This is a genomic window from Mucilaginibacter sp. P5_A6 (assembly GCF_056400585.1).
In genome coordinates, this window is record NZ_JBFUKZ010000019.1 from 1 (window position 1) to 115,343 (window position 115,343).

The following is a 115,343-nucleotide window of genomic DNA, read 5'->3' on the forward strand; positions in this document are numbered from 1 at the left end:
AGGTACGAAGCAATCCCTAACTATACAGAGCAGACTATTAAGGTTCGCTCTGCTCATCGGGGATTGCTTCGTACCTCGCAATGACGGGGGATATTCAGACAATTTTTCATCTATACATCAATTCTCTACAATTCGTCTCAATTAATCGTCGTTTTGAATGCATTTTGTAAAAAAAGTTTATTAATTGAAAAGAAAAACAAATATTTACCGCCGACAATTATCTATCTACATTATAACATAAAAAACATATGAGAAGGTTTCCATTAACCGCGTGTATTGCTCTTATTGCCTTTTTAGCAAAGGCGCAGGATACCAAAGCGCCGGCTTATCCGCTTATTACACATAACCCTTACTTTAGTATCTGGTCGTTTTCGGATAAGTTAAACGAATCAACCACCCGCCATTGGACAGGTAAGGACCAATCCTTATTGGGCCTGGTAAAAGTAGACGGCGAAGTATACCGTTTTATAGGTAAGGACCCGGTAAACTATAAAACTGTGGTACCCGCTGCCGACGAGAAACCATACACCTGCAAATACACCGAAACCCAACCTTCAGCAAACTGGGCTGATGCAAAATTTGATGACAACACCTGGAAAACCGGTACAGCACCATTTAGCGATGATAAAACACAAGGAAAAACCGTTTGGACAAGCAGGGATATATGGGTACGCCGGGTGTTTACCTTTCATAAAACAGGTATCAACAAGCTTTACCTTAAACTGCATCATGATGATGAGGCAGAGGTTTATCTTAATGGCGAAAAGATCAATGAAAGTAGTGGCGCCAATGGCGATCTGCAGATGATCCCCTTGAAGGATGATGTTTTGAGTAAATTAAAAGAGGGCGAGAATGTACTTGCTTTGCATTGCACCAATACAGGTGGAGGTGCGTGGATTGACGCCGGCTTTGCCGACGAATTAAAACCAACTGAACACGCCGAGCTGCAGGTTGCAAAACAAACCGGCGTTACCATAAATGCCACACAAACCATTTATTACTTTAAATGCGGCAATGTTGATCTGAAGCTTACTTTTACGTCGCCCTTATTGATGAACAACCTGGCTTTATTGGCCCGGCCCGTATCGTACATTACTTATAATGTAAAATCAAACAATGGTAAAGCGCATAATGTGCAGGTTTATTTCGGCGCATCTGCAGATGTGGCCCGCAATAAACCAAACCAGGCAGTAACCGCTCAAAAATACACAACCAGCACTTTATCTGTTTTAAAGGCAGGTACCGTTGAGCAGCCTATCCTGCAGAAAAAAGGGGATGATTTGCGGATTGACTGGGGTTACATGTACGTGGCTGCACCCAAAACATCTGGCGCCCTGCAATATGTAAGTACCGAAAGTGAAGCCGTTAATTCATTTTTTAAAGGTGATGGTAAATCAATCACCAAAGCGGGCACCAGCCTGGTGTTAAATACGGTACTATCTTTTGGTATGGTTGGTAAAAATGCTGTAAGCAAATTTATCGAATTGGGTTATGATGATATTACCCCGGTTCAGTATTTTCATACAAATTTAAAGCCATGGTGGAAAACCACGCAAATTAAAACCATTGAACAGGCATTGGCTAAGGCAGCTGTTGATTACCCGGCCGTATTAAAAAGTTGCACCGCCTTTAATAGTTCGATGTATAATGAGGCCGAAAAGGCGGGCGGCGACAAATACGCGAAGCTTTGTGTGCTGGCTTATCGCCAGGCTATAGCGGCGCATATATTGGTAAAAAGTCCGCAGGGCGAGATCTTATTTTTATCCAAAGAGAACTTTAGCAATGGCTCTATCAATACTGTGGATGTTACCTATCCATCGGCACCCTTATTCCTGATCTACAATCCAAGTTTGATGGAAGGGATGCTGAACGGGATCTTTTACTTTAGTGAAAGCGGTAAGTTTGCGCATGATTTTGCCGCGCATGATTTGGGTACTTACCCTATTGCCAATGGGCAAACTTATGGCGAGGGCATGCCGGTTGAAGAATCGGGCAATATGCTGGCACTTACGGCGGCCATAGTTAAGGCCAATGGTAATAACCCTGCATATGCCAAAAAGCATTGGAAAGTTTTAACCGATTGGGCAAATTACCTAAGCAGGGAAGGGCTTGATCCGGCTAACCAGCTTTGTACCGATGACTTTGCGGGTCACCTGGCGCGTAATGCCAACTTATCGGCTAAGGCCATAGTAGGAATTGGATGCTACGCTCATCTTGCCGATCTGTTGGGCCAAAAAGCTGTTGCCGCTAAATACAGGGCTATTGCTAAAGAAATGGTAACTAAGTGGATGAAAATGGCTGATGCCGGCGATCATTACTCCCTGGTATTTGATAAGCCGGAAACCTGGAGCCAGAAATACAATATTGTTTGGGATAAGATTCTGGGATTAGATCTTTTTCCGCAATCGGTTTATGACCGCGAAGTTAAATTCTATCTTACCAAACAAAACGAATTTGGTTTGCCTTTAGATAGCCGTAAAACCTATACCAAAAGCGACTGGATCATCTGGACTGCTACTTTGGCCAAAAACCAGGACGATTTTAAAGCCCTTGCCGCCCCGGTTTACAAGTACGCCATCGAAACCCCAACTCGTGTACCCCTAAGCGACTGGCACGAAACCACCGACGGCAAACAAGTAGGTTTCCAGGCCCGCAGCGTAGTAGGTGGATATTTTATAAAGCAGCTGCAGGAAAAGTGGAAACCAACGGTTGGGAAATAGAGTTAAGAATCAAGAGTCAAGACCGAAACCATTTCTGCATGTCATTGTGGGCGTTAAACCCGCAATGACATATTTGCTTGGATTGGCTGCAATAAATTCTGTCTTGTCTTGACTCTTGATTCTTTTTTCCTACTTTTAAAGTATCAATGGAAACCAAAAACAACAAGAAAACCATCCGGGCCTGGGCTTTTTTCGATTGGGCCAATTCTGCCTATAACCTGGTCATCACTTCAACAATTTTCCCGGCTTACTATGTAGCTATCACCTCAAATGCTAAAAATGGCGATAAGGTAATGTTTTTCGGTAAAAGCTTTATTAATACAGCATTATCAAACTACGCGCTTGCTGTGGCTTACATGGTAATGGTTTTGCTTTTGCCCATACTATCGTCAATTGCCGATTACAGGGGCAACAAAAAGATTTTTATGCAATTTTTTACCTGGCTGGGTTCCCTGTCATGTTGCGGGTTGTTTTTCTTCGGACCGGATAACCTGGAGTTTGGAATAATTTGTTTTGCGCTTGCAGCTATTGGTTATAGCGGAGGGTTTGTTTTTTACAATTCCTATCTGCCCGAAATTGCAACCATCGATATGCAGGATAAAGTAAGCGCCAAAGGTTTTACCTATGGCTATATCGGGAGCGTTATTTTACAGGTAATATGTTTGGTTTTTGTGCTTTCGCCCAAAACATTTGGATTAAACGGCGGCAGCGCAGCGCAGCTATCTTTTCTTTTGGTTGGTATCTGGTGGATAGTTTTTGCGTATATACCTTTCACTATATTGCCAAAAGGCAGCCCTAATGCGGTAACCCATCAGCATAACATTATTAAGGGCGGATTTATTGAATTGGGTAAGGTTTGGGCGAAGGTTAAAACCATGCCTTTGTTAAAAAGATTTTTGCCGGCTTTTTTCTTTTATTCTATGGGGGTACAAACCATTATGCTGGTTGCCGCCGGCTTTGGGGCCAAGGTGCTGAAGATGGAAACAAGCGGGCTGATTGAAATTATCCTTATTATACAAATAGTGGCTATAGGCGGCGCTACATTAATGTCGCGTTTATCGGCTATTTATGGTAACGTAAAAGTTTTAATACTGGTGGTAATTATCTGGGTAGCTGCATGTGTGGCGGCATATTTTATAACCACAATTCCGCAGTTTTACGTGCTGGCTATTATTGTTGGCTTAATTATGGGTGGTATCCAGTCTATGTCGCGTTCAACTTATTCCAAATATTTGCCCCAGAATATACCCGATACCGCATCGTTCTTCAGTTTTTATGACGTTACCGAAAAGCTGGCCATAGTAGGCGGGATGTTCAGTTTTGCTGTTATAGAAGAGTTAACCGGCAGTATGCGCAATTCGGCATTGGCATTATGTGGTTTTTTTATTGTTGGACTGATATTATTGCTTTCTTTGCTAAAAGCCGAGAAAACCATAAAAAAATATGTGGAATTTAGCGCCGAATAATTTGTGCCGATGAAGATAGAGCTGTTTGTACCATGTTTTGTAGATCAACTATTTCCTGAAACTGCCTTTAATACTATAAAAGTATTGGAAAAGGCGGGCTGTAAGGTGAATTTTAACCCAAATCAAACCTGTTGCGGGCAGCCGGCGTTTAACGCGGGTTTTTGGGATGACGCCAAAGCCGTGGGCAGCAAGTTTCTGAACGATTTTTCGGAAGACAGCGTGATTGTAACCCCATCTGCATCATGCACCGGCATGGTTAAAAACTATTATAACGATTTGTTTACCAATACAGCTGTACATAATAAATGCAGGGCCATACAGGGTAATATCTATGAGCTGTCGGATTTCCTGGTGAATATCCTGCAGTTTGATTACTTCGGCGCCGAGCTGGATGGTAAGGCCGTTTACCACGATAGCTGCTCTGCCCTTCGCGAATGCAAGATCAGGAACGAACCCCGCCAGCTACTCTCCAAAGTATTGGGTTTAGAACTTTTAGAACTGAAGGATAATGAAACCTGCTGTGGTTTTGGCGGTACCTTCGCGGTTAAGTTTGAAGCTATTTCAACAGCCATGGCCCAGCAAAAGGTAGATAATGCCCTGGCCGCAGGTGCCGAGTACATCATCTCGACAGATGCCTCCTGCCTGCTGCACCTGCAAAGCTATATCGACAAAAATAGTTTGCCGATAAGGACCATTCACCTGGCTGATGTTTTAGCGCTGGGGTGGGGGAATGTTTGATATTGATTGAGGAATTGGGATTTTCGATTTCGGATTTTGTTGTTCCTTTTATACTGATAGTTATTTGTTATGCGATTAATACAACCGCCTAAGGAAGGCGAATATCCGCCATATGCCATTATGTACATGAAGCTGGTACCCACAGACGGCTTTGTGCTAAATCACCTGCAGGATAATTTTCAATTGGTTAAGCAACTGATCTGCTCATTGCCGCACGATGTGTTATATCATCGGTACGCGCCGGGTAAATGGAGTATTAAAGAAGTGCTGGTACATATTATTGATGACGAGCGCATTTTTGCATACCGCGCCCTGCGTTTTGCACGCAACGAAAAAAATAACCTCATAGGTTTTGACCAGGATGCTTATGCCAATTATTCGGATGCCGATAACAGGGACCTGGATAATATATTTGAAGAATATGAAGCGGTAAGACGATCAACCATCGCTTTGTTTAATGGCCTGCCCGAAGAAGCTTTTGACCGGATGGGGCATGGCACCGGTACCGCGAATGATGCTACTGTAAGGGCCTTAGCCTACCATATAACAGGGCACGAATTACATCATTTAAATATCATCAATGAAAAATACCTGGCTGACTTGTAGATTATTATGTTGATGGCGTTTATATTTAATTTCTCATCAATTTCCTGCTTTAATCAACTTTATTTGTAGGGTATCCTGGTAGTACATCATATTCCATTGCATCATTTTACCGGTGTAACCGCTTATTTTCGCTTTGATAGTATCGGTTTGTGCGCCGTTATAAAAAAAAATATTTAAAATGTTCTTTGAGGCATTGTAGGTGTACTCGCCGGCCCAGGCTTGTTGCTCGTCAAAAACATAAGGGTTTAGCGAAAATTCCACCCGGCCGTTTTGCTCCATATAGATAGTATGCCATGCGAGTGGATTGCTTTGCCAGTCTTGCCTGTCAACGGGTTTTCCGTTTCGTGTTAATTCATAAACCTTCCATTTACCCTCAAAGGCAGTTGGTTTGCTTATGGCAACAAAACGGTAGATGCTAAAAAAGGCGAGTGTAATAGCTATTACTTTCAATATCGGCTTTAAAAGGCTTAATTGAACAGGCGGCAGGTCGCTTAATTGTTGAAACAGGAGCGTTTTAAGGTCGGGCCATCTGAGTAATATGAGATAGATTAGCCCGGCAGTTAATATCAATGAATTTATAAAGGCGCCCTGGTCTATCTGGTAAAAAACATTGATGAACACCACGTTAACCATCACCGGCAGCAACACCAATGCCCCCAATAAAGTGGTGCGGCGGAAGAGTAGCAAAATGCCCCCAACAATCTGCATCAATCCCAGAATAACGGCAAAGGTATAGGAGTGCCCAAAGTAATTCCAGGTAAGCTCAAAGCCACTCAGGTTGCCCACCGGCACATCATCCCGGCTATAAATATGACCAAACTGGGTTTTTAATATTTTAGCAAAGCCGTAAATGGAAATTTCAAAAGCAATAAAGTACCTCATGATACCTTGCAGCCAGGCATGCCGTATGCCGGAGTTGAAATTTTCAGCCTTCTGTTTTCGGTGCCAGTAAATGGTATACGTAAGGGCCAGTAAAGCAAACACTCCGCCGACGTAAAAAAATAGTCTGATATATTGACGCTCATCTATCTGGCCTGAATTGGTAAAAAAAAAGCTCGTCAATATCATTTCAAAAGTTACTACAACGGCAATGTAAAAATACAGGCACTCAAAAAATTTGCTGAACCAGGAGGAGGTACGGATAAGAGTATTTGGCATCAGGTTGTTATTTCAGTTTTTGGGTAGATAGCCTCTGCATTTAAGTTATTTTTCAATGTCATCAGGATCAAAAAAAATAAGCTTCAGAAAACTACACTAAAGTCGATTAAAATAGCCAAAAAATAGATACGCATACAATTATTGTCGATTTTTCTTGATAAATGAGGGATAAAAAAAGCGTGTATGGTAACCGGGTTGTCCATTGGATTGTTGATATTATCCAAAATTAAAGCGTTCGGATTTTTCAAACCAGGTGTTCGGGGAGCGTTCGGGGTAAAATTATTGAAAATAGCAATGTGTTGATTATCAGCATGTGCAGTGTTTTATAATAAATTGGTTAAATTATTAAGTATTTGATTATTAATTAGTTGATTTGTTTTTACGATTATAGTTCCTGTATACTCCTGAAAAAGCGAACACCCGGTGAATGATACAAAACCAATAAAAAGGTAGTAAACCATAATTAAAATCCTATTTTTGCACCTCAAATAAACGATCACTCCCGTAGGTGATCACAAAACGTAATTTTATAAACTTTAAATCATAGTTGTAGATGATTAGTATTACACTTCCCGATGGTTCCGTTCGTCAGTACGACAAGGGGATCACTTCCATGCAGATCGCATCTTCGATCTCCGAAGGATTAGCACGTAATGTATTAGCAGCCGAAGTTGATGGCCAGGTTTGGGATGCAGGCCGCTCCATTGAGCAGGATTCAAATGTTAAACTTTTAACATGGAATGATGCTTCGGGTAAATCAACCTTCTGGCATTCATCAGCCCACTTATTAGCCGAAGCTTTGGAGGCCCTTTACCCAGGTACCAAGTTTGGTATCGGTCCGGCTATTGAAACAGGTTTTTACTATGATGTTGACTTTGGCGACCGTGAATTTTCATCAGATGAGTTCAAGAAGATTGAAGATAAGGTTATTGAGCTTGCCAAAACCAAAGCCGAATACATCCGCAAGCCGGTTAGCAAAGCTGATGCTATTGAGTACTTTACCGAAAAAGATGATGAATACAAGCTTGACCTAATTAAGGACCTGCCCGATGGCGCCATTACTTTTTACACACAAGGAAACTTTACCGATCTGTGCCGCGGGCCTCATATCCCCAACACAGGTTTTATAAAAGCTGTTAAGCTGATGAGCGTTGCCGGCGCCTACTGGCGCGGCGATGAAACGCGCAAGCAGCTTACACGTATCTATGGGGTTACATTCCCCAAAGCCAGTGAGCTTACCGAGTACCTGCATATGATTGAAGAAGCTAAAAAGCGCGATCACCGCAAATTGGGTAAGGAGCTGGAGCTATTTGCTTTCTCGGAAAAAGTAGGCATGGGGTTGCCTTTATGGTTACCTAAAGGAACTGCTTTGCGCGAGCGTTTAACTAACTTTTTGCAAAAAGCGCAGGTTAAGGCCGGTTACGAGCAGGTGATCACTCCACATATCGGGCATAAAAACCTGTATGTAACATCAGGTCACTATGAAAAATATGGTGCCGATTCATTTCAGCCTATAAAAACCCCGCAGGAGGGAGAGGAGTTCTTTTTAAAACCAATGAATTGCCCACACCACTGCGAGATCTATAAAACAAAACCCCGTTCATACAAGGATCTTCCTGTTCGCCTGGCCGAGTTTGGTACTGTATACCGTTACGAACAAAGCGGCGAGCTGCATGGCTTAACCCGTGTACGTGGCTTTACCCAGGATGACGCGCACTTATTTTGCCGCCCCGACCAGGTAAAAGATGAGTTTAAAAAGGTTATCGACCTGGTACTGTACGTATTTAAGGCTTTAGGCTTTGAAAATTACACCGCACAGGTTTCTTTACGCGATCCGGAAAATAAAGCCAAATACATCGGTACCGACGAAAATTGGGCATTGGCCGAGTCGGCTATCATTGAGGCTGCTGCCGAGAAAGGCTTAAATACAGTAGTTGAGCTTGGTGAGGCTGCTTTTTATGGCCCTAAGCTCGATTTTATGGTGAGGGATGCCCTTGGTCGTAAATGGCAATTGGGTACCATTCAGGTTGATTATAACCTGCCCGAGCGTTTTGAACTGGAATATACAGGTAGCGACAATTTAAAACATCGCCCGGTAATGATTCACAGGGCGCCATTTGGCTCCATGGAGCGCTTTATTGCGGTATTAATTGAGCACTGCGCAGGTAATTTTCCGTTATGGTTATCTCCTGAGCAATTTATTATCCTGCCGATATCAGAAAAATACGAGGAATATGCAAAAAAACTTTCTGATGTGTTAAAAGATTCCGATATTTGCGGGCTGATTGATTTCAGGGACGAGAAGATAGGGCGTAAAATACGCGATGCTGAAGTCAAAAAGATCCCTTATATGTTAGTAGTGGGTGAAAAAGAAGCTGCCGAGGGCATGGTTTCTGTTAGGAAACACGGCCAGGGCGACTTGGGAAGTATGAGCATAGAAGATTTTAAAGAACAAATAATTAAAGAAATAAAAGTATAACTTGGCATTAAACAAACCTTTCAATAGAGGACCAAGGCTTCCTTTTAAGAAAAAAGAAGCTGAACACAATATCAACCAATTCATTAGGGCTCAGGAAGTTCGCCTTGTAGGTGATAACGTAGAGCAAGGAATTTTTTCACTAAGAGATGCTCTTGCTATAGCGCAGGAGCAGGAACTTGACCTGGTTGAAATATCTCCGAACGCTGTACCACCTGTTTGTAAAGTAACAGACTATAACAAGTTTATTTACGAGCAAAAGAAAAAGCTTAAAGAGATAAAGAGCAATGCCAAGCAAACTGTTATTAAAGAGATTCGCTTCGGACCTAACACTGATGATCATGACTTTGAATTTAAGTTAAAGCATGCCATTAAATTTTTGGAATCAGGCGAAAAGGTAAGAGCTTACGTACACTTTAAAGGCCGTGCTATTGTTTACAAAGAGCAGGGTGAGATATTACTGCTGCGTTTTGCCCAGGCATTGGAAGATGTAGGTAAAGTGGAGCAATTACCAAAGCTTGAAGGTAAAAGGATGTTTTTAACCCTGGCGCCTAAAGCAGCTAAAAAGTAGATATAAGATGTTAGATATGAGATTTGAGACAATTTTATATCTGACATCATTTAAAATAAACGTGAAATATGAGGTCGGGATGCGAAGAGATAGTTAGTCTCACATCTCAAATCTCATATCTAACATCTAAATAAATAAATAGTTATGCCAAAAATGAAAACCAATTCCAGTGCTAAAAAGCGTTTTAAGCTTACTGGAACCGGTAAAATCACACGGAAGAATGCATTCAAAAGCCACATCTTAACCAAGATGTCGACTAAACGTAAGCGTAACCTTGGTCACACCAGCTTAGTGTCTGATGCTGATATGGGAAATGTTAAACGTATGCTTTGCATCGGAAAGTAATTCACAATTTTTTTAACCAGGTATTAGAGTTTTAAGTTCGGCTGTAAAAGCAGGCACTCACTACCAAAATCAAACAACATGCCACGTTCAGTTAACGCAGTAGCGTCGAGAAGACGCCGGAAAAGGATCATGAACCTCGCCAAAGGTTATTGGGGTTCACGCAGCAAGGTTTATACCGTTGCAAAAAACACAGTTGAAAAAGGTTTACAGTACGCTTATCGTGACCGTAAAACCAAGAAAAGAGAATTCAGAGCTTTATGGATCCAGCGTATTAACGCAGGTGCCCGTCAGCACGGAATTTCTTACTCTCAATTAATAGGTAAATTAGCAGCAAAAGAAATCGGTTTAAACCGTAAAGTATTAGCTGATTTAGCAATGAATCATCCTGATGCTTTCAAAGCCGTGATTGATGCAGTAAAATAATAACAAAAAATTCAATAACGAAAATGGTCCTTTGATAGTTCAGAGGACCATTTTTGTTATATTTATATTTTAACCATCAAAGCTTGCGTGTAATAAAGCCTAAATCAACTATCCAATGCGGTACCGGCCAAGATCATTTGTTTCAGCCCTGTTTATGTTTTGTTTGGTAATAATATTTATTGGTGCTAAATCCGAAAGAAAAAATAGCCCCCCAATACGAGTGACAAGCAGCACTGGGACGATTAAACTTTCAAAACGGTGGATGCAACCTGCAATAGTAAAAGATACAGCTATAACAGTGTCCTACGGAGTAGTCTCATGTACCTGTGCACAGTGGATTATATTTACAAAACAAGCCAGGGAGTATATTTACCTGGAACCGGCTGATAAACGTTTGATCAATGCTGACGGTATATGGGATGGAGGACATGTGCCACTGCGATTAAAAGTCATAGGTAGTTTTTATAAACATAAGGGAATACCTCCAAATTATCGGGAACTTAAAGGTAGTCCCGATTCGGCGAGAATTTTTAAATACAGGAAGATTGAAATATTAAGTGCTTATTTTAGAAATAAGAAGCACTGGGGTATTAATACCAATTAATTTAAATAAAAGCCACCGTTAAAAGTTTAACAGGTGGCTTTTATATTGGACATCTAAGATATGATAATAACCTCTGGCGTATCAAGTGAGGTTTCCAGCCCGTTATCAAGATCCATGTACTGTTTAAAATTTTGCACGTCTTTATCAACCATCTTTTTAAATAAGGGGTTTAATACCTTGGCAAGGCCGGCGCCCAATCCGCCTGCCGGTGGCTGGTAGGTAATTACAATATCTACAATGGTTCCGGTACCATCTATGGTATCCTGGAAACGCACTTTGCCTGCATTATTAATTGTAGACTCGGGGAGCGAGCTCCAGCCTATCATTTCGTTAGGTTCGTCTTTTACAATTTCTGCATGCCAGCTAACGGTTGCTACATCCGCAGGGAGCTTTAATACCCAATAAGAATACTTTGAGTCGATGACTTCAACACTTTCCAGGTGTTTCATAAACAGGGGGAGGTTATCAAACTTGCGCCAAAAATTGTAAACCTTGTGCCGGGGCTGATTAACGGTGAATGAAGACCGGATATTGATGTTAATTGGATTGGTTGATAATTTGCCAATTCGCTTATACAATTCGCAATGGCCGGTAATACCGCGGTTTAAAAGATATCCGCTGGCGCCTAATTTTAATATGCTCGTAAACGGGTTCGAAAAGATATGCTTAAAACCCGACCATCCCAGTTTTACGCCTCCAACGATAGACGTATAACGCTCGGGCCAGTTCAGGTTTATCCTGTCGTCGCCGTAAAGTACCGGGTAGTTATCGGTATATTTAACTATTGTAGTTGCCATAGTGTTATTTAATTGGGTGTAAAAACTAAACAGTATATAGCGGGCTAAGTTTTTGTTAATTGAATTTTATTTAACCTTGCCGTAATTAAATTTAAATTTGGTTAAATCGGGCAAGCGGTTTTTGATTCTTTGTAGTTCGTATTTATAAATCACCTGCCCAAGGTTTTTCAGGAAAGGAAGGCAAACGGTTGCATACCCGTACTTATTATCATTAAGGATCCCATCCTCGTTTGATTGTACTACCGCTGTAAGTATAAACTCAACTTTGTTTTTAAAATCTACAATGTAGGCGTTATCAATATCGTACCCATAACTGTCGCCATATTTGTTAAATATCCTGATATCGGGATTGGGTGCCGCTGTGCTATCGGCGCCGTAAAACAAAAGCTTACTTACAGTTGGGTAGTATTCGTGCCGGTTGTAAGTTGGCTTTACACTTTCGGTAGGAAACATGCTCATGTAACGATAAATGAACTGATAATCCGCAGCGGTTAAGTTAAAACGCTGTGTTTTAGGGAAAACTTCTGGAAAAAGAAGTCGTTTTAATATCATCTGCTGGTCGGTGATGGTGTAAACGTTCTTTTCGGCAAAGCTGAACGGCTGCATTACCAGTTTATCATCCTTATCCAGGTAGCCCTTACCTTGTATCAAGTTTTCTAACTTCATAGGATATTCGTTGCTATCATAAAGCGCCGGTTTGTGATAAACCAATTGAGCATCATTATAAAAATCAACCGGATTGGTATGTTTAGTGCCTTCCCCGGTATCGCCAATGGCAAGCCTGCCAATGATACGGGTATGGTTTAAATTATACTTTTTAAGTTTTTTATTGATCTCCTCGCGGCCAACAAATTCATACAGCCTGTTGTAGGCATCATTATCACTTACCAGCAGGATTTTTTTGATGTAGTTTTCAATTGATGGAAGTCCGTTTGCAGATGAAGTATCCGATTTAACTTTAGTTTGCCCGGCAAAGGCACTATCGGTTATCATTACAGATTGTTTTGTTAAGCCTTTAATTTTCAACTCATTCAATTTCTCGAGCRTGAAAATAGCTGTTGGCAGTTTTACGGTACTTGCCGGGTAAAAATACCGGTTAGGGTTAAGCCGGTAGCTGTATGATTTAAAATGAGGGATGTTGTTTTTGTCCCGATCAATTTTTGTGTAAAGAATCTGGACTTCGTTTTGGGTTGGATGATTGAGTATGCCATTAAACAGTTCGGGCTGAGCTTGTAAAAGTTTTTTTAGGAAAAGTGTATCGGGTTGCTGGGCAAAGCTTATTAAACCAATTATCATCAAAAATAACAAAGTGCAATACGTTTTCATCAGCATAAATATACAGATGTTTAGTTGTGGTTATTAATAGTTGTTGTACTTTTGCACCGCTTTAGGTTTCTTTGATAGGATATTATCAAAGAATTAAAAGGGAATACGGTGTAAATCCGGAACTGTCCCGCAGCTGTAAGCTCCATAACCATAGTTCATTCTTAAAGTCACTTCTGATAAAAACGGAGGGAAGACAGAACAAAAGGGGAGTAAGTCAGAAGACCTGCCAGAGCATTATAAATTATTCATAGCTTTCGTGGATTGAAGCCTGGATGTGAATGCTCTTCTTTTAGTAGTGTATTTTCATTTTGTCCTGTCTGTGTTGTGCTATTTAAACTGCATTATTATTTAACGCTATAGCAAATACATGAAAAAAAAGTACTTTAAAATTGTTTTAGGATTAGGTTTATTGCAGGTGGGTTTATGCAACACCGCCGCGTTTGCGCAGGATACCACCCGGTTATTAAATGACGTGGTAGTTACTGCCACCCGCTCACCTAAAAAATTAACCGATATAGGTAGGGTAGTTACCGTAATATCGGCAGAGCAGATCAACCGTTCGCAAGGCAAAACTTTACCCCAGTTATTGAATACCGTTGCCGGAATAACTTTCTCTGGCGCTCAAAACGCGCCCGGCATCAGCACATCGGTTTTTTTACGCGGCGCATCATCGGGTAATACTTTAATATTAGTAGATGGTTTCCCGGTTAACAACGCAAGCTCAATTGATGGTAGTTATGATCTTAATGCTTTCCCGTTAAACCAGGTTGAAAGAATTGAAATATTAAAAGGAAGCGGGTCGACACTTTACGGATCTGATGCTGTGGCCGGTGTGATCAATATTATCACCAAACATCCGCAAGGACAGGGCTTAAAAGGCAATTTGCAATTAACGGGCGGCAGTTATAACACCTTCCAGGAATCGGCMGGGTTGACCGGGGTAATAAACCATACCGGGATTACCGTTAACCTATCTAATACGGATTCAAAGGGTTTTGCGGCCGCTACCGATACTACAAACAAAGCCGGATTTAAAAAAGATGGTTTCCACCAGCGTTCGGCCAGCGTTAACATCAACCAATATATTTCTGAGAAATTTAGCCTGAACGGTAATTTTCAGGGCAGCTATAACACAGGTAATCTGCCTTATGGCGCTTTTGTAAATGATAACAACTACACCTACAACAATACATTTATATTTGGTGGTTTAGGGGCTAAAGTGAAATTACCAAAGGGGACATTGGTGTTTAATGCCAGCCAAAATACAGTTCGTAACAACTTTAAAAACCTGCCACCCGATAATAACGAAACCAACCAGTTAACAAAAAACACCGGCCGCATAAGCAATTTAGAAGCTGTGTTGAATTATAATTTGGGCAAATATTTTGACATTACGGGCGGCGCGAACTATAAATACAGCAATACCGACCAGTATAGCTCGTTTGAACAAGCAGGGTATCATCCTGGTCCAAGTATTATAAACTCGGATACGGCACATAGCAGCATTACCAGCGTTTACACCTCGTTATTTTTTAAATCAAACATTTTCCATATGGAACTGGGCGGCAGGTATAATCACCATAGTAAATACGGAGATAATTTTACCTATACTATTAACCCTTCGCTGTATTTAGCAGATCAGTTTAAAGTGTTCGGAACTATTGCCTCGGCCTATAAATCCCCATCTTTATATCAATTGTACTCGCAATATGGCAATGGTAAATTAAAGCCAGAAACAACTACCTCATACGAGGCAGGATTTGATTGGGAGATCGTAAAAAATGCATTATCGTTTAACACCGTATTCTATAAACGCAATACAAAAGATGTAATTTATTTCTTCTCTCAATCACAGCCTCCTTATAGATCATTCTATAAAAATGGATCTTTTCAAAAAGATAAAGGCTTTGAAACTGAACTGAAATACAATTCAAACAAGCTAACTGCATCAGCATACTTTGCTTATGTTACAGGTAAGCAAACTGATGAAGCCGGCAAACAAACGGCTAATTTATACCGCAGGCCAAAAAATACCTTCGGTGCTAATGTTTCATACCAGGCCTGTGCTGATTTCCTGATTGGTGTAAATTATAAATATACCGGCAACAGGGGCGACCTGAATTTCGCCACCTATCCATCTACAATCACTACTTTGAAAAACTATAACCTGGTTGATCTTCACCTGCAATTAAAAGCCACCAAAAATTTGAATTTATTTGGCGATCTGAACAACGTACTCGATCAGAAATATACCGATTGGCTGGGGTATAACACACGTGGCATAAACTTTATGCTTGGTGCAAAATACCAGTTTAATTAGTAGTTTTTATTTAACATGATTATGAGTAATTTTACGTCATAAATATCACCATGAATAAAAAAGACACCATCAACAGGAACATTATCCTTATTTTAATGATAATTGTTGCTGCAGCTTTCAGGCTGATAACCTTTAAGTATAAGGAACTGAGTAACTTTACACCGGTGGGCGCTATAGCTGTGTTCGGAGGTGTTTACTTTACCGAAAAATGGAAAGGCTATGTAACGGTATTACTTACGCTTTTTACTACCGATATCATCATCAACTATCTGTACACATCAAAAATTACCTTGTGGTATAGTGGTGCTGTTTGGGTTTATCTTTGCTTTGCCCTGATGGTTTTAGTTGGGAGTTTTATAAAAAAGGTAAATGTGCTTAACGTATTTTTGGCGTCTGTTGCATCGGTATTGATTCACTGGTTCATTATCGATCTGCCATTTTTATATGGCACTATGTACCCGCATACTTTAGCAGGTTATGGTCAATCGTTAATTAATGCTATTCCGTTTGAAAAGAACATGGTTTTAGGCGACCTATTATTTGGTTTTCTGTTGTTTGGCGGTTTTGAGCTGGCAAAGAGTAAGTTTGCTTTTTTGCAAACCCAAAAGCAGCTGGCTCTTTAAACTAAAATAATTAAATTGAAAGCGATCTGCCATAATGCAGGTCGCTTTTTTTATGGGCTGATTTGTAAAGCTAAAAGCTGAAAGCACAAGGCTGAAAGCTAATTATTGAGATGCAAATACTTTCCTGGTTTGTTAGCGGATATTAAAACAGATTGGATATAGATATGAAAAACTTAGTGGTATTAACAGGAGCGGGGATCAGCGCTGAGAGTGGTTTAAAGACCTTTAGAGACAGCGACGGCCTTTGGGAGGGTTACAACATACAGGATGTGGCTACACCCGAAGCATGGGAGTATAACCCGGTAATGGTGCAGCAGTTTTATAACGAGCGGCGCAAGTCGGTATTGGAAGCAAAACCCAATGCTGCCCATTACGCTTTAGCCAGGCTGGAAGAGCAATTTAATGTAACCATTATTACCCAAAATATAGATGATTTGCATGAAAGGGCCGGCTCCACTAAAGTAGTTCATTTGCATGGTATTATTACCCGTTCGCAATCAAGCATCAATCCAGCACTTACTTATCCTATTGATGGATGGGAGATCAGGATGGATGAGGTTTGCGAGCTTGGTTCACCCTTGCGGGCCCACGTGGTTTGGTTTGGCGAAGATGTGCCTATGATAGAACCGGCAGCCCGGATTTGCGCCGGTGCCGATCTGTTTATGCTTATAGGCTCCTCGCTGGCGGTTTACCCGGCTGCCGGCCTGATTGCTTATGTAAACAGGGAAGTGCCTAAGTATATCATAGATCCCAGGATACCGGACACAAGAGTTAGCGGGCCTGTAATTAAGATACAGGAAAAAGCAACAGTTGGGGTAACGACCCTGGTGGACGAGTTGCTGAAAGACAATTCGGCAACATAAAGCCCCTGTCATTAATAATTAATTGCCGGCTTTTTGCTTTGTGCATTCTGCCTTTAGCTTCTATATAATCACGATTTAAAATGAAATGTATATTCAATTGGAGCGGAGGGAAGGACAGCGCGCTTGCGTTATACCATTGCCTTCAAGATCCAAACCTGGAAATAAAGTATTTGGTAACAACCATTAATGATGCTGCCGACAGGATCTCAATGCACGGCGTTCGTACCGAATTGTTGATCAAACAGGCAGAAAGTATTGGTATTCCATTGTACCAGATTCGCCTGCCCGAAATGCCGGGGATGAAAGAGTATGATGAAGTAATGCATCATCATTTATCTCACCTTAAAAATGAAGGTATAACCCATTCTATCTTTGGCGATATCTTCCTGCAGGACCTGAAAGATTACCGCGATGCCCGTTTGAGTGAGCTTGGCCTCACCGGCATTTACCCATTATGGAAACGGGATACCGTGGAGCTGATCAACGAGTTTTTAACCCTCGGATTTGGAACGGTAATAGCTTGTACCCAGGCACGGCTTGAGCGGATAGTTGGAAAGGAGCTAAGCCCCGAATTGATTGACGCCTTACCCGATGATGTGGATGTTTGCGGGGAGAACGGGGAGTTTCATACTTTCACTTTTAAAGGCCCCATTTTTAAAAAAGAGATAAGTTATAAAACCGGGGTTAAGGTATTTAAGGAATACCAGGCACCCAAAAATGCCGATGATTCATGTGCTTCAACTGCCGGTCAAAAGCCATCAGGTTTTTGGTATTGCGATCTTCTTTTGGCTTAACTTCGCATTTATTTGGTAAAATAACCAGCCAAATTTAATTTTTTATAAATTTATATATGGTCTGTTTATCAATGCTTTAAGTAGACTAATATGAACTAATTATTTATTTAAGACAAGATTTGGTTGAATTTAAGGTCATAAATAGCGTATTTTGCCAAATTTAATTCTGTTAAGGAGGTATAATGTAATTAAAACACTGTAAGTCAATTATTTAACAACTAAGTCCTGTTAAAAATTATACCTGTAATAGGCGTCTTTGAAGTCGGAACGCATTTCAATAAAACGGGCGGCCACCTTCTTTAAAAACTCTTCATCCAACAATTCAAAAACACTGTTAACGCCATCGGTCAGGTCCATTTCAGCTATTTTAAAACTTTGCTCCAGGGTGCCCTGTTCAATCTTTACAATAAACTTTTGGTTCATGTTCAGGATGGAGATTTTAAAATCGGGGTGCGGTAATTCGGCAACAATTCTCATATCTTAATTTTTTAACAGGTTATTTAAAGGGTCATTGCCATTCAGCGAGCCAAAGCTGGCAATGGGCTTAAACCGGGCAAATAGCTCTTCGCTGTACCAATTTTCGCTTCGGGTAAGTTTTATTACTTCGGCATGCTCGCGGCTTTTGTAGGCAAAGTTTTTTACATCATCAATGCTCTGCCAAACAGAAAATGTGGCCTGGCGATATACCGGTGCTTCGCCTACGCCAAAGGAGGTAATATACCCCGCTGCACTGGTCATCAAACCCGCTACTTCATCTACATGGCTCCAAAAATTCCTTAGCCTGCTTATCCTGATCGTGGCCCGTGTAAGTACAGCCACCGGACCTGTATAGTTTTGTATATCCGGCTTGCCAAAAGGTTCTTTACCATTCCATTTACCATGGCTTTGCAATGGCTGGCATAATATGGTATAACCTTCATGGCCTAATACCTTCCACCAGCTGGAAATAAAGGAGTGATTATAGAACCTGTCGAAATCTTCCCGGTTTTCCCAGCAGGCTAACAGGCCCCATTGTTGCCAGTCTGGCTGCAGGTCGAAGGTTCCATTCCGGCCCGAGCCAAGCAGCTTGTAAAATGTGCAGCCCTTTTGCATCAGCATGGGCAGGCGGTGTATTGCCATAGCCAGCAAGGCGAAGGGAATAAAAAGCTTTCGGTACCGGATTATAGTTAAACTAACAAACATACACCTGCTAAATAAAAGATTAAATATGATATTATTGGTATCAATTGGTATCAAGTACTTAGTATCAAGTATCAAGATTGATTTTCTGGTCAATATATTCGATAGGGGGACTTTTGACGCTTGCAGAAAAATAAAAAGAAAAAAGTCTTGATACTTGACATTGACTACCTGCTACTAATTGTTATTTGACAGTAAAAAGAAAAAAGTCTTGCTACTTGATACTAACTACTTGCTACCGAAAATGGTCATCTTTGCATTATGGCAGAGGATTTAAACATAACCACATCAACAGACAAAGTCGAACAATATACCGCTTTGATCCCCCAGATTGAAGCGTTACTATATGGCGAACCTGATCTTGTAGCCAATCTGGCTAACATCAGCGCAGCTTTAAAAGAGCAGTTTAAATGGTTTTGGGTTGGTTTTTATATGGTAAAGAACGGTGAATTGGTTTTGGGCCCTTTCCAGGGGCCTGTGGCCTGTACGAGGATAGCTTTGGGTAAAGGTGTTTGCGGTACGGCATGGGAGCAGGCCAAAACGCTTATAGTGCCCGATGTAGAGGCCTTTCCTGGCCATATTGCATGTAGCTCTCTTTCGCAGTCGGAAATAGTAGTGCCGGTATTTAATAATGGTGAGGTTGTTGGCGTTTTGGATGTTGACAGCGAGCTGTTAGACCAGTTTGATGAAACTGATGCGCGCTTCCTGGAGCAGATTGTAAAGCTGGTAAAATTTTAATGAGCAGGATTTACCTGGTAGCCGGCCTCGGCGCCGATACGCGCATTTTCAATAATATCGACCTGGGCAATCATGAAGTGATTCCGGTGGACTGGATAGAGCCAGGCTCACGGGATACTTTGGCGGGCTATGCACAAAAGCTAATTTATCAATATAACATCAAGCCGGATTCTATACTGATAGGTAATTCGATGGGAGGAATGATCGCTGTTGAAATGGCTAAGCTTATTCCTATGAAAAAAGTTATCATTATTTCCAGTATTAAAACAAGTGATGAGGCGCCCCGGTATTTTAGTTTCTTTAGGAATTTGCCGGTTCAAAAATTAATTCCCGGCAAACTAATGACCTCGATGGGGTTTATGATCAAACCGATGTTTGGCAAGATGAGCGAAGAGGATGCATGGGTGTTTAATGATATGCTGAAAAGGACGTCGCCGGTATTTGTAAAGTGGGCCATGGGTGCAATTTTAAACTGGAAAAACGATGTAGTCCCCGCAAATATTTACCATATAACCGGTGATAAAGATCTCATCTTTGATTATACACGTATAAAAAATGCTACCATTGTACATGGTGGAACGCACATTATGATTTTCGATAAAGCCAAAGAAATTAATAAACTGTTAAAACAAATCCTCTAAAAAAAATGAAGCTGACCGAGGATTATTATTTAGGCAATGATGTGGTTGCTATCAGCAAAAACCTGTTGGGCAAGTATTTATTTACCTGCATTGATGGTATAACTACTGGTGGTTATATTGTTGAAACAGAAGCCTATAACGGAATTATAGATAAGGCCTCTCACTCCTTTGGAAGTAGGGTAACCCCACGTACCAAAACCATGTTTATGCAGGGAGGTATAGCCTATGTTTACCTATGCTATGGCATCCATGAAATGTTTAACGTAGTAACTTCAGTTGAAGGTGAGCCGCATGCGATACTGATCAGGGCTATTAATCCAACTGATGGCATTGAGGCCATGCAGGTAAGGCGAAATATGCTGGTACTTAAATCAACAATCACTGCCGGGCCAGGCTCTGTTGCAAAGGCGTTAGGCATCACCCGGAACATTAATGCTATTAGCTTGCAAAGTGATACGCTTTGGATTGAAGACCGGGGACTGAATTTTACGGATGAACAAATAACTATTGGCCCGCGTATTGGCGTGAGCTATGCGGGCGAGGATGCTTTTTTACCTTATCGTTTTTATGTTAAAGGCAACAAATTCGTAAGTAAACCCAATAAATAAATGCTTTAAGTTTGCCTTTTTTGTAATATTGAGCGATGGATTATCAAAATAGTTTAGCATTTGCCAAAGCACAGGACGGGAAGGACGCTTTAAAAGATTTCAGAAGCAGGTTTTTAATTCCAAAGCATAAAGGAAATGATGCCATTTATCTTTGTGGTAATTCTCTTGGTTTACAACCCAAATCCGCAGCACAATATATTACCGACCAGATGAACACCTGGAAAGACCTTGCAGTAGAGGGTTGGTTCCAGGGTGAGGATCCCTGGTTAGAATATCATAAATCGCTTTCATTGTCAATATCAAAGATAGTTGGTGCGCAGGAAAATGAAGTTACAGTAATGAATTCACTTACAGTAAACCTTCATTTACTGATGGTAAGTTTCTATAAACCAAATAGTAAACGATTTAAAATAATCATGGAAAGCGGCGCTTTTCCATCGGATCAATACGCTGTGGAAAGCCAGGTTAAGTTTCATGGCTTTGATCCCAAAGATGCAGTGATTGAGGTTTTTCCGCGCAGCGGAGGAGTTACTTTACGGACAGAAGACATACTTCAAGCTATCAATGAGCATGCCGATGAGCTGGCTTTAGTGCTTTTTAGCGGGATAAATTATTACACCGGGCAGTTTTTTGATCTGGAGGCTATTACCGATGCTGCTCACAGGGCAGGCGCTTATGCAGGTTTCGATCTTGCGCATGCCGCGGGTAACGTCCCATTGAAATTGCATGAATGGGGTGCCGACTTTGCCTGTTGGTGTTCATATAAATACATGAACTCAGGTCCGGGAGGGATCAGTGGCATTTTTGTGCACCAAAAGCATTTTACCAACAAAGAAATTAACCGCTTCGCTGGCTGGTGGGGATACCGTGCCGATAAGCGCTTTTTAATGGCTCCAGGCTTCGATCCGGCAATGGGAGCCGACGGCTGGCAGGTAAGTACAAGCCCGGTGTTGCTTCTCGCTTTATTTAAAGCCTCTATGGTTATTTTTGATGATGCGGGCGATATGGATATCATCCGAGAAAAAAGCCTTGCTCTGACGGGTTATTTGGAGTTTTTAATCAACGAGATTAATAAAGGGAGGGCTGAAGACATTTTCAGGATCATTACGCCTGCTGATCCGGCTGTACGTGGTAGCCAGCTATCAGTGGTTTGTAAGCATAATGCAAAAGCAATTTTTAAACACCTGACCGATAACGGTGTTATAGGCGACTGGCGCGAACCTGATGTCATCCGCCTGAGTCCGGTGCCTCTTTATAATACCTTTGAAGATGTTTATTACACCGCTAAATACCTGGCTGATTCATTAGAAGCTTTTAAATAACTTTTTATATGGTTTATTACAATCCCAAAGAGTGGTTTTCTTTCGTTTTCAGGCTTAACAAAGCGGACACATTACGCGAACTTTTTCCACTGATAATAGCAGTTGCTGCTTACGCAGGCGTAGTCACTTACCTGTTAATAGATTTCTGGAAACTACCTGATACCAGCTTGCTTAAAAAGGTGAGCTATATCCATCAAACTATCGGGTTTGTTTTTTCATTATTGCTGGCTTTTCGTATTAACTCAGCTTATGATCGCTGGTGGGAAGGTCGTAAGGTTTGGGGTAGTCTTACCAATAGCAGCCGTAACCTGGCCATCAAGTTAAAGCACCTGGTTAATGAAAACGATTTACCTTTTTTTAACTACGCCATCCCGCTTTACGCCCGTTCTTTAAGGGATCATCTTCGGGATGTTTATGAATCAGAGCGGCAACAGTTTGTAACTATCAATCCCGAAAAACACGTACCTAACCAGGTAGCATCAGCCATTATAGCGAACATCTATCGACTGAATAAAAACGGGCAAATAAACGCGGAGCAGTTGTTTAGTATAACTGCGGAAATAACTTCATTTACAGATATTTGCGGGGCTTGTGAGCGCATCAGGAAAACACCAATACCTTACTCGTACAGCGTTTTTATCAAGAAGTTCATTTTTACTTATATCATGACCTTGCCATTTACCTGGGCCTTTGACCTCAAGTATTTTACGGTGCCAATCATTGGTTTTGTGTTGTTTGTTTTTGCAAGTATCGAATTGCTGGCCGAGGAGATTGAAGATCCATTTGGGTACGATGCTAATGATTTACCGCTGGATAACATTTGTGATAATATCCAAAAACACATTGGTGAGATATTAGGTTAACAGCATGCTCAAGATAGCTTTCGACCCGATATATGCCCACCCATTGCCGGAAGGCCACCGGTTTCCGATGCTTAAATATGAGCTGATCCCGGCGCAGTTAATACGTGAAGGGGTGATATCAAAAGAAAATTTATTTTCTCCCGGGTTACCTTCAGAAGAGATAATTCTAAAAACTCATGACGAGGATTACTGGCATCAACTTCAAAATTTAACATTGTCGCCAAAAGAGCAAAGGCGTATTGGATTCCCTTTATCCACCCGACTGATTGAACGTGAAATGAGGATAGCCAAAGGAACAATTGATGGCTGTACCTTCGCTTTTAAAAATCGTATCGCGTTTAATGTTGCCGGCGGTACACACCATGCAGGCACAAACTGGGGTGAAGGTTTTTGTATCCTCAATGACCAGGCTATCGCAGCTAACTATTTATTAAATAGTAATTTAGTATCATCTATCTTAATAATTGATTTAGATGTTCACCAGGGAAATGGTACCGCACAGATCTTTGAAAATGAGCCGGGGGTATTCACATTTTCAATGCATGGAGCTAATAATTTCCCCATCCGTAAGGAAAAATCAGATCTGGATATTCCTTTATCAGATGGCACCGGAGATGAAGAGTTTTTAAGCACCTTATATCAAACTTTACCTAAACTGATTCAACAGGTAAAGCCCGATTTTGTATTTTACCTGGCCGGAGTTGATGTATTGAGTACTGACAAACTTGGGAAACTTGCTTTAAGTAAAGAAGGTTGTAAGGCCCGCGACCAGTTTGTTTTTGAACAGTGTATCAGCAATAATATTCCCGTTCAGGTAAGTTTGGGCGGAGGCTACTCGCCCCAGATTAAAGATATAGTTGATGCCCACTGCAATACCTTCAAAGTGGCAGTCGATCTTTATTTCTAATCTTTCGGTAATACGGGTATTGCCTTATCCCGGTGATGTTTACTGATCATATTAAACCGGAAGAACAATAGGATAGAAGCTGTGGCCAGGCCAAGTACCAATCCGTACCATACACCATAAACACCCATATGTAATTTGATGCCGAGCACATAGCCTATTGGTAAACCAATTATCCAATAAGCTAAAAAGGTTATGATAGTGGGCATGTTAACATCGCCCATGCCACGTAATATACCAAGGCCAACAACCTGAGTTCCGTCGAATAACTGGAAGAATGCTGCTATGATAAGTAATTGAGCTGCAATGTTTATAACATTTTCATCAGAAGTAAATATCCATGGTAATAAATGCCGGCCTAAGGCAAATATTACTGCTGTTATACTCATAAATATCAGTACAATGTGATAATTAGAGATAGCTCCGAGGCGTAAATTTTTATGGTCGCCAACTCCAAAGTAATTGCCCGATTTTATAGCTGCAGCTGCACCAATTCCACTTGCCATCATGTAGGTCATGGATGCYATTGTAATTGTGATCTGGTGTGCCGCCTGGTCAACAATCCCTATAGTACCAACTAATAATGCGGCACCACCAAAGGCGCTGATCTCGAAAGTATACTGCATAGCTACTGGTGCACCTATCTTTAAAATATTAATAGTACGTAACCGATCAATATTTTTAATGGCAAAACTTTTCAAATACGACTTGAAATTTGCCGATCTGAAAACATAAAAAGCCATTACGATGGCCATTAAACACCGATCTATCAGCGTACTATATCCAACCCCTTTAATGCCCATAGGGTGCACACCAAACAGGCCCTTTACAAATATAATCCCTAAAACAATGTTGATTACATTACCAGCTATGGATATGATCATTGCCTGCATGGTAAAACCCAGCCCTTCGGCAAATTGTTTAAAGGTGTTAAATATCAGGAGCGGGATAAGTGATAAACTTAGTAACAACAAATAAGGTTTGGCCTCTTTTACAACCATTGGCGATTGATCAAGATGGTTGATTAAAAGCATTGTGCCAAAATAGATACCGCAAAATAAAACAATGCCACTCAATACATTTAACAGCAGGCTGTTTGATAACAAACGGCCACATTCTTTATAATCCTTACGTCCGTTATTTTGGGCAATTAACGGAGTAAGCCCATATGAAATACCCATGCCAATAACCAGGGGCATCATGAAAAGACTATTTACAGTAGAAGCAGCCGCCAATGATATTGTGCCGGCAAAATGACCTACAATAATCGTATCGGATATCTGAACAGCGGTATGACCTGCATTTGATATTACTACCGGGATTGCAAGCTTTAAACTTTCGGTATAGTAAGGTTTGTATTTTTGGTAAACGGCTTTCATCACTTTTGTGCAGGGCCGTAAAAGTAATAATTAGGGTGGAGAAAACAGCAATTAACAGGCCGTATAATACTCTTCCTTTTCGGTTGTATTGATCCGGATTAAGCCTGAAAGGATTAGATCAACCAAGATGCGTTGAGTGCGCCTGCGTCCCATTTTTAATAGTTCACTGCACTCTTTTATTGTAATTCGATTAGTTTTTGCAAGGTAGCTCAACAAGGTTTTTTCATTATCAGAATACTCAATCAATACACCCTGATCGTTGGATGAACGCTTAAGTACTTCTAAAACAATTTTACTGGCTAACACACTTTTATCCTTCACCCTTACATAAGCCCACCATTTGCCGTCATCGGCGAGAGCGTAATGCGGTTTCAAATCACTTGGCAAGGTATCAACAACAAGTACCAATTTGTCATCAACGTAAATCTCTTCAAATATTGGCTCAAGAGCCGGCCGTATAAACATATGAGCCGCCCGGGTGATCATATAACGTTCCTCGTCCTCAGATTTTACACCTTTAATAGTGCCGTCATCTAAAACACCAATCAATAGTTTACCGCCTTTGTTGTTGGCAAAGGATACCATTGTACGGGCTATTTTTTCGCAGCTGGTAATTGTTTTTTTAAAGTCGAGCGTAACGCCTTCTCCCTCAAAAATCAGTTTTTTGATGTTCATTTTTAACTCTCCGGTCCTTAAACTAATTGTTGAGGTTTAATATAGGGTGTAAATATTTCCATCCAATTTTCGGGTTTCGAAATCTGGTTAAACCCAAATTGACTATATAACCCATGGGCATCTGCAGTAGCTAACGACCATCGCCTTAATCCCTGCAGTTCCGGGTGATTAACAATGGTTTGCATCAACCATTTTGATAGCCCTTTTTTTCTAAACACGGGTAAAATAAAAACATCGCAAATGTATGCAAAAGTAGCATTATCGGTAACAACGCGTGCAAAACCCGCCAGCTTGTTATCATTGTAAAGACCAAAACACATTGAGTTTGCTATGGCTTTTTCGAGCTTTTCGCGCGATATACCTTGTGCCCAATAAGAGTCGTCATTTAAATAGTTGTATATCACATCAACATCCAAAAGTGTTTTGTCGGTTGATATCAGGAAGCCTTTTTTAATAAAAACTTCGTCATTCATAAAAACAGTCATCAATAAAATTACAAATTAGGGTCGATAAAATTGAGGTTGCGTAAATAAACCTCGTTAATTACTGATACACATATTTCGCCCGCCTTATTGTAAATATCAACAGGATGGTGGGAGGTATATTTGCCCAGCGTATTCAGTGCGTTTTCGGCTTCTGCGATGTCATCATCGCTTAAACTGATCTTAAAATGCACATCAGTTAAGCCTGGTTTCAAATATTCTATAGTTGATGATTTTGACCACACCTTTAATTTATAACCCCTTTTAATTAACAAATGATGAAATAATAAAGGGTAAAATGGGTCTGCAGCTGCAAAAAGTGTTCCCCCAAAAATAGAATTATTGTAATTTTTATTTAAAAAACTCTTTTTGATCTTTACTTCAACACCCCTATATCCTTCATCGAAACCAACTACCCAGATACGCTGAAAAAATAGGGGAGGGTAGAAGCGTAATGCCCACTTTAATATTCTTTCGGATACAACCATAGCTTCTAAATATCTGAAATTTATGGTTAAATAGTTCAATAATGATGTAAAATATGATAGTTTGACTTCAAAATTCTTTAAATCAGGCTAATATCCGCTAATGCCAAACTTGTTTAAACAATATAAGGCTTATGAGGTTAATAGTATGTTCACTAAAGAATACACTTTTAAACTAATAACTATGAAAAAGCAAATTTTAAGTCTTGCACTTGTCGCGACAATGGTAACAGCAATTGCAACAGGATGTGGCTCGACCAAAGATGCCAGCGGTGGATCTGACACTACAAAAATGGATTCAGCTTCTACAACAACCCCGGCGCCTGCAACAACTGATACCGCTAAAACCGACACCGCCAAAAAGGATACTGCAAAAAAAATGTAATTACCAGTTAAGTTTTACCATAAGAATTCCCGGGTTTTCATGGAAAACCGGGAACCTTTATGGTATTTTTAATCACTTTAATTCACTTTTATTACACTTTTATTGAGTTTAGGCTAATTTAAAATGTGGTTTATACAACACCGCCGTCAGCCCTTAAAGTTGTGCCGTTTGTGGCGGCCGCAAAATGATGCGACCCAAGTTTTTTTGCGATCATTTTATCAAAACAGGCGCATGACAAGCTCACGCCGCTCAACACATTTACTTCGAAAAATTTAAACCAGCCTTCATCTGTAATTGCTGGAAATTCTTTCGGTTTAAGGTTTAAACCAAAAGAGTAAATCATCTTCACAAAAGAATATGTTTATGACTTAAATGTGGGATGTTTCAAACAAAGCCACGTACCATCGTCATTCACCATTGTCAAAATCATTCCGCGAGGAGCTATTAAGACGTTTAAATACTGCTTTGGGCGGGCCCATAGGAGTAGAGTTGTTTGATTTCATTAAGGTATTTAATCTGCCGGCTTTTAAATCAAAACCAAAGCATGTACAGCTCGGAATAGGAGAGTTGGCCCTAACAGAAAGTACGATTATTCGCCCAATTTACTAACTTTGCGACAATGACAAATGCCATATACAATAGTCCGGGTACACCACCCTGAGTTACCTCCCGGTAGACTAATAAAATGGTCAAGGCCTTTAAGTTTACGCTGCGATAACGTCATAGTATTTTTTTCAAACAATTTCTTTTTTACATTTTGCACGAGTTGTGCATTCATCTTTTTTTGATGTTGCTATTCCTGCGAACTTGACAAATTCATCCTTAAGCACACATTTTTTACATGCCGGACTTTAAATTGAACCTCTTCGACTTTTCCCAAAATATCAATTACAAAAATGAAATATTTGCAGGCCTTACAGTTGCTATGACTATGATGCCGGAGTCACTGTCATTTGCCATACTCGCGGGTTTTCCTCCACTGGTTGGCTTGTATGCAGCTTTCATTATGGGATTGGTAACGTCAATATTCGGTGGAAGGCCAGGTTTGATTTCCGGTGGCGCAGGTGCCACCGTTGTTGTATTAATTGCCCTAATGAAATCTAACGGCCTTGATTATGTTTTTGCAGCCGTAGCTTTAGCTGGAGCAATTCAAATATTAGTTGGCTTATTCAAGTTAGGTAAATTTATACGCCTTGTGCCGCAACCTGTAATGTACGGATTTGTCAACGGATTAGCTGTGATCATTTTCATGGCACAGCTGCAACAGTTTAAGACAGTAGTGGGCGGCCATGAAGCCTGGTTATCTGGTACTCCGCTTTATATTATGGCCGGATTGGTGGCCCTCACCATTGGAATTGTTGTTTTATTACCTCGAATAACTAAGGCAGTACCACCGTCTTTAGTTGCAATCATTGTTGTCTTTATCATTGTTCTTTGTTTCGGAATACACACCAAAACAGTTAGAGATATTGCAGCAGTAAGTGGCGGTTTTCCACCATTTCATATTCCATCAGTGCCGTTTAATTTAGATACCTTAAAAATCATTTTTCCTTACGCCGCTATTATGGCAGGCGTTGGCTTAACAGAAGGACTGCTAACACTAAATCTGGTTGATGAAATGACCGCTACCCGTGGCAACGGCAACCGTGAAGCTATCGCACAGGGAAGTGCCAATATCCTAAACGGGTTTTTCTTTGGAATGGGCGGTTGCCCGATGATCGCACAAACATTAGTAAATCTTTCTGCCGGGTCCAGGGCAAGATTGTCGGGGATCATCGCTTCATTGACCATACTTATGATTATCTTATTTGGTGCTCCTGTTATCGAACGTGTACCAATGGCTGCCTTAACCGGTGTAATGATCATGGTGGCCATTGGCACATTTGAATGGATTAGTTTCCGTATCATCAATAAAATGCCCAAACAAGATGTGTTTGTGGGCATATTAGTAGCGCTGATTACTATCTGGCTTCATAACCTTGCTTTAGCCGTACTAATTGGCGTGATTATTTCAGCATTGGTGTTTGCCTGGGAAAGTGCAAAAAGGATCAGGGCCAGAAAATATGTGGACGATGCAGGTGTTAAACATTACGAGATATTTGGACCATTATTCTTTGGCTCTGTAACTGCCTTCAATGATAAGTTTGATGTATTAACTGATCCTGATGAAGTAATAATCGACTTTAAGGAAAGCAGGGTATCCGATATGTCGGGCATCGACGCATTAAATAAATTGACAGAACGTTACCGTCAGGCAGGCAAAAAGCTTCACCTAAAACATTTGAGTCAGGATTGCCGCAAACTACTTAAAAACGCAGCTGAGGTTATTGATGTGAACATCATCGAAGATCCGACGTATCATATTGCTATCGAATAGCTGTCTGTTGCCTTTTTTGATTGATGTATTTTTTGTTTTACCTGCATTTTCAGGTGCAAGCGGGCAGGGGAGAGGCATCAGCCAGGTCTTCATAAATAGTTGGCATGTACCAACCTGAAAGCGCTTTCGTACATGCCTTGATACTTAAACTGCACCATATCCGGCAACCGATTGGCGTCAAAGATTTTTAATCGTTGGGAGAGTTTTTGGCATGACTTTTTAGCCCATATCTTATTTACTACAAAGCAATATGCTGCTATTTTTGTGGTGTATTTAATTATTTATGTAATTTTTTAATTATAAAATTAAATTTCACAAAACTTTATTTTTCTGCCGATGTTGTTAAAAGACATTTTATAAACCAAATATCTATGACAACTTCAACAAAAAGTAACGGAACCAGAACCGCTACGACAAAAACCGGAAAAATGGAAAATTCAGAATTTCATGAATTTTTTGTAGATGAATTGAAAGACATTTACTGGGCCGAAAAACACCTGGTAAAGGCATTGCCGAAAATGAAAAAAGCGGCCACGAGCCCCGAGCTTGCTGCGGCTTTTGACAAGCACGCACAGGAAACCCAAACCCACGCAGATACGTTGGAACAGGTATTTGAGCTGCTGGGCGAAAAAGCGACAGCAAAAAAATGCGATGCCATGGCAGGCCTGTTGGAAGAGGCTGATGGTATTATTGAAGATACCGATGCCGGAACTTTAATTCGTGATGCGGGTTTAATCCTCGCTGCTCAAAAAGTAGAACATTATGAGATAGCAACCTATGGAACGCTTAGGGCTTTCGCCGAAAGTATGGGACATACGGATGTGGCGGACTTATTAGGCAGGACGTTGGAAAATGAAAAAGCAACCGACCAGGCGTTAACTGCCCTTGCAGAAAGTTCCATTAACGAACAGGCTGCTGCGGAATAAGAACAACCATTTATGCTTGTTTGGTATGTAACAGCTTAAATGGGGATATGTAAACATTTATTAAAATATCTATGGAAACTACAGAAAAAACAATCGACGTATTAAACGACCTGATCGAGATCAATAATGACCGCGCCGCCGGCTTTGAAAAAGCAGCGGCCGATTTGAAAGATGAAAACATCGACCTGAAAGCTACCTTTGACCAACTGAGTCAGCAGAGCCGTGTAAATGTAACCGAACTGGCTGCTGTGGTGGGTCGTAATAACGGCGATCCGGAAACCGGCACCAGCGTGTCGGGTTCATTGCATCGTGCCTGGATAGATGTAAAGGCCATGTTTAGCGGCGGCGATCGTAAAAGTATACTGGAAGAATGTGAACGCGGCGAAGATGCAATTAAGAAAGCTTACCGGAGCGCTTTGGCCGAAACTGATTTGGAGCCGGAAGTACGCGGGTTGCTCACGAAACAGCAACAAGGTATTAACGCCAGTCACGATACCATCAAACGTTTACGAGATATGCAATAACACCAATCGTTAATTTACTTTACGGGAAAAGAGCCACACCAATTTGATAAGTGTGGCTCTTTTCTTTTACTGTACGGAAAATTTACAGCATATGTAGCATCCGGGTTTGTTGCAGAAAAAAAGTAGTTGATTTAAAAAAAGTGTTCTTATATTATACCGTCAGTAATTAAAGGAAGTATGTTTTTTCTCAGGAACGGCCTTATTATTGTCTCTGGTACATGCAGGAAAAACTAAGGGAACATATAGAAAAAATAGTACCGCTCACTGATGATGAGTTTGCGTTTGTATGCCCGCATTTCACTATTAAGAGTTATAAAAAGCGCGAATTTCTTATTCAGAAGAGTGAAAGTGTAAAGTATTGTTATTTTGTGATTTCGGGGCTTTTAATGTTGGTATATAACGATGAATCTGGAAATCAGCATATTGTTTCCTTTGCGATGGAAGACTGGTGGGAAAGTGATTTTCTGGCCTATTATACGCAAACTAAAGCAACGATGTCGCTAAAATGCCTTGAAGACACCACTGTGTTTTGCCTTTCGCTGCAAGATTACCAAAAGTTGTGTACAGGCCTCCAAAAGATGGAACATTTTTTTCTTAAAAAAGCAAATTCCGGTCACATTGGTTCGCAGCAGCGCATATTGTCTTTCCTAACCTCCAATGCAAAGGAGCGCTACGAACAACTACTAAAACGGTATCCTTCACTATTTCAAAGAGTATCTAAAACCCTGATAGCTTCCTATCTGGGTGTTTCGCGCGAAACCCTTAGTAGGCTCTGGCGTTCTGCTTAGTATTATTTCCCTCATTTTTAAAATTGTGATGTTTGTCACGCAAAAAATATACGTGCTGTCTTCATCTTTGCGGTGTACAATTTTATTAACTCTTGTGCTAGTAGTGGCACAAACTAAAAAACAACCAAATGCAAAAACGAATAATTAATCCCTGGCAATGGCAGGATGAACGCAGTTATGTGCAAGCCGTTGAAGTAAAACAGCCAGAAGGCACACTCTATGTTTCGGGGCAAACGGCCATAGACGCTGATGGAAAAGTAAGTACCGGTGATATGAAAACCCAATTGGTACAAACCATACAAAATTTAGAACAAGTTATTAGCGAGGCCGGATACGATTGTGCAGGTATTGTGCGGTTAAATATCTATACAACTTCGTCGGCAGAGCTTTTCGAATGCTTTGATATTTTTCAAGCCTGGATAGCTAAGCATGGCATTAAGCAAGCGACTACTTTATTAGAAGTAAAAAGCCTTTTTGAAACATTAAAAATTGAATTGGAAGCTACAGTTGTGAAATAATCAACTTGCGTTGTTCAAAAACAAAATATGTCTTTCAAAACGACATAAGAAAACTCTTCAACTGGAAGCTATTATTCATTCACGTTTCTGGGCAAAAAGCCAATCCCATAAACCGGGTGTTTCAATAACCTTGTCCCAAATGTTGTGCGCTTGATTAGGGTATTCTGTATATCGCGGTTGCCCGCCAGCTTTTTTTATTGCCGAAATCATATCCCGTGAGCCGCCGACGGACACATTCTTGTCTTCCGCACCATGGAAAGCCCATATAGGCATATTAACAATTTTTGATGCAAGCTTAGGGTCGCCAGCTCCGCATACCGGTATAGCAGCGGCAAAAAGATCTGGACGGGTACAAATAAATTGCCAGGTTCCGTATCCGCCTCGTGATACACCTGTTACATAGCGTCTTTTTGTGTCTATTCCCGGCTCATCCAGCCCACTAATGGTTTCATAAACCAACGATTCAAGGGAAGGTGTCCCGGAAATACCTCCCCAGCCTGCACCTTCCGGGCAATAGGGTACAAAAACAAACGCAGGGTACGTGCTTCCGTCGATACCGGTTAGCGCCTCGGCCGCTGACGCCTCGTAACCGCCATAAGGCAGACATACAACTAATGGATACTTTTTTCGCCGATCATAGTTCTGCGGTTTTATTAAAAGATAATGCAGGCTGTTTCCTTCGCTGTCAACAAAGGTTCTGCCTCCGCCTGCTAACTTAACCAATTGCTGAGCCTGTTCAGCATTGTAATTTCGCCAATCCATTTGTGAGCCGCTTTCGTGGGCTAATGATGTTCCAATTGCTATCGTAAATACAACGGCAGCTACCGCACAGATACCCAATATCGTTTCTAAATATTTCTTCCTGGGTACATTCGCATTGTCGCTCTTTAATGTCTGGATCTCCTCCACGAAATTCATTATAAACAAAACATTAATGAGGCACGAGGCAATCGAACTCCATTGAATAATTTTTTGTAACACGCCAATAATCCGAATATCTTTAGAATAAGAGCCCACAATAATTGCCGACGCTAAAGCGAGGGTAACCGCCAACCCTAAGATCCCTGCCAGCTTTAACCAATACCTTTTTCGTATGCTCGAAAAAGTAAGACTTACAGCGTATACAATGATGGCACTTAAGTAACAAGCGAGCGTGGGAATATAATAGCCTCTTAGATCTCCTGAAGTTAAGTTAACATAGCAGACTATAACATAACCAAGGTCTGCTATAATTGCAATGATCCCTGTAAAAAAGGCAAACCGGTAGTTTCGATGGTAATAATATTTAATCAACAATATTGATCCAATAAAGGCAGTAATATTCCCCAATAAATACCATGCTATATAGGAGGGGAGTTTATAAATTTCTGTCCCAATTTTAAACATTACTATGAAGGTCCATATACCGGTGGCAGTGACTATACCTGAAAAAACAATTAACAAAATGTACAGGACCTTATTCATCTGTTTTATTTTTAAGGTATAGGTTGAAATTTAAAAACATTAAACAATAATTGCGTTGACGCTAATATAATACCTTTATCTGACGGATTGTATTAAACAAATTATTCCTTTATAAAAGTTATTTAGAAAAAATTGAATCCTCATTTTTTAACAACCCARGGATCCAATTGAAAGTTTTGAAAAGAGCGCTCTTTGTTTTTTGATTTAAATGCTGTTTCAGCCTATCTAACATAATATGAATACTAGTCTCATAATTAACATTATGTTAAATAGAGATATTAAAGAGAAAGGCTTTACAATGAAAGCCTCTCCTTTTTTATACTATTATTGTTTTGGTAATGCCTCTATCTGTGCTTTTATTTTGCTTGCGTTAGCATCATCTTTTACACCCAGGTAATAGGTTCTTAAGTTTGTTAATGCGTCAATCGATTTTGGATTTAAATCAACTGCTTTTTGCAAATATGGTTTAGCTGCTTCAAATTGTGCTTTTGCTTTAGCAATAGCTGCATCATATTCTTTTTGTTTATTGGCAGGAAGTTTATTAGCAGCATTGTAATCGTCAATTGCAGGGTTAATTATTACATAGCCCAAATTCAAATTTGCTTCAAAATAATTCGGATCTATCTCTAAAGCCTTTTTGTACATATCCGCAGCTTGTTTGTAGTTTTCAACTTTTGTAGCCTGTAATTTACTTTTGGTAACAGGATCTTTTGCTTTGGCTTGTTCTTTAATTACTGCTTCTGCTGTTTGTGAATACGTTAAGCCTGCGTAATAATAAAGTGTTTTATTTTTTGGATCAGCAGCTAATGCCTTCTGGATCTTATCTAAAACCTCTTTTTCTTTCCCGGTTTGCAGGCTTATTTCTATTTCTCTCTTACGCAGGTCAGCACTGGCCGGGTACTTTGCAACACCCTCGGTTACCGTTTTAAGGGCATTTGCAGTATCCTTACTTAATAAGTATACCGATGAAAGATCCATGTAAACACCAGGTACTTTTGAAAATTTGGTGGTGATTAATTTTGTATAATTTGCTATTGCAGCGGGATAATTATTTGAATTTGCTGCCGATAAACCGGTGTAATAAATAGCATTGGTATCTTCGGGCAATATGGTGCGGTAATAATCAAACGATTTGTAGGCAAGGTCGTATTTACCGCTTCCGTATTCGGCAACGCCTTTTGTAAGCTGGTATTGGGCAAGGTTTAAGTTACCTGCATCAATAAGTTGCTTATTTTCGCCTTTGGTATCCAGCTCTTTAGCTTTTTTTAACGCTTCCTCGGCTGTGGTAAACAAAGGCAATGAGGTTGCCGCTACCGAATCCTGGTTTGCAAAAGTAGAGTAAATAACACCCTTTAAAGCGTAAGTAAGTGGCAATGCAGCAGTTTTTTCGTTTGCTGCAGCCTTGTCAATAGAAGTTCGGGCGGCAGTTAAACTTGTTTTTGCTAAAGGTGTACCTCTTAATCCTTCGTACTTTTCATACTCAGATTTTGCATTGTTTAACTCGCCTTTTTGTGCAAACGTTGTTGCTGAAACTAAGCCTAAAAGACCAGCCATCAAAAGTTTGATTTTCATGTTTTATTAATTAGTTAGCTGTTTTAATTTATTGTTTATTTTGTCTAATTGATCTTTATTGCTGGTTTTGGCATACACCAATTGCAATGCCTGTAAACCTTTAACATTGTTTGGAGATAATTCATTGGCTTTTTCGAGCCATTGAATGGCCATTCCAATATTTTTAGTGCTCTCCCCTTCTTCCTTGGTTATCGCGCTTTGTTTCAGGTACATTAAACCTAAATTAAATACCGGTTCATAGGCCGAGCCATTTAACTCAATAGTATGTAAATATAGGGATTCGGCGCGGTCGTATTTGTTTAAATGATCATAACAATTAGCGGCTACAAATGCAATATCGGCGTTATTTGCATTAATATCAAGTAGTTGCCCAATTAACGGTTCTAACGATTTATAATCTTTTAAATTATTGTAGATATTTGCCTCATCAAGCAATAAAAATCTGTCGGCCGGTAAAAGCTTCCTGCCCTTTTGCAATATTTGCAGCGCTTTTGAGGTATCGCCCAATGATTTATAAATGCTTGATGCTGTTTCAATGTACTCTGTACGGGTACTATCTACAGCCAATAAATTACTGTAGTATTTAGCGGCATCAACCAAATTGCCCATTTTATTGTTTGAATAGGCTATATAATCATTGAGTTGCTTAAAATTGGGTGCATATTTCTTTGCATTTTCAAACGATTGCCGGCCATTTGCGAAATCGGAGTTATTTACAAACTCAAAACCCTTACGTATATAAACATTGGCAAGGCAGCGTTTTGAATAATCAATTTCGGCCTGGTAGTTATAAATTTTGCTTTTAGCCGATAATTTATCCACCAATGCAGCGGTTTCTGCCAATAACGTTGCCGGCTGCCCGCTTGTATTGGTCGAATCGATATACAATATACTGGCATTAATTAATGCCCTGTAAGTGTTTTTTTTCAAATCAGATGAATCTGAGCGGGTAATGATTAAGCTATCGGCAGATTTTTTTGCCGCTCTTAAATATTTCAGATCCTTGTTCTGTTTATAAAAAGCAAGGTTATTAACTACAACTTTTAGCGCTTCTGATTGCGCGAAGGCAAAAGTTGTAGTCATAAATGGTATTAAAACAGATAAAACAATTTTACGGCACTGCATATTTTTTATTCAGTTGGTTCGTCAGTTGTTGGTTCTGCGCTTTCTCCGGTTGCCTCATTTTCTTGTGATGATTCAGGGCTTTCAGCTCCTTCCTCATTCTCATCATCTGGAGTTATTTCGGCATTTTCATCAATTTCCTTCTCTTCTTCCTCGTCATGCTCAATTTTTGCTACCGAAGCAATTTCATCATTTCCTTTCAGGGTTATTAAACGTACACCTTGCGTAGCCCTGCCCATTGTGCGCAGCTCGCTGATGGCAATACGGATTATAATACCCGATTTATTGATGATCATCAGATCTTCCTTATCAGTAACACCTTTTATGGCAACAAGGTTTCCGGTTTTTTCAGTAATATTTAAAGTTTTTACACCCTTACCACCACGGTTAGTTACCCTGTAGTCGTCAATATCGGTACGTTTACCGTATCCTTTCTCTGATACTACCAACACCGTTGTTTCACTATCGTCGATACTAATCATGCCTACAACCTCATCGGTCTCGTCATCAAGTGTAATACCACGCACACCGGTTGCGGTGCGGCCCATTGGCCTTACAGTTGATTCATTAAAGCGGATTGCCCTGCCCGATTTAAGCGCCATTACAATTTCGCTGCTGCCGGTGGTTAAGGTTGCTTCCAGTAATGAATCGCCTTCGTTGATGTTGATGGCGTTGATGCCATTTGCACGCGGACGTGAATAAGCCTCCAGAGATGTTTTCTTGATGGTACCTTTACGGGTACACATGATAATGAAGTTATTCTCCAGGTATTCTTTATCCTTAAGACTGATAAGCTTGATGTAAGCCTTAATATTCTCTTCTTTAGGGATATTAATAATATTCTGGATGGCACGGCCTTTAGAAGTACGCGTTCCTTCCGGAATTTCAAATACCCGCAGCCAGTAACATTGACCGGATTCGGTAAAGAACAACATGTAGTTGTGATTGGATGCAACCAGCAAATGCTCAATAAAGTCGGCATCGCGGCTATTGCTGCCGATAGAACCCTTACCACCCCTGCCCTGGCGACGATATTCGGTTAGCGGGGTACGTTTAATATAACCCTCGCGCGATATGGTGATCACCACATCTTCATCCTCAATAAAGTCTTCGGTTTGCATTTCGGCAGATGAATGAACCATTTCGGTCCTGCGCTCATCGCCATATTTTTCTTTAATTTCTAAAAGCTCATCCTTAATGATCTGCATCCTTAAGCCTTCATCAGCTAAAATAGATTTTAAATGCTCAATCAGTTTCATTAAAGCTGCATATTCATCTTTGATCTTATCACGCTCAAGTCCGGTTAACCGGCGAAGTGTCATATCCAAAATAGCGCGGGCCTGCAGATCGCTTAAGCCGAACTGGCTCATCAAACCTTCTCTTGCTTCATCAGGAGTTTGCGAAGCACGTATCAGGCGGATTACCTCATCCAGGTGATCCAATGCGATCAATAAACCTTCTAAAATATGCGCCCGCTTTTCAGCTTCAGATAGCTCAAATTTGGTACGGCGTACAACTACTTCGTGCCTGTGTTCAACAAAGTGATGGATCAGGTCACGCAGGTTAAGCATCATCGGGCGGCCATTAACCAATGCGATGTTGTTAACACTGAATGAGGTTTGTAAGGCGGTGTACTTAAACAAATTGTTTAATACAATGGCTGCGTTGGCATCGCGTTTAATTTCGTAAACAATGCGGATACCTTCCCTGCTCGATTCGTCACGGATGGCCGATATGCCTTCCAGTTTTTTATCATTAACCAACTCGGCGGTACGCTCAATCATTAAAGCCTTATTTACCTGGTAAGGTACTTCGGATACGATGATGCGTTCTCTTTCGCCGTGATGCATTTCAATTTCGGCCCTTGCGCGGATTACTACCCTCCCACGACCTGTTTCCAATGCTTCACGCGGACCCTCGAAGCCGTAAATGATACCACCTGTAGGGAAATCGGGCCCTTTAACGTATTTCATCAATTCGGATACCTCTATCTGGCGGTTATCTATCAATGCCATAGTAGCATCAATAACCTCAGATAAGTTGTGCGGGGCCATATTGGTAGCCATACCTACCGCAATACCCGATGCCCCGTTAACCAACAGGTTAGGGAATTTTGCAGGTAAAACGGTTGGCTCCTGTAACGAGTCGTCGAAGTTTAACTGAAAGTCTATAGTGTCTTTATTGATATCAGCCAGCATTTCTTCGGCCAGCTTTTGCAGGCGTGCCTCGGTATAACGCATTGCCGCAGGTTCATCACCATCAATAGAACCGTAGTTGCCCTGTCCTTCAACCAACAGGTAGCGCAAGCTCCATTCCTGGGCCATACGTACCATGGTATCATAAACAGATTTATCACCATGCGGGTGATACTTACCCATTACCTCCCCCACAATACGGGCAGATTTTTTGTAGGGCTTGTTGTTGTTTAAACCCAGATCGAGCATGCCAAATAAAACACGCCTGTGTACGGGCTTAAGTCCATCGCGAACATCGGGTAATGCCCTGGAAACGATTACCGACATTGAATAATCAATGTAAGCAGATCGCATTTCCTCATCAATATTTATCGAAATTATCCTGTCTTCTTTGTGTGAATTATCGTTTTCTGTTCCTTCGGCCATTTTTATTTATTTGTGGAATCTTCTCTCTATAATTGCCCGTTTAAATTGATTTTTAAACGACCTGCGAAGTTAAGAAAATAGTTGACTAATGTGCCAATTTTGGCAACAATATGCATGCATAATTTATACACACAAGCTAATTTATTAACCTTGCAGGCTAAGTTTATTTGATCTTTACCCAGTGATCTTCAATCTTATTACCATTGGGCAAAATGGTGAATAATTTAAGTGTATCATTACTAATTGCATAGGTGTATTTCACTGTTTTATTGAGTAATTCTGAGGATTGCAGGCTGTAGGTTTGTGTTTCAAAACAAGTATCAGCCTCAAGTTTGTAATCTCCTTTTTCGTACACAACATCCTTCTCTCCTTTTTCTTTTAACACCGCTTTATAATGCGATTCATCATATACGCGTTGTAAAGAATAAGCAGTAGAAGCGCTATCTGTTTTACCATTAACAACACCTCCCCTATATTCCCAGGCGCCTTTCAGCGGAAAATCATCCATGATAAAGGAGCACATGGTACTTATGAGTATAATTGGCAGAATAAGCTTTTTCATAGGTAATGATTTAAACCCAGCTGATCCCTTTTTTTAGCAGCGATAACGTTTTTTCTTCTTCGCTGCCGGGTACCGCCTGGTAGTTATAAACCCATTTGGCTGTAGGCGGCAGGCTCATGAGTATTGATTCGATACGGCCATTTGTTTCGAGGCCAAATTTGGTGCCCGCATCATAAACCAGGTTAAATTCGGCGTAGCGGCTGCGGCGTTGATATTGCCACTGCTGCTGCTCATCGGTAAATGCTTTGTTGCGATTACGGTTAACCAGTTCTGTATACGCGGGAATAAATGACCTGCCCAGGGCCTTTGAAAAATCAAAGATGTTCTCCCAGCTTAATTCGTCATTACCGGTTAACCGGTCGTAAAAAATACCGCCTATCCCCCGTGTTTCGTTTCGGTGTTTGATATAGAAGTAATCATCCGCCCAAAGTTTAAAACGGTGATAAAAATCATGATAATAGCTGTCGCAAACAGCTTTTAAATTGGCGTGAAAGAAACGGGCATCTTCCTCAATAACGTAATGCGGTGTAAGATCGATACCTCCGCCAAACCATCTTATTGGTTTTTCGGCACCGCCAAAAGAAGATGGCATCTCGAAATACCTGATGTTCATATGGATGATGGGAACCAGAGGGTGGTTTGGGTGGATCACTATAGATACCCCGGTAGCAAAAAAATCGTCTGATTCTACCTGCAGCGCCCTTTTCATGGTATCGGGTAACTGACCATGTACAGCCGAAAAGTTTACCCCGCCCTTTTCAAAAATATTTCCATTTTGGATTACGCGTGTACGGCCCCCGCCGCCGCTTTCCCTTTCCCAGTTCTCTTCTTCAAACTTGGCCTGTCCGTCGGTTAGTTCAAGCGCCGCACATATCTCATCCTGTATCTGTTTGTAATCAGCGGCTATTTGTTCTTTGCTTATCATTAATGCAAATGTAATTTAATTTGAGAATTTGAAGATTTGGCAATTTGAAAATGTAAATAGCGTCAATAATTACCAAATCTTCAAATTAACTTATCTCCACATAATCAAGGTCTTTACCAAAGGTTTCCTTTAGCTGGCTTAACGAAAATAATGCAATGAGTGTAAGGATGCCCATCATGATATAACCACTGGTTACCATGCCATAGCTTTTTACAAAGGCTGCAAAAGCCATATTAATTGGAATTAAAGATCCCCTTACAAAGTTTGGAACTGTAGTGGTAACTGTTGAACGGATGTTGGTGCCAAATTGCTCGGCTGCAATGGTAACAAATGTTGCCCAGTAGCCAACAGAACAGCCCATGAAAAAGCAGAGCCACACAAACCGGGCATTGGTTAAATCTTTTGAGCTTAAATAAAATATAACGCTCACCACCGATAACAATAAAAATACCACCATTGTAAGTTTTCTTGATTTGGTGATCTGGGCAAGCAGCCCGGCAAAAATATCACCAATGGCTATGCCAATGTATGTGTATAAAACCCCATCGGCAGCGCTTAAGGCTTCTTTTGCTCCCAGGGCTTTGCCAAACTCAGGCGATAAGGTAACCAATACCCCCACCACATACCATAATGGCGCCCCGATAAGGATACAATAAATGTATTTTTTAAACTTATCCCAACTGCCAAATAACATAAAGAAGTTTCCTTTTGATACTTTGCTTTGCTCAATGTTTTTAAACATACCCGATTCAAAAGTTCCTATCCTTAACAGTAACAAAAGTATGCCAAGCCCCCCACCTACTTTATAGGCATTTTGCCAGCCATGTTTAGCAACCATTACAGCTGCAGCCGCGCCAAATAAACCAATTACCGCAACAATCATTGTTCCGTATCCGCGTTTTTCTTTACTCAATGTTTCGCTTACCAGGGTAATGCCTGCGCCAAGTTCGCCGGCAAGGCCAATACCTGCAATAAACCTAACCAATGCATAGGTGTTTACATCGTGCACGTAAGCATTAGCAAAATTGGCTATTGAGTATAAAAGAATGGAACCAAACAGCACTTTAATACGGCCCAGCTTATCGCCAATTACACCCCACAAAATGCCGCCCAATAAAAGGCCAAACATCTGCACGTTGATGATAAACACGCCCTTAGGTAATACATCTGCCGCAGAAACGCCAATATCCAGCAAGCTGGCTTTACGTACTATCGAAAAAACTAAAAGATCATAGATGTCAACAAAATAGCCAAGGGAAGCCACAAGAACAAGGAATATCATATTTCTTGTAGCTTTGGAAGCGGTAATATTGGTAGAAGCGGTAACATTAGTCATAGTTATATAGTTGATTGGCTAAAGTAGCAGAATTATATATAATCAAAAAAAATAGCACAAAAAAAACCTCTGTGGTTGCAGAGGTCTGYTGTGAAGACTTTGGTTAATTATGCTTTTTTAACATTTACTGCCTGTAATCCTTTTCGGCCTTCTTCCACTTCGTAAGTAACGCTATCATTATCTTTAATGGCATTTACGCCGCCCTGTACATCCTTAAAGTGTACAAAAAGATCCTTACCATCATCGGTAACAATAAAGCCATATCCTTTTTGTGTGTTAAACCATTTTACTTTTCCAGTTTTCATAATTATAATTAGTATTAAAAATTTTTGTTATATAGATTAAAAACTAAAGCCAAACTGAAAATAAAATGGTTTTAATGTTCAGACGGAATAGATAACCCTATCTTTTTCAAATATATAAAATAATTAATAAACCAAATAAAATTATTTATTTGGTTGCGGAGTAATCCTTAAATAGGGTTTTATGGCAGTATAACCCTTTGGAAATTTGGCCGGGATGTCTTCAGTTTTAATTGCAGGCACTACAACTACGTCCTCGCCATCCTTCCAATCAACCGGTGTGGCTACCCCGTAGTTCGCGGTTAATTGCAATGAATCTATCACCCTTAAAATTTCCTGGAAATTGCGGCCTGTTGATGCCGGGTAAGTGATGATCAGCTTTACAGCCTTATCAGGGCCAATGATGAATAATGAGCGCACGGTTGCATTTACTGATGCGTTTGGATGGATCATATCATAAGCTTCAGAAATTTTGCGGTCTTCATCAGCAATTATCGGGAAGTTTACCTCCACTCCCTGCGTTTCATTGATATCATTTATCCAGCCGGTGTGTGAATCAAGTGAATCAACACTAAGGGCCAGTACTTTTACGTTACGTTTTGTAAATTCATCTTTTAACGCTGCGGTTCTGCCAAGTTCGGTTGTGCAAACCGGTGTATAATCGCCTGGGTGCGAAAACAATACACCCCAGCTGTCGCCAAGGTATTCGTAAAAATCGATGTCTCCGGCAGAAGTTTTTGCTTTAAAATTGGGGGCTTTATCGCCTAATCGTAAACTCATGATTTGTGTGATTTATAGTAGATTAAAGACTACTAAGTTAATATACATTGTTTGATAAATCAAAATTAAACAGAAATTATAACGCAATTTACGCCAACATTACACAAGCAATGTTGTTGAACACTTGAACAAGCTAAAAGCAATATTATTAATGGAACGACATACCTACGATACCGGAATAATTGGAAACTGCGCATTTTTAGCGCATATACATAAAAATACAAATGTGGAGTGGCTGTGCTGGCCCCGGTTCGATAGTACTTTCATCTTCGGTGGATTACTGGATAAAAAGAAAGGCGGCCAGTTTTCAATTCTGCCCGACGGGGAATTTACTTCACATCAATATTACTTGGAAAATACCAACGTTTTAATTACCGAAATAAGCCCTGCCAGCGGCGGCAAATACCGTGTAACCGATTTTGCACCCCGTTTTTACCAGCATCAGCGCTACTATAAACCCTTGATGCTGTTTAGAAAGATTGAAGCTATTGAGGGTTCGCCAAGGGTAAAGGTTAAATGCGAACCTGTATCTGAATATGGTGCTGTAAAATTAACCGTTAATCGCGGCAGTAACCATATACAATATCTCGGCGGAGAAGAAAATATAAGGCTTACAACCAATATACCCATCAGTTATGTGTTTGATGAGCAGCCATTTGTACTTAACGAGATAAAATACCTCGCACTTACTTATGGCGAACCCCTGGAAGCGCCATTGATAACTACCACAGAACGCTTTTTAGCAGAAACCATCCAATACTGGCGCACATGGATCAAGCACTCATCCATAGCCGGGTATTACCAGCCTTTTGTAATTCGTTCGGGGTTGGCGCTTAAAATACACCAGTTTGAAGATACGGGAGCAATTATAGCTGCAAGTACTACCAGCTTGCCCGAATCGCCGGGAAGCGGCCGTAACTGGGACTACCGCTATTGCTGGCTGCGCGATACCTATTATGTTATAACCGCACTCAATCACATTGGGCATTTTGAGGAAATGGAAAAATACTTTGGCTATGTAACAGATATTTCTTTTTCTGATGAACAGCGCTACCAGCCGCTTTATGGAATAACGGGCAAAAAGGACCTGGTTGAGCATATACTGACCGATTTGGACGGTTACATGGGCAACCAGCCGGTACGCATAGGCAACCAGGCATCAGAGCATATACAAAATGATATTTACGGACAGGTGATGATCTCTATGCTCCCGCTATATACAGATCATCGCTTTGTTTTTTCGGAGCGAAAAGATTCAGTGAAATGGATCGAATCGCTGCTTAATAAAATTGAACGCACTATAGACGAAAAAGATGCCGGCATCTGGGAGTTCAGGAACATGGCCAATATACATTGTTACAGCAACCTGTTCCAGTGGGCAGGTGCATCGGCAGCAGAAAAAATGGCGCGTACTATTGATAATAAAGAACTGATTGATAAAGCCATATCATTAAAAGGCCGCGCCGCCGCGCACATTGAAAGCTGTTATGATCCTGTCAGGAAGGTATACACCAATTCGGCAGGGAGTTCAAATCTTGATGCCAGTACGCTGCAGTTAATTATGATGAATTACCTCGATCCTGAATCTCAAAGAGCAAAAGATCATTTACTTGCATTAGAAAAAGAGCTAAAAACACCTAATGGGTTATTTTACAGGTATTTATATAAAGATGATTTTGGTAAACCCAAAACAACCTTCCTGATATGCGCATTTTGGTATGTAGAAGCCCTGGCCAGCGTTGGGCGTATTGACGATGCACAACGTGAGTTTGCCAACCTGTTGCAATACTCCAATCACCTGTTGCTGTTTAGTGAAGATGTAGACGAAAACGATGGCAGCCAATGGGGCAATTTCCCACAGGCCTATAGCCATGTAGGTTTAATGAACGCGGCATACCGTATAGCTATTAAGCTGGACAGGCCGATATTCTTGTAGTTCTATGTTGTTGGAAAGTTGGAAAGTTAAAACGTTGTAAAGTTGAGGGGGCGAACATTGTTGTAAAGTTTGAATGTTGTAAAATTAGAAAGTTGTGATAAGGTTGTAAAGTTGGAATGTTGAAACGTTATAATTTAACATTCCAACCTTTCAACATTCTAACCTTTCAACTTACTTCTACCCCAACGTGCTTAGTAAAACTTGTAAGCAGGTTGCGTACCTCCTGCGGGTTGCGCAGGTAAAACTTAGCTGCGGATAAGTTACTTCCAACTTTAATGGTTATAGCGCTATCTGGCAGTGCTTTAAAGATATCCTCATCGGTATGATCATCACCAAAGGCAATAATAAAATCATAGTCTTTGCCTTCTGTAAGCGTTAAGGCGGCTTTGCCTTTGTTAATATCCATATTCTTAATTTCCAATACCTTATCGCCCGGAAGTAACTGTAAGCCCTTATCGCTGGCAAGGTATTTAAGATTATTCATTAATTCGCCCGCTCTAAGCTCGCCTAAGCCAGCCGGGGCCTTGCGATAGTGCCACACCAGTGAGTATGTTTTTTCTTCGATGAACGAACCCGGAGTGCGGTCTACATAGGTTTCCAGGATGGGGTAAATATCTTGTTTCCACTGATCTGACAGACCTCCGATTTTATGCCATGACGTGCCTTGCTGCTTAAACCAGGAGCCATGTTCGGCAATCAGGTAAATATTGGCAAGGCTAAACCATTCGTCAAGATTTTGGTGCTTGCGGCCGCTTATCAATACTACCTGGTTAGCGGGGTCTTCGGTAAGTTTATTAATAATGTTATAAAGCTCCGCATCCGGACTTGCCTGCTCGATGTTTGATTTAAAACCTACCAGCGTGCCATCATAATCTAAAAATATAATCCGTTTTTTGGTTTTGATATAACGGTTAATGATAGACTGCTCGGTTGAATTGCTCACGTGCCTGGCCTGCAAAGATCGTTGCATCAGTTTTACTTCTTTCAGCCGATCCATAAATATTTTAACCCAGTGCGAAACATTAAATTTGGTAACCAGTTGTCGCATTGGTATCATGCGTTTCCGCTGTTCATCCAAAGGCATGTTGATAGCCTGCACTATGGCCCGGCAAACCTCGCCGGTGTTGTTGGGGTTCACAATTATAGCATCAATTAACTCTTTAGATGAACCTGCCATCTCGCTCATAATTAATACACCATCGTCATTTATACGGCTGGCTACATACTCCTTGCTTACCAGGTTCATGCCATCCCTCATAGGAGTTATTAAACAAACATCGGCGGTGTAATACAAGGCCGAAAGCATCTCGATCGGGAACGAACGGTAGTAATAATGTATAGGGCTCCAGTCCATTGTGCGGTAAATGGAGTTGATATTACCTACCTTTTTATCTATCTCATCACGCAGGTGTGCATACTGCGGTACTGTATCCCGCGAGGGTACCACAATCATATACAATGCTATCTTTTCAATACATTCCGGGTGTAATTGCAGCAATAATTCAAAAGCCTGCAAACGTTGAAGTATGCCTTTGCTATAATCGAGCCTATCGACAGACAGAATGAGCTTAATGTCTTTAAAATTATTTTTTAACAGCTCAATCTGGTGCTGTACATCTTCCTGCAACGGTAACGAAGCATATTTCCGTTCATCTATCCCCATCGGGAATGATTCTATAACAATTGACCGTTCGCCTGTTGTGATAATGTTTGATGACGAGGTTACCGGCAAAATGCGGGTTGTTGCACCCAAAAAATGGCGCACATCATCAAACGTATGAAAACCAATCAGGTCCGCGCCAAGCATTCCATCCAGCAATTCCGACCGCCACGGTATCAATCTGAACATTTCATGCGATGGAAATGGAATATGCAGAAAAAATCCTATGGAAACATCGGGCAATTCGCTCCTAACCAGGGCTGGCAACAGCAATAGCTGGTAATCATGAATCCAGATCACGTCGCCAGGCTCGGCAATACTTAAAATTACATCCCTGAACTTTTTATTAACGGCCTGGTAATAATCCCAATTAGATTGCTTGTAATTGGCATAGGTTGAGGCATAGTAATGAAAAACCGGCCATAAAACCTCGTTTGAAAAACCTTCGTAATATTGGTTGATCTCTTCCTGGTCAAGAAACACAGGGATAAGACTTAATTCTTTTAACTGATGTGTAACCTTATCMTTATCCTGCTGTTCGGCAATTTCAAYTCCCGGCCAGCCAATCCACACATTATCATCTTGTTTGTATATTGAACCTAAACCGGTTGCAAGCCCCCCCTCGCTTGATGATAAATTATATTCGTCATCAATTTTAGAAATTTTTACAGGTAAGCGGTTAGATACAATGATAGTCTTTGGCATAATACTTATTAATATTTATTACTTGATGTTTTATAAAGGTGTAAACAGCCATATTTGTTTGCTAAAAGGGAAGAATTACAATATTTGTAAAACAAAAAAGCCGTCCAGATATTTCTGAACGGCTAATATTAAAGCGATTTCCGGGTGATTATTTCACTTGTTGAAAAAATTCAAGGTTAGCTTGTTGAGTTATTCTTACAAGTACCTCGTGAGCATCATTTTTCAAATCAACGAAGTATGAAGTAGCTTCGATGTTAGGGTTTACATCAGTATTAGCCTGGTAAACAATAACTTCGCCAATTTGGTAACCAGCATAGTCTTTGTTGATTTGTTTCATTGTTTTAGCAGGGATAGCTTTAGAGTCAACACGTTGTGTAACACCAAGGTACTCGCCGCTAAGGTTATAAAACGCGGTTTTTCTAACGCCATCAACAGTGAAAGTTGCTTTCTGGCAGTTTTTTGTTACTGTCCAGTTTACATCTTTTGCATCAGCAAAATCAACTGTGAAACCATGTAAGGCTACGTAAGAAACGTTTGTGCCTCCATCTACTCTTTTACCACCATCGGCAGCAAATACATTAACACTTAATAAAGCGGCAATTGCGGTTGTTAAAAATATCTTTTTCATGTATGTTTAAATTTTAAATCCATAACAAAAGTATAGGAATGTTATCAACTTGGCAAATAAAATTTAACTTTTATGAATATTTGATAATAACAGTCAATTTGACGTATAAAATTTAGATTTTCGCAAATCACTTAGTGTATATTTTACAATATCTTAAACAAAAAAGCATACGAAAAATCGGTTTAGCAAATCAAAAACAGATTTATTTACCTGCTGTTACCATCAAATTAACCATTATCTGCAAATCCGGGATATAAAGTCATGCCGCCATCCATAAAAATGGTTGCTCCAGTAATGTAATCGGCCTCATCCGATGCCAGCCAGGCGGCCAGTTTACCAATATCATCTGGTTTACCTATCCTGTTATAAGGTATCAGGGTAAGTAGTTTATCTAAAGCTTCGGGCGTTTCCCAGGCAGATTTATTGATGGGGGTTTGAATGGCGCCCGGCCCTATACCAACAACCCTTATTTTATGAGGAGCCAGTTCCTGCGCTATACTTTTCATGAACATGCTGATGCCTCCCTTGCTTGCCGCATAATTAACGTGCCCGGCCCAGGGAATTACTTCATGCACACTGCTCATACAAATGATCTTTCCGGCTGCCCTGCTCCTGTCTTCAACTACTCCCCTGCGGATGAACTCCTTAGCAGCCTCGCGCGAGCATAAAAACTGCCCGGTTAAGTTAATGCTGATCACTTTATTCCAGTCGTCTAAAGTCATATCCACAAATTTGGAATCCTTTTGCAACCCGGCATTATTTACCAGGATATCAATAGTGCCATAATGCTCAAACATTTGCGCAAACATGGCTTTTACTTCTTCTTCATGGCTTACATCAGCCCGAACAGCAAAGGCTTCACCGCCGGCAGCTTTTATTTGGCTTACTACTTCTTCGGCAGCATCATGATTATGGGCGTAATTGATTAACACTTTGGCGCCGGCAGCAGCCAAAGCTATGGCAACACCCTTACCTATTCCGCTATCGGAACCGGTTATTAACGCCGCCTGGTTTTTTAATGATGGAGTATGGTTCATTTAACAACAGATTTAATTGTTCAATATAACCAATGAAATTTGCAGAATAATGTTTTAAGACGATTAAGGGATTAAGAAGGATTTATTCTTGCAATTAAATTTCTGAACCGGAATTTGTCGAATTCATCAAATTAATAGAATTTTAACTTCAAAGGCAAATTCGGTAAATTCCTAAATTTGACAAATTCCGGTTCAGACAAAAATCCTGCCTAATCCTGCAATTGCGTTATCAGATCCAGGAACATAAACAATGCCTTCTTCTTATCCTCGGTTAATTCAAAATCTATCTTCACCATCAGGTAATCCATAATATCAAAATCATCGCGCATGGCGATTTCTTTGAATAGTTCATGACGATGGTCGAGGCCGTATTTGAGGGCGGCGTTAAACTCATCCATAAATTCCTGCGGGATGGGTTTGTTGGCTATCCAGCCGGCAAACATAAATGGAAGGCCGGTAAACTTTTGCCACTCTTCGGCAAGATCATATGCGTATTTATACTTTTCTTTTTTACCAAAGGTACGGTCGCCTATTTGAACAAAAGCAGTATTGGCTTCGGTTGATAAACCATAGCAGGGTGTGTCATTAACCAACTCCGGGTTAATCTTCCAAAAGTTTTTGAGCAGCACAAGGGCCAGATTATTTGATGATCGCGATTCAGGATCAAGCTGCAGATATTTGATATCCTCAACAGCACAATTACTAAAAATAAAAACCGAGTTTACGGCGCCTACAGCACCGATGCAATAGTTGGATACGATTTCCCATTGCGGCAGGTTTAAGGTAGCTGCCACAGGGATGAGGCCGATATCCACTACATCATCTATGAGTTTTTGGGCACAGACTGAGGGCATGTCCAGACTTAGTTCTATTTTATCTATGAATCCTGTTTGTTGTAAACCGTATATAAAGGGCTTGGTATTGGTATAGCTAACTGCTGATATTCTGATCTTTTTCACAAGAAACGCTTTCAGGAATGTTTTAAATGTTCGGCATTATTAAAATCGATGATCGCGAACGTGCTGCCATCATAAGCAACTTTGTACAGCACCAGGTTTTGGTGAGGGAAGCAATCCATTTCGGTTAATGGCTTGCCGGTTAAAATACAAAGCAATAAACGCATGGCACGACCATGCATGCAAATCAGTACCGTTTTTTCTTCAGGGTGACTCATAATAAGCTGCATAGCTTCCCGCTGGCGTACCGCTACCTCATTGGGGCTTTCACCGCCTTCAAACTTACTGTCTAAACGGCCATCCATCCAGTCGCGCATGATCTGTAAAAATACCGACCGGTTTTCGATAGTGCTTGGCTGCCCTTCATGGATACCCCAGGCCAGCTCATCTAAACCGGATAGCTTTTCGTACGGGATACCAAGGTCGATAAAGGATTGAACGCTTTGCTGGGTACGCTTTAACGCTGATACATAGATTTTATCAAAAGCAACATCTTTATAAGCCTCGTAAAACTGACGGGCTTGTTTGCGCCCCTCATCATTCAAATCGGTGTTCATACCACGGCCCTGTACAATTCCTTGCCGGTTAAGCTCTGTTTGGCCGTGACGTACTATATATAAAGTTTTTTCTATCATTCTTTTTTTAAGCTAAAAGCTTAAGGCCTAAAGCAAAAAGCCCTTTTCTAATCAATTGAAGCTTTTTGCCTTCTGCTTTCTGCTTTGGGCCTTCGGCTTTCAGCTTTTACCTAATTAATTACCGGCAGTTTGTAGTATTGTGGCTTGGGCTGAGTTTCCGGGAATTCAAAATCCTTGTAATCGGTAACTACATTATAAAGCGTGTCGCGCTCTATGGGGTGCCTGCCTACATTTTTTATCAGCTCCACCAATTGTTTGGTGCTCATGCCGGGGTGCTGCTCTTCGGCGCCTGCCATGGAGTAAATCTTTGTAGTATCATCAAGGGTGCCATCAATATCATCGACACCAAAATTAAGAGAAAGCTGCGCAGTAGTGCGGCTGATCATTGCCCAGTAAGCTTTAATATGATCAAAATTATCCAGGTAGATGCGGGCTATGGCATAATTTCGCAAATCCTCAATTACGCTCGATTCGGGCACGTGCGACATCTGGTTATCCTGGTTGCGGAATTTTAAAGGGATAAACGTTTGGAAACCACCTGTTTTATCCTGTAGTTGCCGTAACTGTTCCATATGGTCAACACGGTGATGGAATTTCTCGATATGACCATACAGCATAGTAGCATTTGAGCGCCCTCCCAGTTTATGCCATTCTTCATGGATAGCCAGCCACTGGTCGCCGGTACATTTATCTTTCGAAATCAGTTCACGAACTTCCGGGTGAAAGATCTCGGCGCCGCCGCCCGGTATCGAACCTAAGCCTGCCTCATACATCAGGCGCATGCCCGTTGCGTAGTCTATTTTAGCTTTCTTAAATATATAATGGTATTCAACAGGTGTCAGCGCTTTAATGTGCAGCCCGGGACGATGATCCCTGATTCTGTTAAAAAGTTCCTGGTAAAAAGGCACATCGTATTGCGGCAATACACCGCCTACAATATGAACTTCGGTTACCGGTTCATCATCGTATTTGGTAACCATGTTAAACATCTCGTCCATGGTATACTCCCAGCCCTCTGACTTTTGTTTCAGCAGGCGCGAGTATGAACAAAATTTACAATCGTAAACACAAAGATTGGTAGGCTCTATATGGAAATTACGATTGAAATAAGTTTTATCGCCATGGCGTTTTTCGCGGATGTAGTTGGCCAAAACGCCCAGGTAACCCAGGTCGCCCTGTTCATATAATGTAACACCTTCATCAAAGGTTATCCGTTCGCTGCGTTGTACTTTCCCGGCAATGTGCTTTAAATCAGCAGGCAGATCCGGATTTTGTAATAATAACTGTAAATTATTTTCAGCCTCCATTAAAAAAACTTTGTACAAATGTACTAAAAAAGCAGAAAGCTCAAGGCGGAAAGCTTAAAGCGCAAGTCATTCTTGACAATCAGATTATGAGCGGAAAGAAGCCTAAGACAGATAGCCATATTTCAAAAAGCTTTATGCCTTGAGCTTTTGGCTTTTAGCTTACAAGGCTGTTATCGTTGTAATGGTAACTCCGTTAAAGCAATCGTCCTGGCAGCCATGAGGCACATAACCACAGTTTGATATTAAACCATTGTTTTTTGCTTCAAATATAATGTCGTTGCTTTTTGCATCAACTTTAAGCCATTCGGTGCGCGCTTTTAAGTATACGCCATCAATGGTAAGGGCGATGCCGGCATCATTAGGATGTGTATTTATAGTAGCGGCATCTTCATGCCAGGTTTTAACTGTGTCGGTTTTGTTAGTACCATCATTGCGTGATTGTATCCGGATGTAATTGCGCGATACAACTTTGCCATTACTAACGCCTGTTTTGATGCTAACACCAAAACCTGTCCACGAGCCAAAACTTGTGGTGTACGAATAGGAATTTTTTGCACTGCTTTTAAAGCTTAACCACGCTTTATAACTGGTATCATATTCGCTTTGTTTGGCAATGTTTTCTTTTTGGCAGCCTGAGGCCGTTAGTACAATGATAATGGTAAGCAGGTACAGGTTTTTCATAGGTGTTTTTTAATAATTACGTGATATTTACGCCTGTCGCTACAGTAAATCACAAATAATCTTATTTACTTTGATTTATACCATATACAAAATGAAAACTGAAACTATAGCCATACACGCGGGTAACCATATTGATGGATCATCAAGAGCTGTGATACAGCCTATTGTTATGTCTACCACGTTTGAGCGTGGTATGGATGGCGACTTTCCGGGAGGGCATATCTATAGCCGGTCATCAAACCCCAACCGCTCGTTACTGGAGAATGTGATAGCCCAATTAGAAGGTGGTGTTGATGCTGCTTCATTTTCATCAGGCAATGCCGCTGGCATGGCCGTATTTCAATCACTTAAACCGGGTACCCATATTATTTGTCCCGATGATATGTATCACGGCCTGCGCAACCAGCTTAAAAACCTGTTTGCCGGTATATTAACTTTCGATTTTATTGATGTTAACGATAGTGAAGTATTATTGCAGCACATTAAGCCCGAAACCGGTGTAATCTGGATAGAAACACCGTCAAATCCGCTGCTCAAAATTACTGATGTTAAAAAGGTGGCAGCTATCGCGAAAGCAAAAAACCTCAAAGTTGTTGTTGACAATACATTCGCAACACCGATATGCCAGCAGCCATTAGCCTTAGGTGCCGATATGGTAATGCATTCGGCAACAAAATACTTTGGCGGGCATAGCGACCTGATGGGCGGAGCGTTAATTACCGCCGAAAAAAGCGATTGGTGGGCAAAAATACGCCAGGTGCAGGAAATGGGTGGTGCTATCCCCTCTCCAACCGACTGCTTTTGGCTGGTGCGCAGCATTAAAACCCTGCCATACCGTGTTAAAGCACATGTAAACAATGCGCAGTTATTAGCTGAATTTCTAGAGTATCACCCCAAAGTAGAAAAGGTTTTATATCCCGGTTTAACATCGCATCCGCAGCATGAAATTGCTAAAGACCAAATGCTTGCCTTTGGTGGAATGCTATCCTTTATAGTTAAGGGCGATGAAAACGATACCCACAACATCATCAACAAGCTAAAAATATTTACCAGGGCAACCAGCCTTGGCGGTGTGGAAAGTTTGATAGAGCACCGTGCAACCATGGAAGGCCCCGATACTAAAACACCGTTTAACTTATTACGGGTATCGGTTGGGCTGGAACATATTGATGATTTAGTGGCCGATTTGGAGCAGGCTTTGAATGGATAAAGGATGAAAAGACGGAGGAGCAAGGACAGAAATGCCATGTGTTCTTGCTCCTTTGCCCAGCAGTCTTTAATCTAAATAAAAATTTAATTTGGTATTTAAATAAATATCCGCTTATCTTTGGAACATTATTTGGTAGCGATACCACTATAGTCGATCAATTCTCCGCATAGTTCGGGTATTGATTTATAAAGAAGCGGCGAGAGATCAGGCTCAATGACCCGCTGGCAACCCTTCAATTTTGAAGAAGGTGCCAATTCCTGTCCCGGCAAATAACACCGGGGAATATAAATTTATAACCATGAAAAGTTTAATTAAAATTACTACAGGCAACATTTTTAATACCCAAAACGGTAACATACAACCTATTAGCTTAAATAGCGGTATTTGTATGTGTTGCTGCTGTTGATGCTTTAATGCGTTTCTTTTTCAATCCCTGAAAATATACGTGTTGTAAAACTGGTAAACAATTTATCAGCTTGCTAAAATCCATTCAAACATCAAAAATTTAATTATAACCTTCAAAAACTTAAAACTATGTCTGCCTTAAAATTCGAAACCTTACAACTACACGCTGGCCAGGAAGTTGACCCAACTACAGGTGCGCGCGCCGTACCGCTTTACCAAACTACATCTTACGTATTTAAAAGCGCCGAGCATGGTGCAAACCTGTTCGCCTTAAAGGAGTTTGGCAACATTTATACCCGATTAATGAACCCCACTACCGATGTGTTTGAAAAACGTATAGCGGCTTTAGAGGGTGGTATTGCAGGATTAGCTACGGCATCGGGCCAGGCAGCACAATTCATTGCATTAAATAATATATTACAGGTTGGCGACAACTTTGTTACCTCGCCATTTTTATATGGCGGTACTTATAACCAGTTTAAGGTAGCCTTTAAGCGCTTAGGCATCGAGGCGCGTTTTGCCAAAGATGATACTGCCGAAAGTATTGAAGCCCTCATCGATGGTAAAACCAAAGCCATCTTCCTGGAAACCATAGGTAACCCCGGCTTTACCATTGCCGATTTTGATAAGGTAGGCGCTCTCGCTAAAAAGCACGATCTGCCTTTAATAGTTGATAATACTTTTGGAGCAGGCGGGTATCTGTTTCGCCCGTTGGAGCATGGCGCAAGTGTGGTGGTACAATCAACCACCAAATGGATAGGTGGTCATGGAACCAGCATTGGCGGTGCAATAGTTGATGGCGGTACTTATAACTGGGCCAATGGCAAGTTTCCGCAGTTTACAGAGCCGTCTGAAGGTTACCACGGTTTGGTATTTGCCGATGTATTTGGCATTGGCGGCCCGTTTGGTAACATTCAGTTTATAATACGTGCCCGTGTGGAAGGCCTTAGAGATTTTGGCCCTTCGCAATCACCATTTAATTCATGGTTGAATATCCAGGGATTAGAAACCCTTTCATTGCGTGTACAGCGCCATGTAGATAACACACTGGAGCTTGCCAAATGGCTCGACCAGCATCCCCAGGTAGCAACAGTTAACTATCCGGGACTGGAATCATCGCCCTACCATGAACTGGCTAAAAAATACCTTAAAAATGGTTTTGGAGCGGTGTTATCCTTTGAGATAGACGGTGATAAAGAAGATGCCGGTAAACTAATTGATAATCTTAAACTGGTAAGTCATTTAGCTAATGTTGGCGACGCAAAAACATTGATCATTCAGCCATCGGCAACTACGCATCAGCAGCTTTCTGATGAGGAACAGTTATCGGCAGGTGTAAGGCCTAATTCGTTACGCGTTGCTGTGGGTATTGAGCATATTGATGATATTAAAGCAGATTTTGAACAGGCATTTGCCAAAATAAAAAGGGCATCGGCCCAATTAGTATAGTATAGTTTTTTTTAAGTGATATAGTAAAGTTGTTATGGGCTGCGGCTGACAATAAAATCAGCTGCACCCGCGATAACAAGACAAAAGAATGAACACAGAAATATTTAAGTACACTCAACCATTCGGCCTTGAATCCGGTGAGGAATTACATGAACTGGAGATAGGCTTTCATACTTATGGCAGGCTTAACAAAGCAAAAGATAATGTGGTATGGGTATGCCATGCCCTAACCGCTAATTCGGATGTTTATGATTGGTGGAAAGGTTTTGTAGGCACAGGTAATAAATTTAATGCCGAAGAGCATTTTATAGTATGCGCCAATATCCTGGGTTCGCCTTATGGCACAACCAACCCTTTAAGTATTAACCCGGCAAACGGGCAGCCTTATTTACAGGCTTTTCCGCAGTTTACTATCAGGGATATTATAAAAGCACATCAGCTTTTGGCAGATCATTTGGGGATAGGTAATATCCATATCCTTATTGGTGGCTCATTAGGCGGCCAGCAAGCTATTGAATGGGGAATTATTGAGCCCGAGCGGATTAAAAATTTGATACTGATAGCAACCAATGCCCGCCATTCTCCGTGGGGAGTAGCATTTAACGAATCACAGCGTTTGGCATTAAGTGCCGATCCTACTTTTCATAATAACACTGTTGATGGTGGCCTCAATGGTTTGAAAGCCGCGCGCAGCATTGCCCTGCTCTCCTACCGTACTTATAAAACATATGGCATAACTCAACAGGAAGAAACGGATGCCAAAACAGATGATTTTAAGGCCTCTACCTACCAGGCTTATCAGGGCCAAAAGTTAGTAAACCGCTTTAATGCGTATAGCTACTGGTATTTAACCAAAGTTATGGATTCGCATAATGTGGGCCGTGGCCGTAATGGTGTTGAAAAGGCGCTAAGCCTTATCAAAGCGCGTACACTGGTTATCGGCATAAAATCAGATGTGTTATTTCCCATTGAGGAGCAGGAATACCTGTTCAGGCATATTCCTAAATCGGCCTTTGCCGAACTGGATTCGTTTTATGGCCACGATGGATTTTTAATTGAAACAGAAGCATTGACAAATATTATCACATCGTTTTTTAAAACCGATGTAAAAGGAAAAATTATAGAATTGCAACGTACAGCGTAATGAGTAAAAAGTTAAGTATTGGATTATTTGGATTTGGAGTAGTTGGGCAGGGATTATATGATATCATCAAAACTAAAAATTTAAACATCGAAATAGTAAAATTCGCTATAAAAGACCCGCATAAAAAGCGCACATTACCGGCAGAATTTTTTACCACTGATAAAAATGAATTGCTCGACAACCCGGAGATAAACACCATTGTTGAGCTGATAAACGATACCGAAGCCGCTTTCGAAATTGTTTCAAGAGCCTTAAGCAGCGGAAAAAATGTAGTATCGGCAAGTAAAAAAATGATCGCGCTGCATTTGGAAGAATTAATAGAGCTTCAACATAAATATGGAACTTCCCTCCTATATGAAGGCGCGGTTTGCGGTAGCATCCCCATCATTCGCAACCTGGAGGAGTATTATGACAACGAATTGCTGCACTCTATAAGCGGTATTTTTAACGGATCATCAAACTACATACTTTCAAAAGGATTTATTGAAGGTTTGGATTATGACAGCGCCCTGAAACAAGCGCAGGACCTTGGCTTCGCCGAAACCGATCCAACAAGTGATGTTGGTGGTTTTGATGCCAAATACAAGCTGGTTATTGCCGCCGCGCATGCTTACGGAGTTGTTATTCCACCACACAAGGTTTTCAATTTAGGGATTCAAAACCTGGCAGCGCAGGACCTGCAATATGCCCGCGAAAAAAACCTGAAGATTAAATTAGTTCCTGTAGCTAAGGAACTGGATGAGCGAAACGTAGCCCTGTTTGTATTACCAAAATTTGTAAATGAAACCGAGTTTTTATACAATGTAGAATATGAATACAACGGTGTAACGGTACAGGCCGCCTTTGCCGACCAGCAATTCTTTTTTGGTAAGGGAGCAGGCGGCCACCCTACCGGCTCGGCGGTATTGTCTGATATAGCAGCATTGCGTTATAGCTATCAGTATGAGTATAAAAAAGCCAAGGAAAAAACAGATCTACAATTCACTAATAATATAGAATTGGACATTTATTTAAGGTATGATGACGAGAGTTTAGTTGATGCATTGCAATTTATACATATTCAGGAACGCTATTATTCAGGTAGTTATAAGTTTGTTATTGGAAAAGTGAATTTGCAAAACCTGGTAGATAATCAAATCCGTATATCCGACAGCAAGGCATTTGTTGCCTTTGCCGGTCAGCTAACGGGTGTTAGCTTAGCAGCGGTATAAACAAACAGTCGAAGTTCTATGCAAATTTTCGTTGTTGTTTAAACAATAAAAAGGCTCCGCACCGGAGTCTTTTTTATTTCTATTTTTTCTTTTAGTATCCCTATTTAGCAAAAAAAACGGCAATACGTTTTCCATAAGCCACAGTCATAATACCAATAAATATTTTTGTTACCGATGATATTACCGAGTTTTGATCGCTAACGCTTGCTAAAGTGTATAAACGGTAAAGCAAATCGGGTAAGGTATTTACAATAAGCAACCCACCTATGATGATCAGGGCTATTTCATAGATCACTTTTCTATCGGCAAACAGTTTTACATTTTCTTTGCTGTCGGCTGTATTGGTTACCAAACGGGTAATAAACCGGGTGCCAATAATTAGGAAAAGAGATAGTGCCAGCATCAGCACAAAGTTTGCAATGTTCAGCCAAAACAAATTCATCTGCTCGCCGGCATGATCGGATGATGAAACAGCGCCAAAACTTTTTAAAAATGTAAAAAAGCCGGGCACTTTAGATAAGTTGGACACCAAAAGGTAAATACCCAGGATTTTTATGGTTATTTCATAAATATCAGCCTTCTTCATTTTTTAATTTATGATATGGTTTATAATGGCAACGAATATAAACAAATACGGCACATATTGAATAGATGATTGCGGAAGAAGCGTAKTCCTTGGGTTTCATTAAAGGAGACAGCGTAATCTCAATCCAAATAATAATGCCTTATCTGTTTTAATTCATGATCGAGCTCATAAACCCAGGGCGTAGCTGTAGGAATTTCCAGTTGGGTTACTTCTTCATCGCTAAGGCAATCAATATATTTTATTAGCGAGCGCAGGCTGTTGCCATGGGCAACCACAATTACCCTTTGGTTATGCCGCAAGGCTTTTATAATAGTTTCATTCCAAAAGGGTAAAACCCTGTCCATTGTTTCGCTTAGATTTTCGGTTAATGGTAATTCACGTTCTGTCAAATGTTTATAACGTAGGTCGTGCCCCGGATATCGCGGATCGTCCTTGGTTATAGCCGGTGGATGTTCATTGGGATCTCGCCTCCATTGTAGCACCTGTTCGGCTCCGTATTTGGCAACGGCTTCATCTTTATTCATGCCTTGCAGGGCGCCATAAAAGCGCTCATTCAGTCGCCATGATTTTTCAACCGGGATCCATAAATGATCAAGCTCCTCCAATACAAAATGCATGGTTTTTATTGATCGCTTTAGGTATGATGTAAAACCGGCGTCAAAATTGTAGCCGTTCTTTTTTAGGATCTGCCCTGCTTTATGGGCTTGCAGGTAACCGTTTTCGGATAAGTCTACATCTTCCCAGCCGGTAAAGCGGTTTTCAAGGTTCCAGGTGCTTTCACCGTGGCGTATCAATACTATTTTTTGCATAGGTATTTACTTAACGCAAATGTAAGCCGCGAGTTGTAAAAAAAATTGTAAAATATTCATAATTCACTTAGCTTGCGTTATAAACCAAACTAATGCTAAACCAATTATGATTCCAACTACACCCGTTCCTGTACCTGTAAAGGATGGTATTGCCAACCCCGCCCCGCTTGGGCTTTGCGCCTTTGGTATGACCACCGTTTTATTAAACATTCATAACGCCGGCTTTTTTGAAATGAACAGTATGATACTGGCCATGGGTATATTTTACGGTGGCCTGGCGCAAGTTATAGCTGGTGTTATTGAAGCTAAAAAGAACAACACCTTTGGGCTAACTGCATTTACATCCTACGGCTTTTTCTGGCTGTCGTTAGTCGGGCTTATTGTTATGCCCAAATTAGGCTGGGCTACAGCTGCTTCAGAAGGTGCCATGTGCGCTTACTTAAGTGTATGGGGTGTTTTTACATTACTGTTGTTTTTTGGCACACTAAAATTAAACAGGGCACTCCAGTTTGTATTTGGATCATTAACTATACTATTTTTTTTATTAGTAGCCGGCGATGCCACCGGAAATGCGACAATTAAACATTTGGCTGGTTATGAAGGCATTATTTGCGGTGCATCTGCCATATATACCGGCATTGCCAATGTGCTTAATGAAGTTTACGGGCGTGTTGTATTACCTATTGGCCCTGTAAAGGTTTAAAATAATGTTGCTAAATTGCGCAGGTGAAAGATTTTAAAAAATACTATAGCATACCGGCAACGCCCGACGAAATTTATATAGCCCTTACCAACCCTATTACCATTGAATTATGGACCGGCGAGGTTGCAGAAATGAGTACCGAACCAGGTTCAGAATTTTCTATGTGGGATGGCAGCATAACCGGTAAAAACCTGGAGTTTGAACCCGGCAAAAAAATTGTGCAGCAATGGTATTTTGAAGGTAAATCTGATGACTCGATAGTAACCATTAAACTGCACCCCGATAAACAGGGTACGTCTGCCGAGTTAAGGCATACAAACATCCCCGATGAGGATTTTGATGATATAACCGAAGGCTGGACCTACAGTTATTTTGGCGGGTTGATTGATTTTTTTGAAGGAGAATAAGGCCTCATCCAAACCCTTTCAAAGGAAAGGGCTTTAAAACACCAAAAGCCACTCAGATCGAGTGGCTTTTGGTGTTTAAGGCATTTATTGACCAGCCTTGATTTGCATGATATTTTAAATTGTAACCGCCGGGTGTACAAACACCTTCGATTTAATATCGGCACCTGCTTTACCAAGCGTTGCCGCTACCGAACAGTATTTATTGAGTGATAATTCAGCAGCACGGGCTGCTTTGTCTTCATCAATATCGCCATATAAATGAAATTCAATATCAATATCCTGCCAAAGTGAGGGTTCTTTACCTGCTTCACGCTCGCCGTTTACTACCATTTTATAATCCTTTACATCCTGTCGTTGTTTTTTAAGTATGCTGATAACGTCAATTGCTGAGCAACCGGCTAGCCCCATTAAAAGCATTTGCATTGGGCGTATACCAAAATCCTGGCCACCGCTTTCGGGGCTGCTATCCATTTTTACAGTATGACCATTGGCATCTACAGCCTCAAAGCCGAAATCGCCATGTACACGTTTAAGTTCTATTGTAGACATAGTGTTATAGTTTATAATAATGCTAAGTTAGATATTAAATTTAGTGTTGCTAATTTAGTGCATCATTATTTACGCTGACATTACCAAAAAAGTTTCATTTAAACTGCATCCTGTCTTTAACCGGTATAACCAATTTTAAACCCGACCATATTTCGTCAACGGCGCAAACTTTTATATCCACGAGCCCAATTTTGATAGCAAAATTCCTGATGACATCTTCGGTAATGTCGGTAACAACTTTTGACGCCTTCTTTGGCCAGGATACCCATATCATGCCATCGGGGTTCATTTGGTTCATTAATTGGGGAAGCATAGTCAAAAATTCATCCTGTTGTTTGGTGAAAAAATGGATCACATCTTTTTTTACTGCCGCTTCATCTACAAAATAAACATCAGTCGGCAAATCCGTAAACAATTGCAGGTAATAATCGGGTGCGTTAAGCAACATTACTTTTGCCGCTGTTTTTATGCCCAGTTTTTTTGYCAACGGAGTACCTGAGTAGCCTGCCATGTTAATTAATTTGTTTGAGGTGGTGCAATAAATGCTCAACGTAATCATTTGCCAGCCACTCGACAGTTTGGAGGTTAGGCTCCTGTTTACTATTATCGCAACGGGCAGTTAACCTTTCTGCAGGATAGTTTTCCCAAACCCTTATTATTTGCCGGTTAAGTAAGGTCCACAAATTAAGCAGATCATTAATATCAGCTTTTTGGTAATGCTGCGCTGCAACCCATTCCACCTGCTCATAAGTAAGTCTGAAATTCTCTTCGTAAGTGCAACGAACAAAACGCTGCAGGTTTATTTGCGCGCTATCAATAAGGTGGCCGATGATCTCCTTTTTTGACCATTTATTGGGCGTGGGTTTGTTTTCCCAATCAAGCTGTTCTGTTTTTATCTGTAGGAAATTATTGATGGCATTGTTTAAAATTGCTGAGGTGGTGGTCATGGTTATGTTTTCAAAATAAGTATTTAAAGATTGTTATTTCATATTAAATTACAAAACCATTAACTTCAAAGCCTTAAACATAGCTAATGGCCCTTAATTATATCTGGATAGCATTTTTCCTTATCGCTTTTGTTGTTGCGCTCGTTAAACTCATTTTTTTGGGCGATGTTGAAGCATTTAAATTATTGGTTGATGGTATTTTCAGTTCCTCAAAATCATCAGTGATGGATATTGCCCTGCCGCTGGTTGGTGCAATGGCTTTTTGGCTGGGTATTTTAAATGTTGGCGAAAAGGCCGGTGCAATTAATTTTCTTTCGCGCATTGTAGGTCCGTTTTTTAGCCGTTTATTTCCCGAAGTTCCTGAGAAACACCCTGCGGTAGGGCAAATGCTGATGAATTTTTCGGCCAACCTGCTGGGGCTCGATAATGCGGCTACCCCTCTTGGATTAAAAGCAATGGGAAGCTTGCAGGAGTTAAACAAAGATAAAGATGTCGCATCTAATGCCCAGATCATGTTCCTGGTGCTGCACACTTCGGGTCTACAGATGTTGCCTGTTACCATAATAGCCCAACGGGCAATTCTGAATGCTAAAGACCCTGCCGATATATTTTTGCCCTGTGTTATAGCAACCTATGTGGCAACGGTAGCTGGCTTATTGGTAGTAGCCGTAAAGCAAAAAATAAACCTGTTTGATAGGGTAATTATAACCTGGCTTGGTGGGGTAACTGCGTTTATAACCCTGGTAGTATGGTATTTTACTACTCACCTATCTAAAGAGGAGATTAGTACTGTATCAAAAGTGGTGAGCAATTTTCTCCTGTTTGCTATTCCTGTCATTTTTATTATGGGTGGATTGATCAAAAAGATCAATGTATTTGATGTTTTTGTTGAAGGTGCCAAAAGCGGATTTGAAACTTCGGTAAAAATTATCCCTTACCTGGTTGCCATGCTGGTAGGCATCAGCGTATTCCGCAGCTGTGGCGCTTTGGATTATATCAATGAAGGCTTACGCTGGGTTTGTACCAAAGCAAGTTTAGATACACGTTTTGTAGACGCCATGCCTGTGGCCTACATGAAACCCCTCAGCGGATCGGGCTCAAAAGCCATGATGATAGATGTAATGAAAACCTTCGGTCCAGATAGTTTTGCCGGACGTTTGGGAAGCATATTCAATGGCTCGGCCGATACTACCTTTTATATTGTTGCGCTATATTTTGGCACAGTAGGTATCAAAAAATCCAGGTATGCTATCCCTGCCGGTTTAATTGCTGATGCGGCGGGAATTGTAACTGCCATCTTCCTGGCTTATTTGTTTTTTGGATAGTTTGTGTCCCGGTTATCTCCAAGGAGTGTCTTATTGCCCGATAATTAATTTTACTAGCATATGTGGACAACTATTTTCCATTTTTACATCTGATACCCAAATAGAAATTCAATTCTTGTAAAAAAAACAATAAATTTTTGTTGATATTTGCTACATTGCTTCGGTTTATTAAACTTTAAGCAATTAAACACCGTAAAAAGGACCGGATGGATAAAATATTTACTAAAAATTTATTTTTTTTAGCCTTATTTAATATAATTTCGTTTAACTCTTTCGCACAAACTATCACTATCGGTAATGTCGATGCTGGTCCATATGCTCCCGGATCAACCATAAGTGTACCTATTCAGGCAAGTGGTAACTGTATTGACGCAAGCAATACTTTTAATCTCTACCTTTCCAGCGCAGGCGGCAGTTTTGCATCGCAGAAACTAATAGGCAAATCAACGGGTAACTATGCAACATTTGTCAACGGAACCATCCCGGCGGGTACGGTGGCCGGTTCAGGTTATTTAGTTAGGGTTGTTGCAACAAGCCCTGCCGTTACAAGTTCTGCTTCTACAGCTATTTCTATAATTGCGGGCACTGGTGTTACAGCAGCTTTAAATTCTCAATCTATTGATGCTAATTTTCCGGAGGTATTTGGATCATGCTCCGGCGCCAATTCTTCACCTTACAATTTTATAAATACATCAACCGCCGGTGCTTCTGTTACAGCAAGCTTTTATAATGAGCTTTCGCAAACAACAGAAGGTGCTGCTAACCAGGATTTTACCAATAACGGTAGCTTTACGGCTAAAGCATCAAACTATACCATTAGTGTTAAAGCCGTAAAGGGCGGAACGATAGGTACTTATACGTATGCTTTAATTAATAATATAGTTAATAATAGTTTTGGTGTTGAAGGAAGTACTACAGCTTGTTTGGGTAGTGGGGCTACCAATATAACGTATGATATTGATCCTAACGTTATAAAGAATAACTATCCTGGTTTACTATACAACGTTGCATGGGGCGATGGCACACCATCAATTTCCTATACTTATTGCCAGTTAATTGCGGCTGGAGGAAAGGTTTCGCATGAGTATACTAAAGCCTCATGCGGAAATGTGGTGAAAGGGCAAAATAACTCATTTGAGGTAAAACTTCAGTTAATCAGCCCGTTTTGCGGTAATGTTGGAACGCCGGTTGCCAGTTATGCTAAAGTGATAAGTCCGCCCATTAACATTCCGCTTATACCTATTGCAGGTTGTTTAAACACGTCTATGCAATTTCTCAACAATTCTTTTCCTGGCGACGACCCCAACAGTACATCAGCAAGCTGTACAAATACAAAGGCGCGTTATACGTGGCTTGTTGATGGCGTAACTAAAGCCGTGAATTATAAATTATCGGATCCCTTTTTGTATACCTTCACTACAACGGGCACACATAAAGTAACCCTTCAGTTACAAAGCAATACCGGCTCATGTGCAGTTGCCGATGTTACGCAGGATATTTGTATCCAGGAACCGCCTGTGCCTAAATTTTCGGTGCCGGTTAACTCGGGTTGTATTCCGTTTATGCTTACCCCGGTTAATACTTCCAAAATTGATTCAAACTGTAATACTACCAACAAATATGTTTGGACGGTTTCAGGTCCGGCTCCGGTGAGTTATGCTAACGGAACAAATGCAAGTAGTAAGGCGCCGCAGTTTTTATTTAACAAAGCAGGTGTTTACCAGGTAAAGCTGGCTATTTCAACCATAAGCTGCGGACTGATCCAGGACCCCGATATTCAAACTATTGTGGTTAATGACGTGCCGGTAGCCAAGTTATCAAAGGATACTATATTTTGTGGAACCAATACCACCCTTAAGTTTGATAATAAAACCAATAGCGCCACCCAAACTACTTTATCGGGTTCATCTCAAAGTACCCCGGCCACCTATAAGTGGAAGGTTACCGGCGGTAATTATACCTTTATTAATAGTACGGCCGATACTTCGAAATATCCGGTAATTAATTTTACCGATTATGCAAAATATACCGTTACAGTAACAAACACAAACAATTGTGGTTCGCCTGCCACGGATAGTCAGCAAATAGAATTTATACAGGCGCCAACGGTTACAGCCGGTATCTATCCCGCTGTGTGTGCTGGTTCGCCTATCAGTTTAAACGGCACGTCTAATAATACGCAGATTAAAATGCAATGGGCAGGCGGAACCGGTACCTTCACTAATAAAAATTCAGCTCAGACAGTTTATACCCCATCTGCCCAGGAGATAAAAGCCGGCAAGGTAATCCTGGTTTTTGAGGGTATAACCAAGTTAGCAGCACCTTGCGATACTATAAAAGACCCAACTACCATTATTATAAACAGTCCTGATTCTATAACAAGTAAGCCAATAAAAACCACCTGTTCCGGTGTGGCGCTCAATTATACCATTACTGCTGTTAAACCGGCTACAACCTTTACGTGGGTTGTGGATGCGACAAAGACAAGTCCGGGTGCATCTGGTTATACAACAAATGGCAGCGGCAGTTTAATTAATGATATCCTGACAAACAGTGATGTTAATGCCAATGCAACAGTTACGTATAATATTACATCAACCAATTCGGGTTGTGCAGGTGCTGTATTTGTTCTTACTGTAACCATCCCCCCTGCTATTTCTACCCCATCGTTCACTAAAGATAAAAGTACGGCCTGCGGTGACCTGGATGTTAAGTTTACCAATACGTCAAAACCTGCAAACGCTACTTTTTTATGGAATTTTGGTGATGGCTCAACGGATACAGGCACTAACCCCACGCATACTTTTTTAGCCAAAACAGATGGCAGAGATACGGTTTACCATATCAGCCTAAGTATAATAAGTGATTGTAATGTTGCTCTCCCCTACCTGGATTCGGTAAAGATCAGTCCGGCAAAGCCCAATGCCAGGTTAATTCCCGATAGAGTTGAGGGCTGCTCACCTTTTGTAGTGACAGGTAAAAATACATCACCCGGAAAAAATTTACAATACACATACTACCTGTATGATGGTTCACTTGAATTAGAATCAAAGGTATACACAGATAAAAGTGACTTTAAATTTGATACTCCGCTGAACACAACGCGTACCAAACAGTACACCATATTTATGGTTGCCCAGGATTATTGCGGCAATACCGATACAACCCTAAAACGCACCATTACTGTTTCGGCCCCAACAATTATCCCCGATATGTTTTTCCTGGATAACAAAAACAGTGGCTGTGCCCCTTTAAATGTAACTTTTGTAAATAATTCATCAGGCGGCGATACCTTTTATTATACCATTTATGATGATAAAGGAGCTGTAGTTACCAACACTACTGCCGGTACCAACAATTTACCCTATGTATTTACCACACCCGGATTATTTTATGTAACCATTACAGCATCAAGTAAATGTACCTCAGGTGTCGAATCCTCTAAATCAACCAACAGGGTTATGGTTTATGATATTCCAAAAGCAGACTTTACAGCATCTGTTACAACGGGTTGTAAAAATGCTACTGTTACATTCACCAACAATACATACGCCGATCCTAATACACAACCCGTAGCATTATCTTATACCTGGGATTATGGTGATGGTTCTACTGCCACAGGCTTTACTCCCCCGCCTCATACTTATAGCTATAATAAATCTCCTTTTACGGTTAAGCTTGTTGCTACCAATCCTTTAACCGGCTGCGTAGATAGTTTAATAAGAGCAAATTATATAAACGTTACCGCCCCTCCGGGAACGCAATTCGCCGCTAAGCCCGATACCATAACCAGCATACCAAATTATCAGTTCCAGTTTGTTGATTTAACCACTGGTGCGCCGGTTCACTGGTTGTGGGATTTTGGAGACGGTTCTACAAGCAGTCAAACCAACCCAACACATACTTATGCTGATACCGGTAAATACAAGGTACAATTGATAACCAGCACAGCAGATTTTTGCGATAGCGGTATGGTTCATTATGTGCGTATAACCGGCATACCCGGCGAACTGTATTTACCAAATGCCTTTATGCCAACCAGCGGCACTACAGAGTTGAGGAAATTTAGCGGAAAAGGATCGGGGATTAAACAATGGCACCTGCAAGTGTTTAACGGCTTCGGGCAGCTGCTATGGGAAACCAGTAAATTAACCGATCCTAAAGGAACCCCGGTTGATGGCGATGGTTGGGATGGCACTTTTAAAGGTATGCCGGTACAACAGGGGGTTTATATATGGCAGGCCTCGGCAACATTTATAAATGGCAGCGAATGGAAAGGCATGTCATATAATAATTCACTACCCAAACGAACGGGTTCAATTCATTTAATAAGATAGTTAATGCATAGTTTGTACAGGAGATTTATTTTATTGATTATGATACTCATGTGTGTTTCATTATCTTATGCCCAGGATCACATGTATTCGCAGTTTTTCAATTCTCCGGTATATCTTAACCCAGCATTGAACGGGCAGTTTCAGGGCGATCTGCGTATGAATCTTATCTATCGTAATCAATATACTTCGGTACCTGGAGGATTCAATTACCTTACGGCATCGGTTGATTATAATATCCCTCAATTTGGTGGTGGTATAGGTCTTATATTTACACGTGGCAATGAGGGTACAGCCGCACTGACTAAAAATAACATAGCCGGCATTTATTCATATAGTGTTGGATCAGATGACTTTGTTTTATCATTTGGTTTACAAGCCGGAATTACCAATCGTACTGTTAACTGGGGTAAACTGGTATTTAGTGATCAGATAGATCCAAGATTGGGATATATCCCCGGTTTAGGAACAAGTGCGGAGCCCCCGGTTTTTGACAATAGGTTTTATTTTGATGCCGGAGCTGGTATTAACCTGGCTTTAAGTGATTTTAATATTGGTGGCGCCCTGCAGCATATTAACCGCCCCAATGAATCATTCACCGGAACACCGGCAAAATTGCCCATGCGAGGTACTGCGCATATAAGCTATCGCTGGGATTTAAACCGGGATGAGAACCTTGATGACGACGAAAAATCATTCTTTATTCCTTCGGTAGTTTTTTACAAACAGTCAACTGCACAATCAATAAATGTAGGCCTACAGTATAAGCGGCACAATCTCAATGCCGGGTTGTGGGTTCGTACCAGTGGCTCAGGTGGGCCCACAGCCATTACATTTTCGCTTATTTTTGATATTTTTATGAATAAAGAAGGCGGAGAAAAGTTTCGATTTGGTGTAAGTCATGATGCACCCGTTTCGGGCGTTAACTATAGTAATACAAGTGGAACCACAGAAGGAAGCGTGGGTTATGAAACTACCCTCCCCTCGCGAACCGATACTTATCACAAATTTGCCGGCGCCAGGCGTTGTTTTGATTTTTATTGATGTTTTTTTTATACATTTAGCATCATTTAACTTAAGTTGATGGAGAGAATCTATCCTAAAGTAATGCCTGAGCAATCTTATCTCATAGGCAAGCAGCATAAAAAGAAAACGGCTATTGCCGGTGGATGGATACTGGGAGCTTTTGGCGTTATTTTTATGGCGATGATAATAAAATTTGCTACTTCGGGCGGCTCATCGTCTACTTTATCTTTCAGGACATTTCCAACCAGCGATGATGCCTATCAGATAGCCAAAGAATATGTTAGCCCAACGGTAAAAGAAAGAAATATTGTATTTGCTGAAGATCGTTATCAGTTTGCTAAAAAATCTGATTCGGTATTTGTCATTAAATCTTACATTACCGCGATTGATGAAAATGGAGGAAAGACTAAAACCAATTTTCAAATCACTTTAAAATATAATGGTGGCCCAAAAGCCGTTCAGGAAAACTGGACAATGGTTGATATGAGAGAAAATCATGACTGATTCAGTGGGTCATTAATTATCCATATGCCAAAGCAAATTAGTTTCAGCGGTTTTGCTGCTTGTTGCATTGCCWTGTTTTCTATATATTTAAAGATAAAAACAAGGTTTCACCATTAGATTCAAAAACCACTGAAAAAAAGTAAACATCATGGCAACCTTTAGTTGCTTAATATCGTGTTAACTGCAGATAAGGAAAATTAAAATAAGGTAGAAGCCCGCTATATGGGAGAAGCAGAACTACAAGAGTTGATTGCAGGCTGTTTACAGCATAACCGAAAGGACCAAAAGATGCTTTATAAAGCATTTTATGGCTTTGCCATGAGTATATGCCTGCGCTATGCCGGTAATAGGTACGAAGCTTCTGAAATCATGAACCAGGGTTTTTTAAAGGTGTTCACCAACCTGCAGAAATACGATACAGGTCGGCCTTTCATTGCCTGGGTTGGTCGTATTATGATGAATACCTCAGTTGATTATTATAGAAGTAACCTGAAGCTTTCGCTCAACGATGACCTGGATGCTGCTGAAGATATAGGGCATAATGATCTACCCGACCAGAAGTTGAACTACGACGACCTTATCGGGATGATACAGCAGCTGCCAAATGCTTACCGTACGGTGTTTAACCTGTTTGCTATTGAGGGGTTTTCGCACGAGGAGATAGCAACACAACTGGGTATCAGTACAGGTACATCAAAATCAAACCTGTTTAAGGCAAGGGAAAAATTAAAAAATATGGTAATCAATTCCGGGCGGCTTCCGGATGCAAATTCCGGCGACTCACAACATAACATTGTTGCAATAGGTGCTATAAGCATAAGCATGTCTGTATTGATTGAATTAATAATAAAATGAAAGAGAAAAGCGAAAATAAATTGGATCAATTATTCAAAGACGGGGTATCCGGCTCTGAAGATCATATTGCTTTTCGTGAGGAGGATTGGGAGTCAATGGAACAGTTGCTGGATGGTAAATCCAATAAAAAAGCAAGATTGTTCCGTATAATTTATTACGCAGCGGGCATTGCAGCGTTATTGCTGCTTGCTATAGGCTTATACCTTTATAATAAAGAAAAAACAAATCCAACAAATTCGAATTTACAAAGCAAAAACACTAAAAATCAACCCAAAAAGGATAACGGCCAAAATGATCACCCGGTTAAAACACCTGCCGCTAAGCTCCAACCTCAACAGGAAAGTTTGGGAAGTAATAGTACACAAAGCCAAACGCCATTTCCATTAACTATCCCTGCTAAAGGACGTAAACACCCGTATCCTGGTATAATACCATTTAAAGGTTATGATAGTTCACCAATGGATACTGTTGCTGCCAGGACTAATAACCTGATGGCTGGTAAAACATTAAAAGATACTATAAAAGATAAGGCTGTTAATTTGGCAACTAACAATGCCATGGCAAACAACAAAACGCAAACAACAAATACAGCTGCGGTTGATACCGTTTTAGATAAAAATAAAATTGCATCGGCAAATAATGGCATAAAAAATAATAATGCTATACCCGATACAATAACCCAAAAGGCTGCTGCGAAGGAGGCGAAAAAGCAAATGGCATCTGTTAAAGCATCTGCAATAAAGAACCGGCCGCAGTTTTCTATAAGCGTTTTGGCTGCATCTGATGCTAATGCGGTTAACTCATTTAATCACAGCCAAACCGGTACTAATTATGGCATACAATTTTCGGTACGTTTAACCAGGAAACTGATTATAAGTACCGGTGCTGCTTATGCAATTAAGCCATATTCAAGCAGCGGTGGAAGTTATAATTCATCTTATAACCCATCAATGGCGCCAACCAATATCCAGGCAAATTGTAAGGTTCTTGATATTCCTTTAAATGTAAGTTATCAACTATATTCAAAAGGGAACAATGCCATAGCTTTGGGTACTGGATTATCCTCGTACTTTATGTTGAAGGAAAATTACAGGTTTGATTATTCGGCCGAAAGTGGGTGGAAACCTTACAACCTGGAGTTTAAAAATCAAAATAAGCACTTGTTTAGCGTTATTAATATTAACGCAAATTATCAGCGGAGAATAAATTCAAAATTCAGCCTGGTTGTTCAGCCGTATATGAAGCTGCCGGTTACCGGCATTGGTAATGGCCGGGTTGATCTTAAATCAACAGGTGTTGCGCTTGGTGTAAACTGGAATATAGGTTCGGCACTCAGGCCCAAATAAGGCTTGGATATTAAAGTTAAATAATAAACGGGATTAAATGATCCCGTTTATTATTTAACTAAATTTAGTGATCTACTTTTAGCCAGCCTGTTATACTCATCCTTGGTTTCTGCGTACATAAAACTTCATGTAAAAGTTCGCTGCTTTTAAAAAATACCGTTCTTCCATTTTCGGGGTTGATGGTTTGTTTGGTATTGTTTTGATGGATGCATAGCTCTCCCCCATCAGCGGCTTCCCATTCCGTATTTAAATACATGATCATGGAATATTTACGACTATCGTTATTCTGAAACTGATCGAGATGCTTTTTATAAAAAGAGCCCTTTTCGTATAATGTGTAATGAAATTCGTAGCTGGTAATGCCGGTATAGCAGGTTTGATTTAAGTAACTCACAAAACCATCCATCAGGTCAAAAAAATCATTTTCACAAGCTGTATCGTGTTTGCGATCGAGCCAGTAAATACTATCGCCACGTACTAATTGGTTATTAACTACAATATGCTCGTTACCAATGCCTGCAGAAAGGAGTTTGTTTTGCTGAAAAAGAGATATTAGATTTTGCTTCAGATCGGCAGCCAGTACATCACTTAAAAAATGGTCGGCAATACCAACGTTGTCATCCATATAGGTATCTATAAGGCAATTAAAGGGATCTTTCAATAAATGATGGATTAGTAGCAACAAGTAAATACCGATTGTTGCTAAAGATAGCCTTTTAAAATGATTAGTATTTTACTTTGCCAGTGCTATAATATCTTTTCCCTCTATTACTTTTTTAGCAAATGGTTGATTTACAACATGTATCATGGCATCGGCCAGCTCCTTAAGGGTGCAAAATCCATTTGGGTAAAGCGCACGGCCAATAGGGAACAGCCAGTTTATATATTTGTAAAAGCTGTGGGCGTTTAACAAACCTTCTGTTGGTTTAATAAAGCCGGGTCGAAACGCGTAAACCTGTTTAAATAGCAATTTCATCAGGTCATTTTCGGTTTTACCTTTTACTGCAGCCCAGCCTTTACCTTTTTCCATACTATCGGTACCAGCCCCGGATATATAGCAAAAAGTCATATCTGGATTTAATTTCACTAATGTTTCGGCCATATGCATGGTGAGTGTATACGTAAGCTTATAATATTCATCAGCCTTTTTGCCAACAGAGGTTACACCAAGACAAAAAAAACAGGCGTTATATCCGGCAAGCTTATCGCGGATAGCCGACAGGTCAAAGAAATCGGCATGGATGATCTCCTTTAATTTGGGATGGGTAACGTCGGATGCTTTCCTGTTAATTACTAAAACCTGCTCAACATCAGGGTTTTGCAAACACTCATGCATCACCCCCTCGCCTACCATCCCCGTTGCGCCGGTAACAATTGCTTTTATTCCTGTTTTCATAATGTAAAAGTATCGATATAACGATGTACTGAGATGGCTTAACAGGTATTAACCGAAATAAGTTTTTGCATTATGGGCAACCCTTTGCACTAAATCAACGATATAATAATAGATACCTGTTGCTTGATTTGCAGGTACAGCTAAAACTTTAATCTAATGGTACCTATTTCTGTTGTTATTATCACCAAAAACGAGGCCGAGATGCTTGCCAAAAGTATCCCCATGCTAAAGCAGATAACCGACGATATTATTATAGTAGATAATGGCAGTACCGATGGTACAATAGCAATAGCTGCCCAAAACGGATGCCGGGTTTATAAAGAAACCTGGGATGGCTATGGTGCTAATAAAAACAAAGGAATTCATCTGGCCGTTAATAATTGGATATTGAGTATTGATGCCGACGAAATACCGGATGATGCACTTTTAAGATCAATAGCAGCATTAAAATTTGAGGATGAGAAGGTTGTTTACGATATTAACTATAAAGCTTATTACGGTAATAAGCTCGTCCGCTTTGGTAATTGGGGCCGTGATCATCATATCCGTCTTTTTAACCGCACCCAGGTAATATGGACTGAACCGCCTGTGCATGAAACTTTGATTCTCCCCAAAAAGGCTATTGTCAAAAAATTGACCGGACATCTTCACCACTATTCCGTTAAAAATGAACAGGAGCACGAAGCAAAAACAATTCATTATGCGCAGCTAAGTGCCATTAAATATTTAAAGTGTGGGAAAAAGGCATCTTTTGCAAAGCYGAACCTTGCCCCGTTGTTTCATTTTGTAAAGATCTATTTGTTTTTATTAGGCTTTTTAGATGGTAAGGAAGGTTTTACCATTGCGAAAATGGCATTTAAAAATACCTGGCTAAAATATCATTACCTTAGTAAAGCCGCGCAATCTGTTAAGCAGAAACCATTGTACCAGCATGATGCGCCGGTTATGGGCTACAAGTTTAAAGCCGATGCCCATGTTGAATAAACTGGTTAGCTGTTCATGAGAAAAAAGCTGGTATACAATCTTTCGGCAAACACGTTGCAGCTTATTGTAAACCAGCTGTTTGGTGTATTTATATTTTATGTCCTTTCGGTAAATCTTAACAAAGAGAGCTTCGGCCAGGTTAACCTTGCCCTGGCTGTGCTGCTATCTGCATTTAATATCCTCTCTTTTGGTATCGACCAGGTTGTTATAAAAAAAGTGGCCCAGGGCGATAATGCTCAAACCGTATTATCACTTTATGTATTCCATGTAGTTTTAACAGGGATCCTTTTTTATGGATTATTGCTGCTCTGTAAAGTTTTTTTTATTCAGGATGAGGGTTTATACCGGCTGATACTGTTGATAGGTGCAGGTAAGCTGATGATCTTCTTTTCCACCCCGTTAAAACAGGTAACCAGTGGTATGGAGCGGTTTAAACTGTTATCGTACATGTTGGTGGTATCAAATGTTGTAAGGGGTATTGTATTGCTTATCCTTGCTTTGTTGCACCAGATTAATATCAGTTCTATCATTTGGGTTTTTATATGCGGCGATACTATCGAGTTACTAATTAGTGTTTTTCTTTTCAGGAGATATATAAAGATACCCGTGTTTGCGCATTGGAATAAAGTCGAATATATACTCCTGTTGCGTGAGTCGTTACCACAGGTTGGTGTGGTACTTATTACCTCGGCTCTGGCCCGGTTCGATTGGTTGTTTATCGGGTTTATGGTATCGGCGGTGAAGCTTGCCGAATATAGCTTTGCCTACAAAATATTCGAGATCTCCACTTTGCCTTTGCTGGCAATAGCTCCCCTTTTAATCCCAAGGTTCACCAAATTATTTAAAAGCGGGGATCCCTCGGCGGCGGATCTGAAGCTGCTTATCCGGGTAGAACTCATAATAGCCGCATTTACAGGTTTGTTGCTGAATATATGTTGGAACCCTGTAATTGATATTGTTACGCACGGAAAATACGGAGCTGTTAATACCAACACCATATTTATCCTGTCGCTTTGTATGCCCCTGTTGTATTTTAATAATTTTTTGTGGACGATGTTTTTTGTGCAAAACCGGCTAAAAATGATCTTTCACTCCTTTCTTATCACATTTGGTGTAAATATTGCCGGCGATTTATTACTGATACCAATTTATAGAAACGAAGGGGCCGCCATTGCCTTTTTGCTGGCTTGTTTGGTGCAGGCTGCTTTTTATTTTTCGAAAAACAAACACGTCGGGCTTAAAGGTGCTTTTTATACGCTAAGCCTTTGCACAGGATGTGCTTTATTAAGTGGCTTTTTAGCGAGAACATTGTTTCAAAATATGTGGGTTGCGGGCGTGGTTTCAGTGCTGTTTTACTTTGTTTCTTTGCTTATCACCATGCAGCTCAGGCGCGATGACTGCAAAAGCTTATTCAGGATTTTTAATTGGTGAAATAAACTGTTTTTAGCATTTTATACAGGCAACCTATCCCATTTTCAGGTCGTAATGACTTTAAGAAAACCCAGGGAAATGTTGATTGATAAAGTAGCTTTTTATTTAAATAAGATAAAAAACAAGGTAGATTGGAAACTCCTTGCCTTTTTGCTTTTGTTTTTAAATGTAAAGCTTAGCGTTAAAATCCCGGTAATCATCCTGTTTACTTTACTACAATTCAATTTAAAATTCGGGTTCAGTTTTAAGAATTCCCGGCTGCCTCTCTTTTATCCTTTGGTTATCGCCATTGGTGTTTTCAATTGGTTAATAGGCAGAAACTATACCGATTTAAATTATACCGTTTTGCTTTTAACAGGTATTTGCTTTTGGATGCTGTGCATTTTAGCTATTCACCAGGTTAAACTGGCTGTTGAGCAAAATGAACCGACAGTGATCCACCGAACCATCCTGGTATTTTTTATAATAAACGCTGTGTTTTCTGTAGGCAACCTGGCTGTTATATTTATAGATACCCATGCCATTAATCCGTATACCTACCAGGGCCAGTTTCAGAAATATTTTATTAGCACCGGCGATTATGTAAAGGGTATCACCTTTGATACTTCAACTACCAATGCTATACTGAATGCTTTTGGTGTAATATATTTCCTGGTCCGTAAAAATGCCATCATRCTTTTTGTTTGCATGGCCGTCCTCCTGCTCACCGGCAGTAATTTTATCAATATTGTTATCCTGCTTATATTTTTGCTGCTGTTTGCCTTCAAAACCAATCGCTACCAAAAAAGCCTGGTAGTGGTTTGCCTTGTTTTTCTGGGAGTTTTTATGGCGAAAATATCTCCTCAAAATGATAAATATGCTACAAACGCAATAGCCATATTGCTTCATAAAGATATCTCTGAAGCCAAGCCGTCGGTATGGGTAAACGTACCAATCAATTTACGACCAGATAGTGTACTGAACGCCGATGAACGTAAACAAAAAACGGCTATAATATACTTAGACGAGCTTTATGTGGCTACACATCCGGTACGTGCAACAAAACCCAATGATACGGTTTATGTAATCAGCGGCGGACGCATAGCCATTAAAGGCCCGAATATTCATTCGGCCCCATACCAAAGCAGTACACAAACGCCTCCTGAGCAAAAACAGCTTGTGCAATTTATTGAAACACACAAAACAGAATTGCCATTTGCCGGTGGTGAAGTTGCCCCGCCACCGGTGTTTGCAGGAAAGATAGCAGGCTTTTTGCAAACTATTAATTTTTTACACCAACATTTAAACCGGGTAATTACCGGTATAGGCATGGGTAATTTTTCGTCAAAGCTGGCTTTTAGGGCTACCGGGCTCGGTTTTGCCGGCGGTTATCCGCATAAGTTTGTTTATATCGATCATGATTTTATGGTAAACCACCTCGACCTCTATCTTAATTATTTCAGCAAAAGGGCGGGTTTTCATTCCCTGACCAACAGTCCATTTTCTGTTTACGATCAATTACTCGCCGAATACGGATTAATTGGACTTGCAGGATTTTTCATTTATTACCTGGGCTTTTTTGCTAAACATTACAGTGTTTTAACCTATGGTCTGCCCATTTTGCTTTTGATGCTGGTTGCTTTTTTTATAGAATACTGGTTTGAGCAACTTTCTGTAGTAGTATTTTTTGAACTGTTGCTGCTACTCAATTTAAAAGAGTCCCAAACCATAAAACCGTTGACAAATGAACTTTGAAGTCCCCAAAATAACGGTTTTAATGCCTGCCTATAATGCAGGCAAGTATATCGGCGCTGCTATTGAATCGGTGTTGCAGCAAACGTTTATTGATTTTGAATTGCTGATAGTTAATGACGGCTCAACAGATGATACTGTTGAGGTTATCAGTGCATTTAATGATCCCCGGATAGTGGTGATATACCAGGATAATAAGGGTGTTGCCCAGGCACTTAATTATGGATTAAAATATGCCCGTGCCCCATTTATAGCCCGTTTTGATGCGGATGACATTTGCTACCCCGAAAGGCTGCAGCAGCAGTATGATTTTATGATAGCCAATCCCGGGTATAGCATTATTGGTTCGGCAGCGGATTATATTGATATGGAGGGGCTTTATCTTTTTACACACAAACCACCGGCATTTAGTAATGAGGAGATACAGCAGCTTAAATATTCGGTTTGCCCGTTTATACACTCCTGCGTTTTCTATAAAAAGGACGTGGTTATTAGTAAGGGTGGCTATAATGAGCACGCCTATACCTTTGAAGATCATTTTTTATGGGTAAATATCCTGAAAGACCAAAAGGCATGCAATGTTCCACAATCGCTTATCAAAGTAAGACTTAACCCCGAATCCATTACTATTGATGAAAAGTGGCGGCCACGTAAATTCAGGGAGATCAAGTACTCCACCCTTAAAAACCGTACCATCGGCATAAAAGAGGGCAGCTTATTGGCCGGGATCGGTGAAAAACAATATTCTGCTAAAATTAAACAGAGCTCCTATTATGCACTTTGTGGTAAAAAGCTGCTGCTCAATAATTTTCAGCCACAAAAGGCGCGCGCATACACTGCAAGGGCTATCGGCATATCTCCGCTTAGGTTTGATAATTACCTGTTGTATACCGTAAGTTATTTTCCATCGAGCGTGATCACCTGGTTACACAAATTTGTTTCGGGAGGAGCAGTATTATGAACGTAGCATTCATAACGCGATCCACATTGTACACCGTTCCTGGCGGCGATACCGTTCAGGCTGTGCAAACCGCCCGTCATCTCACCTTTATGGGTGTTACTGCCGACATAAAGTTAGCTAACGAGCATATCGATTATAACAGCTACGACTTGTTGCACTTTTTTAATCTTGGCCGCCCTGCCGATATTTTACACCATAGCCAAAAGGCTCATAAGCCTTATGTAATCTCAACAATATTATGCAATTACAGCGAGTTCGATCAGCAGCACCGCAAAGGGTTAGGCAGGCTGTTGAGATACTTGCCTGTAGATGGTGTTGAATATGTTAAAACAATAGCAAGATTCCTGCTCGGGCGTGACAGAATGGCCAGCATGGCTTATACATGGAAAGGTCAGCGTAAAAGTATCATGGATATTTTAAGTCATGCGGCTATGATATTGCCTAATTCGCAGTCAGAATATCAACGGGTATTAAGCAACTATCCGGGCGAAGTAAAGTGTATGATAGTACCCAACGGTACAGATCAGCATTTGTTTAAATATGATGATACGGTAGTTAAAGATGATAAACTGATTGTTTGCGCTGCGCGGATAGAGGGTGTAAAAAACCAGTTGAACCTCATCAAGGCACTCAATAATACCGCCTATCGCCTGCTGCTTATTGGTACACATGCGCCCAACCAGGCGGCTTATTACCAGGAATGCCGGGATATTGCTGCAGATAATATCTATTTTATTGACCAGGTGCCGCAATATGAGCTGGTAAAATACTATGCCCGCGCCAAGGTGCATGTATTGCCCAGTTGGTTTGAAACTACCGGTTTAAGCTCAATAGAGGCCGCCCTGATGGCTTGTAACGTGGTTATTAGTGATAAAGGTGATGTAAGGGAATATTTTGGTAATGATGCCTTTTATTGCAACCCTGCTTCACCGCAAAGTATATTCGATGCTGTTGAAAAGGCAAGCCGATCGCCTGTTAATGAGCATTTGAGAAATAAGATCCTTCAAAATTATACCTGGAAACAGGCTGCTACACAAACTTTAAAAGCATATCAATCTGTTATAAAATGAAACTACGCATTGCAATATTAGGAACCAGGGGTATCCCCAATTACTACGGAGGATTTGAGCATATATCAGAATATGTATCGGATGGCCTGGTAAAACGCGGCCACTCGGTGACCGTTTATAATTCGCATAACCATCCCTATACACAGGATAGCTGGAACGGTGTAGAGATAAAGCACTGTTATGATCCTGAATACCTTATAGGTACCGCCGGCCAGTTTATTTATGATATGAATTGTCTGCTTGATGCCCGCAAAAGGAATTTTGATGTGGTATTAATTATGGGTTACACCAGCAGCTCGGTATGGGGCCCGATTTATCCAAAAAACAGCGCCATTGTTACCAACATGGACGGAATGGAATGGAAAAGGTCAAAGTATTCTAAACCAGTGCAAAAATTTTTGAAATATGCCGAAAAACTGGCAGTGCAGTATAGCGATTCCTACGTTGCCGATTCGAGGGTGATAAAATCATACCTGAAGGATAAATACAACATTAACAGTAAGTATATTCCATATGGTGCCGATGTTTTCACCGAAATTGAACGCGAGCAATATGATTTTACAGAGGCACTTAAAGAGGACTATTTTTTGCTGATGGCCCGCATGGAACCCGAAAACAATATTGAGGCCATATTAGAGGGTTTTAATAAAAGTAATTCGGCTAAAACATTTAAAGTGTTGGGCGATACCAGTAACCGCTTTGGCAAGTTCATCACCAACAGATTTGCTAACGATGAGCGTATCCAGTTTAAAGGCGCCATTTTTGATACCCCTAAAGTTCGGTCATTACAAAACAACTCCTACCTGTATTTTCATGGTCACAGCGTTGGTGGCACAAATCCATCCCTTTTAGAAGCTATGGCCAGTGAGGCTTTGATAGCAGCGCATAATAACCCTTTTAATAAATCGGTATTAAATACTGATGCGTTTTATTTTTCAAATGCAGCCGAGGTAACCCAACTGGTGGAGAACGTTCAACGCAAGGACCTTGAAAAAAGCATGGTGATGAATAACCTCGATAAAATAAAATTCCAATTTAACTGGGAGCGGGTTATTGATCAGTATGAGGAATTTATTATAGAGAGCTATAAACATAAAAACCATGAAGCAATTGTTGCTGATATGCGATAATAACGCCAATAAGATAAGTTACTATCACGTTATGCTGCTGATGGCCAGCCTGCCGTTTGATAGGTTTTATAGCCATATCATACTGATAAGCCTTACAGTTCATACCCTTATACACCTTCAAAAAGGAAGCCTGGGATCGGTTTTTGCTATAAAAACGGCTGTGATACAGTCAGTATTTTTAGTTACATTGATAGCTACTTCTTATACGCTTTACAGCCACGAAGCTTTTGGCGAGCTGATGTTACGCTTACCAGCTTTGCTATTTCCTGTGGTGTTTGCGCTCAACAGTCTCGACCTGAAAAAATACAGGGCAAATCTATTGCTGGCCTTTGCCATGGTTGGCACGGCTACTGTAATTTACTTATATGCTGATGCGCTTGTAACCATTAAGTACTATCATTTACCCATAAAAAGTATTTTTTCAAAAGCATTTACCAATCACAACTTTTCGGAACCGATTGATATGCATGCTACTTTTTTTTCATTTCAACTGGTTATTGCATTGGTATACCTGCTAACTCTTTTATTTAGGCCACTGACGCAACCTTTAAAAATATTTTATAGCATCTGTAGCTTTATATTGTTATGCGGACTTATACAACTAAGTTCAAAATCCATATTGGCTGTATTGTTCCTGGTGATTAACCTGGTACTTCCATATTGCATGCTCCAGGGTAAAAAACGACTAATATTTATATTAGCAATGCTCATCATATCAGCTTCAGCATTTACTGTAGTTTTAAATGTTTCATCATTTAAAGAGCGCTATATAACCAGTTTAAAAGAAGATCTTACTATTGCAAAACCTGGTGGAAGCACCAATCCCCGTATGGCACGCTGGCATGTAGTAACCACATTGATAAAACAGGAGCCATTAATTGGCCATGGTTCGGGCTCAGAAGTTCCATTGTTACATGACGAGTTTTTTAAAGTTAAACTATACAGCGCGTTTCTTGCTGGTTTAAACTCCCATAACCAATACCTCAGTTTTTTAGTAAAATCGGGCATATGGGGATTACTTGTCTATTTGCTTACGCTGGGTTACGGGTTCAAAATAGCCTTTAAGAAAAAGGATCTGGTGTTTATCAGTTTTATGCTGGTAATAGCTGTTGTATCCTTGTCAGAAAACGTGCTGGATGCAGATAAAGGAGTTATGTTTTACAGCTTTTTCCTTACCTTTTTACTGTTTTCTGATAACTCGAAAGCGCCTTCCGTTACTGGCAAAAATAAAGATGAGGAATATTTAAAAAAGATGGCAACCAACAGTTTACCAGTTACGTCATACTAATATATGCAGATTCGGTCCGTTTTTAGTCAACATTTAACCATCAACACTGTGTCAGAAATCAAAAAGAACATATTAGCTACCCTGGCCTATTTTGATGCGTTTAATTACCCGCTTACCCACGATGAAGTTTGCCTGTTTTTGCCTGTTAAATATGATTGCAAAATGTTTGATGACGCTTTAACTTACTTAATGAGCAGTCGGTTAATATTTCGTTTCGACAAGTTCTACAGCCTTAAAAACGATCCATACCTGGTGCAGCGCCGCAACAAGGGGAACCAAAAAGCTTTTGAAATGGTAAAAACAGCTCGTAAGGTTGGCAATTGGCTAATTAAGTTTCCTTATGTGCGTGGCATTGCTATTTCGGGCTCCCTGTCAAAAAATTATGCAGACGATGAATCAGATATTGACCTTTTTATTATTACAGCCCCCAACCGCCTTTGGATTGCCCGTACACTGATGCATTTTTTTAAAAAATTAACTTTTTTGGTTAATCAGCAGCATTGCTTTTGCATGAACTATTATATTGACGAGAGCGGGCTTGAAATTGCAGAAAAGAACATTTATACCGCCACTGAAGTAGTAACGCTGATACCAATACAGGGTGATACCACCTTTGCCGATTTTTTTGTTGCAAATGCCTGGACACGCAAATATCTGCCTAATCATATTATGCGGATGTCGACGGCTAAGTCGTTAAAAACAACCACTTTAAAAAGTTTAATTGAATTTTTACTAAACAATAAACTGGGCGATAGATTGGATGATAGATTAATGAACATTACTGCGGGCAGGTGGAACCTTAAAACACAACAAAAAAGACTGAACAGCCACGGCACCCTGTTGGCTATGGCAACAGGTAAACATTTTGCCAAACCCGATCCAGAAAACTTTCAGTTTAAATTAATAAGTCGCTTTGAAACTAAAGTTGCGCAATTATTGGAAGAAAATCAGCATAGTGTGGCTAATTGATAAACCGGGCGTGTTCGGTAAATACGAGGCATGAAGCAATGACATGGACCATACCTATCTTTTTTCCAGCGAGATGATAAAGTAATCGCCTATATACTTCCATGGCCATGTGCTTTTTAGTTTGTCTTCCTTATTCGTCAGGAATTTATAGGTTTTCGGATACTTTTCGGCAAAGCCCTCTATATATGACGGAGGCACTATGGTGCACAAGCCCTCTACTCCTAAAACTTTAAATGGTTTTTGTAAATTATTGATAATAAATGACTTATTGTAATAAAAGCATTTAAAGTAGGCGCCTTCTACGTGGGCCGACCTGCCTTTGCTGCTAAATAAACGCCTGAACGCTGTTTTAAACTTTCCCTTAAAAACAAGTAATGTTTCCCATAAGCAAAATGGCGAAATGATAACCAGTGTTACTTTTCCTCCGGGTTTTAAAAGTGCATCAAATGATAATAAAACCTTATCCAGTTCCCCCGTACAATTTAAACCGCCGAAGTTGGAGAAAATATGATCATACGGTCCTTTTTGCTTTAATTGATTAAGCTGGGTAAATGAGCAGGTTTCAAAGCTGATACGGTCGCGATAGGGTGCGGATTTTTGCCTGAGCACGTTTTGCATTCCCGTTGATACATCAGTAGCATGAACATAATGCCCTTGTTGGGCAAAAAATACAGCATCTTCGCCGGTGCCGCTGTTAAGTTCCAGTATCCTGCTGCCGGGTTTTAAATAGGGCATTACGTGCTCTCTTACCCTTGTCCTTTTATAATTGATGATGGTATTGTTTGAGTAAATTTCATCAAATACACCCGATTGCCTGCTGAACGCATCAGAAGCATTAGTCTCATTATTTATCAGGCTAATCTCACTCATACCGCTTTTTCTAATTTAGTTAATTTAAAACCTGCTATCAATGTAGCCGGTACGTGGTATATAAATGATGCCGCCTTTCTGAGGCGTTTTATATTGGAGCTCAACGGGTTTTTCAGCAGTTTAACCAGGTTATATTTAGCCAGGTGCAAATGGTAATTCTGATGTACATATTTGTGCAGCTGTTTATAATAAGCCGGACTAAAAGTGTTGCTAAACATCAATGCCATCTCGTCAGAATCTGTCCAGTTGGTTTTTTGCTGCATACCGGCCTTAACTTTTTCATAGAATAATGTACCTGGCAGCGGGTATGATACAGATATACCTATTTCATGCGGTAACAGTTCATTGATCATGCTGATAGTAAGGGCGATATCCTCTTTGGTTTCGCCGGGATAGCCGAATTGGATAAAGAATGAAGGTTTTATACCATGCTTTTTCATTAACAGCGTTGCGGTGGAAATCTGCTCAATGGTAGTTCCCTTATCCATACTGTCCAATACCTTTTGCGAACCACTTTCGGCACCTATCCACACATTATCGCAACCCGATGAAGCCATTGCGCTTACCTCTTCATCAACCAATAGCAGGTCGGCGCGGGATTGGATCTTGTATTTCAGCTGCAGGCCTTCCTGCTCAACCAGTTTGGCAAACTGTTTTACCCAACCGGGCTTCAATCCAAAGATATCGTCGCAAAACCAGATATGATCCATGTTGAACATCCTTTTCAAAAGCTTGAGCTCCGCAATTACATTTTCGGGACTGCGGGAATTGTACCGGTTGCCGTAAATAGGCTTGGCGCACCAGTTGCATTTAAACGGGCAGCCGCGTGTGGTACCCACGTTCATGGAAAAATAACCAACATGTTTCATCCAGCTTTCGCGGTATGGACCGATATCTATCAAATCCCAGGCAGGTAAAGGCAGGCTGTCCAGATCTTTTAATACAGGGCGTGCCACGGTTTTAAACGATGTCCCTTTCATTAAATAAGCAAGTCCTTGTATTTGTGAAACATCTGTAACACCATTCTTAATAGCGTTTGCAAGCTCAAGCAGGGTTTGTTCGGCTTCGCCGATGATTACAAAATCGGCGCCTTCATTTAAATATTCTTTATACCGGTCGGTTGAATCTGAGCTGGAAACTATCACCGTGCAACCCTGCTCTTTGGCCAGTTTACACATCTTAAAAGCGGCCTCGCGCATATTGGTGAGACACATTTTGGTAAGGTAATTGAACCCGTCATCGTAAATTACAAAAAAGCCCGGTTGGGTTTGTTCAATCGCAGGTATAACCTCTTCTGCCGAGTGCGAAAACATGTTATCAAAAAACGAAACTTCATAACCGTTGGCACGCATATTTGAAGCAGCATACAAAGTTCCCAAGGGCGCATATGGTTGCCCCATGGCCCATTGCTTGGGATCGAACCGTAAAAAATAGGAATGTGTGAATAATATGTTATTTAGCTGTTCCATAAATTTAAGACAGATGAGTTAATGGCGACAGGTTAAGCGAGCAAACGCATTTTACACAGGTAGGATGCGTTGACGTATTTAATGACCTGCGAAACCCGATAGCCTCCGGGCTATTCAATATATTGATTAATGAGGTATCCCTGATATTACCCATTGATTCTAAAAAGAAGCAGGGCCTTACCGTACCATCCGCTTCCACAACAGTAGATACCCAGGGTGCGTTGCATTTTTTAAACGGGAATTCATTTAAGCCATAAAAGGCCGCGTAATAGTGATAAATGTCCTGAATCTTCTCCTTGCTTTCGGCAATAAAACCGTTGTGAAATTCTTTATCAAATTCGGTAAATAAAGAGCTGATGACTTCGCAAAGTTCGGGCAGTTCCTTTTCCGATAGCAGGATCTCGTGCTGCTTTGGCTCGGCCCAGGCTTGCTGGCGGTTAAAGGCATGGCTGCTAACGTCAGCTGGTAAAAAGCTTACCTGGTTTAATCCCATCTTTTTGGCTTCGGTTATGATGGCCGGCCAGTTGCGGTAATTAAGGCGGTGAATCACCGTACGCCCCGTAATGCGATAAGCAGGGTTTAATTTTTTGATATGCTCTACTCCCTCCTTAAGCTTTTTAAAGGCATTGGGGATGTTCCTGATGGCATCATGCAGCGCTTCGTCGCCATCAATGGAAACAATTACCTCGCTAACGTATTGTAAAATATCATCGGCGTTGTTTTTTATTGATAAGCCGGTAGTAAGCAATACTACGCTAATCCCGGCGTCTTTTAAGATTCTGCACAATACAAAGAAGTTGCTGTTCAGCAACGCTTCCCCGCCCGACATGAGCACCTGCCTGGTGCCCAATGATTTAAGGGACGCTAATAAACTGCTGATATCGTCAACTGTAAGCTGCTTTAGGTTTTTATTGTCTTTCCAGATATCGCACATTACACAACGGCAGTTACAGGCGCTATGGGGCATTAATATTACAATAGGCAATGCCGATATCCTGTTGGTTTGCAGGGTACGGTAGCGCTTAAAAGTATGTAATATGGTTTGCACTGTCATTTTTTAGGGTTTTAATTTAATCCAGTAAAAAATACCTTTCCTGGTCAGTCTGTTCCAAAAGGTGGTTGGATCAAACATAGTTTTGTGTTTAAAATTCATCATGGCTTTCAAGGGATGGTGAAAATATTTAGCTGCCATCTCCGGGAAACCCATGGAGTTGTAATACGCCAGGGTTCTTGCCTGGGCGGTTTCTAATTCCTGCGCGTGGTAAAAGTGGGTATCGGTTATATGCACCCTTCCGGCCTTGCTCATTAAGGCAAAAGCATCGGCAATTACGTCATTTAATGAGGGGAAATATTGTATTGAAGCTGCAAATATGATCACGTCAAATTTTACCGAACTGTTAAATGTGTTGCTATCAAATGAACCGTGAATAAATTTCAGGTTGGGGTTTTTATATACACGCTGCGCCTGCTCAATTTCTATTCGGTTAGGATCAAGCCCGGTTACCCTGGCATTCGGGATATCGGCAAGCTTTGAAGAAAGCCAGCCATTACCACAGCCAACTTCCAGGATGTTAAGCGCCCTTTGTTCTTTTTTAAGATGATTGATAAGTTGCTCTGACGAACGCTCTCTTATTTTCCATTCTTTATAATACCTATGTCCTGCATCAATATCGGGCAAGCGGGCTACCTGCTTATCGCTATATAATCTTCCTTCCTTATCGCGCACAGCAACGTACATCTCCTCAAATGCCTCACCGGCAGTTTGGGTTAAATTGGGGTCTATATTATTTCTGTTGGTCTTCAATGGTTTTGCGGGTTAATTAAAATCCCTGTATTTCGGGCTGCCGGTATTTCCAGAACCTTTGCAGCAATTTTATTTCGTAAGGGTACTTGTACAGGCCGGCCTTATATCGCAAACCCGAAATAAACTTAATCAACTTTCTTTTCAAATTGCTAAGCCTTATATCGGTAACTGTTGGATATACACCATTCAATACAGTTTCAAAATTTCTTATCTTATCTACCATTTGGGGTTTTAACCATGGGGTGAGCGGATTTTTTCGCATATCGAAGTTTTCCCAGGCCGGGCTCATCCAATCTTCCAAACCCTGTGGATATTTAAAACCCTGCTCCTGAACCTGCCTGTATAGTTCAGAACCTTCGGTAGGTACGGGTGTGTAGGTATATAATACAATCTCGGTATTTGGATTTACGGCCTTAACCTTTTTTATAAAATCTATTTCGAAATCTATCTGTGCCTGTACCTTTTTTGCTGTCGGAGCAGGTGTTCCCAAAACAAATGAATATTCGGGGATGATATCAAACTTCTTTAAGCGTTCGGCAAAATGGATGATCTGTTCGCCGGTTTGCGTGCCGCCTTTATCCAGCTGCTCCAAAATGTCGTTGTTGCCGCTCTCTGCGCCAAAAAAAATAATCTTGCAGCCGGCTTTACGGATCTGTGCCAACGAGGCATCGCTGAACTTATCCATGGTATCAATACGGGCCATTCCCCACCATGTCATGTTTTCGGGTTCTATAAGTTTTGCAAACTCAACGGTTCTTTTTTCTGATACAAAGAAGTTATTGTCATGAAACTCTATGGCATCTGCACCCCACCTGTCTTTAATGTATTTAATATCCTTATAAACGGCTTTTGCCGATTTTGCTTTCCAGCGGGCTTCATAAATAGGCACCACAGCGCAAAAAGAACATGTAAACGGGCAACCGATACTGGAATGGTAAGCCATGGTACGCTTGCCTAAATAAGTTTTACCCAGGTATTTATCTATAGGATAAAAGGCATTAAGTTTATCATAAGGCAATGGTGGTAAAGCGTCCTGGTCTAACAGGTCTTCCTTAATTGTTTTGGTAATCTTGCCATCGGCTTTATAGATCAGGTTTTTAATAAACTTATAGGGCTCATGATTTTCAAGGGCATCTATCAATTGCGGAAAGGCGTGATCTCCGGGGCCGTTGACAATAAAATCGACAAATCCGGAGCTTAAAACCGCATTTGGCTGGCTCGAGGGGAAGTATCCTCCCCATATCATTGTGGTATAGGGGTATTTTTCTTTTATTTTTTTTGATAAAGGAATGGCTTCCCGCAGTTGCGGGCCTGGCATCACCGTAAAACCAACATAGCCAAAYTCGCCGGTTTTTAAATAGCTTTCGATCTTTTGGAATGGATCTGCCTCGCGATTACCGTCAACTATCACCCAATCGTACCTGCCCTCAACAGAGGCTGCGATATTTAAAATAGAATTAGGGATGCGGTGCTTGGCAACAGCGCTTTTAGGATTGTAGAGTAATATCTTATTCATACATCTATTTGTTAATTAAATAAACGCGATGGGCTTTTACACCCATCGCTCCTAACCCAGATCAACTATAAAACTATTCTTTATACATTACGCTGCATATCTGTCAGGGGTTGCCTGCTTATAATAAAAATGACGGGCAACCATATAGCTTTTTTGCCCGTTATTGTTATAAACCCGTACAAATGCTGGTTACTGTCAAAAATTATATTAAAAGCAAGGTAGGCTCCCCTGCCATTACAGAAAAAAGTGTAGTGGAAGCTTATGACCTGTGGTCATCTGATTATGATATGCAGCCAGGGAACTTAATGCTGCACCTCGATAAAATACTATTTGAAAGCCTTATTGAAAATGTAAATATTAAAGGCAAACAGGTGGCCGATATAGGTTGCGGCACCGGCAGGCAATGGCCCGCTATTTTAGGTAAACAACCGGCAGGGCTTAAGGGTTTTGACGTATCTGGCGGTATGCTTGGTAAGCTAAAGGATAAATATCCGTTAGCACATGTCCGCCGGGTTAAGGATAATATTTTTGCAGACATCGCGGATGCTTCTTTTGACATCATTGTTTCAACACTTACAGTGGCGCATATTGAAGATATTGAAGAGGCTTTGCAGGCGTGGTGCAGAATACTAAAACCTGATAGTGAAATTATTATTACTGATTTTCACCCGCATACGTTGGCGGTTGGCGGCAAACGTACTTTTAAGCGCAATAATACCCTGATAGCTGTACGCAACTACATACACCCTATTTTTACTATAAAAGATGTACTGTTAAAAAACAATTTTCACCTGGTAAGCCAGCAGGAAATAAAAATTGACGACTCCATGAAATCGTTTTATGAAAATGCCAAAGCCATGCATGTGTATGAAAAATACAAGGGTTTCCCGATTATTTATGGTATTCATTTAAAAAGGAATTTAAATAAAGCTAAAAGCAGCATGCACAAAGCTTAAAGCCTATACCAAATTGTGTGAATTAATAGTTTAACATAGATGATACTGCATAATGTGAGGTTGGCCGATAGCGGAAAGGTGGTAAACATTGATATCAATGGGAGCAAAATAACCGGCGTTAGTCCCGTTGATATTATTGATGATAGCCTGCAGCTGTATTTTGAAGATTCCATCATCTTCCCTGGCATCATCAACTCGCATGATCATCTTGATTTTAACCTTTTCCCGCAGTTAGGCAATCACTTTTATAATAACTACACCGAATGGGGAACTTACATTCATAAGGAGTTTAAGTACGAAATAAACACTGTACTTGCAGTTCCGCAACGTTTGCGGACACTGTGGGGCATCTACAAAAACCTGCTTTGCGGGGTTACTACGGTGGTAAATCATGGAGAACAATTATTTGTTGCGCATGCGCCGATCGATATAATTGAAGACACACATGATCTGCATTCGGCGGCCTTTGAAAAACACTGGAAAATAAAGCTGAATAATCCGTTTAACAGGAAGCTGCCGGTAGTGATTCATACCGGCGAGGGAACCGATGAGCAGGCCGAAAAAGAAATTGACAGCCTGATCAGCTGGAATAAACTGGCCCGCGACCTTATTGGCATCCATGCTGTGGCCATGACCAGGGAACAGGCTCCTCATTTTAAAGCCATTGTATGGTGCCCTGTATCAAACTATTTCCTGCTGGACAGGACAGCACCTGTACAGAAGCTGAAATCTTTTACAAACGTTCTTTTTGGTACCGATTCAACCCTTACCAGTGGTTGGAACATCTGGGATCATATCCATACGGCGCGGAATACCGGGATGCTTAAGGATGAGGAATTGTATCAAGCCTTGAATAAAACAGCTGCAAGCGTTTGGAAAACAAACACCGGTGAAACTATGGCAGGCAAATATGCCGACCTTGTAGTTGCAAAAGCAAAAGGACAAACCGGTAAATACGATGCCTTTTTTGCTGTGGAGGCAGCCGACATCCAACTGGTAATACATAAAGGAAACATCCGTTTGTTTGACCAGGGATTATTACCTGCATTAGCCGCTGAGCTTAAAGGAAAGCCGTTTAGCCTGATTAAACTGGGCGACGCTTACAAATACGTGGAAGGAGATATAGGTAGCCTTATTTTATCCATTCAATCTTATTTACCCGGCGCTATGTTCCCGGTAACATTTATACATCATCAAATACTATAAAATTGATAAAACTGATCGACCTTACTTATCATTCACACCTAAATTATACCAGGCCGCAACAGGTTAAGGAAAACCACGCCCCTGCCATGGCTTTTGCCGCTTTTCTTAAAAACCGCATCGATATTACTTTTGTTAAGCATGCATCTTTTGAGCAACATGTAGTGATGGACGATGTTCCTTACTATTTTTTTAAGGGAAAAAACCGGTTCTGGTCTGTTTCTGTTAAAACACATTTATTTATCAAAAAACTTAAACCGGATATTATACTTGTACAGGGCTTTATGTTTCCGATGCAGGTAATATTTTTAAGGTTTTTTTGCGGTACAGGTTTTAAAATATTGATTCAGCACCATAGCGAATTACCATTTGGCGGAGTAAAGAGAATATTTCAAAAGATAGCATGCAGTTTAGCCAACGGCTTTGTTTTTACAGCCTCCGGGGATGCTGCGCCATGGCAAAATGCAAACATTATTAAACCGGGCGCAAGCATATTTGAGCTGTTAGAGGCTTCAACCGGTTTTACACGAATGGATAAGCAGCTAAGCAAACAGCGCACAGGAATGAGCGGCGAATGCAACTTTTTATGGGTTGGCAGGCTAACCAAACACAAAGACCCGCTCACCGTTTTAAATGGTTTTGAGCAGCACCTGCAAATAAATCCTGCGGCAAAACTTTATATGATATATCCTACAGAGGATCTGCTGAGCGAGGTAAAGCAAAAACTTAACTCAAACCAGGCTTTATCAAAAGCGGTGAATTTGATTGGTAAAGTACCCAATACCGAAATGCCATACTGGTTTAGCGCAGCCGAATGTTATGTATCCGGCAGCCATAAAGACTCCACCAGCTATGCTTTGTTAGAAGCCCTTGCCTGTGGCTGCACTCCGGTTATCACCAATATGCCATCCTTTAAAAGGATGACGGGCAATGGTAAATATGGCTTTTTGTACGCTCCCGGTGCTGCAGGCGATCTTGCCCGGTTATTGGGAATTATTGCCGGCACAAACCGCGAAAAGCTTTCTAATGCTATTATAAGGCACTTCAACCAAAATCTTACTACCAAAAATATAGCCGATGACCTGGTTGATATATGTAAAAACCTAATGGCCAAATAAAGCGGCCACCTTAGCTGTTACGGTGTTTAGAGGATAAACCAAAACCGGTTCATGAACCAGGTTTTTATTTTTAAGTAGATCTTTAATTATTTCCGGCAAGTGTTCCGCATTATCGGGTACATGGTGTTGGGCCGGCCGCGCATTCATGCCCTTAACCAGGCTTACTACATGGCATCCTGCGTATAAGGCCTCACTTAAAACGGTGCTATAACCCTCATATGATGATGTATGCAAAAATATCTTTGAGCGCTGCATCATGGCAAGTACTTCGGGGTGTTGTAGTTCTCCCATTAATTTAATATTATTTTCAAGTTTTAACCTGCTTACCTGCTTTTTAAGATTTTCCATTTCGGGCCCTTTACCGCAGATAACCGCTTTTATATTGGGGAATTGGGCGGTTAAGTTTTTAACTACTTTAACAAACAAATGATATTGCTTAAGCGGGATAAGGGAACCCGCGCCCATGATATCAATATCCCTGTCAACTGATGCCGTATTAAAAAGCGAGATATCGATACCTGTGGTAATGGTATGTGCAGGCAATATGCCATAATTTATCCTGAACTCATTTGCCAAAAAATCTGATATGGCTATTAATGATTCCTTTGCGGGTTTTATCCGGTGTACGTACTCGTTGCCTGCTTTAGCATCCTGGCCAAGCAGCCATATATAATGCGGCAAACTGTATTTTTTTGCAAAGTGGCTGCCAATATAGGCGCATTCTCCAATCCAAAAACTCAACAGCCCAGCAAGCTGATAAGTGTTATGCAGTTTTTTTAAGGTTTTCCATACACGCCTCCAGGTAATTAGCCTGAATAACTGCCCCCGGCCCTTACCCCCATGCGGTATAACATCAACTCCATACCAGTTATATCGCGAAGTGGTATAAGGGTATTGAAAAGTGACTACAATAACACGCAGCCGCGGGTTATGCTGTTTTAAAGCTTTTACAAAAATTTGCATGGGCGGTACACAGGTAGTATCATTACCATTTGCCGGGAAGCCCGGAGTTAATATCACCAATGCTTTTAACTTATCCATTTAAAGGGAAATTATTTTGTTGCAATAGTTTAAACTTGCAACATTGTGCGTAATAAATAATATGATCTTGCCCTGGGCGGTTAGTAGTTTTAACTGGTTAAGTATAGCATCTTCGGCTTGCTGGTCCATTTCGCCAAAGGGTTCATCCAGTATTAGTACATCAAAATCATGACATAATGCCCTTGCCAGCGCTATACGCTGCCTTTGGCCGCCACTGAGGTTTTTACCGTTTTCCCTGATTATCTTATTTATCCCTTCAGCATAGCCCGATAATAATGGCTCAAGACCGCAAAAGGTTATTACCTCAGCCAGTTTTTCGGGGTTGTGTTGTTTATCGGTAAGGGTAATGTTTTTAAGAATGGTATCATGAATAAAGAATGTTTGTTGTTTTACATAGGCAATCTTTGTCCAGTAATGCTGTCTTTTTATGGTATCGGCAGGCCTGCCGTTTACTTCTATGTAACCGGATTCGGGGGTTAAAAAGCCCAGGACCAGGTTTATGAGCGTAGTTTTGCCACTGCCGGATGCCGCCGAAAAGCCCGCAAAATCGCCGGTGGAAACTTCAAAGCTAATTCCGTTTAATATTGTTTGTTCTTTATAGCTAAAACGAACATTATTGAAACGGATAGCGCTGAGGGGTTCATCAATATTAAGCAGATCGTTTTTTGCAGGTACTTTTGATTCTTTTACTGCAAGCAGATCATTTAAAGTAAACTCGTAGGTTTTTATTTGGCCGCTGCTGTTCAGGATTTTGATAATACCCGGAATGATCTTATAAGCCGCTGCCATAAACACACCGATTGTAAGCATACTTATCACAGGGCCATGGGCCGAAAACTTATTAACGAACACCAAAATATAAAAACCAAATATGGCAAACACTTCAACCAGTCTTGATGGCAAAGCCTGCAGGGTTTGTTGTGTAGCAATGTTATTATTTAATTGCTGTTGGTAATTGTTATACCTGGCGGCCAGGAAATCGCTTGTGTTGTAAATATTGCTTTCTACAAAGCCCGATAACGATTCCTGTAAATATTGGATGCTTTTTTCACTTGTTGTTTTGGTATGTACCCGTACCTGTTTTGATTTTCGCCGGATGAAGTAAGCCAGGATAATTACCGGTGGTACCAGCAACATCAGTAGTAATAAAAACAATATCGGTTGGTAAATCAATATTGCGCCAACGGTAAATAAAATGAGGATACTTTGCGATATGATCTGCTGAACGTTGTTTAGTATATAATGGCTGAACTCGATGGGTTGCTGACTGATCTGCCGGATATGTACCGATGAATCAACATTTATAAATTTTATATAATCGTCTTTAAGGTAATGTAAAATATTTCTTTGGGATAAGCGCGAAGCTACTCCATAAAAAAAGTGATGCTGAAAGCGCATAATAAGATAACCCAGCCAGTTTTTTAAACAATACAATACCAGGAACAAGCCAATAAGCAGTATCGAATCCTGGTTGAACCAGGCGTTGGGAAGCCAATGGTGGCTAATGGGCTTGCCCGAGGTGTAAAAGCTGATAACGATTAGCAGTAATCCTAAAAATAAAATATCAAGTATGCTGATAAGCACATCGAACAGGATGAGCCTGTACAACCTGTTTTTTTCCTGCGTGTTAAGCAGGGCTAATATTCCTTTAAAAATATTCTTCAAAACGTTTGATAAAGTATTGTTGTTAACGTGCCTGGAAGCTGCAGCCCCGCTCCGGAAAGGAGGGCTTAAAAGCTCTTCCAAAGTCTCCCTACCAGGGGAGATTTAGAGGGGCTATTTATTCATTTATTTCCATACACCTTCTAAACATTACGAACTTTAAAGCACAATGGTTGCCCACTATAAACTATAATGCCCCGGTGAGGAATCCTACCGGGGCATTAATAATTTATAAAGCTGATTTTTAGCTATTGATTTAACTTGATCTCGACCCTGCGGTTTAAAACTCTTCCTTCTTCGGTTGTGTTATCGGCAACAGGTTTGCTCTCGCCATAACCTTTAACGGTTAAATTATCGGCGCTGATACCACTGTTTACAAGGTAAGTTTTTACCGAATTGGCCCTTTCAACAGATAGTTCCATATTACGCTGGTCTGTACCTTCGGCAGATGAATTACCGTTTAATACAAACTTTACTGTGGCGTCTTTTTTCATTTCAACCACAGCCTGATCCAGGGCCTGGTATGAGCCGGTTTTTAATACAGCAGAGTTAAATTCAAACTGGATATTGCTGAAATTATAGTTTGGTTTTGCGGGTGGCGGCGGCGGTGTTTGTGCAGGGGCCGGTGCAGGCGGCGGTGTTGGTTTTGGAGTTGGCGCATACATTTTTTCGGTTTCTACCGGGGCCGGCTTTTCCACTAATTTCTTGGCCTTACAAGCAGGAAAAGTAACGGCCGCTAATGCAATAAGTAAAGGAAATAACTGCGTTTTTGAAACTTTCATAGTTAAGTTTAATTTTTTAGTAAACATAAAAAAATAATCGCTATTCAGCCTAAACTGGTATAACGGATATATAAATAAAAGGAATATAATGACAATTTGTTGGCAGATGTCCTAAATCCTTTGCTGCCAGTTAAAACGGGAAATTGCCCGGATAAGTATTTATCAGCTTACTGCACATAAAAAGTTTTGGCAAGCGCCGGGTTAAAATGGGCCGGTAATATTAACCAGGTATTAATACGTTGTTAAATTAAGTACAACTACTGCCCATATTTTTTAAAGATTTATTTTACTTTGCATTAACCTAAATACATCATTATGAAAACAAGTACTCCATTTGAAAGTATCCAAACACCTGATATTCATTTTCTGCGCCGGATAGCCGTATTAAAAAAATACCCGGAGGTAAGGCAATTAATGGGTTATGATCCATGGGCAGCTGTACTTACATTTTTTATAGTTGCCGGGCAAATTAGTTTTGCCTGGGGTGTTAGTGTCTGGTTCCCCTCTTTTGGGGCTTACTGGTGGCAAATAATCCTGTTATCATACATAGTTGGCGGTACTATGAACCATTGGTCGGCAATGGCTGTGCATGAAATGGCACATAACCTGATGCTGAAAACCCCGGCACAGAACAAAGCACTGGCAATTTTTGCTAATATCCCTGTTTTAGTGCCCGGAGCAATCGCCTTCAGAACCCACCATATGAAACACCACTCCCATTTAGGTATCGAGGATGTAGATAACGACTTCCCCAGCCATTGGGAGGTTAAAATGGTAGGCAAATCGGGAATCAGGAAGTTCGTTTGGCTGTTTTTTTATATATTTTTCCTGTTTTTGGTACGTGGTTTTGATACCAAACCTACACGCTGGGAGTGGGCCAATATCATTACGCTGATAATTACCGATGTATTGATCTTTGTTTTTTTGGGGAAGGTAGCCATCATTTACCTGTTTCTTTCCACCTTATGGGGTTTTAGTCTTCATCCAGCGGCAGGGCATTTTATTCACGAACATTTTATTTTCCGGGAGGGACAGGAAACTAATTCCTACTACGGCTGGCTCAACCTGGTTTGCTTTAACGTAGGTTACCATAACGAGCATCACGATATCATGAACATTCCCGGCCGGTTTTTACCAAAATATTATAAGATCACTAAGGATTTTTACCAGCACCTGGATTCAACCCGATCATGGACACGGATGTTTTATGATTTCATTACCAAACCCAGCCTGGGTGCCGATAAACGCTACGTGCGTAATGAGGAGGTACGCAAGCAGGGCATAAAAATCGCCGAAGTAATGAAGCGGGAAAGGGAGTTGGTGTAAATAGATAATTATAAAAAACTACTTAAGTTTTACGCGTCATTACGAGGTAAAAAGCCCATCCAACCCCGGAAGGGAGAGCTTTAAAAAACTTCGAAGATCAAAAGTCTATCCTACCCGGGGAGATTTAGAGGGGGCTCATTGATTTTCTGATATCCCACACAACCACATTCCAGTCCTCCAACCCATCGTTGTGGCTGCTTACAACCTCAAACCCCATTTTTTGGTGAATCTTTAACGATTTGGTGTTCCTTATAGCTACTTCTGTTATACAAAGTTGATAATCTTTCGCTACCTGGCTGGCCGTGGCGTTGTAAAGCTTGCTTAATAAACCCAGGCCGCGAAAATCTTTGTCAACACAAACCTGTCCCCCTACAAAAAATTTGTAAGCTGTTAAAGGCTTGCCCCGGTATTGGTTTTTATGAAACTCCCTGAACATGGGTGCAAGAGTTGGCACTTCATTTTCCATAGTAGCAGTCATGGCCAGGTTATAGCCTATTACTTGGTTTTTATGCAATGCCACAACCTGTGGTATCTGCGATGCCATTAATTGCAATAAGGGTACAGTATGCTCTGCAAAAAGGAAGCCCTGCTGTTCCTGTTGCTCGGTGCTTAGTGTTTTGCACAGGTTTTGACTTTGTAACCGAACAATCTGTTCAAAATGCTCCGTTGATGTTGCGGGGTGAAATGTTATTTCTGATAGCGTATTTGTATTCATGCCTGGGCAAATGTCTTTATTTATGGGAATTTGCGCAAGTGCAAAATAAATTTGAAATGATGACATATTCCGCACCTCATTGTAGCGTTGTAAAATCAGGAGACTCAGTTAAGTAAATTATCGTTACTGCTTTTTGTTTTCATCCATCATTTCCAGCCAGCCATCTTTGGTAACAGCATATTTGGAGAAGTCCCGGGGCTTTTTGCGTTTGATGTTATTGGTTTTGGAAGGACCGCGTAAGGGTATAATCAGTATACATAAAAATGCGAAGATCGTCAATGCAGAAATCATCATAGAATAGCTTTTTAGCTACAACCGCGTAAGTTGTAATTGCCTGGATATTAAACATAATGATTGGTTGAGATCTTCTTAAGTAAAACACCGGGGCGATTAATTCCCTTTGCTTTACAATCTCATGCCCCAATATAGGTAAAAGCTTCCTAAAACCATCACACTTATTTTTCTTCGCCTGTAAACTGTAATTGGCTGCAAGTTTCCAATATCAAGCATCAGTATTTACAAAACACGACTAAAAACCAGGGATGATTGCCATTACATTAATTACTACAGCATAGGCTTGGTACTACTGAATGATTGATTAACAATACATTACAAGTGTAATTAATATAGAAATATAAATTGCCTTAGTACACTTTTATTTAGGTAGCTTTGAATTGTTATGCGGTAATATTATTCTGGGAGTAGCTGTCCCTCATTACTGCGGTTTCAAAACATCAAATCACACAAATAAATATAAGATCTGGAGGTATTGATCCCCTGCTCTTAAGATCCTTCAAAGCCCGGGTAAAAGAACACCTACAGGGGCTTTATTTTTTATATAGATTAAGCATATCATGGAAGAAAGAAAGTATTTAACTACCTGGAAAAGGTACATGCCCGTTATCCGTCTGCATTTGAAAAAAAGCCTGAATGAAGATCAACAATTTAAACTAAACATAACTGATTTTGAATCTGCGGGCGATCGTGGAAAATCTGGTTATACCTTCAATATCAACATGGAAAATGGAAAGGTTACCAATAACATCAGCGGATCGGCCGTAGCACGCGATCTTTTTGAAGCCATTAAAGGCGATGACGCAGTTAAAGCCATGCTACTTGATAAAAACGTTAAAATAAGTGTAGGTAAATCATTTGTGCTCAGCATCAAAACCACCCACCTTTCAACTTACCGGTAGGCTAAATTAACAAGCCATTAAAAAGGAAATAGCCCGTGGTTATTTCCTTTTTTTATGCAGTTTGCTTTTTGATGCTTTGGCCGATGATTTATGAGATTTGGAAACGGTTGTTCTCCCTTTTTTTGAAGCCCTGGCATGCAGTTTCTTTGAACTATGCCGGCGGCTATGTCTCTCGGCTACATAAGTTTTTTTGATAACCGGTGCAAAATCAACCGCCTCGGGATGGGCCGATGGATTAAAAGGGTTGAAGTAGTAAATATTATCTGCATCCCAGTTTTTTAAACCCGCCTGCAGCCTTTCATTAAATGCTGCCTCATTCTTTAGTTCTGGCGCTGTCCATCCGGCTTCGGCCAAACCGGCAATCCGCGGGAAAAGCATAAAATCCAGGCGTTGTTCCGAAGCTATCTTTTCTGTCCAGATGTTGGCCTGTACGCCAATTACCTGGCCCGATGCAAGCTGGTATGCCGGTAATTGCCTGTCGGGGAAATTATAAACATCTGTAACCCGGTTAAATACGCCGTTCCAGTTCCGGCCCGCTATATGCCCGCCATCCTGCAGGAAATCAAAATAAAGCGGCAAACGCGGGCAAAGCACTACCTGGTAATTTTTTTTCAATGCCAGGCTCAGTTGTCCCGGCAGGTTTTGGCGCCACCAGAAAATAATGGTTTTGCCAGCCGGCAGATCGGTTTGAGTAGCCTCGTCCCATGCCAGGATCTTGCTACCCATGTTGGTAACTGTATCTGTCATCCGCTTAAAAAAATAGCGCTCCAGTTCGCCGACATCTGCAAAGTTTTTAGTCTGCATCAGCTTTGCTATAGCCGTATCCAAACTCCATGCCTTTATGCCAAAAATCACTTCATCACCCCCCAAATGCATCATTTTGGCAGGGAAAAGCGAATTGGTTTCTTTTATGATATTAGCCAGGTACTGATAAGTTTCTTCTTTAGCAGGGTTAAAAGTAAAGTTGGGATAGCCCGCAACACTTCCCCCAGAATATTCGGGATAAGCCTTATTTGCCGCTGTGGCGTGGCCTGGCATATCAATTTCGGGAATTACGGTTATAAAACGTTGGGCAGCATAGGCTACAAGTTCCCTGATATCGTTTTGGGTGTAATATTCGGCTTCGGCACCGGTATCACTGTAATTGCCAACGCCACCAACAGCGGTTAATTTTGGATATTTCTTAATCTCGATGCGCCACCCTTGTACATCGGTTAGGTGCCAGTGAAATTTATTCAATTTATAATAAGCCATCCAGTTTAGCAGCTGCTTTACTTTTTCTTTGCCAAAAAAATGCCGTGATTCATCCAGCATGAGACCGCGCCATTGGTATCGTGGGGCATCGGTTATTTCGGTGGATGACAGGATAATATTTTGGTACCCGCGTGCGTCTGTTGCATCTGTTGATGCCAGGGTAAGGTTTTCGCCTTCTTTGGGGTGATCTTTAATGAGCTGTAATAGCGAGATTAACCCATAAAAAACACCTTCCTTAGTGGAGGATGATATAGTTACCTGGTCGGGTGCAATTTTGAGTGAGTATGCTCCAATAGTTTGGTTTGTATTGGTTAAAATAAGCTTTATTGAACTTTTGGAGTCCCCGTTGCTTACCTCGGGCGATAAGCCTTTTGCTTTAAATAATTCCTTTTGAAAATAAAAGGCCAAAGCGGTTAACGAGGTATCGCTTACACCGATGGTAGACCGGTTATTAATACTGATTTGCCCTACACCAGTTACAATCGACCGGGGCTGCGGAATTATATTTAAGTTTTGCGCCTTCAGATAACACGACACCAGGAGCAGCGCTGCTAAAAATTTAAATTTCATTCAAAAAAGCAAGTTCAAATTATTGGGTAACCGCTATGATAGGTATTTTTCGGGAAATGCCGGTAATTTATTTGTAAAATGTGGGAAATATGCATAAAAATGCGGTTTTTATCGATATTTATCCCACTTTTTTGGAAGAAAAAAGAAAGAAAAATCGAGTTTAATCGAGATTTGTTATCTGAGATAAATTATAAAAGGTCTCTACAAAAAAGGCCGGTCGTATTTAAATGCGACCAGCCTTTTTTCACATTAGTTACTAAGTTAACTGATGCAGCTAACTATTCACCAATCAACCACTCACTAAAACAATTATTTCCATCCACCGCCTAATGAGCGGTAAAGATCGGCGGTTGCGGTTAACTCATCTCTTTTTATAGAGGCAAGCGCCAGTTCGCCTTGCAGTACATTGCTTTGGGCTGTTATTACTTCAAGGTAATTGGCCAGGCCGTTTTTGAACAGCAGGCTGGCATTGGTAGTTGCCTGCTGTAAGGTTTTTACACGGTTTGCCGCTATGGCCTGCTCCTGCTTAAGTTTTTCAATTTTAACCAGCGCGTCTGATACCTCGCCAACCGCATTCAATACCGACTGCCTGAACTGAAGAACTGTTTTTTCACGGTCGATTTTGGCAACCTGGTATTGGGTACTCAGTTCTTTGTGCTGTAACAAAGGAGTAACAACACTACCTGCAACAATACCAAACAAGGCGGCCGGTATGTTAAACCAATTGCTGGCTTTAAAGGAGTTAACTCCCCCACTTGCAGTGATCCTTAATGCAGGATACATTTCTGATTTGGTAATACCCACCTTGGCATTGGCAATGGTTAAAGCCAGTTCCTGGCTCCTTACATCGGGCCTGCGGCTGATGAGGGTAGATGGTACGCCTGCTGTTAACGTTTCAGGGAATTTCACGTCGTTTAAAGTACCGTTTCGTTCAATGCTATCCGGCAGTCTTCCGGCTAATATGCTCAGGGCGTTTTCCTGCACGGCTACATTCCTTTCAAATTGTGGCACCAACTGAGCTGCGGATTGTTGCTGTGCTTCAGCCTGTTGTACCGCCAATAAGGTAACCTGCCCGGCATCATACTGTAAACGGATGATCCTTAAGGTACTATCGTTCAGTTTTACATTCTTTTTGGCAATGTCCAACTGCGCATCCAGCATCAACAGGTTATAATATCCCTGTGATACACCAGCCACAATATTGGTTTGAATTGCCTTTTTAGCCTCGGTAGTTTGCAGGTATTGTGCAAGCGCCTGGCGGCTTTGGTTACGGATCTTACCCCAGATATCAGCTTCCCATGAAAGGGCTAAATTTGCCGAGTAGTCCTCAACGTGCTTTGTTCCTAAACCATACTGCTTAATACTCAATCCGTTAAGGCTATTATCACTTGGACGGCTGGTGCTTGCTGTAACATTCAGTGCAACTTCGGGCACATAGTTCCATTTTACCTGTTTAAATAACTGTTGGGCTGYATCTATATTTTTTACAGCTATCTGCATATCGTAATTTTTAGCAATAGCGCTATCAATCAGCTTTTGCAGTGTCGCATCGGTAAAAAAGTTTTTCCACTGTATATCGGCAATACTGCTGGTATCGGCAGTGGTGGCTGCTACGCTATTCCTAAAATTTGCAGGCAGCTCTGCTTTGGGTGTTTCCACATCTTTTGATACTTTACAGGCACTTAAAAAGGCCATAAGTAATGCAAAAGCTAGTGGGGTTATATATCGTTTCATTTGTTTGTTGCTTTGAAAGAGTCAAGAACCAAGAGTCAAGAATCAAGACAGAAGACAATCTTCAATCCTATTATTCTGTAACTTTTACTTTTCTATCCTGACTCTTGATTCTTTACTCTTGATTCTATTCTTAATTATTCTGCAGTTCCAATTTTTTAGCGTCAATGGCATGCCCTTTTTTATGACCTGATCCATCGTTGTTCAGTACAGCCAATGGTACACCACTAATTCGTTCCTGTAATCCCTGGAATATCACAAACAATACCGGGATGATGAATAAACCTAATAGCACCCCTGATACCATCCCGCCGGCAGCACCAATACTTATAGAGTGGTTACCTTGTGCAGATGGACCGGTTGCAATACTCATCGGGAATAAACCGAATACGAAAGCCAGCGAAGTCATGATGATCGGGCGTATCCTCAGCCTGGCGGCTTCAATTGCCGATTCAACCAAACCATGCCCGGCCTTGCGTCGCTGTACTGCGAACTCTACAATAAGGATAGCATTTTTGGCTAACAAGCCGATGAGCATGATCAAGGCTACCTGTACGTAAATGTTGTTTTCGATACCGGTTAAACCCAATACCACAAACACACCCAATATACCTGTAGGGATTGAAAGGATTACCGCCAATGGTAATATATAACTTTCATACTGTGCTGATAATAAGAAATATACAAATATCAAACAAAGCATAAATATAACTGCCGACTGCCCGCCCGAAGAAATTTCTTCGCGGGTTTGGCCAGCAAACTCGTAGGCAAAACCCGACGGTAATTGCTCCTTGGCTGTTTCCTGGATGGCCTTAATGGCATCACCGGAACTATAACCCGGTTTTGGGATAGCGTTGATCTCGATAGAGTTGAACAGGTTGTAACGTGAGGCGGTTTCTGAACCATACACACGGGTTAGTTTAACCAGTGTATTGATAGGTACGTTTTCGCCGGTTTTATTTTTAACAAACACCCGGTCAATTGCTGAAGGATCTGTCCTATCCGCAATATCAGCCTGAACTACTACGCGGTAGTATTTACCAAAGCGGTTAAAATCTGATGCCTGGGCAGTACCGAAGTAAGCCTGCATAGTTTGCAAAATGTCTTTAACATTTACACCCAACTGGTTAGCCTTTTCGTCGTCAACTTCTAATTGTAACTGAGGATAATCTGCTTTATAAGAAGTAAAGGCATAAGCGATAGCCGGTTTCTGCATCAGCTTTCCTATAAAGTTATTGGCAACGCCGCTAAATTTATCCAGCTTGCCGTTGGTTTTATCCTGCAGCATCACGTCAAGTGCTTCCACGTTACTAAACCCGGGAACAGTTGGAAAACTGAATACGAAGAAGGTACCACCTGGTATGCCAGCTAATTTCCCTCTTACTATATTCTGTATATCGTCAATATTTTTAACAGGGCCCCTTTCATCATTAGGTTTTAGCAACAGGAAAATTACCCCGGCTGATGGACTGCTGGATTGTGTTAAAAAGTTAAAACCAGATAACGCGGTAACAAACCTTGCTGATGGTAAAGTTTTCAGCTGATCTTCGGCCTGTTTAAAAATTTTATTTGTACCACTTAACGAAGTTCCGGATGGTGTATTAACAGCTATGGCCACAAAACCCTGGTCTTCGGTAGGGATAAAGCCGGTTTTTGTTTTATTTACCAGGTAAACTGTAGCTGCTACTACCAACACAAGCCCGCCTATGCTCAACCATTTTTTACGGATCAGGAACTTTAAGCCCCCAACGTACCTGTTGGTCATATAATTAAAACCACCATTAAAGCCTGCATAAAATTTTTCTAAAAACCCTTTTTTAGGTTCATTATGACCATCTGCACTATGTTTGTTCTTTAAAAACAAAGCGGCAAGTGCAGGGCTTAAGGTTAAAGCATTAACAGCCGATATAATGATGGCTATAGCCATGGTTAACGCAAACTGCCGGTAAAATATACCTGTTGAACCTACCATGAAGCTTACCGGTAAAAATACGGCTGCCATAACCAGCGTAATAGATATAATAGCGCCTGTAATTTCGCGCATAGCCTCGGTAGTTGCTGCTTTTGGGGTAAGGCTTGGGTCGTGTTCCATTTTGGCATGCACCGCCTCTACCACCACAATAGCATCATCCACCACAATACCTATGGCCAGCACCAATGCAAACAGGGTTAAAAGGTTAACAGAGAAGCCAAAGAGGTTCATGAAGAAGAAGGTACCGATAATGGCTACCGGAACTGCTATAGCCGGGATCAGGGTAGACCTGAAATCCTGCAAGAAGATAAATACTACTATAAACACCAGTATAAAAGCCTCTACCAGTGTATGCTCAACCTGGTTAATTGATTCATCAAGGTCGGTTTTGGTGCGATAGAACTGATTGTATTTGATGCCGGCAGGAAAATCCTTTGATAACTTTAGCATCAGCTTATCAATCTCAATCTGAATTTGGTTGGCGTTTGAGCCCGACAATTGTATGATACCAATAATAATACCGTCGTGCCCGTTCAGGTTACTCACGCTATTATAAGAATAGGCACCCAGTTCAACACGGGCTACATCTTTTAAATGTAATACAGAACCATCTGCATTTGCACGGATAGCAATATTCTGATATTCCTCTGGTTTGGTAAGCTTACCCTTATATTTAATTACATATTCAAAAGCCTCGTTACTGCGCTCACCAAATTTACCAGGTGCGGCTTCCAGATTTTTGTCCTGTATAGCTGCCATTACTTCGGCGGGTGTAACTTTATAAGTTGCCATTTGTGCTGGATTAAGCCAAACACGCATGGAGTAATCCTTAACACCACCAAAAATACTGGCCGAACCTACACCCGTGATACGTTTAATTTCGGGTACAATATTGATCTGTGCATAGTTGGCCACAAAGGTCTGATCGTATTTTTTTGGATCCTCGGTATAGATAGCCATAGCACCTATGAAGCTGTTTTGTTGCTTGGTAGTGGTTATACCATATTGCACCACTTCGGCAGGTAACTGGCTTGTAGCCTGTGAAACACGGTTTTGAACGTTTACCGCCGCCTGATCGGGGTTGGTACCTTGTTTAAAGTAAACGGTGATACCCAACGAACCGTCGTTACTGGCGGTTGAGGTCATATAGGTCATATTTTCCACACCGTTAATCGCTTCTTCTAATGAAGGCGTAACAGAACGTAAAATAGTTTCGGCATTAGCGCCCGGGTAAACAGCAGATACCAATACTGCCGGAGGGGCAATATCCGGGAATCGCTCTAAGGGCAGTTTTGTTAAACCAAGTACACCAACTATCACCAATAATATGGAGATCACTGTGGAGAGTACTGGTCTTTCTATAAATTTTTGAAACATGATTTTGTGATTTTAATTTCGGAATTCGGATTTTCGACTTCGGATTTATCAGACACCATTTATCGTTTCGTAATTGGACAATACAAACGGCAACCAATTAAACCTTTCACCTTTGGCCTTTCGCCTTTTACCTAAATTCTAACTCTTGATTCTTATTTATTAACTACAGCAGCAACCTTATCGGCAGCTTTTTGAGGTGCAATCACTGTACCTTCAACTAAGTGGTCCATACCGCTTAACACAATTTGGTCGCCGGCTTTAAGGCCATCTTTAACCAGGTAGTTTTCGCCGCTTTTGCCTATGATATTGATAGGTACTTTTTTCACCTTGTTGCTATCTGCAAGGGCAAAAACAAATACTTTATCCTGCATTTCAACAGTCGCCGATTCCGGTACAATTAATGCATCGGTATGGTGTAAGCTCAGGCGCACTTTACCGGTGTTGCCGGCACGTAGTAAACCATCCGGATTGGCAAAGTTTGCCCTGATGGTGATAGCGCCGGTATTTTTATCAAACTGGCCGTCAATCACATCTATTTTACCTTGTTTAGCGTATTCGCTGCCATCAGCTAATAATAATGATACTGATGGTAAGTGTTTCAGCTTGTCTTTCAAAGTTTCGCCGGGATATTGTTCTTTAAAACTTACAAAATCCTTTTCGCCTAAAGAGAAGTAAACATGCACATCGTGTACATCAGATAGCTGTGTTAATGCTTCAACATCCTGCGGAGTAACTAAACTTCCTTGTTTTTTAAGTAAACGACCTATATAACCGCTAACAGGTGCTTTAATGAGGGTATAACCCAAATTGATTTGTGCGGTTGATACATTTGCTTTAGCCGATTCGATATTGGCTTTAGCAACCTGGAAAGCAGCCTTTGCTGTTTTTAACTGGTAATCAGAAACTACTTTGTTTTCAACCAATGGAGTTAATTTATCTACTTCCAGTTGTGCATTTCCCTGGGCCGCTTCCGCAGCATGCAGACTTGCTAAAGCGTTGTTTAATGCTGCGCGGTAAGGCTGATCGTTTATTTTAAATATAGGCTGACCAGCGCTTACAAAGGCGCCTTCGTCAACAAATACTTTGTCTAATGCACCGCTTACCTGCGGCCTTACTTCTACGTTAACAGTGCCTTCTATAGATGCAGGATATTCCTGGTAAGTGGTTTGATTGCCTGATGTTATACTTGCTACAGGTAATGCTGGTGGAGGTGGCGCCTGCTGCGTTTGCGGCTTGGGCGAGCAACCATATAATGTAAGTGCTAAGAGCGCTAATGTGATACTTTTCATGATGATTAATTTTAAAGTGATAGATGATTTGTGAAAAATAGCCTTGCGGCCGGTTGTTATATATTGAGTTAATTGTTTTCTTGTTATTATTATATGTGTGCAATAAGGTTAAATGATAACCATATAATTAAAAATTAGCTGTGCTAATGGTGCTTTGCAGATTTAGTAGCATCAGATAGTTTTATGCTGTTTATTAATGTTATGTAAAAGTTAAGATCCATGATGATGTTATTTGTTTTTGTTTACTTAACAGTGTTAAATGGTTTAACGATGTTAAAATTATGTTAAAAAATTAATCCGGTTTAATGGATTTGATGATGCCAGTAATGGTATCCGTTAGTACCTGGCGATTAATATCGTCTGATGAACCGCGGCTTAACAGGTTGATAGATACCAAACCATGTACAACCGACCAAAAGGTGTAATATTTAGTACAGATGATATCAGAAGCAGGGTTATCAATATGCATTACTTTTCCAATCACATCGGTGAACAGGTCCCATGGCATTACTGATTCTTCGAGCTTATTGATCTCCTCGCAACAACAATTTGTAGTTACCCCAAACATGATCTGGTAAAGCTCCTTGTTGGCAAAGGCAAAGTTCCAATAAGCCAGCCACATGGCTTCCAGTTGTTTTTCTGGTAAGCGATGTTTTTCATGAGCAGCCCTCAAATCCTGCGCTAAAATAAGATAGCCTTTGCGGGCAAGTTCAAGCAGGATAGCCTCTTTATTGGCAAAGTACTCGTATATGATAGGTGCCGTATATTCTATTACATCGGCAATTTTGCGCATACTTAAAGCTTGCCATCCCTCCTCTTTTACAATATGGAGCGCGGCATCCAGGATGTTGATCCTGGTTTCGTCTTTTAAGCGTTGAATACGTTCTTTACTGGCCATTTTATTTACGCGATAAATTATTTAACAGCGTTAAGCAAATATATAACTGTTTATTGACCCATAGTACCATCGCTTTGTAAAATTGAGATCATCTAAATGTCAGGAGGTGGGAGGAGAATCAAGAAGTAGGAGTTAAGAATCATTGCCTTCGTCGACCTCTTTATAATGACGTGTTTGTAAGTTATTGATTATTAGTATATATTTTACACATTGCTCTATACATCGTCATTGCGAGGTACGAAGCAATCCCCTACCTACAGAGTAGCTTTGCATATCCGATCTGCATAGTTTGGGATTGCTTCGTACCTCGCAATGACGCGCTTTTTTTCATGTCATTTACTATTTTTTCCTGGTTACCCCTGGTGGTTACTCCCAATGACTGGTAAGAGGTTATGTGTAAAAAATACATTGATAATCAATGCCTTACAATAACGAACGGGTTTATACTTGAGCCTGGACTTGTCTTTATTCTTAACACTTACCCCTCCCTTTACTTCTCTGCCAAATAAATCATCTGCCCTAAATGATACCCCTGGTGAATTGTTCTGTTGATCAGGATATTCAGTTTGTTACGATGAGGTTCGTTGACGAAATCCTCTGCAGATACCGCGCTGTGTTTAGTAAACCATTCTGCAGGTTGCATGGTATCAAATTTTTGTTTGAGTGCGGTATTTACATTATGCCAGTATTCCTTGATTACACCTATCGATGGTCGTTCAAGTCCGGATGTCTCGGAATTTTTAAGAAAAATCTTGTCCAGGTCTGGATAAAGCCTATCGCCAAGCTCCAAAAAAGTAAATAATCCATCACTCACTGCAGCCAGGTGCCCCAGCAGGTAATTACCTGTATTACGACCGGGCGCAGTTTGGGCTGCAAGCTGGTCGTCAGTAAGTTTATCCAGCAAAGCATTTAAACGGGTATTTTGCAGTTCCCAGTTTGATATTGCCATTTTGATGAATAATTCTGTTGTTATTTCCTGTTGAGTTTCCATGATGGGTGTTTATGTTTTTAACTATGTGAGATGTATTTAATTATGCTGATTTATTTCCCAGCCGTCAAAAGGCTTAACAGTTGCGCAATTTGGTGTTCCATCTTTTGCAGTCCCTGGTACCTTTGTTTCCAGGATTAATTTAGGGCCTGCAGTAAGCTGATCAATAGTATCCCAGGTAATGCCGGTTAGTGGTATTTTGAGCCTTCTTGTCCAGGAGCCAATTTGCCCGGCCAAAGTTCCTATATCTATATAAATAAAATTGCTTGGGTATGGGCCTTGTACATAAGGGCTGCTGAATTTGGGCAAACTGTCTTTTAACCTGTCGCCTTTAATATTAACGGCTAAATGAAAATGCAGGTCTTCCGAGTTGGATCGCTGCGTTTGTACAGTTTCATATGTACTGCCCGATCCTTTTTGCAGACCAAAGTCGACATTGGCAGGTGGCTTTTGCAGAATAATATGAAGCGATAATTCCATAGCAGATAAATTAAAGGCTCTTAGAAGCTGTTTAAATTTGATTTATTAATGTTTTTATACTTCTAATGATGAAGAACATATCCATGTGTCATTGCGAGGCGTGAAGCAATCCCCGCCCTTACAGAGTAGCTTTGCAAATCAGATCTGTATAGTTGGGGATTGCTTCGTACCTCGCAATGACGGTCTGTTTATTTGTTTTTATGCCACCAAGGTATTACTTATAAAGCAAACCCGTAATTCTTTGCCCATTTATCTTTGATCACGGCACGTGATTTTACAAATTCATGATCTGCGCCCTGTGCAACGGCGTCCAATGGGTAACGCAAGGGGCGTTGGCCTTTATTGAGGTTAATAAGATCGAGCACGCCATCTGCAATGGTTTGCGGATCCATTTTGTAATCGGCCATCTTGCCAAATAAAGCGCCACCCATTGCATTGAATGTATTGACAGCATCTTGTCCATAGGCGGCAATGATGTCTTCCTTATCGGCGTTCAAGCCTGTTTTGGTGCCATTATTCATTTCGGTTGGGTAAACACCGCTTTGTATTGACACATTCTCTATCCCATAAGTTTTCAATTCATGATTAAAACCTTCTGTTAACGACTCCATCGCGAATTTGGAGGCCATGTAAGGCACCATAAATGGCAGTGTGAAGCCGCTGGCACCAGTGGAAATATTAATGATAAGGCCATTTTTGTTTGCCCGCATGGAAGGAAGTACGGCATCATAAGTACGTAAAACTCCATAAAAGTTAACTTCAAACATTTTCTTTACCTGTTCAATAGTATATGCTTCTGCTAAGCCGTAACCTGTTATGCCTGCATTGTTCACCAATACATCAATTCTGCCATGTTTGGCCAAAGACTGAGCAAAAGCATTTTTTACAGATTCGTCACTGGTTACATCCAGCTCAACAACATCTACATTAGGTATTGCGGCCAGTTCTTTGGCAACGGCTTCATTTTTACCGGCTGTACCACGCATGGCAGCTATTACAGTATGACCCTCTTTAGCTAAAGTTTGGGTCATTAACTTACCAAACCCTGTGCTTGTTCCTGTTATTAAAACTATCTTTTTCATTTTGTTGTGTATTATTTACATAACAAAGATGGGGCAACGCAAAATGCTGCTAAATGACAAAAGGCAAAAAAGAGCGTTGATATTTGTCAAGAATAATTGGATTTTTTTTTCAGACGAAGAACGTTATACCAAATATAGTTAAGAAGTTTTTACATAAAGATGCAAAGCGATGCGCATATGCTACGCGTTTTCTTTAAGTTGAGATACCATCACAATAATCAATGCCCCAAAACCTGCAACTATTCCAAATGCCCAGCGTAAACCAGCTGCCTGTGCTATAAAACCTACTGCCGGTGGTATAATCAGGAAACCCAGGTAGCCCACAGTTGAAACTGCAGCAAGGGCCTGGCTGGTATTCATACTTTGCGATTTGCCCGCCATGCTGAATACCAGGGGCACAATACATGATACCCCCAACCCTACCATGGCATAACCAATATAAGTGGTATAGGTATAAGGCAAAACAATACAAAACAATAAACCTGCAGTTACCAGGATACCATTGAGTGTAAGTACTTTTTTAATCCCTACCGAGGCTACCAGTCTATCCCCGGTAAACCTTCCAATGGTCATGGATATCATATAAACTACAAATGCCGCTGTTGCAGCAGATTTAGACGGATGAACTACCTTTTGAAAATAAATGCCACTCCAATCGTACATGGTATTTTCGCAGGCCATCGATGCAAAACATATCAGTGCAAATTTTATCAGATGCTTATCGGGTAATTTAAAGCCCGATGTATTTGCTGTAACCACTGGTTTTTCATAATAAATGTGCGGGTAAAAAATGGCCGTTGTAATCAGCATGGCAATACCCACCGTTAACAGGTGCCAGGATGCCGCTACATTATAGGATACCATTATGTATCCAACAGCCGCACCAGCAAAACCGGCAATACTCCAGATGCCATGAAAGGTTACCATGATAGATTTGGGATAAAAAGCCTGGATACTCACTGCCTGCGAATTTGTTGACAGGTTATATATGTTACGCGCAGAGCCAAAGAAAAAAAGCAGTATTACCAATTGCCACACATAGGTGGTAAAGCCGGGCACACATAGTAATAAATTAAAAGCAATGGCGCCAGTAAGCATAATACTTTTGCTGCTAAAGTGCTTCAGCATTTTTGCTGTTATGGGTATGGTAAGCATTAGCCCTATTGGCAAAGCAAACAAAACCGCCCCTAACTGTGCCTCGTTTAAATGAAGCTGTTGTTGAATAGATGGTATGCGGGATGCCCATGACGAATATCCAAAGCCCGAAATAAAGAAGAAAACTCCGCAGGCAAATCTTAATTTCGACCTGTTGGGGACGGTAGCATTATCCATGGCCTAAAAGTAAAAATAAATTATTTACCGGCCATCTGCTTCCGTATCCTGCTCAATGTTTCTGGCGATATGCCCAGGTACGATGCGATCATATTTTGAGGGAAGCGCTGCAAAAATTCGGGATAGGTGTTCATGAGTTCTATATAACGATCTTCGGCGGTATTGCTTATGGAGGAGTGGATTCTTCTTTGGTGCGAAATGTAACTGCGCTGATCTATCTTTTTTAACATGGCTTCAATAGCAGGGACTGTCTTTTTCAGATCCTCCAGCTGCCGGTAGGATATTTGCAACAGTTCTGAATCATCTATAGCGTCAATATTATATCGGCTGGGAGTATTCGTCATAAAACCTTCATAATCGCCCATCCACCAGCGCTCTATACCAAAACGCACAATATGCTCATGACCTTTATCATCAACCGTATATTGCCTTAAGGCCCCTTTGGTTACAAATGAGATATATTTACTCGTATCGCCTTCCTGCAAAAGGTATTGCCTTTTACGCAGCTTTTTGAACTTAAAGGATTGTTTTATTACTTCAATTTCTTCATCAGACAAATTTAATGATGAGTAATCTGCTACGTATTGTAATAATGTATCAAACATTTATGCTGGATGAGTATTTAAAATATTTTCAAAAATAAACATATAATTTAATCAGCATGTTGCCCAATTATCGGCTAATTGCAATTTTGAGGCATTTGTTTGTGATGGCGATAAAGAACGCCTATTTTTGGTAAAACAATCTGTTAACCGGCTGTACCGGCCTGGAATCATCTTATAAAACATGGAATCAAGGAGTATTACCTCTGAACCAACCTATAAAGCTGCCCGTGTTGTAGCCCCGTCATTAGAACGGCATTTTAAACATTTCCATTCTATGGTAAATGCAGAAAATGAGGCCGACCTTGCTGCTCCTACTCCTGATATCCCAACAATTGAGGCTATCATCGATATCTCTTTTTGGGCCAGCCTGCGTCGTGAAGAAGGTTATTCGCCTAAATTTACTTTGGCTTTTTTACCGCCGGAGAGTGCCGGGCAACCGCTTTTGTTTGGCCATAAAATAAAACTTGCACCAAATATCCTCACCAAGTTCGCTTCGGCCGTTCAGCAGCCAGGTATCCACCTGGGTGTTTGGATAGAGGATGGCGAACTTTATGTATGGGGCACTACACTTGCCATACCTGCCTATTGTTTTGTGCTGGAGGTGATAGAACCCGGGCTGCTTGTGGTAAAACATCGCCGTGTGGATGGTTTTGGTAAGTTTGTGAACATTGCCATTTTAAAAGGCGATGATATTAAAGTAGTTGATGAACAGGGCTCTACCCTATCTGATTGCCCCACCATCCTTACTTCTATGCTTGATTTTACCCTGCCATCTTCCTGGAATGATCCGGTGAATGTGCTGGTACAGTTAGCCGCATCTATGCAGGCCCATAAACGCGGTGGAATACTGCTGGTTGTACCATCTGATAATGACGACTGGACAGAATCTATCATCTCTCCTATCTCTTACCCTGTTTCTCCGGCCTTCTCGGGTCTTACAGATCTGATGATACACGAGGGCATCGAAAAATATCATACTTCGTGGCAGGAAAAACTGCGTCGCGCTGTTGATACTATTGGCGGCCTAACATCCATAGATGGCGCCACAGTAATTAACGACAAGCACGAATTGCTTGCTTTTGGCGCCAAAATCGGCCGCTCATCAAAAAGCACACGCGTGGAGGAAATTATTGTTACCGAGCCGGTTGTAGGCTGCTCAACCAAAGTAATTCACCCGGCACAAAACGGCGGTACACGGCATTTATCGGCGGCGCAATTTGTGTTCGATCAAAAGGATGCTATTGCACTGGTAGCCTCGCAGGATGGGAGATTTACTGTTTTTGCATGGTCGCCGATAGTGAATATGGTGCATGCGCACCAGATAGATATATTGCTGCTGTAGCGTCAGCCTGCGCTCTCCAAGGCTTCCTTTGAAGTGGATGATTGGTGAGACTTAAAACCTCAACCCTATAGAAATATAAGGTAGTGATCCTTCTTTTGAAAAGCCCATCACAGCCTCAATTAAAACCAGTTGCGCGGGGATAATGTAAATACCACCACCATAGCCATCGTGCCATTGGTCTGATTTTTCGCCTGGCGCCCAAACACGGCCTACATCGTTAAAGCCGATAACGCCTATTGAGCCGGGTAGCAGGTAGGATGCAAAATCGAGCACCTTTAGGCGGAGTTCGAGGTTATTGTAAGCAATAGACTTACCGGTAAACCTGTTGGTATGAAAGCCCCTGAAGTTTTGAGCGCCGCCCAGCTTCATTTGCTGAAAATAGGCAGCATCGCCTATTGTTGTACCTAAACCTGTTCTGTTGGCAATAACCAGTATCGAATCCTTGTCAGGATTCAGGTAAAAACTAAACTCGGAGAGTATTTGTCCGTAAGTATTATGACTTTTGCTGCTTAAACCGGTAAAGCCGCTTATTGTGGTATTCCAATAGATTCCTTTTGTAGGAATGGTTGCTTTGTTACGTGTATCCAGCTGTGCGTTGGCCAATATCCCGGTGTAAAACTTTGTTCCGAACACATTTTCACCGGGATTTACCTGGCTGTAATCACCTAAAAACCTATTGGTATTGTTGGATGATTTACTATTGTAATATTGCCCTGCCACTCCTTCGCTGAAGTGCCAGCTGCCCTGAGTTTGTTTTAAAGAGACATCGGCAGTGATGTAATCATATTTGTTTCGATAATAACTAATCTTCTTATCGTCTTTATTTTCGAAAACAGTATTATTACCTATACCGAAGAAATTGCTTAGGTTATTTGGTCCCCTTGAAAGGATGTTGATACCGATATCATTGTTACCAATGGCTTTCTTCCAGTCGGCGGTATAAGTTAGTAAGAACGATCTTCTTGACAAATTATAGCTAACAAGAAACTCTTCCCTGAAAGCATATGGCTCTTTGCGGAAACCATGTTTTTCGAAAGAAAAGCCAGCGATGAGTGATATCCCAAGGTCTGTGCTGTAATTAGCCAGCACGATAGGCTCAAACCGGTCGAATTTAAAACTTTGTTTATTGTATTGATTTACGGCAGTATCTGTTGAGGTACGGATTTTTACGTCTGTTGATGGCGGCAATTTATTCTGCTGATCAGATCGGTCGTATAAAAAGAGCTTGCCTTTATTGTGCAGGTTTTTATCAACGTAAAAACTGTCTACACCATCGCCGCCAACCATACGTACCGTTATGGGTGATGGTTGGGTACCTGTTACCGAAAACTGGTCATCGCCTGCAAAGCCATACAGTCTTACCTCCTTTGTCACATCCGGTTTAAAGGTGCGCTGGTAGGTTACCTTATCAACACTTCCATCTTTTTTTATTTTATTTACTGTTAGAGTAAGATTGCCGCCTGCCTGGTTACTTAGGGTAAACTTGTCGGTTTTATCGCTGGCAGGGATCTCTACTTCTTTGGAGATGAAACGATAGTATTCCAGCGCCTGTTTATCCAGTATATTCCTTCGGGCAATCATCTTTTCGATGATCTCTGGTCCCGAAAGTTTGTAGATGGTATCGGGCATCAGCTTAACCGCGCGTTTAATCACGTCGTCGGTTAGTTTGTTTTGTACAAAAGCTATCTGCTCTTTCCAGTCTTCTTCGCTTAGCGCATTCAAAAAGTACCGGTCAAAATAGCGGGCATTAAAATTCCATCCGTTGATATCTCTTATCTCCCCGCTATACCCCTGGAACTTTGATTTTAGCCATTGATGCGCAACTATCCAGGGGAACAACCCCGAGGTTTTATAATAAACCTGGTCACGATCACGGGGAATAGGTTCATAGATGGTTTCGTGTTTGCCGTCCAGTTTTTCCCAGCGCCATTGATCTTCGTGTCGATCCCAATCGCCCAATAGCATATCCAGCAGGCGGGCCCGTAGTACTGTTTTTTCATCAACGCGGTTGTCGTTATCATCCCGGAGCTTTCGCTGTACTTTTTCGGTATTATCGGTTTTTTCAGCATCCAGCGGCTCACGTTCTTCAAACAGGAAAACCTGGTTGGCAAAATCTTTACGGTATTCGCCCAAAGCCGGATC

Annotated in this window: 105 protein-coding genes and 2 riboswitches (1 of these 107 running past the window's edge); of the genes, 51 read left to right on the top strand and 54 right to left on the bottom strand. The window is 40.9% G+C overall.

What is annotated here, in order from left to right; translation table 11 throughout:
- Nucleotides 1–248 precede the first annotated feature (248 nt).
- The 4 genes from AC1DO4_RS18690 (at nt 249) to AC1DO4_RS18705 (ending at nt 5,530) form a co-directional block, all read left to right on the top strand.
- The gene (locus AC1DO4_RS18690; RefSeq protein ID WP_477418557.1) at nt 249–2,720 is read left to right on the top strand and encodes a glutaminase family protein; all 2,472 of its coding nucleotides are present in this window, start codon (nt 249–251) and stop codon (nt 2,718–2,720) included.
- 146 nt (nt 2,721–2,866) lie between these two features.
- Complete coding sequence (locus AC1DO4_RS18695) at nt 2,867–4,186, top strand: MFS transporter (protein WP_477418559.1); 1,320 nt, start codon at nt 2,867–2,869, stop codon at nt 4,184–4,186.
- Between the two features lie 9 nt (nt 4,187–4,195).
- On the top strand, nt 4,196–4,924 hold the full coding sequence (locus tag AC1DO4_RS18700) for a (Fe-S)-binding protein (protein ID WP_477409430.1): 729 nt from the start codon (nt 4,196–4,198) through the stop codon (nt 4,922–4,924).
- Between the two features lie 69 nt (nt 4,925–4,993).
- Nucleotides 4,994–5,530 (top strand): DinB family protein, encoded by a 537-nt coding sequence (locus tag AC1DO4_RS18705; RefSeq protein ID WP_477418561.1) that lies wholly within the window; start codon nt 4,994–4,996, stop codon nt 5,528–5,530.
- A gap of 36 nt (nt 5,531–5,566) precedes the next feature.
- Here AC1DO4_RS18705 and AC1DO4_RS18710 read toward each other — a convergent pair whose 3' ends face one another.
- Nucleotides 5,567–6,688, bottom strand: coding sequence for a hypothetical protein (locus AC1DO4_RS18710; RefSeq protein WP_477418563.1), 1,122 nt, complete (start codon nt 6,686–6,688; stop codon nt 5,567–5,569).
- A 553-nt stretch (nt 6,689–7,241) separates the two neighbouring features.
- Here AC1DO4_RS18710 and thrS point away from each other — a divergent pair.
- The 4 genes from thrS (at nt 7,242) to rplT (ending at nt 10,503) form a co-directional block, all read left to right on the top strand.
- Nucleotides 7,242–9,167 (top strand): threonine--tRNA ligase, encoded by a 1,926-nt coding sequence (gene thrS, locus AC1DO4_RS18715; protein ID WP_477418565.1) that lies wholly within the window; start codon nt 7,242–7,244, stop codon nt 9,165–9,167.
- Between the two features lies 1 nt (nt 9,168).
- Nucleotides 9,169–9,735: a translation initiation factor IF-3 gene (gene infC, locus AC1DO4_RS18720; RefSeq protein WP_477408024.1), complete on the top strand. Its 567-nt coding sequence runs from the start codon at nt 9,169–9,171 to the stop codon at nt 9,733–9,735.
- A gap of 144 nt (nt 9,736–9,879) precedes the next feature.
- Nucleotides 9,880–10,080 (top strand): 50S ribosomal protein L35, encoded by a 201-nt coding sequence (rpmI, locus tag AC1DO4_RS18725; RefSeq protein WP_477408022.1) that lies wholly within the window; start codon nt 9,880–9,882, stop codon nt 10,078–10,080.
- Between the two features lie 78 nt (nt 10,081–10,158).
- Nucleotides 10,159–10,503, top strand: a complete 345-nt coding sequence (rplT, locus tag AC1DO4_RS18730; RefSeq protein WP_076369188.1) for a 50S ribosomal protein L20 — start codon at nt 10,159–10,161, stop codon at nt 10,501–10,503.
- Between the two features lie 657 nt (nt 10,504–11,160).
- Here the strand turns inward: rplT and AC1DO4_RS18735 are convergent.
- Nucleotides 11,161–11,904, bottom strand: a complete 744-nt coding sequence (locus AC1DO4_RS18735) for an SRPBCC family protein (RefSeq protein WP_477418567.1) — start codon at nt 11,902–11,904, stop codon at nt 11,161–11,163.
- Between the two features lie 66 nt (nt 11,905–11,970).
- On the bottom strand, nt 11,971–13,230 hold the full coding sequence (locus tag AC1DO4_RS18740; RefSeq protein ID WP_477418569.1) for a serine hydrolase: 1,260 nt from the start codon (nt 13,228–13,230) through the stop codon (nt 11,971–11,973).
- Nucleotides 13,231–13,275: 45 nt separating this feature from the next.
- Nucleotides 13,276–13,475: riboswitch (cobalamin riboswitch) on the top strand.
- 122 nt (nt 13,476–13,597) lie between these two features.
- On the opposite strand from AC1DO4_RS18740, the gene AC1DO4_RS18745 reads away from it, so the two are divergent.
- From AC1DO4_RS18745 to AC1DO4_RS18760, 4 genes are all read left to right on the top strand, one after another.
- Complete coding sequence (locus AC1DO4_RS18745; RefSeq protein ID WP_477418571.1) at nt 13,598–15,550, top strand: TonB-dependent receptor plug domain-containing protein; 1,953 nt, start codon at nt 13,598–13,600, stop codon at nt 15,548–15,550.
- Between the two features lie 50 nt (nt 15,551–15,600).
- Nucleotides 15,601–16,173 (top strand): DUF6580 family putative transport protein, encoded by a 573-nt coding sequence (locus tag AC1DO4_RS18750; RefSeq protein WP_477418573.1) that lies wholly within the window; start codon nt 15,601–15,603, stop codon nt 16,171–16,173.
- 164 nt (nt 16,174–16,337) lie between these two features.
- The gene (locus tag AC1DO4_RS18755; protein ID WP_477418575.1) at nt 16,338–17,036 is read left to right on the top strand and encodes an SIR2 family NAD-dependent protein deacylase; all 699 of its coding nucleotides are present in this window, start codon (nt 16,338–16,340) and stop codon (nt 17,034–17,036) included.
- 80 nt (nt 17,037–17,116) lie between these two features.
- Nucleotides 17,117–17,830 carry a Dph6-related ATP pyrophosphatase gene (locus AC1DO4_RS18760; protein ID WP_477418577.1) on the top strand — a complete coding sequence of 238 codons (714 nt, stop codon included), beginning with the start codon at nt 17,117–17,119 and terminating at the stop codon, nt 17,828–17,830.
- Between the two features lie 228 nt (nt 17,831–18,058).
- Here AC1DO4_RS18760 and AC1DO4_RS18765 read toward each other — a convergent pair whose 3' ends face one another.
- Both AC1DO4_RS18765 and AC1DO4_RS18770 read right to left on the bottom strand, forming a co-directional pair.
- Nucleotides 18,059–18,307 (bottom strand): hypothetical protein, encoded by a 249-nt coding sequence (locus tag AC1DO4_RS18765; RefSeq protein WP_477418579.1) that lies wholly within the window; start codon nt 18,305–18,307, stop codon nt 18,059–18,061.
- A 3-nt stretch (nt 18,308–18,310) separates the two neighbouring features.
- A complete protein-coding gene (locus AC1DO4_RS18770; protein WP_477418581.1) occupies nt 18,311–19,012 on the bottom strand; it encodes a DUF3291 domain-containing protein in 702 nt (233 codons plus the stop codon).
- Between the two features lie 258 nt (nt 19,013–19,270).
- On the opposite strand from AC1DO4_RS18770, the gene AC1DO4_RS18775 reads away from it, so the two are divergent.
- From AC1DO4_RS18775 to AC1DO4_RS18800, 6 genes are read left to right on the top strand one after another with little or no spacing between them, the layout of a single operon-like run.
- On the top strand, nt 19,271–19,747 hold the full coding sequence (locus AC1DO4_RS18775; RefSeq protein ID WP_477418583.1) for a GAF domain-containing protein: 477 nt from the start codon (nt 19,271–19,273) through the stop codon (nt 19,745–19,747).
- Nucleotides 19,747–20,388 carry an alpha/beta hydrolase gene (locus AC1DO4_RS18780; protein WP_477418585.1) on the top strand — a complete coding sequence of 214 codons (642 nt, stop codon included), beginning with the start codon at nt 19,747–19,749 and terminating at the stop codon, nt 20,386–20,388. Before AC1DO4_RS18775 ends, AC1DO4_RS18780 begins: the two co-directional genes overlap by 1 nt.
- 5 nt (nt 20,389–20,393) lie before the next feature.
- A complete protein-coding gene (locus tag AC1DO4_RS18785) occupies nt 20,394–20,996 on the top strand; it encodes a DNA-3-methyladenine glycosylase (RefSeq protein ID WP_477418587.1) in 603 nt (200 codons plus the stop codon).
- Nucleotides 20,997–21,031: 35 nt separating this feature from the next.
- Nucleotides 21,032–22,318: a kynureninase gene (gene kynU, locus AC1DO4_RS18790; RefSeq protein WP_477418589.1), complete on the top strand. Its 1,287-nt coding sequence runs from the start codon at nt 21,032–21,034 to the stop codon at nt 22,316–22,318.
- A gap of 8 nt (nt 22,319–22,326) precedes the next feature.
- On the top strand, nt 22,327–23,181 hold the full coding sequence (locus AC1DO4_RS18795) for a bestrophin family protein (protein ID WP_477418591.1): 855 nt from the start codon (nt 22,327–22,329) through the stop codon (nt 23,179–23,181).
- A gap of 4 nt (nt 23,182–23,185) precedes the next feature.
- The gene (locus AC1DO4_RS18800) at nt 23,186–24,088 is read left to right on the top strand and encodes a histone deacetylase family protein (protein WP_477418593.1); all 903 of its coding nucleotides are present in this window, start codon (nt 23,186–23,188) and stop codon (nt 24,086–24,088) included.
- Here the strand turns inward: AC1DO4_RS18800 and AC1DO4_RS18805 are convergent.
- From AC1DO4_RS18805 to AC1DO4_RS18820, 4 genes are read right to left on the bottom strand one after another with little or no spacing between them, the layout of a single operon-like run.
- Nucleotides 24,085–25,464 (bottom strand): MATE family efflux transporter, encoded by a 1,380-nt coding sequence (locus AC1DO4_RS18805; protein WP_477418595.1) that lies wholly within the window; start codon nt 25,462–25,464, stop codon nt 24,085–24,087. The genes AC1DO4_RS18800 and AC1DO4_RS18805 overlap by 4 nt on opposite strands.
- Before the next feature lie 51 nt (nt 25,465–25,515).
- Nucleotides 25,516–26,139: an AlbA family DNA-binding domain-containing protein gene (locus AC1DO4_RS18810; RefSeq protein ID WP_477409368.1), complete on the bottom strand. Its 624-nt coding sequence runs from the start codon at nt 26,137–26,139 to the stop codon at nt 25,516–25,518.
- A gap of 17 nt (nt 26,140–26,156) precedes the next feature.
- Complete coding sequence (locus tag AC1DO4_RS18815; RefSeq protein ID WP_477418597.1) at nt 26,157–26,624, bottom strand: GNAT family N-acetyltransferase; 468 nt, start codon at nt 26,622–26,624, stop codon at nt 26,157–26,159.
- 8 nt (nt 26,625–26,632) lie between these two features.
- Nucleotides 26,633–27,148 carry a DUF4442 domain-containing protein gene (locus AC1DO4_RS18820; protein WP_477418599.1) on the bottom strand — a complete coding sequence of 172 codons (516 nt, stop codon included), beginning with the start codon at nt 27,146–27,148 and terminating at the stop codon, nt 26,633–26,635.
- A gap of 142 nt (nt 27,149–27,290) precedes the next feature.
- On the opposite strand from AC1DO4_RS18820, the gene AC1DO4_RS18825 reads away from it, so the two are divergent.
- Complete coding sequence (locus AC1DO4_RS18825) at nt 27,291–27,491, top strand: coproporphyrinogen III oxidase (RefSeq protein WP_477406096.1); 201 nt, start codon at nt 27,291–27,293, stop codon at nt 27,489–27,491.
- 130 nt (nt 27,492–27,621) lie between these two features.
- On the opposite strand, the gene AC1DO4_RS18830 is transcribed toward AC1DO4_RS18825, so the two are convergent.
- Nucleotides 27,622–27,840 carry a hypothetical protein gene (locus AC1DO4_RS18830; protein WP_477418601.1) on the bottom strand — a complete coding sequence of 73 codons (219 nt, stop codon included), beginning with the start codon at nt 27,838–27,840 and terminating at the stop codon, nt 27,622–27,624.
- Between the two features lie 492 nt (nt 27,841–28,332).
- On the opposite strand from AC1DO4_RS18830, the gene AC1DO4_RS18835 reads away from it, so the two are divergent.
- The 5 genes from AC1DO4_RS18835 to AC1DO4_RS18855 all read left to right on the top strand — a co-directional run bounded on the left by AC1DO4_RS18835 (nt 28,333) and on the right by AC1DO4_RS18855 (nt 32,624).
- The gene (locus AC1DO4_RS18835; RefSeq protein WP_477418603.1) at nt 28,333–29,868 is read left to right on the top strand and encodes a SulP family inorganic anion transporter; all 1,536 of its coding nucleotides are present in this window, start codon (nt 28,333–28,335) and stop codon (nt 29,866–29,868) included.
- 371 nt (nt 29,869–30,239) lie between these two features.
- Nucleotides 30,240–30,794 carry a YciE/YciF ferroxidase family protein gene (locus AC1DO4_RS18840; protein WP_477418605.1) on the top strand — a complete coding sequence of 185 codons (555 nt, stop codon included), beginning with the start codon at nt 30,240–30,242 and terminating at the stop codon, nt 30,792–30,794.
- 71 nt (nt 30,795–30,865) lie between these two features.
- Entirely contained in the window at nt 30,866–31,318 is a 453-nt protein-coding gene (locus AC1DO4_RS18845; protein ID WP_477418607.1) for a PA2169 family four-helix-bundle protein, read from the top strand.
- 218 nt (nt 31,319–31,536) lie between these two features.
- Complete coding sequence (locus AC1DO4_RS18850) at nt 31,537–32,106, top strand: Crp/Fnr family transcriptional regulator (RefSeq protein WP_477418609.1); 570 nt, start codon at nt 31,537–31,539, stop codon at nt 32,104–32,106.
- Nucleotides 32,107–32,234: 128 nt separating this feature from the next.
- Nucleotides 32,235–32,624, top strand: coding sequence for a RidA family protein (locus AC1DO4_RS18855; protein WP_477418611.1), 390 nt, complete (start codon nt 32,235–32,237; stop codon nt 32,622–32,624).
- A gap of 75 nt (nt 32,625–32,699) precedes the next feature.
- On the opposite strand, the gene AC1DO4_RS18860 is transcribed toward AC1DO4_RS18855, so the two are convergent.
- The 9 genes from AC1DO4_RS18860 to AC1DO4_RS18900 form a co-directional block, all read right to left on the bottom strand.
- A complete protein-coding gene (locus tag AC1DO4_RS18860) occupies nt 32,700–34,088 on the bottom strand; it encodes a carboxylesterase family protein (protein WP_477418613.1) in 1,389 nt (462 codons plus the stop codon).
- Between the two features lie 324 nt (nt 34,089–34,412).
- Nucleotides 34,413–35,660, bottom strand: a complete 1,248-nt coding sequence (locus AC1DO4_RS18865; RefSeq protein ID WP_477418615.1) for a tetratricopeptide repeat protein — start codon at nt 35,658–35,660, stop codon at nt 34,413–34,415.
- Between the two features lie 6 nt (nt 35,661–35,666).
- Nucleotides 35,667–36,743 (bottom strand): tetratricopeptide repeat protein, encoded by a 1,077-nt coding sequence (locus tag AC1DO4_RS18870; protein ID WP_477418617.1) that lies wholly within the window; start codon nt 36,741–36,743, stop codon nt 35,667–35,669.
- 47 nt (nt 36,744–36,790) lie between these two features.
- Complete coding sequence (gyrA, locus tag AC1DO4_RS18875; RefSeq protein ID WP_477418619.1) at nt 36,791–39,403, bottom strand: DNA gyrase subunit A; 2,613 nt, start codon at nt 39,401–39,403, stop codon at nt 36,791–36,793.
- Between the two features lie 163 nt (nt 39,404–39,566).
- Complete coding sequence (locus AC1DO4_RS18880; RefSeq protein WP_477418621.1) at nt 39,567–39,965, bottom strand: hypothetical protein; 399 nt, start codon at nt 39,963–39,965, stop codon at nt 39,567–39,569.
- 10 nt (nt 39,966–39,975) lie between these two features.
- Nucleotides 39,976–40,890 carry an oxygen-dependent coproporphyrinogen oxidase gene (hemF, locus tag AC1DO4_RS18885; protein WP_477418623.1) on the bottom strand — a complete coding sequence of 305 codons (915 nt, stop codon included), beginning with the start codon at nt 40,888–40,890 and terminating at the stop codon, nt 39,976–39,978.
- Between the two features lie 85 nt (nt 40,891–40,975).
- Nucleotides 40,976–42,226 carry an MFS transporter gene (locus AC1DO4_RS18890; protein ID WP_477418625.1) on the bottom strand — a complete coding sequence of 417 codons (1,251 nt, stop codon included), beginning with the start codon at nt 42,224–42,226 and terminating at the stop codon, nt 40,976–40,978.
- Between the two features lie 107 nt (nt 42,227–42,333).
- Nucleotides 42,334–42,531: a cold-shock protein gene (locus AC1DO4_RS18895; RefSeq protein ID WP_091142652.1), complete on the bottom strand. Its 198-nt coding sequence runs from the start codon at nt 42,529–42,531 to the stop codon at nt 42,334–42,336.
- A 141-nt stretch (nt 42,532–42,672) separates the two neighbouring features.
- Nucleotides 42,673–43,308, bottom strand: coding sequence for a peroxiredoxin (locus AC1DO4_RS18900; RefSeq protein WP_477418627.1), 636 nt, complete (start codon nt 43,306–43,308; stop codon nt 42,673–42,675).
- 151 nt (nt 43,309–43,459) lie between these two features.
- On the opposite strand from AC1DO4_RS18900, the gene AC1DO4_RS18905 reads away from it, so the two are divergent.
- On the top strand, nt 43,460–45,244 hold the full coding sequence (locus AC1DO4_RS18905) for a glycoside hydrolase family 15 protein (RefSeq protein ID WP_477418629.1): 1,785 nt from the start codon (nt 43,460–43,462) through the stop codon (nt 45,242–45,244).
- Between the two features lie 166 nt (nt 45,245–45,410).
- On the opposite strand, the gene AC1DO4_RS18910 is transcribed toward AC1DO4_RS18905, so the two are convergent.
- The 7 genes from AC1DO4_RS18910 to AC1DO4_RS18940 all read right to left on the bottom strand — a co-directional run bounded on the left by AC1DO4_RS18910 (nt 45,411) and on the right by AC1DO4_RS18940 (nt 52,853).
- Nucleotides 45,411–47,609, bottom strand: a complete 2,199-nt coding sequence (locus AC1DO4_RS18910; RefSeq protein ID WP_477418631.1) for a bifunctional alpha,alpha-trehalose-phosphate synthase (UDP-forming)/trehalose-phosphatase — start codon at nt 47,607–47,609, stop codon at nt 45,411–45,413.
- Nucleotides 47,610–47,757: 148 nt separating this feature from the next.
- Nucleotides 47,758–48,237, bottom strand: a complete 480-nt coding sequence (locus AC1DO4_RS18915) for a hypothetical protein (protein WP_477418632.1) — start codon at nt 48,235–48,237, stop codon at nt 47,758–47,760.
- Between the two features lie 227 nt (nt 48,238–48,464).
- A complete protein-coding gene (locus tag AC1DO4_RS18920; protein WP_477418634.1) occupies nt 48,465–49,274 on the bottom strand; it encodes an SDR family oxidoreductase in 810 nt (269 codons plus the stop codon).
- A 209-nt stretch (nt 49,275–49,483) separates the two neighbouring features.
- Nucleotides 49,484–50,233, bottom strand: a complete 750-nt coding sequence (locus AC1DO4_RS18925; RefSeq protein ID WP_477418636.1) for a menaquinone biosynthetic enzyme MqnA/MqnD family protein — start codon at nt 50,231–50,233, stop codon at nt 49,484–49,486.
- Nucleotides 50,234–50,244: 11 nt separating this feature from the next.
- Nucleotides 50,245–50,865: a histidine phosphatase family protein gene (locus tag AC1DO4_RS18930; protein ID WP_477418638.1), complete on the bottom strand. Its 621-nt coding sequence runs from the start codon at nt 50,863–50,865 to the stop codon at nt 50,245–50,247.
- A 110-nt stretch (nt 50,866–50,975) separates the two neighbouring features.
- The gene (mqnE, locus tag AC1DO4_RS18935) at nt 50,976–52,172 is read right to left on the bottom strand and encodes an aminofutalosine synthase MqnE (protein ID WP_477418640.1); all 1,197 of its coding nucleotides are present in this window, start codon (nt 52,170–52,172) and stop codon (nt 50,976–50,978) included.
- Nucleotides 52,173–52,331: 159 nt separating this feature from the next.
- Nucleotides 52,332–52,853 (bottom strand): hypothetical protein, encoded by a 522-nt coding sequence (locus AC1DO4_RS18940; RefSeq protein WP_477418642.1) that lies wholly within the window; start codon nt 52,851–52,853, stop codon nt 52,332–52,334.
- Nucleotides 52,854–52,944: 91 nt separating this feature from the next.
- Here AC1DO4_RS18940 and AC1DO4_RS18945 point away from each other — a divergent pair, with 91 nt between their 5' ends.
- From AC1DO4_RS18945 to AC1DO4_RS18960, 4 genes are all read left to right on the top strand, one after another.
- The gene (locus AC1DO4_RS18945; RefSeq protein ID WP_477418645.1) at nt 52,945–54,063 is read left to right on the top strand and encodes a trans-sulfuration enzyme family protein; all 1,119 of its coding nucleotides are present in this window, start codon (nt 52,945–52,947) and stop codon (nt 54,061–54,063) included.
- A gap of 180 nt (nt 54,064–54,243) precedes the next feature.
- A riboswitch (SAM riboswitch) is annotated at nt 54,244–54,354 on the top strand.
- Nucleotides 54,355–54,597: 243 nt separating this feature from the next.
- Complete coding sequence (locus tag AC1DO4_RS18950; RefSeq protein ID WP_477418647.1) at nt 54,598–55,917, top strand: O-acetylhomoserine aminocarboxypropyltransferase/cysteine synthase family protein; 1,320 nt, start codon at nt 54,598–54,600, stop codon at nt 55,915–55,917.
- Nucleotides 55,918–56,005: 88 nt separating this feature from the next.
- Nucleotides 56,006–57,061, top strand: a complete 1,056-nt coding sequence (locus AC1DO4_RS18955) for a homoserine O-acetyltransferase family protein (protein WP_477418649.1) — start codon at nt 56,006–56,008, stop codon at nt 57,059–57,061.
- Nucleotides 57,061–58,272 (top strand): homoserine dehydrogenase, encoded by a 1,212-nt coding sequence (locus tag AC1DO4_RS18960; RefSeq protein WP_477418651.1) that lies wholly within the window; start codon nt 57,061–57,063, stop codon nt 58,270–58,272. The genes AC1DO4_RS18955 and AC1DO4_RS18960 overlap by 1 nt, the downstream gene beginning before the upstream one ends.
- Nucleotides 58,273–58,372: 100 nt before the next feature.
- Here AC1DO4_RS18960 and AC1DO4_RS18965 read toward each other — a convergent pair whose 3' ends face one another.
- Complete coding sequence (locus AC1DO4_RS18965) at nt 58,373–58,858, bottom strand: hypothetical protein (RefSeq protein ID WP_477418653.1); 486 nt, start codon at nt 58,856–58,858, stop codon at nt 58,373–58,375.
- 119 nt (nt 58,859–58,977) lie between these two features.
- On the bottom strand, nt 58,978–59,667 hold the full coding sequence (gene gpmA / locus AC1DO4_RS18970; protein ID WP_477418655.1) for a 2,3-diphosphoglycerate-dependent phosphoglycerate mutase: 690 nt from the start codon (nt 59,665–59,667) through the stop codon (nt 58,978–58,980).
- A gap of 106 nt (nt 59,668–59,773) precedes the next feature.
- Between gpmA and AC1DO4_RS18975 the strand changes: the two genes are divergently transcribed.
- Entirely contained in the window at nt 59,774–60,370 is a 597-nt protein-coding gene (locus AC1DO4_RS18975) for an acetate uptake transporter (protein ID WP_477418657.1), read from the top strand.
- Between the two features lie 23 nt (nt 60,371–60,393).
- Nucleotides 60,394–60,777 carry an SRPBCC domain-containing protein gene (locus AC1DO4_RS18980; RefSeq protein WP_477418659.1) on the top strand — a complete coding sequence of 128 codons (384 nt, stop codon included), beginning with the start codon at nt 60,394–60,396 and terminating at the stop codon, nt 60,775–60,777.
- Between the two features lie 114 nt (nt 60,778–60,891).
- Here AC1DO4_RS18980 and AC1DO4_RS18985 read toward each other — a convergent pair whose 3' ends face one another.
- The 3 genes from AC1DO4_RS18985 to AC1DO4_RS18995 form a co-directional block, all read right to left on the bottom strand.
- A complete protein-coding gene (locus AC1DO4_RS18985; protein ID WP_477405928.1) occupies nt 60,892–61,326 on the bottom strand; it encodes an OsmC family protein in 435 nt (144 codons plus the stop codon).
- A 94-nt stretch (nt 61,327–61,420) separates the two neighbouring features.
- Nucleotides 61,421–61,837: a DUF3052 family protein gene (locus tag AC1DO4_RS18990; RefSeq protein ID WP_477418661.1), complete on the bottom strand. Its 417-nt coding sequence runs from the start codon at nt 61,835–61,837 to the stop codon at nt 61,421–61,423.
- 1 nt (nt 61,838) lies between these two features.
- Nucleotides 61,839–62,273: a DinB family protein gene (locus AC1DO4_RS18995; RefSeq protein ID WP_477418663.1), complete on the bottom strand. Its 435-nt coding sequence runs from the start codon at nt 62,271–62,273 to the stop codon at nt 61,839–61,841.
- 86 nt (nt 62,274–62,359) lie between these two features.
- Here AC1DO4_RS18995 and AC1DO4_RS19000 point away from each other — a divergent pair, with 86 nt between their 5' ends.
- The 6 genes from AC1DO4_RS19000 to AC1DO4_RS19025 all read left to right on the top strand — a co-directional run bounded on the left by AC1DO4_RS19000 (nt 62,360) and on the right by AC1DO4_RS19025 (nt 71,663).
- Nucleotides 62,360–63,598 (top strand): nucleoside recognition domain-containing protein, encoded by a 1,239-nt coding sequence (locus AC1DO4_RS19000; RefSeq protein ID WP_477418665.1) that lies wholly within the window; start codon nt 62,360–62,362, stop codon nt 63,596–63,598.
- Nucleotides 63,599–63,804: 206 nt separating this feature from the next.
- A complete protein-coding gene (locus tag AC1DO4_RS19005; RefSeq protein ID WP_477418667.1) occupies nt 63,805–67,935 on the top strand; it encodes a PKD domain-containing protein in 4,131 nt (1,376 codons plus the stop codon).
- Between the two features lie 3 nt (nt 67,936–67,938).
- Nucleotides 67,939–68,976: a PorP/SprF family type IX secretion system membrane protein gene (locus AC1DO4_RS19010; RefSeq protein WP_477418669.1), complete on the top strand. Its 1,038-nt coding sequence runs from the start codon at nt 67,939–67,941 to the stop codon at nt 68,974–68,976.
- 39 nt (nt 68,977–69,015) lie between these two features.
- A complete protein-coding gene (locus AC1DO4_RS19015; RefSeq protein ID WP_477418671.1) occupies nt 69,016–69,462 on the top strand; it encodes a hypothetical protein in 447 nt (148 codons plus the stop codon).
- A gap of 222 nt (nt 69,463–69,684) precedes the next feature.
- On the top strand, nt 69,685–70,317 hold the full coding sequence (locus AC1DO4_RS19020; protein WP_477418673.1) for an RNA polymerase sigma factor: 633 nt from the start codon (nt 69,685–69,687) through the stop codon (nt 70,315–70,317).
- A complete protein-coding gene (locus tag AC1DO4_RS19025; protein ID WP_477418675.1) occupies nt 70,314–71,663 on the top strand; it encodes a hypothetical protein in 1,350 nt (449 codons plus the stop codon). The genes AC1DO4_RS19020 and AC1DO4_RS19025 overlap by 4 nt, the downstream gene beginning before the upstream one ends.
- Nucleotides 71,664–71,727: 64 nt before the next feature.
- Here AC1DO4_RS19025 and AC1DO4_RS19030 read toward each other — a convergent pair whose 3' ends face one another.
- Complete coding sequence (locus AC1DO4_RS19030) at nt 71,728–72,324, bottom strand: 2OG-Fe(II) oxygenase (RefSeq protein WP_477418677.1); 597 nt, start codon at nt 72,322–72,324, stop codon at nt 71,728–71,730.
- Nucleotides 72,325–72,396: 72 nt separating this feature from the next.
- Entirely contained in the window at nt 72,397–73,059 is a 663-nt protein-coding gene (locus tag AC1DO4_RS19035) for an NAD-dependent epimerase/dehydratase family protein (protein ID WP_477418679.1), read from the bottom strand.
- Nucleotides 73,060–73,215: 156 nt separating this feature from the next.
- Between AC1DO4_RS19035 and AC1DO4_RS19040 the strand changes: the two genes are divergently transcribed.
- From AC1DO4_RS19040 to AC1DO4_RS19075, 8 genes are read left to right on the top strand one after another with little or no spacing between them, the layout of a single operon-like run.
- Nucleotides 73,216–74,043: a glycosyltransferase family 2 protein gene (locus tag AC1DO4_RS19040; protein ID WP_477418681.1), complete on the top strand. Its 828-nt coding sequence runs from the start codon at nt 73,216–73,218 to the stop codon at nt 74,041–74,043.
- 15 nt (nt 74,044–74,058) lie between these two features.
- Entirely contained in the window at nt 74,059–75,474 is a 1,416-nt protein-coding gene (locus AC1DO4_RS19045) for an oligosaccharide flippase family protein (protein WP_477418683.1), read from the top strand.
- Nucleotides 75,475–75,528: 54 nt separating this feature from the next.
- Complete coding sequence (locus tag AC1DO4_RS19050) at nt 75,529–77,208, top strand: hypothetical protein (RefSeq protein ID WP_477418685.1); 1,680 nt, start codon at nt 75,529–75,531, stop codon at nt 77,206–77,208.
- Nucleotides 77,198–78,166 (top strand): glycosyltransferase family 2 protein, encoded by a 969-nt coding sequence (locus tag AC1DO4_RS19055; RefSeq protein WP_477418687.1) that lies wholly within the window; start codon nt 77,198–77,200, stop codon nt 78,164–78,166. The genes AC1DO4_RS19050 and AC1DO4_RS19055 overlap by 11 nt, the downstream gene beginning before the upstream one ends.
- The gene (locus AC1DO4_RS19060; protein ID WP_477418689.1) at nt 78,163–79,236 is read left to right on the top strand and encodes a glycosyltransferase family 4 protein; all 1,074 of its coding nucleotides are present in this window, start codon (nt 78,163–78,165) and stop codon (nt 79,234–79,236) included. The genes AC1DO4_RS19055 and AC1DO4_RS19060 overlap by 4 nt, the downstream gene beginning before the upstream one ends.
- Nucleotides 79,233–80,366, top strand: a complete 1,134-nt coding sequence (locus AC1DO4_RS19065) for a DUF1972 domain-containing protein (protein WP_477418691.1) — start codon at nt 79,233–79,235, stop codon at nt 80,364–80,366. The genes AC1DO4_RS19060 and AC1DO4_RS19065 overlap by 4 nt, the downstream gene beginning before the upstream one ends.
- Nucleotides 80,338–81,654, top strand: a complete 1,317-nt coding sequence (locus AC1DO4_RS19070) for an O-antigen ligase family protein (RefSeq protein WP_477418693.1) — start codon at nt 80,338–80,340, stop codon at nt 81,652–81,654. The genes AC1DO4_RS19065 and AC1DO4_RS19070 overlap by 29 nt, the downstream gene beginning before the upstream one ends.
- A gap of 48 nt (nt 81,655–81,702) precedes the next feature.
- The gene (locus AC1DO4_RS19075) at nt 81,703–82,623 is read left to right on the top strand and encodes a hypothetical protein (RefSeq protein ID WP_477418695.1); all 921 of its coding nucleotides are present in this window, start codon (nt 81,703–81,705) and stop codon (nt 82,621–82,623) included.
- 54 nt (nt 82,624–82,677) lie between these two features.
- On the opposite strand, the gene AC1DO4_RS19080 is transcribed toward AC1DO4_RS19075, so the two are convergent.
- Genes AC1DO4_RS19080 through AC1DO4_RS19100 form a run of 5 tightly spaced genes read right to left on the bottom strand, consistent with a single transcriptional unit; the run spans nt 82,678 to nt 88,282 of the window.
- Nucleotides 82,678–83,493 carry a class I SAM-dependent methyltransferase gene (locus tag AC1DO4_RS19080; RefSeq protein ID WP_477418697.1) on the bottom strand — a complete coding sequence of 272 codons (816 nt, stop codon included), beginning with the start codon at nt 83,491–83,493 and terminating at the stop codon, nt 82,678–82,680.
- Nucleotides 83,490–84,962, bottom strand: coding sequence for a B12-binding domain-containing radical SAM protein (locus tag AC1DO4_RS19085; protein WP_477418699.1), 1,473 nt, complete (start codon nt 84,960–84,962; stop codon nt 83,490–83,492). The genes AC1DO4_RS19080 and AC1DO4_RS19085 overlap by 4 nt, the downstream gene beginning before the upstream one ends.
- 4 nt (nt 84,963–84,966) lie before the next feature.
- Nucleotides 84,967–86,016, bottom strand: coding sequence for a radical SAM protein (locus AC1DO4_RS19090; protein ID WP_477418701.1), 1,050 nt, complete (start codon nt 86,014–86,016; stop codon nt 84,967–84,969).
- Nucleotides 86,017–86,019: 3 nt separating this feature from the next.
- The gene (locus AC1DO4_RS19095) at nt 86,020–86,766 is read right to left on the bottom strand and encodes a class I SAM-dependent methyltransferase (protein ID WP_477418703.1); all 747 of its coding nucleotides are present in this window, start codon (nt 86,764–86,766) and stop codon (nt 86,020–86,022) included.
- A 16-nt stretch (nt 86,767–86,782) separates the two neighbouring features.
- Entirely contained in the window at nt 86,783–88,282 is a 1,500-nt protein-coding gene (locus AC1DO4_RS19100; RefSeq protein WP_477418705.1) for a B12-binding domain-containing radical SAM protein, read from the bottom strand.
- A gap of 182 nt (nt 88,283–88,464) precedes the next feature.
- On the opposite strand from AC1DO4_RS19100, the gene AC1DO4_RS19105 reads away from it, so the two are divergent.
- Genes AC1DO4_RS19105 through AC1DO4_RS19115 form a run of 3 tightly spaced genes read left to right on the top strand, consistent with a single transcriptional unit; the run spans nt 88,465 to nt 91,559 of the window.
- The gene (locus AC1DO4_RS19105; RefSeq protein ID WP_477418707.1) at nt 88,465–89,238 is read left to right on the top strand and encodes a class I SAM-dependent methyltransferase; all 774 of its coding nucleotides are present in this window, start codon (nt 88,465–88,467) and stop codon (nt 89,236–89,238) included.
- Between the two features lie 39 nt (nt 89,239–89,277).
- Complete coding sequence (locus tag AC1DO4_RS19110) at nt 89,278–90,444, top strand: hypothetical protein (RefSeq protein WP_477418709.1); 1,167 nt, start codon at nt 89,278–89,280, stop codon at nt 90,442–90,444.
- 2 nt (nt 90,445–90,446) lie between these two features.
- Nucleotides 90,447–91,559, top strand: a complete 1,113-nt coding sequence (locus tag AC1DO4_RS19115; protein WP_477418711.1) for a glycosyltransferase family 4 protein — start codon at nt 90,447–90,449, stop codon at nt 91,557–91,559.
- Here the strand turns inward: AC1DO4_RS19115 and AC1DO4_RS19120 are convergent.
- The 3 genes from AC1DO4_RS19120 to AC1DO4_RS19130 form a co-directional block, all read right to left on the bottom strand.
- Nucleotides 91,545–92,600: a glycosyltransferase gene (locus tag AC1DO4_RS19120; protein WP_477418713.1), complete on the bottom strand. Its 1,056-nt coding sequence runs from the start codon at nt 92,598–92,600 to the stop codon at nt 91,545–91,547. The two genes, AC1DO4_RS19115 and AC1DO4_RS19120, sit on opposite strands and share 15 nt — an antisense overlap.
- Nucleotides 92,601–94,265, bottom strand: coding sequence for an ATP-binding cassette domain-containing protein (locus AC1DO4_RS19125; RefSeq protein WP_477418715.1), 1,665 nt, complete (start codon nt 94,263–94,265; stop codon nt 92,601–92,603). It abuts the gene before it with no gap.
- A 245-nt stretch (nt 94,266–94,510) separates the two neighbouring features.
- Complete coding sequence (locus AC1DO4_RS19130) at nt 94,511–95,044, bottom strand: OmpA family protein (RefSeq protein ID WP_477418717.1); 534 nt, start codon at nt 95,042–95,044, stop codon at nt 94,511–94,513.
- A gap of 315 nt (nt 95,045–95,359) precedes the next feature.
- Between AC1DO4_RS19130 and AC1DO4_RS19135 the strand changes: the two genes are divergently transcribed.
- Nucleotides 95,360–96,370 (top strand): fatty acid desaturase, encoded by a 1,011-nt coding sequence (locus tag AC1DO4_RS19135; protein ID WP_477418719.1) that lies wholly within the window; start codon nt 95,360–95,362, stop codon nt 96,368–96,370.
- 124 nt (nt 96,371–96,494) lie between these two features.
- Here AC1DO4_RS19135 and AC1DO4_RS19140 read toward each other — a convergent pair whose 3' ends face one another.
- Together AC1DO4_RS19140 and AC1DO4_RS19145 are read right to left on the bottom strand one after the other, a co-directional pair.
- A complete protein-coding gene (locus tag AC1DO4_RS19140; protein ID WP_477418721.1) occupies nt 96,495–97,085 on the bottom strand; it encodes an N-acetyltransferase family protein in 591 nt (196 codons plus the stop codon).
- A gap of 123 nt (nt 97,086–97,208) precedes the next feature.
- Entirely contained in the window at nt 97,209–97,379 is a 171-nt protein-coding gene (locus AC1DO4_RS19145) for a hypothetical protein (RefSeq protein WP_477418723.1), read from the bottom strand.
- 560 nt (nt 97,380–97,939) lie between these two features.
- Between AC1DO4_RS19145 and AC1DO4_RS19150 the strand changes: the two genes are divergently transcribed.
- The gene (locus AC1DO4_RS19150; protein WP_295718674.1) at nt 97,940–98,281 is read left to right on the top strand and encodes a hypothetical protein; all 342 of its coding nucleotides are present in this window, start codon (nt 97,940–97,942) and stop codon (nt 98,279–98,281) included.
- A gap of 39 nt (nt 98,282–98,320) precedes the next feature.
- On the opposite strand, the gene AC1DO4_RS19155 is transcribed toward AC1DO4_RS19150, so the two are convergent.
- The 10 genes from AC1DO4_RS19155 to AC1DO4_RS19200 form a co-directional block, all read right to left on the bottom strand.
- Nucleotides 98,321–100,105 (bottom strand): beta-N-acetylhexosaminidase, encoded by a 1,785-nt coding sequence (locus AC1DO4_RS19155; RefSeq protein ID WP_477418725.1) that lies wholly within the window; start codon nt 100,103–100,105, stop codon nt 98,321–98,323.
- 309 nt (nt 100,106–100,414) lie between these two features.
- Nucleotides 100,415–101,839 carry an efflux transporter outer membrane subunit gene (locus AC1DO4_RS19160; protein ID WP_477418727.1) on the bottom strand — a complete coding sequence of 475 codons (1,425 nt, stop codon included), beginning with the start codon at nt 101,837–101,839 and terminating at the stop codon, nt 100,415–100,417.
- 130 nt (nt 101,840–101,969) lie between these two features.
- The gene (locus AC1DO4_RS19165) at nt 101,970–105,185 is read right to left on the bottom strand and encodes an efflux RND transporter permease subunit (RefSeq protein WP_477418729.1); all 3,216 of its coding nucleotides are present in this window, start codon (nt 105,183–105,185) and stop codon (nt 101,970–101,972) included.
- Nucleotides 105,186–105,337: 152 nt separating this feature from the next.
- Entirely contained in the window at nt 105,338–106,474 is a 1,137-nt protein-coding gene (locus AC1DO4_RS19170; RefSeq protein WP_477408539.1) for an efflux RND transporter periplasmic adaptor subunit, read from the bottom strand.
- A gap of 292 nt (nt 106,475–106,766) precedes the next feature.
- The gene (locus tag AC1DO4_RS19175) at nt 106,767–107,372 is read right to left on the bottom strand and encodes a TetR/AcrR family transcriptional regulator (RefSeq protein ID WP_477418731.1); all 606 of its coding nucleotides are present in this window, start codon (nt 107,370–107,372) and stop codon (nt 106,767–106,769) included.
- A 490-nt stretch (nt 107,373–107,862) separates the two neighbouring features.
- Nucleotides 107,863–108,363 carry a DinB family protein gene (locus AC1DO4_RS19180; protein WP_477418733.1) on the bottom strand — a complete coding sequence of 167 codons (501 nt, stop codon included), beginning with the start codon at nt 108,361–108,363 and terminating at the stop codon, nt 107,863–107,865.
- A 36-nt stretch (nt 108,364–108,399) separates the two neighbouring features.
- Nucleotides 108,400–108,840 carry a DUF5990 family protein gene (locus tag AC1DO4_RS19185; RefSeq protein ID WP_477418735.1) on the bottom strand — a complete coding sequence of 147 codons (441 nt, stop codon included), beginning with the start codon at nt 108,838–108,840 and terminating at the stop codon, nt 108,400–108,402.
- 218 nt (nt 108,841–109,058) lie between these two features.
- On the bottom strand, nt 109,059–109,922 hold the full coding sequence (locus AC1DO4_RS19190) for an SDR family oxidoreductase (RefSeq protein WP_477418737.1): 864 nt from the start codon (nt 109,920–109,922) through the stop codon (nt 109,059–109,061).
- A 180-nt stretch (nt 109,923–110,102) separates the two neighbouring features.
- Nucleotides 110,103–111,254, bottom strand: coding sequence for an MFS transporter (locus tag AC1DO4_RS19195; RefSeq protein ID WP_477418739.1), 1,152 nt, complete (start codon nt 111,252–111,254; stop codon nt 110,103–110,105).
- A 20-nt stretch (nt 111,255–111,274) separates the two neighbouring features.
- Nucleotides 111,275–111,859 carry a Crp/Fnr family transcriptional regulator gene (locus AC1DO4_RS19200; RefSeq protein ID WP_477407019.1) on the bottom strand — a complete coding sequence of 195 codons (585 nt, stop codon included), beginning with the start codon at nt 111,857–111,859 and terminating at the stop codon, nt 111,275–111,277.
- Between the two features lie 181 nt (nt 111,860–112,040).
- Between AC1DO4_RS19200 and AC1DO4_RS19205 the strand changes: the two genes are divergently transcribed.
- Nucleotides 112,041–113,201, top strand: coding sequence for a putative sensor domain DACNV-containing protein (locus AC1DO4_RS19205; protein ID WP_477407021.1), 1,161 nt, complete (start codon nt 112,041–112,043; stop codon nt 113,199–113,201).
- A gap of 51 nt (nt 113,202–113,252) precedes the next feature.
- Here the strand turns inward: AC1DO4_RS19205 and AC1DO4_RS19210 are convergent, their stop codons facing one another.
- Nucleotides 113,253–115,343 carry the 3' portion of a BamA/TamA family outer membrane protein gene (locus tag AC1DO4_RS19210; RefSeq protein ID WP_477418741.1) on the bottom strand. It continues 507 nt past the right edge of the window, so the window shows 2,091 of its 2,598 coding nt (coding positions 508–2,598); the start codon falls outside the window, past its right edge; the stop codon is at nt 113,253–113,255.

Coding starts and splice junctions, on each gene's coding strand:
- AC1DO4_RS18775 (WP_477418583.1), top strand. CDS start 19,271: ATGGCAGAGGATTTAAACATAACCACATCAACAGACAAAGTCGAACAA.
- AC1DO4_RS18955 (WP_477418649.1), top strand. CDS start 56,006: ATGAACACAGAAATATTTAAGTACACTCAACCATTCGGCCTTGAATCC.
- AC1DO4_RS18890 (WP_477418625.1), bottom strand. CDS start 42,226: ATGACTAATGTTACCGCTTCTACCAATATTACCGCTTCCAAAGCTACA.
- AC1DO4_RS18930 (WP_477418638.1), bottom strand. CDS start 50,865: ATGATAGAAAAAACTTTATATATAGTACGTCACGGCCAAACAGAGCTT.
- AC1DO4_RS18815 (WP_477418597.1), bottom strand. CDS start 26,624: ATGACTGTTTTTATGAATGACGAAGTTTTTATTAAAAAAGGCTTCCTG.
- mqnE (WP_477418640.1), bottom strand. CDS start 52,172: ATGGAGGCTGAAAATAATTTACAGTTATTATTACAAAATCCGGATCTG.
- AC1DO4_RS18710 (WP_477418563.1), bottom strand. CDS start 6,688: ATGCCAAATACTCTTATCCGTACCTCCTCCTGGTTCAGCAAATTTTTT.
- AC1DO4_RS18960 (WP_477418651.1), top strand. CDS start 57,061: ATGAGTAAAAAGTTAAGTATTGGATTATTTGGATTTGGAGTAGTTGGG.
- AC1DO4_RS19005 (WP_477418667.1), top strand. CDS start 63,805: ATGGATAAAATATTTACTAAAAATTTATTTTTTTTAGCCTTATTTAAT.
- AC1DO4_RS19080 (WP_477418697.1), bottom strand. CDS start 83,493: ATGAGTGAGATTAGCCTGATAAATAATGAGACTAATGCTTCTGATGCG.
- AC1DO4_RS19145 (WP_477418723.1), bottom strand. CDS start 97,379: ATGATGATTTCTGCATTGACGATCTTCGCATTTTTATGTATACTGATT.
- AC1DO4_RS19170 (WP_477408539.1), bottom strand. CDS start 106,474: ATGAAAAGTATCACATTAGCGCTCTTAGCACTTACATTATATGGTTGC.
- AC1DO4_RS19000 (WP_477418665.1), top strand. CDS start 62,360: ATGGCCCTTAATTATATCTGGATAGCATTTTTCCTTATCGCTTTTGTT.
- AC1DO4_RS18915 (WP_477418632.1), bottom strand. CDS start 48,237: ATGAAAAAGATATTTTTAACAACCGCAATTGCCGCTTTATTAAGTGTT.
- AC1DO4_RS19155 (WP_477418725.1), bottom strand. CDS start 100,105: ATGAAATTTAAATTTTTAGCAGCGCTGCTCCTGGTGTCGTGTTATCTG.
- AC1DO4_RS18855 (WP_477418611.1), top strand. CDS start 32,235: ATGCAAAAACGAATAATTAATCCCTGGCAATGGCAGGATGAACGCAGT.
- AC1DO4_RS18965 (WP_477418653.1), bottom strand. CDS start 58,858: ATGAAGAAGGCTGATATTTATGAAATAACCATAAAAATCCTGGGTATT.
- AC1DO4_RS19070 (WP_477418693.1), top strand. CDS start 80,338: ATGAAGCAATTGTTGCTGATATGCGATAATAACGCCAATAAGATAAGT.
- thrS (WP_477418565.1), top strand. CDS start 7,242: ATGATTAGTATTACACTTCCCGATGGTTCCGTTCGTCAGTACGACAAG.
- AC1DO4_RS18825 (WP_477406096.1), top strand. CDS start 27,291: ATGAAAAAGCAAATTTTAAGTCTTGCACTTGTCGCGACAATGGTAACA.
- AC1DO4_RS19065 (WP_477418691.1), top strand. CDS start 79,233: ATGAAACTACGCATTGCAATATTAGGAACCAGGGGTATCCCCAATTAC.
- AC1DO4_RS19105 (WP_477418707.1), top strand. CDS start 88,465: ATGCTGGTTACTGTCAAAAATTATATTAAAAGCAAGGTAGGCTCCCCT.
- gyrA (WP_477418619.1), bottom strand. CDS start 39,403: ATGGCCGAAGGAACAGAAAACGATAATTCACACAAAGAAGACAGGATA.
- AC1DO4_RS19180 (WP_477418733.1), bottom strand. CDS start 108,363: ATGGAAACTCAACAGGAAATAACAACAGAATTATTCATCAAAATGGCA.
- AC1DO4_RS19010 (WP_477418669.1), top strand. CDS start 67,939: ATGCATAGTTTGTACAGGAGATTTATTTTATTGATTATGATACTCATG.
- AC1DO4_RS18895 (WP_091142652.1), bottom strand. CDS start 42,531: ATGAAAACTGGAAAAGTAAAATGGTTTAACACACAAAAAGGATATGGC.
- AC1DO4_RS18735 (WP_477418567.1), bottom strand. CDS start 11,904: ATGGCAACTACAATAGTTAAATATACCGATAACTACCCGGTACTTTAC.
- AC1DO4_RS18945 (WP_477418645.1), top strand. CDS start 52,945: ATGAAAACTGAAACTATAGCCATACACGCGGGTAACCATATTGATGGA.
- AC1DO4_RS18975 (WP_477418657.1), top strand. CDS start 59,774: ATGATTCCAACTACACCCGTTCCTGTACCTGTAAAGGATGGTATTGCC.
- AC1DO4_RS18780 (WP_477418585.1), top strand. CDS start 19,747: ATGAGCAGGATTTACCTGGTAGCCGGCCTCGGCGCCGATACGCGCATT.
- AC1DO4_RS18765 (WP_477418579.1), bottom strand. CDS start 18,307: ATGAGAATTGTTGCCGAATTACCGCACCCCGATTTTAAAATCTCCATC.
- AC1DO4_RS18880 (WP_477418621.1), bottom strand. CDS start 39,965: ATGAAAAAGCTTATTCTGCCAATTATACTCATAAGTACCATGTGCTCC.
- AC1DO4_RS18835 (WP_477418603.1), top strand. CDS start 28,333: ATGCCGGACTTTAAATTGAACCTCTTCGACTTTTCCCAAAATATCAAT.
- AC1DO4_RS18870 (WP_477418617.1), bottom strand. CDS start 36,743: ATGACTACAACTTTTGCCTTCGCGCAATCAGAAGCGCTAAAAGTTGTA.
- AC1DO4_RS18750 (WP_477418573.1), top strand. CDS start 15,601: ATGAATAAAAAAGACACCATCAACAGGAACATTATCCTTATTTTAATG.
- AC1DO4_RS19205 (WP_477407021.1), top strand. CDS start 112,041: ATGGAATCAAGGAGTATTACCTCTGAACCAACCTATAAAGCTGCCCGT.
- AC1DO4_RS18865 (WP_477418615.1), bottom strand. CDS start 35,660: ATGAAAATCAAACTTTTGATGGCTGGTCTTTTAGGCTTAGTTTCAGCA.
- AC1DO4_RS18840 (WP_477418605.1), top strand. CDS start 30,240: ATGACAACTTCAACAAAAAGTAACGGAACCAGAACCGCTACGACAAAA.
- AC1DO4_RS19130 (WP_477418717.1), bottom strand. CDS start 95,044: ATGAAAGTTTCAAAAACGCAGTTATTTCCTTTACTTATTGCATTAGCG.
- AC1DO4_RS18900 (WP_477418627.1), bottom strand. CDS start 43,308: ATGAGTTTACGATTAGGCGATAAAGCCCCCAATTTTAAAGCAAAAACT.
- AC1DO4_RS19175 (WP_477418731.1), bottom strand. CDS start 107,372: ATGGCCAGTAAAGAACGTATTCAACGCTTAAAAGACGAAACCAGGATC.
- AC1DO4_RS19140 (WP_477418721.1), bottom strand. CDS start 97,085: ATGAATACAAATACGCTATCAGAAATAACATTTCACCCCGCAACATCA.
- AC1DO4_RS19020 (WP_477418673.1), top strand. CDS start 69,685: ATGGGAGAAGCAGAACTACAAGAGTTGATTGCAGGCTGTTTACAGCAT.
- AC1DO4_RS19090 (WP_477418701.1), bottom strand. CDS start 86,016: ATGACAGTGCAAACCATATTACATACTTTTAAGCGCTACCGTACCCTG.
- AC1DO4_RS18690 (WP_477418557.1), top strand. CDS start 249: ATGAGAAGGTTTCCATTAACCGCGTGTATTGCTCTTATTGCCTTTTTA.
- AC1DO4_RS18940 (WP_477418642.1), bottom strand. CDS start 52,853: ATGAAAAACCTGTACCTGCTTACCATTATCATTGTACTAACGGCCTCA.
- kynU (WP_477418589.1), top strand. CDS start 21,032: ATGGATTATCAAAATAGTTTAGCATTTGCCAAAGCACAGGACGGGAAG.
- AC1DO4_RS18770 (WP_477418581.1), bottom strand. CDS start 19,012: ATGTTTGTTAGTTTAACTATAATCCGGTACCGAAAGCTTTTTATTCCC.
- AC1DO4_RS18950 (WP_477418647.1), top strand. CDS start 54,598: ATGTCTGCCTTAAAATTCGAAACCTTACAACTACACGCTGGCCAGGAA.
- AC1DO4_RS19060 (WP_477418689.1), top strand. CDS start 78,163: ATGAACGTAGCATTCATAACGCGATCCACATTGTACACCGTTCCTGGC.
- AC1DO4_RS19185 (WP_477418735.1), bottom strand. CDS start 108,840: ATGGAATTATCGCTTCATATTATTCTGCAAAAGCCACCTGCCAATGTC.
- AC1DO4_RS19150 (WP_295718674.1), top strand. CDS start 97,940: ATGGAAGAAAGAAAGTATTTAACTACCTGGAAAAGGTACATGCCCGTT.
- AC1DO4_RS19045 (WP_477418683.1), top strand. CDS start 74,059: ATGAGAAAAAAGCTGGTATACAATCTTTCGGCAAACACGTTGCAGCTT.
- AC1DO4_RS19025 (WP_477418675.1), top strand. CDS start 70,314: ATGAAAGAGAAAAGCGAAAATAAATTGGATCAATTATTCAAAGACGGG.
- AC1DO4_RS18850 (WP_477418609.1), top strand. CDS start 31,537: ATGCAGGAAAAACTAAGGGAACATATAGAAAAAATAGTACCGCTCACT.
- AC1DO4_RS19055 (WP_477418687.1), top strand. CDS start 77,198: ATGAACTTTGAAGTCCCCAAAATAACGGTTTTAATGCCTGCCTATAAT.
- hemF (WP_477418623.1), bottom strand. CDS start 40,890: ATGATAAGCAAAGAACAAATAGCCGCTGATTACAAACAGATACAGGAT.
- AC1DO4_RS18695 (WP_477418559.1), top strand. CDS start 2,867: ATGGAAACCAAAAACAACAAGAAAACCATCCGGGCCTGGGCTTTTTTC.
- gpmA (WP_477418655.1), bottom strand. CDS start 59,667: ATGCAAAAAATAGTATTGATACGCCACGGTGAAAGCACCTGGAACCTT.
- AC1DO4_RS18985 (WP_477405928.1), bottom strand. CDS start 61,326: ATGTCTACAATAGAACTTAAACGTGTACATGGCGATTTCGGCTTTGAG.
- AC1DO4_RS19165 (WP_477418729.1), bottom strand. CDS start 105,185: ATGTTTCAAAAATTTATAGAAAGACCAGTACTCTCCACAGTGATCTCC.
- AC1DO4_RS19195 (WP_477418739.1), bottom strand. CDS start 111,254: ATGGATAATGCTACCGTCCCCAACAGGTCGAAATTAAGATTTGCCTGC.
- AC1DO4_RS19035 (WP_477418679.1), bottom strand. CDS start 73,059: ATGAAAACAGGAATAAAAGCAATTGTTACCGGCGCAACGGGGATGGTA.
- AC1DO4_RS18860 (WP_477418613.1), bottom strand. CDS start 34,088: ATGAATAAGGTCCTGTACATTTTGTTAATTGTTTTTTCAGGTATAGTC.
- AC1DO4_RS19085 (WP_477418699.1), bottom strand. CDS start 84,962: ATGGAACAGCTAAATAACATATTATTCACACATTCCTATTTTTTACGG.
- AC1DO4_RS18995 (WP_477418663.1), bottom strand. CDS start 62,273: ATGACCACCACCTCAGCAATTTTAAACAATGCCATCAATAATTTCCTA.
- rpmI (WP_477408022.1), top strand. CDS start 9,880: ATGCCAAAAATGAAAACCAATTCCAGTGCTAAAAAGCGTTTTAAGCTT.
- AC1DO4_RS18785 (WP_477418587.1), top strand. CDS start 20,394: ATGAAGCTGACCGAGGATTATTATTTAGGCAATGATGTGGTTGCTATC.
- AC1DO4_RS18760 (WP_477418577.1), top strand. CDS start 17,117: ATGAAATGTATATTCAATTGGAGCGGAGGGAAGGACAGCGCGCTTGCG.
- AC1DO4_RS18795 (WP_477418591.1), top strand. CDS start 22,327: ATGGTTTATTACAATCCCAAAGAGTGGTTTTCTTTCGTTTTCAGGCTT.
- AC1DO4_RS18845 (WP_477418607.1), top strand. CDS start 30,866: ATGGAAACTACAGAAAAAACAATCGACGTATTAAACGACCTGATCGAG.
- AC1DO4_RS19190 (WP_477418737.1), bottom strand. CDS start 109,922: ATGAAAAAGATAGTTTTAATAACAGGAACAAGCACAGGGTTTGGTAAG.
- AC1DO4_RS19120 (WP_477418713.1), bottom strand. CDS start 92,600: ATGGATAAGTTAAAAGCATTGGTGATATTAACTCCGGGCTTCCCGGCA.
- AC1DO4_RS19135 (WP_477418719.1), top strand. CDS start 95,360: ATGAAAACAAGTACTCCATTTGAAAGTATCCAAACACCTGATATTCAT.
- AC1DO4_RS18905 (WP_477418629.1), top strand. CDS start 43,460: ATGGAACGACATACCTACGATACCGGAATAATTGGAAACTGCGCATTT.
- AC1DO4_RS18810 (WP_477409368.1), bottom strand. CDS start 26,139: ATGAACATCAAAAAACTGATTTTTGAGGGAGAAGGCGTTACGCTCGAC.
- AC1DO4_RS19015 (WP_477418671.1), top strand. CDS start 69,016: ATGGAGAGAATCTATCCTAAAGTAATGCCTGAGCAATCTTATCTCATA.
- AC1DO4_RS18705 (WP_477418561.1), top strand. CDS start 4,994: ATGCGATTAATACAACCGCCTAAGGAAGGCGAATATCCGCCATATGCC.
- rplT (WP_076369188.1), top strand. CDS start 10,159: ATGCCACGTTCAGTTAACGCAGTAGCGTCGAGAAGACGCCGGAAAAGG.
- AC1DO4_RS18755 (WP_477418575.1), top strand. CDS start 16,338: ATGAAAAACTTAGTGGTATTAACAGGAGCGGGGATCAGCGCTGAGAGT.
- AC1DO4_RS18700 (WP_477409430.1), top strand. CDS start 4,196: ATGAAGATAGAGCTGTTTGTACCATGTTTTGTAGATCAACTATTTCCT.
- AC1DO4_RS18920 (WP_477418634.1), bottom strand. CDS start 49,274: ATGAACCATACTCCATCATTAAAAAACCAGGCGGCGTTAATAACCGGT.
- AC1DO4_RS18800 (WP_477418593.1), top strand. CDS start 23,186: ATGCTCAAGATAGCTTTCGACCCGATATATGCCCACCCATTGCCGGAA.
- AC1DO4_RS19200 (WP_477407019.1), bottom strand. CDS start 111,859: ATGTTTGATACATTATTACAATACGTAGCAGATTACTCATCATTAAAT.
- AC1DO4_RS19110 (WP_477418709.1), top strand. CDS start 89,278: ATGATACTGCATAATGTGAGGTTGGCCGATAGCGGAAAGGTGGTAAAC.